The organism is Salegentibacter maritimus (assembly GCF_016236915.1).
GTDB lineage: Bacteria > Bacteroidota > Bacteroidia > Flavobacteriales > Flavobacteriaceae > Salegentibacter > Salegentibacter maritimus.
The window spans coordinates 57,672-171,571 of sequence record NZ_JAEHOK010000009.1 but is presented as its reverse complement, the minus strand read 5'-3'; the positions used below and the strand labels follow the sequence as shown (position 1 = coordinate 171,571).

The 113,900-nt window shown below is 36.2% G+C and carries 73 protein-coding genes (1 of these 73 only partly in view); 36 read left to right on the top strand and 37 right to left on the bottom strand.

Features of this window, described 5'->3' with window-relative positions:
• Positions 1–213 precede the first annotated feature (213 nt).
• Complete coding sequence (locus I6U49_RS08765; protein WP_198627550.1) at positions 214–1,194, top strand: IS110 family RNA-guided transposase; 981 nt, start codon at positions 214–216, stop codon at positions 1,192–1,194.
• Here the strand turns inward: I6U49_RS08765 and I6U49_RS08760 are convergent.
• The 4 genes from I6U49_RS08760 to I6U49_RS08745 form a co-directional block, all read right to left on the bottom strand.
• Entirely contained in the window at positions 1,158–1,502 is a 345-nt protein-coding gene (locus I6U49_RS08760) for a formylglycine-generating enzyme family protein (protein ID WP_198628387.1), read from the bottom strand. The two genes, I6U49_RS08765 and I6U49_RS08760, sit on opposite strands and share 37 nt — an antisense overlap.
• A gap of 35 nt (positions 1,503–1,537) precedes the next feature.
• Positions 1,538–2,464: a hydroxypyruvate isomerase family protein gene (locus I6U49_RS08755; protein WP_198628386.1), complete on the bottom strand. Its 927-nt coding sequence runs from the start codon at positions 2,462–2,464 to the stop codon at positions 1,538–1,540.
• Entirely contained in the window at positions 2,457–4,130 is a 1,674-nt protein-coding gene (locus I6U49_RS08750; protein ID WP_198628385.1) for a beta-N-acetylhexosaminidase, read from the bottom strand. Before I6U49_RS08750 ends, I6U49_RS08755 begins: the two co-directional genes overlap by 8 nt.
• Before the next feature lie 124 nt (positions 4,131–4,254).
• Complete coding sequence (locus I6U49_RS08745) at positions 4,255–5,421, bottom strand: AGE family epimerase/isomerase (protein WP_198628384.1); 1,167 nt, start codon at positions 5,419–5,421, stop codon at positions 4,255–4,257.
• Between the two features lie 114 nt (positions 5,422–5,535).
• Between I6U49_RS08745 and I6U49_RS08740 the strand changes: the two genes are divergently transcribed.
• Positions 5,536–6,276, top strand: coding sequence for a FadR/GntR family transcriptional regulator (locus I6U49_RS08740; protein WP_198628383.1), 741 nt, complete (start codon positions 5,536–5,538; stop codon positions 6,274–6,276).
• Here I6U49_RS08740 and I6U49_RS17090 read toward each other — a convergent pair.
• From I6U49_RS17090 to I6U49_RS08670, 15 genes are all read right to left on the bottom strand, one after another.
• Positions 6,260–6,622 carry a 3-keto-disaccharide hydrolase gene (locus I6U49_RS17090; protein ID WP_262894953.1) on the bottom strand — a complete coding sequence of 121 codons (363 nt, stop codon included), beginning with the start codon at positions 6,620–6,622 and terminating at the stop codon, positions 6,260–6,262. The genes I6U49_RS08740 and I6U49_RS17090 overlap by 17 nt on opposite strands.
• On the bottom strand, positions 6,517–7,056 hold the full coding sequence (locus I6U49_RS08735) for a 3-keto-disaccharide hydrolase (RefSeq protein WP_262894952.1): 540 nt from the start codon (positions 7,054–7,056) through the stop codon (positions 6,517–6,519). The genes I6U49_RS17090 and I6U49_RS08735 overlap by 106 nt, the downstream gene beginning before the upstream one ends.
• A gap of 275 nt (positions 7,057–7,331) precedes the next feature.
• Complete coding sequence (locus I6U49_RS08730; RefSeq protein WP_198628382.1) at positions 7,332–8,456, bottom strand: sialidase family protein; 1,125 nt, start codon at positions 8,454–8,456, stop codon at positions 7,332–7,334.
• Between the two features lie 189 nt (positions 8,457–8,645).
• On the bottom strand, positions 8,646–10,151 hold the full coding sequence (locus I6U49_RS08725) for a RagB/SusD family nutrient uptake outer membrane protein (RefSeq protein WP_198628381.1): 1,506 nt from the start codon (positions 10,149–10,151) through the stop codon (positions 8,646–8,648).
• A 12-nt stretch (positions 10,152–10,163) separates the two neighbouring features.
• Positions 10,164–13,436, bottom strand: coding sequence for a SusC/RagA family TonB-linked outer membrane protein (locus I6U49_RS08720; RefSeq protein ID WP_232804678.1), 3,273 nt, complete (start codon positions 13,434–13,436; stop codon positions 10,164–10,166).
• A 90-nt stretch (positions 13,437–13,526) separates the two neighbouring features.
• On the bottom strand, positions 13,527–14,423 hold the full coding sequence (locus I6U49_RS08715) for a dihydrodipicolinate synthase family protein (RefSeq protein WP_198628380.1): 897 nt from the start codon (positions 14,421–14,423) through the stop codon (positions 13,527–13,529).
• 47 nt (positions 14,424–14,470) lie between these two features.
• Complete coding sequence (gene agaR / locus I6U49_RS08710) at positions 14,471–15,241, bottom strand: transcriptional repressor AgaR (protein ID WP_193710681.1); 771 nt, start codon at positions 15,239–15,241, stop codon at positions 14,471–14,473.
• A 334-nt stretch (positions 15,242–15,575) separates the two neighbouring features.
• Positions 15,576–16,985, bottom strand: a complete 1,410-nt coding sequence (locus I6U49_RS08705) for a Gfo/Idh/MocA family protein (protein WP_198628379.1) — start codon at positions 16,983–16,985, stop codon at positions 15,576–15,578.
• Positions 16,986–17,063: 78 nt separating this feature from the next.
• Positions 17,064–18,053: an amidohydrolase family protein gene (locus I6U49_RS08700; protein ID WP_198628378.1), complete on the bottom strand. Its 990-nt coding sequence runs from the start codon at positions 18,051–18,053 to the stop codon at positions 17,064–17,066.
• A gap of 107 nt (positions 18,054–18,160) precedes the next feature.
• Positions 18,161–18,985 carry a class II fructose-bisphosphate aldolase gene (locus tag I6U49_RS08695; RefSeq protein WP_193710678.1) on the bottom strand — a complete coding sequence of 275 codons (825 nt, stop codon included), beginning with the start codon at positions 18,983–18,985 and terminating at the stop codon, positions 18,161–18,163.
• Positions 18,985–19,929, bottom strand: a complete 945-nt coding sequence (locus tag I6U49_RS08690) for a carbohydrate kinase family protein (RefSeq protein ID WP_198628377.1) — start codon at positions 19,927–19,929, stop codon at positions 18,985–18,987. Before I6U49_RS08690 ends, I6U49_RS08695 begins: the two co-directional genes overlap by 1 nt.
• Positions 19,922–20,845, bottom strand: a complete 924-nt coding sequence (locus I6U49_RS08685) for a 1-phosphofructokinase family hexose kinase (protein ID WP_198628376.1) — start codon at positions 20,843–20,845, stop codon at positions 19,922–19,924. Before I6U49_RS08685 ends, I6U49_RS08690 begins: the two co-directional genes overlap by 8 nt.
• Positions 20,842–21,987 (bottom strand): SIS domain-containing protein, encoded by a 1,146-nt coding sequence (locus I6U49_RS08680; RefSeq protein WP_198628375.1) that lies wholly within the window; start codon positions 21,985–21,987, stop codon positions 20,842–20,844. Before I6U49_RS08680 ends, I6U49_RS08685 begins: the two co-directional genes overlap by 4 nt.
• Positions 21,988–22,170: 183 nt before the next feature.
• The gene (locus I6U49_RS08675) at positions 22,171–23,580 is read right to left on the bottom strand and encodes an arylsulfatase (RefSeq protein WP_232804677.1); all 1,410 of its coding nucleotides are present in this window, start codon (positions 23,578–23,580) and stop codon (positions 22,171–22,173) included.
• Positions 23,581–23,601: 21 nt separating this feature from the next.
• Complete coding sequence (locus I6U49_RS08670) at positions 23,602–26,718, bottom strand: glycoside hydrolase family 2 TIM barrel-domain containing protein (protein ID WP_198628374.1); 3,117 nt, start codon at positions 26,716–26,718, stop codon at positions 23,602–23,604.
• 267 nt (positions 26,719–26,985) lie between these two features.
• Between I6U49_RS08670 and I6U49_RS08665 the strand changes: the two genes are divergently transcribed.
• The 28 genes from I6U49_RS08665 to tssD all read left to right on the top strand — a co-directional run bounded on the left by I6U49_RS08665 (position 26,986) and on the right by tssD (position 77,849).
• A complete protein-coding gene (locus I6U49_RS08665) occupies positions 26,986–27,195 on the top strand; it encodes a carboxypeptidase-like regulatory domain-containing protein (RefSeq protein ID WP_198628373.1) in 210 nt (69 codons plus the stop codon).
• 532 nt (positions 27,196–27,727) lie between these two features.
• Complete coding sequence (locus I6U49_RS08660) at positions 27,728–29,326, top strand: sodium:solute symporter family transporter (RefSeq protein ID WP_198628372.1); 1,599 nt, start codon at positions 27,728–27,730, stop codon at positions 29,324–29,326.
• Positions 29,327–29,406: 80 nt separating this feature from the next.
• Positions 29,407–30,474 (top strand): Gfo/Idh/MocA family protein, encoded by a 1,068-nt coding sequence (locus I6U49_RS08655; protein ID WP_198628371.1) that lies wholly within the window; start codon positions 29,407–29,409, stop codon positions 30,472–30,474.
• A 111-nt stretch (positions 30,475–30,585) separates the two neighbouring features.
• Positions 30,586–31,806, top strand: coding sequence for an enolase C-terminal domain-like protein (locus I6U49_RS08650; protein WP_198628370.1), 1,221 nt, complete (start codon positions 30,586–30,588; stop codon positions 31,804–31,806).
• A gap of 31 nt (positions 31,807–31,837) precedes the next feature.
• Positions 31,838–32,509 (top strand): TetR/AcrR family transcriptional regulator, encoded by a 672-nt coding sequence (locus I6U49_RS08645; RefSeq protein ID WP_198628369.1) that lies wholly within the window; start codon positions 31,838–31,840, stop codon positions 32,507–32,509.
• Between the two features lie 877 nt (positions 32,510–33,386).
• The gene (locus I6U49_RS08640; RefSeq protein ID WP_198628368.1) at positions 33,387–36,473 is read left to right on the top strand and encodes a SusC/RagA family TonB-linked outer membrane protein; all 3,087 of its coding nucleotides are present in this window, start codon (positions 33,387–33,389) and stop codon (positions 36,471–36,473) included.
• Between the two features lie 45 nt (positions 36,474–36,518).
• Entirely contained in the window at positions 36,519–38,336 is a 1,818-nt protein-coding gene (locus I6U49_RS08635) for a RagB/SusD family nutrient uptake outer membrane protein (RefSeq protein WP_198628367.1), read from the top strand.
• Positions 38,337–38,375: 39 nt separating this feature from the next.
• Entirely contained in the window at positions 38,376–39,944 is a 1,569-nt protein-coding gene (locus I6U49_RS08630) for a discoidin domain-containing protein (RefSeq protein WP_198628366.1), read from the top strand.
• 191 nt (positions 39,945–40,135) lie between these two features.
• Positions 40,136–41,734 (top strand): arylsulfatase, encoded by a 1,599-nt coding sequence (locus tag I6U49_RS08625; protein ID WP_198628365.1) that lies wholly within the window; start codon positions 40,136–40,138, stop codon positions 41,732–41,734.
• Positions 41,735–41,874: 140 nt separating this feature from the next.
• Complete coding sequence (locus I6U49_RS08620; RefSeq protein WP_198628364.1) at positions 41,875–44,175, top strand: glycosyl hydrolase family 95 catalytic domain-containing protein; 2,301 nt, start codon at positions 41,875–41,877, stop codon at positions 44,173–44,175.
• A 157-nt stretch (positions 44,176–44,332) separates the two neighbouring features.
• Positions 44,333–46,963 carry an alkaline phosphatase D family protein gene (locus I6U49_RS08615; protein ID WP_198628363.1) on the top strand — a complete coding sequence of 877 codons (2,631 nt, stop codon included), beginning with the start codon at positions 44,333–44,335 and terminating at the stop codon, positions 46,961–46,963.
• A gap of 36 nt (positions 46,964–46,999) precedes the next feature.
• Positions 47,000–48,811 carry a DUF4091 domain-containing protein gene (locus I6U49_RS08610; protein WP_198628362.1) on the top strand — a complete coding sequence of 604 codons (1,812 nt, stop codon included), beginning with the start codon at positions 47,000–47,002 and terminating at the stop codon, positions 48,809–48,811.
• 11 nt (positions 48,812–48,822) lie between these two features.
• On the top strand, positions 48,823–49,620 hold the full coding sequence (locus I6U49_RS08605) for an endonuclease/exonuclease/phosphatase family protein (protein WP_198628361.1): 798 nt from the start codon (positions 48,823–48,825) through the stop codon (positions 49,618–49,620).
• Positions 49,621–49,705: 85 nt separating this feature from the next.
• Positions 49,706–51,283 carry an arylsulfatase gene (locus tag I6U49_RS08600; RefSeq protein ID WP_198628360.1) on the top strand — a complete coding sequence of 526 codons (1,578 nt, stop codon included), beginning with the start codon at positions 49,706–49,708 and terminating at the stop codon, positions 51,281–51,283.
• Between the two features lie 448 nt (positions 51,284–51,731).
• Positions 51,732–54,728, top strand: coding sequence for a SusC/RagA family TonB-linked outer membrane protein (locus I6U49_RS08595; protein ID WP_198628359.1), 2,997 nt, complete (start codon positions 51,732–51,734; stop codon positions 54,726–54,728).
• An 11-nt stretch (positions 54,729–54,739) separates the two neighbouring features.
• On the top strand, positions 54,740–56,449 hold the full coding sequence (locus I6U49_RS08590; RefSeq protein WP_198628358.1) for a RagB/SusD family nutrient uptake outer membrane protein: 1,710 nt from the start codon (positions 54,740–54,742) through the stop codon (positions 56,447–56,449).
• Positions 56,450–56,859: 410 nt separating this feature from the next.
• The gene (locus I6U49_RS08585) at positions 56,860–59,865 is read left to right on the top strand and encodes a SusC/RagA family TonB-linked outer membrane protein (RefSeq protein ID WP_198628357.1); all 3,006 of its coding nucleotides are present in this window, start codon (positions 56,860–56,862) and stop codon (positions 59,863–59,865) included.
• 11 nt (positions 59,866–59,876) lie between these two features.
• Positions 59,877–61,472, top strand: coding sequence for a RagB/SusD family nutrient uptake outer membrane protein (locus I6U49_RS08580; RefSeq protein WP_198628356.1), 1,596 nt, complete (start codon positions 59,877–59,879; stop codon positions 61,470–61,472).
• Between the two features lie 132 nt (positions 61,473–61,604).
• Entirely contained in the window at positions 61,605–62,918 is a 1,314-nt protein-coding gene (locus I6U49_RS08575) for a DUF3472 domain-containing protein (RefSeq protein WP_198628355.1), read from the top strand.
• Positions 62,919–63,014: 96 nt separating this feature from the next.
• A complete protein-coding gene (locus I6U49_RS08570; protein ID WP_198628354.1) occupies positions 63,015–65,201 on the top strand; it encodes a beta-N-acetylglucosaminidase in 2,187 nt (728 codons plus the stop codon).
• Positions 65,202–65,321: 120 nt separating this feature from the next.
• Positions 65,322–66,263 carry an NAD-dependent epimerase/dehydratase family protein gene (locus I6U49_RS08565; RefSeq protein ID WP_198628353.1) on the top strand — a complete coding sequence of 314 codons (942 nt, stop codon included), beginning with the start codon at positions 65,322–65,324 and terminating at the stop codon, positions 66,261–66,263.
• Between the two features lie 830 nt (positions 66,264–67,093).
• On the top strand, positions 67,094–72,091 hold the full coding sequence (locus I6U49_RS08560; RefSeq protein WP_198628352.1) for a DUF4132 domain-containing protein: 4,998 nt from the start codon (positions 67,094–67,096) through the stop codon (positions 72,089–72,091).
• A 124-nt stretch (positions 72,092–72,215) separates the two neighbouring features.
• A complete protein-coding gene (locus I6U49_RS08555) occupies positions 72,216–72,629 on the top strand; it encodes a hypothetical protein (RefSeq protein ID WP_198628351.1) in 414 nt (137 codons plus the stop codon).
• A gap of 211 nt (positions 72,630–72,840) precedes the next feature.
• Positions 72,841–73,215, top strand: a complete 375-nt coding sequence (locus I6U49_RS08550) for a hypothetical protein (RefSeq protein ID WP_232804676.1) — start codon at positions 72,841–72,843, stop codon at positions 73,213–73,215.
• Positions 73,216–73,382: 167 nt separating this feature from the next.
• Complete coding sequence (locus I6U49_RS08545; protein ID WP_198628350.1) at positions 73,383–75,752, top strand: leucine-rich repeat domain-containing protein; 2,370 nt, start codon at positions 73,383–73,385, stop codon at positions 75,750–75,752.
• Positions 75,753–75,761: 9 nt separating this feature from the next.
• Entirely contained in the window at positions 75,762–76,487 is a 726-nt protein-coding gene (locus I6U49_RS08540; RefSeq protein ID WP_198628349.1) for a WG repeat-containing protein, read from the top strand.
• Positions 76,488–76,654: 167 nt separating this feature from the next.
• Positions 76,655–77,344 (top strand): hypothetical protein, encoded by a 690-nt coding sequence (locus tag I6U49_RS08535; protein WP_198628348.1) that lies wholly within the window; start codon positions 76,655–76,657, stop codon positions 77,342–77,344.
• 100 nt (positions 77,345–77,444) lie between these two features.
• A complete protein-coding gene (gene tssD / locus I6U49_RS08530) occupies positions 77,445–77,849 on the top strand; it encodes a type VI secretion system tube protein TssD (protein ID WP_198628347.1) in 405 nt (134 codons plus the stop codon).
• Between the two features lie 179 nt (positions 77,850–78,028).
• Here the strand turns inward: tssD and I6U49_RS08525 are convergent, their stop codons facing one another.
• Complete coding sequence (locus I6U49_RS08525) at positions 78,029–78,424, bottom strand: hypothetical protein (RefSeq protein WP_198628346.1); 396 nt, start codon at positions 78,422–78,424, stop codon at positions 78,029–78,031.
• Positions 78,425–78,575: 151 nt separating this feature from the next.
• Between I6U49_RS08525 and I6U49_RS08520 the strand changes: the two genes are divergently transcribed.
• Positions 78,576–79,583: a hypothetical protein gene (locus tag I6U49_RS08520; RefSeq protein ID WP_198628345.1), complete on the top strand. Its 1,008-nt coding sequence runs from the start codon at positions 78,576–78,578 to the stop codon at positions 79,581–79,583.
• 231 nt (positions 79,584–79,814) lie between these two features.
• Here I6U49_RS08520 and I6U49_RS17195 read toward each other — a convergent pair whose 3' ends face one another.
• The 9 genes from I6U49_RS17195 to I6U49_RS08475 all read right to left on the bottom strand — a co-directional run bounded on the left by I6U49_RS17195 (position 79,815) and on the right by I6U49_RS08475 (position 91,491).
• On the bottom strand, positions 79,815–80,453 hold the full coding sequence (locus I6U49_RS17195; protein WP_193710645.1) for a response regulator transcription factor: 639 nt from the start codon (positions 80,451–80,453) through the stop codon (positions 79,815–79,817).
• Positions 80,454–80,458: 5 nt separating this feature from the next.
• Positions 80,459–82,426, bottom strand: a complete 1,968-nt coding sequence (locus tag I6U49_RS08510) for a tetratricopeptide repeat-containing sensor histidine kinase (RefSeq protein ID WP_198628344.1) — start codon at positions 82,424–82,426, stop codon at positions 80,459–80,461.
• 108 nt (positions 82,427–82,534) lie between these two features.
• Positions 82,535–84,790: a tetratricopeptide repeat protein gene (locus tag I6U49_RS08505; protein ID WP_198628343.1), complete on the bottom strand. Its 2,256-nt coding sequence runs from the start codon at positions 84,788–84,790 to the stop codon at positions 82,535–82,537.
• Positions 84,787–85,446, bottom strand: a complete 660-nt coding sequence (locus I6U49_RS08500) for a DUF1266 domain-containing protein (protein WP_198628342.1) — start codon at positions 85,444–85,446, stop codon at positions 84,787–84,789. Before I6U49_RS08500 ends, I6U49_RS08505 begins: the two co-directional genes overlap by 4 nt.
• Positions 85,447–85,450: 4 nt before the next feature.
• A complete protein-coding gene (locus I6U49_RS08495) occupies positions 85,451–87,937 on the bottom strand; it encodes a hypothetical protein (protein WP_198628341.1) in 2,487 nt (828 codons plus the stop codon).
• A gap of 55 nt (positions 87,938–87,992) precedes the next feature.
• On the bottom strand, positions 87,993–89,039 hold the full coding sequence (locus I6U49_RS08490) for an SMI1/KNR4 family protein (RefSeq protein WP_232804675.1): 1,047 nt from the start codon (positions 89,037–89,039) through the stop codon (positions 87,993–87,995).
• Between the two features lie 104 nt (positions 89,040–89,143).
• The gene (locus I6U49_RS08485) at positions 89,144–90,280 is read right to left on the bottom strand and encodes an adenylosuccinate synthetase (RefSeq protein WP_198628340.1); all 1,137 of its coding nucleotides are present in this window, start codon (positions 90,278–90,280) and stop codon (positions 89,144–89,146) included.
• On the bottom strand, positions 90,281–91,138 hold the full coding sequence (locus tag I6U49_RS08480; RefSeq protein WP_198628339.1) for a hypothetical protein: 858 nt from the start codon (positions 91,136–91,138) through the stop codon (positions 90,281–90,283).
• Positions 91,139–91,140: 2 nt separating this feature from the next.
• On the bottom strand, positions 91,141–91,491 hold the full coding sequence (locus I6U49_RS08475) for a hypothetical protein (RefSeq protein WP_198628338.1): 351 nt from the start codon (positions 91,489–91,491) through the stop codon (positions 91,141–91,143).
• Between the two features lie 191 nt (positions 91,492–91,682).
• Here I6U49_RS08475 and I6U49_RS08470 point away from each other — a divergent pair, with 191 nt between their 5' ends.
• From I6U49_RS08470 to I6U49_RS08460, 3 genes are read left to right on the top strand one after another with little or no spacing between them, the layout of a single operon-like run.
• The gene (locus I6U49_RS08470) at positions 91,683–92,126 is read left to right on the top strand and encodes an SMI1/KNR4 family protein (protein WP_198628337.1); all 444 of its coding nucleotides are present in this window, start codon (positions 91,683–91,685) and stop codon (positions 92,124–92,126) included.
• 59 nt (positions 92,127–92,185) lie between these two features.
• Entirely contained in the window at positions 92,186–93,091 is a 906-nt protein-coding gene (locus I6U49_RS08465; RefSeq protein ID WP_198628336.1) for a DUF6892 domain-containing protein, read from the top strand.
• A 24-nt stretch (positions 93,092–93,115) separates the two neighbouring features.
• The gene (locus tag I6U49_RS08460; RefSeq protein ID WP_198628335.1) at positions 93,116–93,856 is read left to right on the top strand and encodes a DUF1963 domain-containing protein; all 741 of its coding nucleotides are present in this window, start codon (positions 93,116–93,118) and stop codon (positions 93,854–93,856) included.
• A 281-nt stretch (positions 93,857–94,137) separates the two neighbouring features.
• Here I6U49_RS08460 and I6U49_RS08455 read toward each other — a convergent pair whose 3' ends face one another.
• The 8 genes from I6U49_RS08455 to I6U49_RS08420 form a co-directional block, all read right to left on the bottom strand.
• On the bottom strand, positions 94,138–95,217 hold the full coding sequence (locus I6U49_RS08455) for an alkaline phosphatase family protein (protein WP_198628334.1): 1,080 nt from the start codon (positions 95,215–95,217) through the stop codon (positions 94,138–94,140).
• Positions 95,218–95,222: 5 nt separating this feature from the next.
• Positions 95,223–96,701 (bottom strand): SusD/RagB family nutrient-binding outer membrane lipoprotein, encoded by a 1,479-nt coding sequence (locus I6U49_RS08450; RefSeq protein ID WP_232804674.1) that lies wholly within the window; start codon positions 96,699–96,701, stop codon positions 95,223–95,225.
• Positions 96,702–99,854: a SusC/RagA family TonB-linked outer membrane protein gene (locus I6U49_RS08445; protein WP_198628333.1), complete on the bottom strand. Its 3,153-nt coding sequence runs from the start codon at positions 99,852–99,854 to the stop codon at positions 96,702–96,704. It abuts the gene before it with no gap.
• 646 nt (positions 99,855–100,500) lie between these two features.
• Positions 100,501–101,880 (bottom strand): RHS repeat domain-containing protein, encoded by a 1,380-nt coding sequence (locus tag I6U49_RS08440; RefSeq protein WP_198628332.1) that lies wholly within the window; start codon positions 101,878–101,880, stop codon positions 100,501–100,503.
• Between the two features lie 557 nt (positions 101,881–102,437).
• Complete coding sequence (locus I6U49_RS08435; protein ID WP_198628331.1) at positions 102,438–103,985, bottom strand: RagB/SusD family nutrient uptake outer membrane protein; 1,548 nt, start codon at positions 103,983–103,985, stop codon at positions 102,438–102,440.
• Between the two features lie 12 nt (positions 103,986–103,997).
• Positions 103,998–107,402, bottom strand: a complete 3,405-nt coding sequence (locus I6U49_RS08430; protein WP_198628330.1) for a SusC/RagA family TonB-linked outer membrane protein — start codon at positions 107,400–107,402, stop codon at positions 103,998–104,000.
• A 78-nt stretch (positions 107,403–107,480) separates the two neighbouring features.
• Positions 107,481–108,605 carry a FecR family protein gene (locus I6U49_RS08425; protein WP_198628329.1) on the bottom strand — a complete coding sequence of 375 codons (1,125 nt, stop codon included), beginning with the start codon at positions 108,603–108,605 and terminating at the stop codon, positions 107,481–107,483.
• 82 nt (positions 108,606–108,687) lie between these two features.
• Positions 108,688–109,212: an RNA polymerase sigma-70 factor gene (locus I6U49_RS08420; RefSeq protein ID WP_198628328.1), complete on the bottom strand. Its 525-nt coding sequence runs from the start codon at positions 109,210–109,212 to the stop codon at positions 108,688–108,690.
• Positions 109,213–109,513: 301 nt separating this feature from the next.
• Here I6U49_RS08420 and I6U49_RS08415 point away from each other — a divergent pair, with 301 nt between their 5' ends.
• Together I6U49_RS08415 and I6U49_RS08410 are read left to right on the top strand one after the other, a co-directional pair.
• Positions 109,514–111,517, top strand: a complete 2,004-nt coding sequence (locus tag I6U49_RS08415; protein WP_198628327.1) for an MGH1-like glycoside hydrolase domain-containing protein — start codon at positions 109,514–109,516, stop codon at positions 111,515–111,517.
• 2 nt (positions 111,518–111,519) lie between these two features.
• Positions 111,520–113,900 carry the 5' portion of an aminotransferase class III-fold pyridoxal phosphate-dependent enzyme gene (locus I6U49_RS08410; protein ID WP_232804673.1) on the top strand. It continues 601 nt past the right edge of the window, so 2,381 of the gene's 2,982 nt are visible here — the first part of the coding sequence; its start codon is at positions 111,520–111,522; its stop codon lies beyond the right edge, outside the window.

Below are 113,900 nucleotides of genomic sequence, written 5' to 3'. Positions count from 1 at the left end.
TTCCTTTAGACTTGCAAGAGTAAAATTTGTGTAAATTAAGGATTAAAAAAGAGTAGGCTAACTATAACAAGTTCCAGTTAAAAGAGCTATATGCTGATTCAGTACCTACTCTTTCCCTAAATAGTAACTCAAATAGAAATTCGGGATTAAAAGCCCATTATTAAGGAATTGAGTCCTATTTAATTTAATCCATTCATAACTAAAACCAAAATTATGAAAAATTCATTGACTTTTGTAGGTATTGATATCAGTAAAAACACATTGGATATTTGTTCTATAAAAGGTGAGAAGAAACTGGCCAAACGTATTGATAACAACAAAAAAGCTATAAAAGTTTTTTTTAGTGGCTCAAAGCCACAAAGTTTAAAAGTCTGTATTGAGAATACGGGGCGATATGGCCGTAAGATTATTGAAGTCTTAACCTCTTTAAATATCGTTTTTTACGAAGTAAATCCTTTGCATTTACACAAAAGTATTGGACTCACCAGAGGAAAAGATGATATTATAGATGCCTTCCGTATTGCTAAATTCCTGGAAAAAAACCACACAGAACTCGAACCACATCAAAAACCAGAACCGGGAATAGAAAAGCTGAAAGCACTTATATCCCATAGGAACCTGTTAATTAAGCAAAGAGCCCAACTCAAAGCAAAAAACAAAGAAAACCTACTGATTGCAGATCTTGACTTGCCGCAACTGGAAGAGCACGGAGCTGAACTTATTCAATTACTAACTGAAAAAATAAAACAAACCGACAAATCAATAATTGAGGTTATTGAGCACAATAGTGTATTGAAGCACCAATACCATTTAATACGTGCTATTCCTGGAGTAGGTCCTATTTTATCGTGGAATATGTTGATTAAAACAAATGCATTTAAATCGATCACAAATCCTCGTAAATTTGCCTGTTATGCTGGAGTGGCGCCATTTTCAAAAAGTTCAGGAACTTCTGTTTTTGGTAGGGCATCGGTTTCTATCTATGCAGATAAAGGCATTAAGAAAATACTGCATTTAGCAGCCATGAGGGCGATCCAATTGCCTTCTGATTTAAAACAATATTACCATCGAAAGGTAAATGAAGGCAAAAACAAAATGAGCGTCTTAAATGCTGTAAGAAATAAGATCATTCATAGAATTTTTGCCATCATAAAAAATCAAAAAATATATAATAATAACTTGCAAGTGTCATAGAAATCAGCATCAATTTTTATGGTTGGCTTACTCGCCTTATCTTCTGAAGGTAGATCACCTAAGGGGCGCTCCAGATAGAGCTTGTAGAGCTTCCAGGTAATTTCTTTTGATGACATCCAAAATGGATCTATTTGAACTTTATGTAAAGGAGCCTCATCTTTATAATGCCCAAATTCTTCAGGATCGCTCCCCATTAAAAATGTTCCTTCTGGGATGGCAACCATATCAATACTAAGATCGGTTCCGGAAATTCCCTGAACATAAGCTTTTAAATTTTCCTGGCTGTAAAACTTTAATGAAACTAGCATTAAACAGCATATTAACAGATATCTATAATTCATTATTAAAAATTATCACTGTGTTTGTAAGCTTCAATTACTGCTTTTTCCCCTTCCTTTCCCTTCTTGGAATTCCCATGCTCCATACCTACAATGCCTTCAAAGCCTTTAGAATGAATGAACTTAAAAACATTTTTATAATTAATCTCACCGGTTGTAGGCTCTTTCCTTCCAGGATTATCACCTACCTGAAAGTAGGCTATCTCATCCCAGGTAGCTTCAATATTTGGAATTAAATTCCCCTCCTGGATTTGTTGATGGTAAACATCAAAAAGAATCTTACAGCTTGGGCTATCAACAGCTTTACAAATTTGGTACGCCTGGGGTGATTCGCTTAAAAATAAACCGGGGTGATCCCTGAAATTGAGAGGCTCTAAAACCATTGTTAAGTTATGAGGCTCTAGAATATCGGCAGCCCTTTTTAGTGACTCGATCACATGGGCCGTTTGATATTGCATATTTTGCCGTTGGTCTATATACCCGGGCACTACCGTCATCCATTTTGCATTTACACGTTTAGCCACCTCTACAGATTCCCTAATCTCTTTTAAGAATTCTTCTCTCAAATTCTTATCGCCACTAGCGAGATTTGGCTTTGTCCAATAAATAGTATGCGCTACAAATACGCCCATTTGAATATTTCTCTTAGCCATGGTAGCTGCCATTTCTTCCTGAAGTGCTTTATTCCTTCCTTTCATACCATTATCTTCAAAAGCCGTAAAGCCCTCATCGGCCATAAAGTTTAACTGGTCTATAGGATTATCACCGGCATGTTCCCTAAACATACCCAGGTGTGGCGCATAGTTAAGATTAAATTTCTTTTGGTTCGAAAAGTTATTTTCAGAAATATTAGCGGCATAAGCACCAACCGATCCAAGGCCTGCAAGGGCTGATGCTGCTATATTTTGCTTTACAAAAGTTCTTCTATTCATCTGCCAGTGTATTTTCTTCATTATTCACCTCATCAAAAACGTGTGTGGCATAATTTAAATCCATTTGGTCATAAAGCTTTTTAAACTCGACTAAGCGTGCTTTAAACTCATCCCAGTTTCGCTCTTCAGGATAGGTCCATACTACTTCAGACAAAGCAGTCATCCTGGGCAAAACCATATATTCTACGTAATCTGAATCTTTCATATACTCGGTCCAAACATTGGCCTGAGCTCCTAAAATATACTTTTCTTCCCCCGCTGATAATTCTTCGGGAACAGGATCAAAAGAATAAACATGAGACACTGTAGAATTACCTCCAATAGCCAAAGGTTCAGTTTCGGGGTCGGATTGATAGTGGTCAAAATACAAATGGGTATTTGGAGTCATTACCACATTATGCTTTTGTTTGGCTGCTTCAATACCCCCCTGGTTGCCTCTCCAGGACATTACAGTGGCATTAGGTGCCAGGCCACCTTCAAGAATTTCATCCCAGCCAATTATTTGACGACCATTTTCATTTAAGAATTTTTCAATTCTTCTAATAAAATAACTTTGCAGTTCATGTTCATCTTTAAGACCTTCTCGCTTTATCACTTCCTGTGCCTGGGCACTTTGTTCCCATTCTGTTTTTGGCGCTTCATCTCCACCAATATGAATATATTCGCTTGGAAACAATTCCATAACTTCGGTTAAAACATTTTCAAGGAATTCAAAAGTTTCTTCTTTTGGAGCTAAAATCTCTTTAAAAACACCCCATTTTGTCGCCACTTCATAAGGCCCGGTACCATTCCCTAATTCTGGATAAGCGGCCAAGACTGCACGAGAATGCCCAGGTAATTCTATTTCAGGAATCACAGTCACGTGTCTTTTGGCTGCATAGGCCACAATATCTTTAACCTCCTCTTGCGTGTAATACCCGCCATATTCTTCACCATCACCTTTATAAGGATCAAAGTTCTTTTCTATCATCGTTTCTTTTCGAATAGAGCCTATTTCGGTAAGTTTTGGATATTGTTTTATTTCAATTCTCCAACCCTGATCTTCGGTTAAATGCCAATGAAAAGTATTCATTTTATGCATCGCTATAAGATCTATATACTTTTTAATAAAATCTACGGGAAACATATGTCGAGCTACATCCAAATGCATACCCCTATAGTCAAATGCCGGTGCATCTGAAATAGTTACGGCAGGAATAGCTATTTCTGCAGATTCAGCATCAATTTCAGATTGTAACGGTAATAGTTGCTTAAGTGTTTGTACTCCATAAAAAACGCCTTTAGCAGAAGCCCCTTCAACTACAACCTTTTCGTGTGTAACTATTAAATTATATGCCTCATCCCTATCAAAATCAGTTGAAATTTTAAGACTGATGCTTCGTCCTACCTCCTTTTCATTCAATTTTATTTCAGGAGCAATACCGGTCACTTCTTCAATATAGTCTGCAAGAAATTGACCTTCCTGACTTAAATCCTGGCTTACCTGAATTTTAGTATGTTCATCAACAATAAAAACCCCTTTTGAAGTTTCCATTTTTTGCGGAAGCGGAATTATAGCATAATCCTGCTTTTTATTTTCAACTTTAGCAAATTCCTCGTAAGATTTGGATGTATCGCAGGATATAATGCTCATGGTTAAAAATAAGGAGGTAATAATTTTTCTCATAATTAACTTTCTAAATAAAAATTTCGCATAAATATAATTATCAAAAAGAAAACTAAAAATTTATACTTCATAATTTTTTAAGTTTTCTTTTTGATTAAGGAATGAAGTTTTCTAATTACCTAAATTATTTTGAAGTTGGAGCGTTACTTTCAATTTGTTGGAAGGCTTTCCAGCATTGATACATAGCCCTGGGTACATGGAAGCAACCTTTCCATTTTCCACCTTTTAAAGTAAGGTGTGGCTCCCCCTGCCGATTTAAATAACCAAACCATTCACCATTTTCCTTATCCGAAAATCTAGTCCAGGCGTAGTCATGAACCTTTTTATACCAATCCCAAATTTTTTGGTCACCGGTTAAACTATAAGCCTTTGCAAGTGCTACCAGTGCTTCCAGATGCACCCACCATAGTTTTTGATCCCATTCCAGCTGTTGAGGAGGATATCCTTTCACATCAAGAAAATAGAAGATTCCGCCATATTCGTTGTCCCAACCAAACTCCAGGGTATTTAAAACTACCTGTATGGCTTTGTCCAATAATTTCCTATCATTTTTTCTTTTCGCAATATCCATCATAAACCACATAGCCTCAATACCGTGCCCCGGATTTATAAGGCGACCTTCAAAACTATCTGAAAATGAACCATTAGGATTTAAGTTTTCGTAGATAAGTCCGTCTTTCTGAAGAAAAATATCCATCACTTCCGTAACGCTATCATCAATTCGCCTGTTTACCTCTTCTTCAGGCAAAACAGATTCCAGTTCTAAAACAAGGTTCGATAAAATCATAGGCAGGGAAAAATTTCGCAAGGCTCTGTTTCCGGTAGATTTTTCGTATTTACCCTTTGGATTGTTACGGCGTTCCAGAATATTATAGTACGTTTTTCTTGCCAATTCTTCAATTTGCTTATCCCCGGTGGCTTTTGCATATTGCCCAAATGCCATGGTGGCAAAGCAGTCAGAAAAGATGTTGTAGGGCGAAATAAGCGGCTCACCTTCACGGGTTAAGGAAAAATAGAAATTTCCATTTTCATCCATTCCGTGTTTACATAAAAAATCGATACCATTTTTGGCAATTTCGAGCCATTGCTCATTTTGAGCAAGATTGTTGTACAAATAAGAATACATCCAGGCTTGTCTTCCCTGAAGCCAAACAAACTTATCTGTATCATAAACTTTACCTTCCCTGGTTAGACAGGAAAAATAACCTCCAAAATCTTTATCAATTGAATTTTTACTCCAAAAAGGAATAACATTTTCTAAAAGTGCAGTCTTATATAAATTTGATCTCATAACATATGTATAACATAATACGAATATAAAAATTAGTTATATCTTTATTATTTTATTATCTTATTTTTTATAAAATATTTTTATTTCTTAGTCTTTTCGGGATATTTGCAAACTATGAAGAATTTAAAACCAATTGATACGCTTTCCCTTGTTGATAAAGTGGAAATACGGCTATTAGAATTTTTTAAAAATAATAACTTAAAACCTGGAGATCCTATCCCGAAAGAGCTGGAATTTTCGGAATCTCTGGGTGTTAGTCGAACGGTGATAAGAGAAGCCCTATTGAGGTTAAGAACTCTGGGACTGGTAGAATCTAAAAAACACCGGGGTATGGTACTTACAGAGCCCGATATTATAAATAATTTTTCCCGTGTCTTGGACCCCAGCCTTCTTGGCACAGGTATTTTAAAAAACCTTTTTGAACTACGACTGATTTTGGAGATGGGAATGGCAGATTTTCTATTTGAAAGAAAAAACCAAAAAGACCTGGATGAACTGGAAGAGATTGTTGTAAGAGAAGAGGAAGAAGAACAAGAATTGGACAAAAGTTATTTTAGCCTGGATAAAGAAATAGCCTTCCACGGAAAACTTTACCAAATTTCTGATAATAAAACCTTACAAGGTTTTCAGCAATTGTTATTGCCGGTTTTTGAATATGTTCACCTTAAAAACACACCTCAGGATTTTAAACATAGATATTCATCGGGACGTTTTGTAACCCATAGAATGTTAATGGACAATATAAAGATTGGAACCCCCGAAACCTTTAGAAATGCCATGCGCCACCATTTAGAGCCTCACTTTGATTCAATTTTTAAGGGAGAAAGTGATAAAAACACTATTTCAGACGTTTAATTTTAATTTCCCGGAACAATACGCCCTGGCCTTCAGCCTGCAAACCAATATAGCCTTCGGTTAACATTTTACCGTCTTGTTTTATTTCAGGATTATAACCATTAGTAGTACCACCTCCTATTTGTGTTTTTGTGTAGGTTAAGACTATTTCGCCATTCACTTTATGGGTAACCAGGCTATCTTGCACAATCAATTCGGCCTGCACCCATTCGTTCCAGGGATACGTATTTGAAGAAGAATTTATACAATGGCGTGGATCCATTTTGCCTTTATAGAAAACTTCTGTTCCGGGAGAACACATATTTCCGGTTGGCCGCGGATTGCCGTCTTCGGCATCGGCAAGCATTTGGTATTCCACCGATATAGGCCAATCTGATCTTTTAAAATTGTTTTGGGATTCTGGGAATGAAACATTACCCCACTATTTCTAAACGTATAACCGGGAGCATCTTCCAGCCATTCTTCGGTAAAGCGATATTCAAATTTTAAATGATAATTAGAGAAGGGTTCTTTATAAAAAAGATGACCATAGCGCTCATCAAATTTTTCGTAATCTTTATAACTAACCTGAATAGCACCATCTTTTACCTGAAAAGTATTGGCATAATTGTCTCCCAACTCATGTTTATGAATTTTAACGATCCAATTATCAAGGTTTTTACCATTAAATAAATATTCCCAGGAATCATTTTTTACGGCTTTCGTGTTGTTTAATTTACACCCAACTAAAGCGAAAACGCCTATTAAATAACAAAAAGTCTTTATTCTATTCAATTTCATCTAATTTTAAAAATGGGAAATTTAAGTATTAAAATGGTTTTTAGAACAATAGAATTGACAAAAAGTTCAGCCCTCCATATATTTAATATTGATAGTTAATTAAACATAAAATTTAACTGAGTATTCGCAAACAGTATTATTACTAAAAAAACTATTCTATCCTTAATACATTCTAATAAGCCCTAATATAAGAGACCTCACAGATTTCAGTATCTGTGAGGTCTAACTTATAGCGGTTTCATTCATCGAATGGGTAAAACCGATATATAAAGTTCTTATTTATCGGTTAACCAATCTAAAGAAAAGCTTGTAAAGAGATTTCTGGTATAATTATCGGCTTCAAAAAACACACCAATTTCCCCGTTTTCCAGCACGGTTAAATCTGAGTAAGCTGCAGCCCCCTCATAGATAGTTTTTGCCTCGCTCCAGGTTTCCCCTTCATCATAACTAATGCGAACACTTAAGTTCTCCCTGGAATCGGCACTATTAGAGTTTGAAAAAAGCAGTCTGTTTTTTGCATCAGCCCCTTCATGACTGTACCTAATAATACTGGCGTTATTTCCCGGATCGGTTAATTTAGTTTCGGCGCGGGTTTCCCAGGTTTCACCTTTATCTTCAGAGATATGCACATAACGGTGAGCTTCTCCGGTATTAACCCGGGCATTAATCATATACCTACCGTCTGCGAGTTCTATTACTTTAGATTCATCGGCAGGCTTTATAGGTGTATCTATTAAAAACCAGGTTTTACCATGGTCATCACTACCAAATAAATGCAAGCCGTTATCAAGGTTTACCAGGGTATGCAACAACCTTCCAGAACTAGTTTGTGTTCCCCTACCCGATGTAATAAACTTAAAATCTTTATGCCATTCCTCTTTGGCAATCTGGTTGGTAATATCTCTGGGTTCACTCCAGGTTTCACCGTTGTCTTTACTGCTAACTACGTGTAAATAATAAACATTATGCTCATTTTCCAAATCCATAAAATTATAGAACATGAACATTTCGCCAGTTTCTTCATCTACAATCATAGAAGGATCTGATGCCGATTCTCCTTCGGGGAAATTCACAACGGTTTCAATATCACTCCATGTTTTACCATTATCGGTACTTCTGCGCTGAACAATATTTATGTCTTTACTACCTCTTAAATCGGCACAGGAAGGCACGCGTTCGTCTATGGCAGCTATAAGGTCTCCATTAGGCGCGGTTATTAAAGATGGAATACGGTAACAAGCAATATCTTCTTTATTTGTGGCATTAAATAAGTCTGTAAAGACCAATTCCTTTTCTTTAGCCTCTTTTACTTCCTCTACTTCTTTTTCTTTTTCATTATTATTACTCTTGCAACTCTGTAAAAAGCCACTTAATACTAATAGTACTACTAATTTTTTCATTTTTAATCAATTTAATTTAATCTATACTAGCGGTTTAATGCTCAGAAGCCCGCCTCTGGTTATTAATTTAAAATATATAATAAAACACTTATAGGCACGGCTACGAGATAATTTACTAATTTAATTATAAAAGGCCGCCAAAGCGGCCTTTTACTGCTAACAAACAAATAATAAACATGGGGTTAATTATTATTCATAGCCTTCAGTCTGTTCCAGTAGTGGATTTCTACCTATCATATCTAAGGTAATTGGCAATTTCAACTTATATTCATCGCCCTCATCCAGAAACTCAACATTATCTATCACGTATTGATCACCGGCTCTTCTCAAATCCCACCATCTTTTTCCTTCAGCTATAAATTCAACATAACGTTCATTCAGAATAGCTTCGGTATTCTCTGCTTTAGATCCATTTGAATAAGCGTGAATTGCTGGATCGTAATCATCTCCATAGGCTCTTTCCCTAATTAGATTTATTTCTGAAGATGGATCCTCACCTAAATAATTTTTAGCTTCTGCCATTAGTAAAACCACATCGGCATACCTATACACAGGGATATCGCTATCAAAAATTCTAACACTTCCATCTACACGTCCTAAAAACTTATTTAAGACTGAACCAAAATATTTATTGGCATTATAGTTAGGATAACCTGCCCCGTTATTAGAATCGCTGTACAGTCTTATAAAAGTTTGATCTTTTCTGGCATCCAGATTGTCATCAGACAATAAAAGTGTTTTTTCACTGGGGCCATAACGGTTAGAACCGGCTATAATAAAGCCTTCCATAGAATTTCCATCTTCATCAAACTGTGGCCAAATTTCGGTACTTCTTCCGGTAAAGGCGTTATAGAAATTCCCGGCCTCATCTTCGGCGTATTGAATAGCAAAAATAAACTCACTATTGTTTTCGTTATCTGCTCCCCATAGGTCGGTATAGCTTTCAACCAAACCAACATTAGCTATTTGCCCCACCTGCTCCAGGGCATTTTTAGCTTCGGTAAAATCAGTGTTACCACCACCAAGCAAATTACCAGACCAGATATATGCATCTCCTTTTAAAGTTAAGGTAGCAGCTTTAGACCAATAATTTTTGTTACCATTCCAGAAGGATGCATCATCGCCAAAAGCATCTAAAGATCGTTGTATATCGGCTTTTATAAACTGCATCACTTCTTCTTCTGAAGATCGTCCTTTACTCAATCCATCGGGCGATGTTGTACTCAATATTTCCTCACTAATTGGTACAGGCCCCCAGGTTTTTAATAAGGTATAATAGTAATATGCCCTTAAGCCATAAGCCTGGCCCAACATATGTTCTTTATCTTCTGGATTATTAAATTCTATATTAGGAACATTTTGAATAAAGTCATTCAACTTATGAATTCTAGAATAAAAACCACCCCAACCTCCAAAGGGAGCTGTAGAAACGGTAATATTAGACTCTATAAGGTCCTGATAAAAGGGAGATTCAAAGGTTTGACCTCCCCAAACATCACTCCTAATGGCTCCCAATACCCAAAAGGTATTTGCAGCACCTCTAAAAGTACCGTAGAGTCCTGAATGTGCTGCTCGAGCTCCATTTTCACTTTCCCAAAAGCCATTATAGGTAAGTTCACTTGGCGCATCAATCTCTAATTGACTATCACAAGAACTTAGCACAAATAAGGCTAAAACTATATATATAAATTTCATCTTGATATCTTTTTAAAGGGTTAAATTAAGTCCTAAAGTAAATGTTCTCGGTAGAGGGAATTCTCCCGCCTGATATCCACCTAATTCGGGGGTGTCTCCACTGTAACTTTTAAAATAATGAAGGTTGGTACCGGTTAGATATAAACTCAACTTTGTTATTTTATCGGTAAACTTCTCTGTAGGAAGATCGTAGCTAAGGGTTAACTCCCTTATTGCCAAATAATCTCCTTTTTCCCAAAACCGGCTATTTACCGTACCTTCATTTCCTCTAAAAATGTTATCCTGGGCATCAACAAAAACAAATCTTGGTACATCGGTATCGGTATTTTCAGGAGTCCAGGAATCAAGTACTAAAGCATCCTGATTTAAGTTACCCTGGGTTTGCGCCAAACCTTTTCCGCGAATATGATTATAAATTACATGGCCCGCAGCAAAATCTGTTTTCAGATACAAGCTAAAGTTCTTATAACTCATATTTGTTGAAAGTCCGCCGTAAAAATCAGGAGTAGTTCGTCCAATCACCTTTCTATCGTAACTGTTAATTACATCGTCACCGTTAACATCTACCCAAGCCACATCCCCGGGATACCGCTTAAAAGGATCTGGTAGAAAATCATCCTGAACATTGGCATCGGCATCTACTTCTGCCTGGTTGGCATAAATATAATCCTGTACGTAAGTTACCACCAAATCGTTACCAACACGTTGGCCTTCCTGTAAACCTCCAACCCATTCTAATTCTCCGGTATTAGGGTTGTAAATTTGAGTTCCGCCCTGGCGATTTAATTCGTTATCATTTTCAGGTAATTCTACTACAAAGTTTTTGATTTTAGATAAGGTACCATTTAAAGACCATTGGAAATCTTCTCCACGAACTAAATCTGCTCCTAATTGCAATTCAAAACCTTTATTTCTTAAGATACCATTATTGGTAGTTATTCCACTGAATCCTGTCCAATAAGGAAGTGTTAAGTTAGAAAGCTTATCCTCTACATCACGAATAAAATAATCGGCAATTAAGTTTATTCTATTATCAAATAACGAAACATCCAGACCAAAGTTTGTGGTAGTAGACCTCTCCCATCTCAAATCTAATGTTGGCAAAGAAGTATTGGCATAACCGGTTTGCCCATCGTAAACTCCCTGCGATCCATAAGAACCAAAAGAACTAAAATTACCTAAAACCTCAAGATTACCATTTACCCCATAACTAAGTCTGGGTTTAATTTTAGTGAAGACGTTTTTAATATCAGAATCTTTAAAGAATTCCTCATTATGTGCGTTCCAACCTAAAGATACACCCGGGAAAAAACCATATTTATTATTTCCTAACCTGGAAGAACCATCATATCTAAAAGTTAGTCCCACTAAATATCTATCGTCGTAATCATAATTAAAACGCCCAAAACCTGACGCAATTACCTGAAGGGTTCTAAAGCTTGAAGGAACTCCATTGGATTCAGCACCGGCATTAAGCGTAGGAATTAAATCTGTTGGGGAGTTTTTAGTACCTGCGCTAAATGTAAAATATTCATCGCGGTAATATTCAGCTCCCAAAAGCAAGTCGAAATAATGCTTATCAACAGATTTCGTATAATTTAAAGTACCGGTAAGTTGATTTCTAAGTGTTTTCTGCGCTCTGGCTGAAGCATTTCTTGTTTCAATCAAAGAACTTCCACTTAAATAAGCTTTATTAAATGATTCATCCAAATTATTTACTGTAAAATGGCTTCCTGTAAGAGAAAATGTAAGATTAGACATTAAATCCCAGTCTATCCCAACCGATGCCGTTAGTCTTTGTTCCACATTATCTCTGATAAATTTATCCTGATAATACAACGGGTTACCAAAGCCTGGATTCGTTCCTGGGTTTAAATCGTCAGAAAGACTTCCATCAGGATTATTATTATAAGTTCTGGATGTTGGTGCCTGGCCCGCAAATCTTCTAAAAACCGTGTTATTGCTTCCCAGCGGACTTAAATTCAGATTAGAGTGTGCATATAGAATATTTGAGTTCACTCTAAAACTATCTGAAATATTATACGAACCGGTAAATTTCCCGGAATATCTTTTAAACCCTGAACCTAATATTAACCCATCGTTATCTAAATACCCTAAACTGGCAAAATAAGATCCTTTTTCATTTCCGCCCTGAAAACCAATATAATGGTCGGTAGAGGTGCTGGGCTGATAAATTAAATCCCCCACATCATTTTGGCGAAACAAAATTTCTTTACTTGGATCTACTGGGTCTGTAACTGTACCCCAACCTGGATAATCCAATAAATACCTATTTTCGTTGGTTAAATATTGGGTGGTAAATGGCGAGTTGGTTGTATTACCGCCTGTTCCAAAAGCTAAAGCTCCATTTAAGAATCCGGCGTCAAAATTATTTCTTCCGGTAGCTTCATTATAATATAAAATAGCCTGTCGGTTATATTTTATAAAGTTGGCAGCATCTAGGTAATCTGGTGTTTCCCTTTTATAGTTAATACTATACTTTTGTTTATAAGTTATGGTAGACTTACCACCTTCACCAGTTTTGGTAGTCACCAATACCACTCCATTTGCCGCTCTCGCCCCATAAATAGCGGTTGCAGCGGCATCCTTTAACACCTCTATAGATTCGATATCATCGGAGTTTAAAGCATAAAAACTACCGGGAACACCATCAATTAATATCAAAGGAGAACCCGAACCGTCAAAGCTTGTCCCTCCTCTTAATACAATATTTGGAGTAGCACCGGGCTGTCCGGTATTATTGGTAACTCGTAGGCCGGGAATCGTACCTTGCAAAGCAGTTGCCGCATTAGAGCGAGTGGAAGTTTCAAGAATACGGGTATCCATTTTGGCGATAGAAGTGGTTAACTTCGCCCTGGATTGTTTCCCGTACCCTGTAACCACTACCTCATCTAAACCAGACAAATCTTCCTGCAAGACTACATTTAGATTTGAAGTATTTGCCGCTACATCGATTTCGGAAGTTTTAAAGCCAAGGTAGCTAAAAACCAAAATTTCCCCGGCGCTGGCAGAAATGGTATACTTCCCGTCAAAATCTGTTTGTACTCCCCTGCTGGTATTCTTTACAATTACGTTAACACCAGGCAAGGGCATACCGGTTTCATCAGAAACAACCCCTGAAATTTCAATATCCTGGGCATTTAAGGCAAACCCAAAACAAACTAGCATAAGTGCAGCAAGAAGCCCCCTATTCGGAGCCTTTCCATGTTTCACTAAGAATATGCTTTGGAGCGCATATTCAAGAAAGTTTAATCTTTTTCTCATAAAATTAAGATTTAATTTGTTGTTTTTTAACATTGCTAATGTAAACAAATGCATTATGTTATACATAATAATTTTATAAAAAAATTTTGCTTATGACGAAAAATAAGCGGATACCCCTATGGTATCGAAGGTTTTAGAGACATTTTCCAATTCTTCTGTCGATAAAGTTGGGTGAGGGAAACGGGATGGTCCACAATTTACCCCTAACGCCGACATAAAACTTTTTCCACTTCCATTAAAACTACCATAGCTACTAAGGGTTTCTACAAACGTAACTACCAAATTTTGTAATTTTAATACCTTTTGGAAGTTCCCTTTGTCAGATTCAGCTTTAATTTCATGAAAAAGCGGGCTTAAATGGTTGTAAGTACTTCCAACCCAACCCTTTGACAATGAACTCAAGGAAGAGCAAAAAGCCTCATCCACACCAAAGAATATATCCAGGTCGGGATGATTTAGATTTGTTTTTTGGAATTCTACCAGATTATTTTCTGTGAATTTTATCCCGGCAAAGTTTGGGATTTGCTTTTTAGCCATTTCTGCGAAAGCAGTCATAGAAAAGTTCACACCGGTTAAAACTGGTAAATGATAATAGTAAAAAGGTAGGTCGTTAGCTTTAACAGCAATTGCCTTACAATAATCCAGTAATTGCTGTAAACTGGCAGGCTTAAAATAAAAAGGAGCTATAGCTGCAATCGCATCAGCTTTACCTACTGAAGCTTTCGCCAAATCTTCTGCCTCTTTTAAACTATTGCTACCTACGTGATTAATTAAGTAAAGTCCGTTGTCTCGTTGCTCAGACCAGGCTTCAAGAAGTTCAATACGCTCATTTCCGGTAAGTGAAACAAAATCTCCAGTAGAACCATTTATAAAAACCCCAAATACTTTATTTCGTAACAAAAATTTGGAATAGTTGGCAACTACTTCCGGATTAAGGCTAAAATCTTCTTTCATTGGCGCATAAGTCGCCGCAAACATGTTCTTCATTTGATATGTATTATGTATTACATATCAAATATATAAATTTTTAGTTTCTATTCACTCGTTCTGGCAATTAAAACTTCCACGTTATTCTTTTTAAGCATTAAAAGATCTGCTTCATCAATACCATCGTCTGTAATAAGCTTATCTACCTTTTCAAAATTCTGAATAAAAGCAAGTCCGGTTTTTTTAAATTTAGTAGAATCTGCCACCACAATCACTTCTTCGGCAATATCTATCATAATCTGGTTTAGGTAGGCCTCCTCCATATGGTGTGTAAAGAAACCAACATTACTTCTAATGCTATCAACTCCAAGAAATAATTTATTGCAAAAGAGTTGTTTTAAATTGCGTTCGGCCATAGGACCTACCAGCGACATAGAAAATTCTTTTAAATAGCCTCCGGGCATATAAACTTTAAGATTATCAAACTGTGCAAGGTTATTTACAATATCCAGCGCATTGGAAATGACAGTTATTTCATTGAATTTACCCAAATTACTTGCAATCTCAAAAGTAGTAGTACCCGAGTCCAGGATAATGGAGTCGTTCTCCTGTATAAGATCTACCGCCATTTTCCCAATTAAACGTTTTAGATCACGGTTAATGCTTTTTTTCTCCGATACAGCCAGTGCTAGATTATTGGTCTTAAAAGCACCACCGTGAGCCCTCACCAACAGTTTATTTTTTTCGAGTTTATCTAAGTCATTTCGAATTGTAACCTCACTAACCTGAAACTTTTCACTTAAATCAGTAACGTTAACTTTATTAAATTCATCGAGGATTTCCAATATTTTTGATCGGCGGGCTGCGGCTTTTCTCATAAATTATTTTTAATATATTATTACTTTTAGCAAAAGAGTATAAACATTCAAAACTACTATTAGAAATAAAAAACAAGATAATTTCCCAATACAACTATTTTTAACTGAGAATGAAAATGCTCTATTGCCATAACATTTTTTAAGCTTCCAAAAAAGGTCATTTACTTTTTTACAAGTCTAATTATGAATTTTAATAAATTTACTTCAAAATTAGATAAAAAATAAAAAATTCCTGTTAATGATTACAACAAAAACAGGAATTTATTAAAAAAAACATTTCGTTTGAAAATTTACTACAAAAAATTATAAAATTATTTTTTGTAGTAAAGGATTTCTAACTTCTTAAAATAACATTAGTGGTTCCTCCACCGTCTAATGTAATATCTACCGGAGCGTTATTCTTCCAGGCTCCTCTTGTAAAGTCAGGTATATCCATAGATTGCGCTCTATTATTCACAGAGTCTACCGAGAGTGGCGTAATTGCACTCCATAAAGCTGCATCATATACATCCTGATCTAGTGGTAAACCGTTTCTAAGGCTATCTATCAACCTCCAATCCATAATAAAATCCATACCTCCATGGCCACCTACTTTTTTAGCCATATCTCCAACTTTCTTAACAATTTCGGGAGTATATTTCTTTTCCAACTCTGTCATTTCATTTTCATTCAACCAGGAATGTCCTTTAGCTACTCTCCCCGGGGTAGGCCATTTTCTTGCAAAGGCTTCGGTACCACTCACCAGGTGAATACGTGAATATGGACGTGGTGAAGTAACATCGTGCTGAACCATGATACTTTTACCGTTTTTGGTTTTAATCATGGTAGTATTCATATTACCCGCGTATTGTTTACCAACAAACTGGTTATAGAAAGGATCATCCTGAGCCAATTCTTTGGCTTTTGCCGCCATATGATAATCGTTGCTTGAAAGTGAAGTCAAATAATCCATTTGATCTCCTCTATTCACATTCATTATTTGGCAAATAGGCCCAAGCCCGTGTGTTGGGTACAAGTTTCCATCTCTTTCGTAGTTTTCTCTTAAACGCCACATATCTTCATAAGCATCCTTACGGAAATTAAGGTCTAACAAATCGTGAATATACGCTCCTTCTCCATGAATAATTTCACCGAAATATCCCTGACGTGCCATATTTAAAGTAAGTAACTCGAAGAAATCGTAGCAGCAATTTTCCAGCATCATACAATGCTTTTTTGTTCGCTCTGAAGTTTCTACAAGCTCCCAACATTCATCAATGGTTTTTGCAGCAGGTACTTCAACTGCAGCGTGCTTACCGGCTTCCATAGCATAAACAGCCATAGGTGTATGCCAATCCCAGGGAGTAGCGATATAGATTAAATCTAAATCGTCCCGGTCTACCATTTCCTTCCACGCGTTATCACTACCCGAATACAAATCTGGATCGTGTGCAGTATCTGCCAATTCAGCCTTTACTTTTTCAGTCTGTTCCGGGCGCAAATCACATAAAGCTTTAATCTCAACCCCTTCAATCTGACTCATTCTATACACTGCACCGGGTCCTCTCATCCCCAACCCAATAAAACCTATTCGTACAGTTTCTAATTTTGGAGCAGCATAACCACTCATATTAAACTGTTGCGGCCCCGTAGGCGTATTTGCCAATAAAGTTTCTGGCCCTTTACAACTTAGCGCACTTCCGGTAACTAAACCAAGTCCACCAAGACCGGTAATTCTTAAAAAATCTCTTCGGTTATTTTTCATAATAAAAGTATTAATTCTAATGAGCAGTCATTCCTAACAACAGTTTATATCCTGTAGAAATGATTTTTTTATTCTTAATTAAAAATCTGTAAATCCGTAAATTCTTTTGGCGTTAGAATAGAATATTTTTTCTACCACATCTTCAGGTAGATTTAAACCCTTAAATTCTCCTTTAAATTCAGGCGCTTCCAACACCTTATCGGTTGCAAAGAAATCATAATGAAAATTCCATAGCCATTCAAAACGTTCAGCAATTTCGGTCGCAGGTGTATTTCCATCGTCTATAACATCGGTACCGTAAATAATCCTGTCCTGATATTTCAATATAAAGTCACGAACTCCCTGCCAGTTGTCTTTTGCCTGGAGTTGTAAATGACAAACCCTTTCGGCAACATCGGTAAAAGTTTTAGGGTATTTCTCTAGGCGTTTAGACACTTCGTCTATACTCCACTCCATACTAAAAAGGTGAAGCCCCACATAAATGATTCCCGGGAATTTTTCCAGCATATTATCTCTAGCCTGCATTTGCTCTTCGTAAGAAGGATATTCTTTTTGAAGGAACATATGATATTCGGGATGTTCTTTAAAATAATTTCTATCTGAATCTACGGTCATTTCATCCAGTGGCAACCAACAATTTCTTGGTTCTCCCTGGTGCCCTATAAGCATAATATTATTCTCCTGGATATATTCAAAAATAGGGTCGAATATTGGGTCGTCTATCATTACAAAACTACCATCTGGTTTGTGATAATCAAAGCCCAGGTCTTTCCATATCTTCACCCCTACCGCACCATTGTTTAAACCACGTTTTATTTGCGCAATAGCATCTTCAACAAAATCGGGCTGTCCCCATTTTTTAAAGTTGAAAGTCGTAAAATATTTTATTCTGCCCGGATATTTCTTTTGAAATTCTAAGATTATCTTTTCCTGCTCCTCAATTCCTTCAAAAAATGGAATATTGGTATTTATAGAGAGAAAGCCGGCATTATACTCCATCATTTTCTCCATTTTCTCTGAAGAAAGCGTGTTTAAATGAACGTGAGCGTCTATAAATTTTGATATCATAAGATTTAATTTTTCTATTTAAGCAACGCTAGATAATAAAGAATATTACCAAAACTTAACCCCTGGCATATATTTTAAAGGCTTATTATTCTTTATACCTGCTAATTCTAAACATTGTTTTTTACTATTTCCAATCTTCCCTTAACCAGTTTGGTTATTTCTGCAGTAGCTACAGGAAACACCTTTCTTAAATCTATTTCCTCATTATTTCTCAATTCGCTTTGCAGGGTTTTCATAAAAATATTCTTGATTTCTGTAGCCAGGTTTACTTTGCAAATACCACGGGTAATAGCGGCCTGCATTTGTGAACCGGGAACCCCAGAACCTCCGTGCAATACCAATCCTACCGGAGTAGCTTCAGCAATTCTCTCCAGCAAGTCTAATTGTAATTCGGGTTCTTGCTTATAGAAGCCGTGTGCAGTACCTATAGCAATGGCAAGTGCATCAATACCGGTTTCTTCTACAAATTGCTTAGCCTCTTCGGGTTGAGTAAAAACCTTATCGTCGTGAGATTGCCCTAGCTTAGCCACATAGCCTAATTCGGCTTCTACATGTGCCCCATACTTTTTAGCTCTTTCAACAACTTCTTTGGTTATTTTTATATTTTCCTCAAAAGGCAGTTCACTACCATCTATCATTACCGAATCAAAACCGGCGTCTAAACAACGCTGCGCCAATTCTACCGAACCACCATGATCTAAATGTATCCAACCTTCTACACCAAATTGTTTCAACCCGGTACGGCCTAAATTTACCGCAGTTTCCAGCCCCATATAGTCTATAGAGCTCTGTGTAAGTTGCAGGATTAATGGTTCGTTCATTTCTGCCGCAGCAGCTAAGACTCCGTGCAGGGTTTCTACGTTATAAAAATTAGTGGCTAAAATTCCACGGCCTTCACTTCGTAATTGCTGTAATTTATCTTTTAATTTCATTATAATTCCTTATTCCTAATTTGTTCAATTTTTATATCAATTTCATCTTTTTGGCCGAATGCACCGGTTCCTCCCGCAGCAGTAGTACTCAAAGAACCCGTAAGATTTGCATATTCTAAACAGTCTTTTAAGCTAGCACCTTCCAGGTACTTTTTAAGGAAACCTGCATTAAAAGAATCGCCTGCGCCAATAGCATCTTTATAGGCATTATTCAGGTAAGGTGCTATACTGATATCTTCTGCTTCCGTAAGCACACGCCCGCCTTTATCCCCTAGTTTAAGAGCAAGAATATTACTATACTTTCTTATTTCTTCAACCGCATCTTCAAGTGTATCCTTTCCGCTTAGCTTTATAATTTCATTTTCATTGGGAAGAAAAACATCTACATAAGGCAAACAATCTTTATAGTTAAAGTCCCATGCATCGTTAGGGTCTACCTGTAAGTCTAAAGAAGTGCTAAGACCGGCTTCTTTGGCCTTTTTAAACAATTCAACAATAGATGGCCGCATAGCAGCTTGTAGAAAATAATTTGAAAAATGAAGATGGTCAAATTCCTGAATATGATCCCATGGCAACTGGTCGATATTAAAAACATCCATAGCCCCACAGTAGGTAACATTTGCACGGTCCTGATCATAATTCATCACTACGGTAATCCCGGTTTTATACTGATCACTAAATTGAACAAAACGGGTATCTACATTTTTAGACTGTAGTTGGTTAAGAATAAATTCCCCAAAATTATCTTTACCCAACAATCCGCTAAAGGAAGTTGAAATACCAAGAGAGGCAATATTAGAAGCCAAAATAGCCGAAGAACTACCCAGGGTAAAATCCATATTTTCAGCAACCTTTTCTGCACCTACTTCGGGAAAACCCTGAATATTATTTAAAATGAGATCTATATTAAGTTCTCCAACTACCAATATTTTTTTGCTACTCATACGTTTTAATTTGCACCTTTTTCAACATTCTTTCTACATCCTCTTTTTTCAACATTCCCAAGTCTTCATTAAGGCAGTTTGCAGTACCACAGGCGGCACCCCAGGCAGCTATTTCTGAATGCTTTAGTTGTTTATGCAAGGCAAAAGCAATTCCTGCGGTTAAACAGTCACCACTCCCTACCGTACTTATTATCTCTTCCCGCGGAAGTTTAATTTGGGATTTTATAATTTTATTTTCGTAGGCTAATTCCAGACCTTCACTTCCACGGGTTAGAGCTATTAATTGAACTTTATCACCAAAGAATTCCTGTAAGTCTTCAATTTTGGAACTACCACAAAGGGATTTTGCTTCAATATGGTTTAGATGAATTCCAAAAAAACCTTCTTCAAGCGCCTTTTCCAGCTGAATACCTGTACAATCCAGAATAACTTTTTTTTGCTGTTGTTTGGCTATTCTAATAAGTTGCGCATAAGCATCTTCCGGGGCGTTTTTAGGGCAGGATCCCGAGATACAGACAAAATCACTCTTAGCCGATTCATTCTGAAAAACTTCTAAAAAATTTTCAAAATCATTAACACTAAGTGTCGGCCCGGGCTCTAACAATTCTGTATGATGTAGAGCTGAATTTTCTGAAATAAAAGTATAACATTTGCGGTTATTCCCGGAAACAGAAACTCCGTTTGAAGCTACTTTAAGTGCTTCACATTGATTTTTTATCCATTCACCGGCTGCGCCACTCCAAAAACCTAAAAGCCGGGAATTGGCTCCCAGCTCGGCCAGCGCCATAGCCACATGAACCCCCTTTCCACCGGGGTATTCTTTAAGGCTCTCTATGCGGTTTACCGAACCCGGTTCAAAACCCTTGATATGCGCATAAGAATCGATGGATGGGTTTAAGCACAGACTAAGAATCATATATTTACATTTTCGGGGTAATCATAAATTGTAACACCCTGCACTACTCTACTTATCGTGCCGGAAACCGAAGGATTATCCGGATCAAGGCCTAGCTGCAAAGATTTATAATATCCCAGCACCTGCCCTATTATAGTAGCAGGAACAATATTAAATTGCTGATCTTGTTCAAACTGCAAATCAAGGTTAAGGTTTGCATTGATTTCCTGATCTTCTTTCCTTCCTACACTTAAAGACCAGATACCCCTTGGATCTGCACCAATAGAAACGGCAAGATCACGTTCATATCGATAAACGTGTTCCGATCCTGAAAAAAGATATACTACCAGAGTCTTTTCGTTGGTAACTGCCCTGGGCCCATGCCTAAAACCTAAAAAGGAATCGTGTTTACAAACCACCTTACCATCGGTTAACTCCTGTAATTTCAAATGACATTCACGAGCAATACCTAGCATAGGACCTGAACCAAGGAACACCACTCTATCAAAATCTAAGTGTGTAAGCTCCTTAAGTGGCTCATAACTATTTAGAATTAGATCTCCCTGCTCAATTATTTTACCTACTTCATGCTCAAAGTTTACTACACTACCCCTACTACACACTAATAAAACACTTAGCAACATTGAAGTAAAACTTCCTGTCATCGCCAAACTCTTATCGTTGGCCTCTTCAGGAAGCAAAACAGCTAAAGCATTTTTAGTATTGGCCTCACTATACTTATAAAGTTCACCTTCTTTATTACAGGTAATTACCAAATGATGGATATTAGAACAGAACTTATTGGCAAGGTTTACAGCTTCTACACTTTCAGGACTGTTCCCTGAACGGGCAAAAGAAACCAAAAGAACAGGTTTATTATTATTCGGAAAAAAGCTCTCGGGATGCGTCACCAAATCGGTTGTTGCTATCGCCCTGGTTAGGCAGCCCGTATTTTTTTGCACCAAACCTTGCGCTGCTTCCCCAACAAACGCCGATGAACCGGCTCCTGTTAGTATAATTTCCAAATCTTTTTGTTCAAACAGAGGCACCAGAAAATCTTTAATCCCTTGTTCCTCTGCCAAAATTAAATTATAAACCAACTGCCACAATTTAGGCTGGCCTTCGATTTCTTTTTTTGTATATGCTGATTTTTTTGTTTTCAAAATACTCTTCTTATAATATTACAACAATCCATTATGTTTCGTTCTTCAAATAAAAATAATTTTTTTATCAAATAAAAATTTTTAATACTCTATTTATATAAAAAACAAATATTTTCTATCTAAACGAAAATTTATTTCTTCACCTCTGTTTATAAAAGGAACTTTAAAGCTTATTGTAATAGTTTACTTACTTTCCTTAAAATTAAAATTAGCATTTGGAGTTCTCACTGAATCCATTAGCATTTGCAACTCTTTTGCCTTTTCCGGATTAGTTTCTGCAAGGTTTTTGTTTTCGCCGGGGTCACTAGAAATATTGTATAGCTCTACCGGAGCATCGGGGTTTTTATTCACACCAAGGCGTACAACCTTCCAATCACCTTTTAACAAAGCCTGTTTTCCTCCAAATTCATGAAACTCCCAATAGAGGTAATCGTGTTGTTTTTGGTCTCCTTCATTTCTCAAAGTAGGAAGAAATGATATTCCATCTACTGCCTCGTTTTCTATAGGCAAACCTACAATCTCAGAAAAAGTAGGATAAACATCCCAAAAAGCTCCTTTAAAATCGCTAGTAGTTCCCGCCTCAACAACGGCCGGCCACCTTACTATAAAAGGTTCCTTTATTCCACCTTCATAAAGATCACGTTTTACCCCTCTATGCACGCCACTACTTTTAAAGTAATCTACATCCGCCTGGGTTCTTCCTCCTTCCAGGTGCGTACCATTATCACTTGTAAACACTATTAAGGTATTCTCATCATACCCCTTTTGTTTAAGCGCATCCATTACCCGACCAACATAAGCATCTATACTCTCAACCAATGCTGCATAGGCCGCTTTTGGATATTTTTGCCCTCCATAATGACGTCCTTCCGGCCAGGCTTTTTCGGGTTTATATTTACTTTCACCATCTTCGGTAAGGTGGTTTTCCATAAATTCATTAGGAACAAGGAGTTCTGCGTGCGGAATTGTAAAAGACAGGTAAAGAAAAAAGGGATTGCCGGCTTCCTGGTTTTCAATAAAATTAACTGCAGCATCTGTAAACAATTCGTTTGCGTAGCTGTTTTCAGGCGTTTTTTCCTTTTCCAACTTACCCTGCTTAATCACATCAAGAGAATCAGGCCTTTGAAAATGAGCATCTACATGATGCAAATGACCTTTTAATTCGTCCCAACCTCTCTTTTCAGGCGAACCTGAAGAACCTTTTAAACCCAAGCCCCACTTACCATACATTCCGGTAGTATAACCTTGTTCTTTTAAGATCTCGGGAATAATCTTTTTATCTGGATCAAGAGGAAATTCCCCATTCCCCCTAACATGAGTACTCCCGGTATGCTGCCCGGTCAACAAAGCCGCACGTGAAGGAGCACAAACAGTACTACCGGCATAAAAATTTTCAAACTTCATGCCTTCAGCAGCCAGCTTATCGATATTAGGAGTCTCAAAAACATCCTGACCGTACACCCCCAAATCACCAATCCCCAAATCATCAGCCATAATAAAAACAATATTTGGCTTCTTCTCTTCTTTTGAAGCATTACTGCCACAAGCACTTAAAATAAGGCTCATGACAGCTATGCTAATATATTTTTTCATCTATTTTTTACTTTTAAATACTTACTCTATAGGAGAAATAATATACGAATACTCATAATCCTGAAAAGGAACACGGTATTGTTCCAAGGCTAAACTTCCCCAGCTATTAATTCCTGCTACCCCCATTTGCATAAGATCTATATCCAGGTGTACCACATCATCTTTTTCTAACAAAGCAGAGTGTTCCTGATCTTTTTCAGAAGAAGGGTAAAGTTGCTCCAAAGAATATGGAAGTGCAGAAACGTTTAAAAGTTTATCTACAAAATCTATTCTAACGCCGGTGCTTCTTCCATTTGAAACTTTAGCCCACCTAACATCTGTTTTATTTCCCGACTCCTGAGGTCTTACATATGGGTGATATTGATCTTCTACCAAACCTTCATAAACTCCAACCATAGCACTATACTTTCTATCTGCATAACTTTCCCATGGCCCTCTACCATACCAACTAAAGTTCTCCAGGTTTTTAGGCAATTCTAAAGAGTTTCCAACTTTCATTAAAAGTTTATGATCTCCTTTTAAAGCTTTAAAATTATTGGAAACCTTAATTTTTGCATCATCATATATTTCATAGGTTTGAGTAAACCCGGCATCGCCATCCAGCAAGTTAAAATGTACCTCTACCTCATAACCTCCTTCAGAATTTGCTTTATGGGTTATTTTTTCAACTTCTACCCCCGGTTCTTTTAGATAATCTAAATTTTGGTTTAACCTACCACCAAAATCATTATCAACTAAAGGACGAAAAAGAGAAAGCTCAGGTCCTTTTTCGATCAAAATATTTCTTTTGAACTTATAATCAAAGAACCTACCTGTATTTTTATTGAATTTAATAGAAAAACCACGTTTAGAAAGTCTCAATTCATCATCAGTTTCTTCTACCTTAAATTCAGTTGCACTTAAAGCAGGAGCCATAGAAACCGGATTAGTAACCTGGAATTCATCCTCGGCCAAAAGCGTACCCGCGCTCATTAGATTTTCTTCTGATGCAAGCCTGGCCTGCACGTGCAGCCTGTATTCAGCAGTAGTATCAGTAGGCACATTAAACCCAAGTACCACCTGGGTTTTATTACGTGGTGCCAGACTTATAGGATCAACTTTAGTAGTCTCTACAATCTCCCCATTTTTAAGTAAGTTAATTTCGTATTTAAAATTAGCTAAATCACGAAAGAAATACTTATTAAAAATCTCTATAACATTTTCTTCTTTTTTAAATTGAAAACCTATCTCCTGGTGTACTTTTCTAACTTCGTAGGCATGTGGATTCCAGGTACGATCGGGCATAATAACCCCGTTAATTAAAAAGTTATTATCACTCGGCACATCCTCTGGCCCCCAATCGCCACCGTAGCTAAAAATTTTCTTGCCGTCTACTTCCTTATAAATCCCCTGGTCTACCCAGTCCCAAATATAACCGCCCTGCAAGCCGTCATATTCTTCAATCACTTCCCAATATTCCTTAAAATTCCCCATACTATTACCCATAGCATGTGCATATTCACTCATAATATAAGGGCGATCCAATCCATTTTCAGCATAACGTTTCATGCTCATTGGGTGTGGGTATTGCGGAACAATAATATCGGTATTCCACTCGGTCGTAGAACGCTCGTATTGTACCGGCCTGGTAGGATCAAAAGCTTTTAGCCAATTATAGGCTTTATAAAAATTATAACCATTTCCTGCTTCGTTCCCCATACTCCATGCCACAACAGAAGGAAAGTTCTTATCCCGTTCTACCATTCGTTTAATCCTTAGCATATGGGCATGCTCCCATTCAGGATCATTTCCAAGTGTACGCTCAGGGTTGTAGTACATCCCGTGAGATTCAATATTTGCTTCGTCAATAACATAAAAACCGTACTCATCGCACAACTCATACCATCTGGGATCGTTTGGATAGTGAGATAACCTTACCGCATTCATGTTAAGCTCCTTCATTATTTTAATGTCGATTAACATTTGCTCTTCAGTAACCACGTGATGTGTTTCGGGATGCGACTCATGGCGATTCACTCCTTTAAAAAAAACCGGCTTACCGTTTACCAAAAATTCATTTCCTACAACCTCATAAGTCTTAAAACCAACTTTTTGATTAATACTTTCAATAACATCTCCATTAGGAGCTTTTAGGCTTATAATTAAATCGTATAAATAAGGGATTTCCGCAGACCAGGAATTAACATTTTTAAATTCTTGTTCAAAGCGTAAAATTGTTTTCCCAAGTTTTCTTTTTAAGCCAATAGCTTGTTGTGTCTCTTTATAAAGGCTTAAACCATTTGCATCATTTAACTCAACCTCAACCTTATGTTCACCTTGCTCCAGGTCTGTTCTATTCCAGAGTTCAATATCAAAGCTTAAATTTCCATCTCTATAATTGTTAACCAATCCACTTTTCACAAACAGATCATAAAAATGTACATTAGGTCGTGAATACAAGTAAACATTTCGCTGTATTCCGCTAATACGCCAAAAATCCTGCGCCTCCAGGTAACTCCCATCATGCCATCTTCTCACCTCAACCGTAATAAGGTTATCCCCGGGCTTTAGGTATTGGGTAAGTTCGAATTCTGATTCTAGCTTACTATCCTCTCCCATCCCTACATAATCACCATTCACATAAAGTTTAAATGCAGATTTCACCGCACCTAAATGAAGAAAAACCTGCTGGTCTTCCCATTCTTCCGGCAATGAAAAGTTACGACGGTAAACTCCGGCCGGTTGTTTTTCATTTTCTATAAATGGAGGGTTTGGATCGTCTACCGCAAATTCAAAAGGATGGTTTACATAAATAGGGGTTCCATATCCGTTGAATTCCCAATTGGCCGGCACCTGAAAATCGTCCCAACCGGAATCATCAAAATCTTCGTTTTGAAAATTTTCCGGAATATTATCATAATGCGCTGTCCAAAAAAACTTCCAGGTCCCATTAAGATCTAAGAAGCGATTGGAAGCCGACTTACTTCCAGATTGTGCCAGTTCCTTATTTTCAAATGGGAAATAAGAAGATCGCATAGGAAGTCTATTCTCTTCCTGATAATTTGGATTTTGAAACACATCTATCCCTTCCTTTTGTGCGGAAGCATTAGCCCCACAAAACACAGCAAGGACAATTGCAAAAAACTTTCTTTTTAACATACTTTTTAAATTTAAAAAGCAATGTTACGAAAATATTTTTATGTTTTAAGAAGGTTATATTCCTAAAAAACCTTCCTAGTCTTATAAAACCGAAGATACATTTCATTAAACGACAATACATCACCCCAACTACTACCTAAAACTAAATTTTTTTAATAATTTTTTGTTTATTAATTAACTTAAATATATTAGCACAACATTAACGAAACATTTTATTTTCGTTATAAAAATTTATTAAACCAATAACCAACAAAATCCAAAGTAATTATGAAGAACAGCTACGTATTTGTACTTTTCTTTTGCTTAATGTTTTCAGGGGTCTATGCCCAGGAGAACATTATTGTAACAGGAACGGTACTAGATACAAAAACGGGTATCCCCGTACCTAGTGCCAATATTATTGAGAAAGGTACTTCTAACGGAACGATGACCGATTTTGATGGAGAATCTAGAGCCTCACCATTTCCGGACTTATAATATCACTAATAAGTGTAGCCTTATTGATTTTCCTTTTTGCAGGATTGGCAATATTTGGAAGTCTTTTTGCTTTTAAGTGAGTAAATTAACTCACGTAAGCCCACGAGTCATTAAATAAAAGAATTTCTGGAGTTGGACGTAATTATCGAAACATTTAAATCTAGACTAGCGAGTAAAAGCTAGTTTTATCTTTATAACAAAAGACCACTTTAAAAGCATAGTATCAAAGAAACCGCTATTTGCAATTAAGGCAGATATAAAATCACCTCCAAGAGGAGTACTATGGTGAAAAAAAAAGAGCACAATCTAACACCACTGTAATAAAAAACCGATACGGTATTTTCTATAAACCAAAACTTAGTGAACTAGCCTACTAAGGTTATTTCAAAAAACTCAAATAACGAAAAAGCGTGAAAATAAGTGTAATTAAAAGATAATTAATAGATAAGATATTTAATTAGTGCATTTGACCTAAAATATATTATATTTGATTTTGAAGTTATTTAACATAAAATATTAGACTCTTTATTGTATGGGTTCAATCGCTACTATAGATGTAAGCATAATTATAATTTACCTGTTAGCAATTATTTTTGTTGGGCTTTGGTATTCCCGAAAACGCAAAAGCACCACTAAAGATTACTTTCTGGCTGGTAAATCACTAACCTGGGGCGTAATTGGAGCATCCTTATTTGCCTCTAATATTTCTACGATACATTTAGTGGGCCTTGCAGAATCTGGCTACAAAGATGGTATTGTTTGGGGTAATTTTGAATGGTTTTCAGCATTTGAACTACTTATCCTGGCCTTTATATTTATTCCTTTCTATTTACGAACAAAAGTTACTACCCTTCCGGAATTTTTAGAAAAAAGATATGATAACCGATCCAGGGTTGTTTTAGCGATATTTAGCATTATGGCCGCGTTGTTTATGCATATTGGGGTAAGCTTTTATGCCGGAGCCGTGGTTTTTGAAAAAATCTTTGGAATTAATATTGTGCTTTCTATTATAATAATTGCACTGGCTACAGGTATTTATACCATTATTGGCGGGCTAACATCTGTAGTGATAACAGAAAGCGTACAAACTATCGTACTTATTTTTGGATCTCTTACCATTACTATTTTGGCTATTTTAGAATTACCAGATATCGGTATTCATTCGTATCATGAATTCAAGGAAGCAGTAGATCCAGATCGCTTAATGGCGGTAGATTTTGATTCGGCTAAAAAAGGCTTCACTTTTATGGATATTCTCCTGGGCCATTTAATATTGGGAATATGGTATTGGTGTACCGATCAAACTATAGTACAACGTACTTTGGGTGCTAAAAATGAAAAACAGGCTAAATTAGGAGCTATTTTCGCAGGTTTTCTCAAGATTTTGCCGGTCTTTATAATGGTAGTACCAGGTATTTTGGCTTTTGCACTATTCCATGATCAAATAGGAAGCGACACCAAAAATGTATTACCCATTTTAATTATGAATTTAATGCCCATTGGGTTAAAGGGCTTGATGATTGCCGCATTATTGGCCGCCGTAATGAGCAGTGTTGCTGCCGCATTAAACAGCTGTTCCACTCTAATTGTGTTTGATGTGTTTGACAAGTTAAAAACCAATCTTGCCGATAAAACAAAAATCAGGATTGGAAGGATAACTGCTGTGCTAGTATTGTTATTGGCCGTAATCTGGTCGCCATTTTTAGGAAATCTGGGGGCTATATTTGAATTAATAAACCAAATGTTCGGTATTTTTGCACCTTCTATTGTAGCAGTTTTTCTATGGGGTGTTATTTCACATAAAGGAACTGCAAATGCTTCCTTTTGGACCCTAATTGGTGGTAGTCTATTCGCTGCCAGTGTGTTCTATATTGAAAAGTATATGACCATTTATGGTTTAGAAAACTATATCTCAAATCCAGCCGGTTTAGATATCAATTGGTTAAGACAAACCTATATTTATTTTATTATTTCTTCCGTGATCTATTTTTCGACTTCAATTTTGGATAAAACCAAACAAACCATCCCGGAAGGCTTTTACTTAACAATGAAAACGCCTTCCAAAACCGTAAACTTACTTAGTGCTACATTGGTTATTGTAATGCTAATTATTTACATCATATTTTATTGATTATAGACCAAGAAAAGGCTGCCAAAAAAAGGGAGCTGTATTATAAACAAGCTAATAGTATCATTTAAACTTAAAATGTCATGCAATTTCAACAACAAACCAGAGTACCAGAAAAAACCTTACCGGTTGCCATAATTGGTGCGGGAGGAATTGTGGATCAAGCCCACCTACCTGCATACCAACTGGCTGGTTTTCCTGTTTTGGGAATTTATGATGTTAATCTGGAAAAAGCACAAATCCTTCAGGAAAAATTCAAATCGGTACAACAAGTATTTAATAATTTGGAAGAACTTATTGAAAAAAGTATGGAAGAAAATGCAGTTTTTGATATAGCCGTTCCCGCCAATTTCATTGCTGAAATTCTAGAACAACTTCCAGACGGAACACCAGTCCTTATCCAAAAGCCCATGGGCGAGAATTTAGAAAAAGCAGAGAAAATTCTGGAAATATGCAAGCGAAAGAAACTTATTTCTGGCATTAACTTTCAACTTCGGTACGCACCCTATATGATAGCCGCCCGGGACATTATTAAAAAGGGGTTGATTGGTGAGGTTTACGACTTGGAATTAATGGTATGCGTTTTTACTCCATGGAAATTGTGGAATTTCCTTTTTGAACTTCCTAGAACAGAAATTTTATACCATAGCATACACTATTTAGATTTAGTACGCAGCTTTATAGGTAATCCCAGTAAGATTTATGCTAGTACCATTGGTCATCCCAAAATGAAAGAACTAGCCTCCACCCGAAGCACAATTATTTTAAATTATGACGAATATACCCAAGCCCGCATTATTACCAATCATGGGCACGAATTTGGGCTTAAAAATCAGCAATCTTACTTTAAAATTGAAGGAACTAAAGGAGCTATAAGAATCCAAATTGGCCTTTCATTGGATTATCCAAAAGGAATGCCCCCAACAATGGAATATATTCTTTTGGATGATAAAAAACCCGAGTGGACGGAAATACCCCTCATTGGCGGCTGGTTTCCACACGCTTTTATAGGAACCATGGCCGATTTACAAAATCATTATTTAGACCCTTCAAAACCGTTCCCACATTGTACCGAAGATGCCTATGAAACCATGAAATTAGTAGAATTAGCATATAAATCGAGTGATGAAGGTGGAACATTATTTAAATAAAAACAAAAACAGGAAATAATATATTCTAGGCTAATTGTTAAAAATAGTTGGAATAGATAATTAAAGAATTATACACGATCTAATTTAGAAGAAATGACTAAAGAATATGTTATGAAAAAAGTATTCGCTTTAGACAAGCGTTACCAATTAAACGATGGGGCCGGTTCTGATGCAGTGCACTCTACCCCTAATTATGCCTACGCAGTTTGTATTATAAAAACCAATAGCAATATAGAAGGTATTGGGCTGGCCTTTACACTGGGAAAAGGAAACGATTTGGTATGCAAGGCAATAGAACATCTTAGTTCTCACATTGAAGGAAAAGAAATCAATGAGATGATGAGAAGTTTTGGCAGTACTTATAAAAAAATGGCCGATGACCCGAGTTACCGTTGGTTAGGCCCCCATAAAGGAATAATACATCTCGCACTTGCTGCCATAGTAAATGCCTGTTACGATTTGTGGGCCAAATCAAAAGGACAACCCTTATGGAAATTACTGATAGATTTGCCTTCTGAAGAATTAATAAATACCTTAGATTTCTCTTATATAGAAGATGTATTGACCAGGCCAGAAGCTTTACAAATATTGAATAACGCAAATAAAGAAAAAGCTGCTCGTAAAAAAATACTTGAAACTGGATATCCCGGTTATGATACTTCTGTAGGTTGGTTTAATTATGAAGATGAAAAAATTGCCAGTAATATAAAAGATACAATGGATAGTGGCTTTACAGCGATGAAACTTAAAGTAGGCGGATTAGATTACAAGAGGGATATTAGGCGGGCAGAAATGATTCGAAAAATTGCTGGAGATAACGCGACAATTATGTTCGATGCCAATCAACAATGGAATTTGCCCCAGGCAATTTCTATGTGTGAAAGTTTAAAAATGCTCAATCCATATTGGATTGAAGAACCCCTGCATCCAGATGATGTTTATGGACATGTAGAACTGGCAAAAGAGGTAGATATAAAACTGGCCTTAGGAGAACATGTACCTAACAAGGTTTTATTTAAAAATTTCCTGCAATCGGGTAGTATAACTTTTAATCAGGTAGACGTAGTTCGAGTTGGAGGAATTTCAGAATTTATTTTAATAAGTTTGATGTCTAAAAAATTTAATATTCCTGTGGTTCCGCACGTGGGTGATATGGGGCAAATTCATCAACACTTAGTATTATTTAACCACATTGCTTTAGATCATCCAGCCTTATTTTTGGAGTACATCCCTCATTTGAGTTCTTATTTTAAGAATCCTGCTTGTATTGAAAATGGACATTATAGAACTCCGGAATTTCCAGGAATAGGAAGTGATCTATTGACTTATTAAACAAACTAAATTAAAAACAGTTGAAATTATTATGGCCAAAACAAAGGGAACAAAGACCAAAGAAAAGATATTAAAAGAAGCCATTAAAATGTATAATGAGCATGGTTCTCAAAACACTACAGGCAGGCATATAGCAGCCCAGTTAGGTATTAGTCATGGGAACTTAGATTACTACTTTAAAAATAAAGAGGCTATTTTACTAGCTATATATAAAAAGATGAGAAAAGAAATGTCTACATCTTATCTTTTGAAGGATGAATATGGTAATTCTTTTGAACATTTTCATAGACTATTGCTGCATTTGGAGCAATTTCAATACACATTCCGCTTTTTTAATTTAGACGTTCTAGAAATAAACCGCTCTAACCCAGAGGTTAGTAAGATGTTACATGAAACCTTAGAGATGCGAAAATTACAGGTTGAAAATTTTTTTAAAGAATTTATAGATGAAGGTTTTATAGAAAAAAGTGAGTCATTTTCCTTTGAACGATTACAACATACTATTAGGATTATCATCACCTTCTGGCTCTCCCAAAAAGAAGTACTTGCAGGATATAAATATAGCGAGGTGGGAGAAATGACCCATCATATTTGGGAGTTATTGATTCCCTACATGACTAAAACAGGAAGTAAGGAATATAAGCGTTTAATAGATCAATTTGGTTTTACCGGCGCAAACGAACCGAAATCATCAGAATATTGAGAATATTAATTCGGCAATACTCTAAAGCTTTCCAATAGCGGATTTTTCTTAAAAAATTTACCGCCTCATTTTTATAATGTTAAGTAATATAAATGCATCTTAAAAATCATCAAATTCTATTGATTATTATGCTAGCTGAAGGGAGATTAAGAATACTAATAGCAATTAGTCCAAAAATTTTTGTTCCATTAATACAAAATGCCTCAATGGAAACCAAACAATCTCTATCGTGAAGAAAGCTTAATAGTTTTTTACCACGCAAATATGATAATACTGCTCTCCTATATTAATAATAAAAAAATGATCTTTCCCGGAAATATTTAAATAATCAATATATCATTTTCCAGAAAGATCGCAACTGTCAAGCTAAAACTTATAGCTTGTTAATATGCCTCTGAAAGAAATATATAGATATGTATTTTCATTTGCTTTAAATCTTTGATACACTACAAGTAAGAACACAGATAGAGAACAATACACTTCTTTTATTTTTTTATTCCTAACTCTACATGCAAATAAGTAGTATCGAGAGCCTACCTTGAAAGTAGCGTCTTATTTTCCATTCTCTCATTTTTTTAGAGCATCATCAAAAAACATCAGAACACCCAGGTTTCTCGAAGTTTTCGAAAAAATAAATTTCACGAAACTACAAGTGGAATTCGAATAATTTAAAAGGTATCGTAATATAAAAGCAATATATTTTAGATATTTTTTTAAATTAAAATAACAAATTAACTTCGTTTTAATATAATTTTATATATTTGGGCAAATGCCCTATTTTAGTAAATAAGGTATTTTTTAACCAGTATTAATTAATCATAATAAAACAATGGGAAAAAAAACATTTTATTTATTCGTGTCCCTCCTATTAATTTCGATGCAACCAGCAGTTGCCCAGGAAAAAGAAATAGTAGGACAGGTAACTGACACTAAAGGGATTCCCCTACCCGGTGTAAATATTATTGAAAAAGGCACAAATAACGGAACCGCAACAGACTTTAATGGCATTTTCGAACTAACAGTTAGCAATTCAGATGCGATTTTGGAGATTTCTTATGTAAGTTTTACTACACAAGAAATACCTGTAGGCTCTAAGAGCAAATTTAATATTATGATGGAAGGGAGTGCAGATGCTTTAGATGAGGTTGTTGTGGTAGGGTATGGAACCCAGAAAAAAAGTGATCTCACAGGTGCTGTTAGTCAAATTAAAATGGATGACGTACTTAAAAGCAGGCCCGTTACCAGCTTAGGATCAGCACTGCAAGGCACAATGTCTGGTTTTACGTCATCAACCTCAAATGTACCCGGGGGAGATAATAGTTTTAACATTAGAGGAATGACCTCTATAAACGGTGGAACTCCATTAGTACTTGTAGATAATACAGTAATGGAAAATCTCAAATTATTAAACCTCAATGATATTGAAAGCATAACTGTACTTAAAGACGCCTCTGCTGCCGCAATTTATGGGGCACGTGCATCTGCTGGAGTGGTATTAATTACTACTAAAAAAGGCTCTTCTAATCAAAAGCCATCTATAAGTTACACCAGCAATTTTTCAGTTTCCAACCCTATAAACATCTTAGAAGCAGCTTCACCTATAGAAACTGTTACAGCTTTAAAAGATATGGGATATGATGCATATTGGTCGGGTCAAAATATAGATTTATGGTTAAATCTTTTGAATGAATATAATACAGATCCTTCCACATATCCACTTGGATGGACAGAAGAAGATGGCACTAAATATTTCTTAAAAGAGACAAATGTGGTAGAAGACATGTTTGAAACTTCTGGAGGATTCAAAAGCATACACAACCTTTCAATTGTGGGTGGTTCAGAAAAAAGCAACTATAGAATATCATTTGGACAATTAAACGAAGATGGAGTTCTAATCACAGATAAAGATTCATACAAACGAACTAATGTATCGTCATATGTAAGCTCTGATATCACCCCCTGGCTAACCACTTCATTAGATGCCAAGTACGCATCTGATAACCGTGGATATCCAAATACTGGTACTTTTGGACTTTTCTTAACTAATTATCCTTCATATCATCCAGAAGGTACAATTCCCTATCAAGGGGAAGATTACCCGGTCCAAACTCCTGAAAATGCTATAAAATACGGTAACAAGCAAACCTGGAAAAACAGTAATATTCGTTTGTTTTCACATACAGAGATAAAACCGATAAAAGATTTAAAAATAACATTCGATTATTCCTATCAGCAAAACAATCAAAAAAATAGAAAGTATAATAACTACTTTTTGCTACAACAAGGCTTGCAAGATGCATTAAACCCTTCAGATCAGAATACCACGTTTTATTTGGCAAATGAATTGAGAACCTATAAAACGATAAACTTATTTGCAAACTATAACAAATCTTTTAATGACGTTCACAACTTTGAATCTGTTATTGGATTCAACCAGGAAGAACGAAATTTTGAATCACACTGGTCACGCTCATTTCTCCAAATTAGTAATGAGCAACCTTCTTTGGGAGGAACCACCGGAGCAACGCCTCCTGAGACAGATGACGCTTATGACACATACACACTTAGAGGTGCTTTTGGAAGGTTAAGCTATAACTATAAGGAAAAATATTTAGCGAGTCTTAATGGCCGTTACGATTTGAGTTCTAAATTCCCTGAGGGCTACCGGGGCGGATTTTTCCCATCATTTTCTGCTGGTTGGGTTATTTCCAAAGAATCATTTTTTAAGCCTTTAAAAAATGTAATGTCATTTTTTAAAGTAAGGGGCTCTTTTGGTTCCCTAGGAAATCAAAACATAGGTAATTATGGCTTTTTGGCAACTATGAATCCATTTAACGCAAACTGGATAAATAATAGTCAGCAGCCCACAAGCCTTTCAACTCCAGGCTTGGTAAGATCTAATTATACCTGGGAAAAAGTAGAAAGCTTAAATGGTGGAGTTGACTTTGGAGTCTTTAATAACCAATTAACAGGTGCATTTGAAGTTTTTAAACGTGAGACTAAGGGTATGCTGGCTCCAGGACTTGATCTTCCTGCCGTAGCTGGTGCTCCTGCTCCTTTACAAAATGCCGCAGACCTAAAATCTACAGGCTGGGAACTTACCCTGAATTGGAAGGATAGAGTCTCTGAGACCTTATCCTATGGACTCGGGATGGTAATAAGCGATTCCAAGGCGGTTATTACTAAATACAGAAACGAAAATAATGCGCTCCTTATTGGTGGAAGTGGCGGTTTAAATAACTATTATGTAGGCATGGGCATTGGAGAAATTTGGGGTTACGAAACAGATGGTTTCTATACTGCTGAAGATTTTAATTCAGATGGTACCCTAAAAGATGATGTGGTTAGCATAAATGGAGTTATATCGCACGAAGGTGACATTAAATACAAGAATTTAAGCGATTCTGAAAGCTCTATAAACACTATTGATGCCGGCGAAAACACCTTGGAAAATTCCGGAGACAGAAGGATTATAGGAAATACCACCCCACGATATAATTTTGGGTTTAATGGCTTTCTAGATTATAAAAATTTTAACTTATCATTTATGTTGCAGGGTGTAGCTAAAAGAGACCTTTGGGTTGGCGGAGATGTAATGTTTCCTCATTCTGGATACTTTTCAACACTCCAAAGCCACCAATTAGATTATTGGACTCCTGAAAATACTGATGCTTACTATGGTCGTATTTATGCAAATGCCCAGGAAGCACACGGAGTTAACCAAAGAGTACAAACTAAATTTTTACAGGATGCATCATACTTACGTGTAAAAAACATAACCCTTAGCTACAACCTTCCTAAAAATATTATCGAAAAATTAGGACTAGGTCAAGTAAGCATATTCTATAGTGGTGAAAATTTATTCACTTTCACAAACTTAGTTCCAGGTGTAGATCCTGAATCGACTTCCTGGTCCTATCCAAACTACACGACTTCAGCAGTTGGAGTAAATGTTAATTTTTAAACTAACTATATGAACACTCTTAATAAACATATAAAATATTCAAAAATGCTACGGTTATTTAAAACTATATTCTGTGTTCTTTTTGTTTTTTCAACAATAAGCTGTGATGACGATTTCCTTGACGAACTTCCGGAAGATAAGTATACAGAACAGACAGCTTTTAGATCATACGACAATTTTAAAACTTATACGTGGTCTTTATACAATATTTTTTCATCAGGTAGCCATTTACAGCGAATCCAAAACAGTGGATCTGTATATGCCGGTGATGTAGAGGCCAATTATTTGTATAGGCCTAACGGAAGGAATAGATGGGCATGGCAAACTGTGAGTGCCGAAAATGCACCCGGTGGCTGGGATTACTCATATATTAGAACTGTTAATGTTATGCTTGACAACATTGACGGCTCAGATATGACTGAAGCTGAAAAAGAGCATTGGCGTTCGGTGGGACTATTTTTTCGGTCTTATCATTACATGGAATTATTAAGTCGATTTGGAGGAGTTCCATGGATTGAACACGTGGTAAGTGAAGATCAAACAGATATTATCTATGGATCACGTGATTCTCGTGATCTTGTAGCGTCAAATATCTTAAGGGACTTAAAGTATGCCGAAGAGAATATTAAGGTTAAAGGTGATGGAAATAATACTATAAATCAAGACGTTGTTCGTGCTTTACTTTCAAGATTTGGACTTCGCGAAGGTACATGGCGTAAATATCACGGCCTTCAAGATGAAACAACCTATTTACAAGAAGCAGAAAGAGCATCTAGATTACTTATTGACAATTACCCGACAATAAGCGATAACTTTCAGCATCGTTGGTCTACCGAAGACTTAAGTTCATACCCGGGAACAATCTTATATAAAGAATACGCTACAAATGTTATTATGCAGCCTTTTTCCAGGCACGAAAGAGGAGGCGGGCAAACTGTAGAAATGCATGCACGTACTTTAGAGCGTTATTTATGCTCAGACGGAAAGCCTATAGCCACAAGTGATGTTTATGATGGTGATGCCACAATCTATGATGAATTTCGAAATAGAGATCTTAGGTTATTATACCGGGTTTTCCCTCCATATAAAGTAAATAGAATAAATGGCAATAACGTAGATTGGGAGTATACAGATAATCCACAAGATCGTGAATACATAGATTTGATGAATAATTTGGATGAAACTGGAAACAGACCATTCCCTCTTTTAACCTGGCAACCTTTTACAATTGACAGAATGCCTCATATCAAGGGATCAGCAAATTCATTAGCCCCTATGTCCAACTTTTGTGGCTATTATATGAATATGTTTTATAACGTAGCTACCAATGTAACAGGTGGAGCGAGTTTTTCTACTACAGATTCTCCAATTTTTCATATTGAAGAGGTGCTATTAAACTATGCAGAAACTATGTACGAATTAGGTAAATTCAATCAGAATATAGCAGATGTTACCATAAACAAACTACGCCCAAGAGCTGGATTGGAAAATATGATTGTCACAGATATTTCTGATTCTTTTGACCCTAACAGAGATCCTGAAGTTCCTGCAGTCCTATGGGAAATACGTAGAGAACGTATGGTAGAGTTAATGGGAGAAGGTTTTGGTTTTAATGATATACGACGTTGGAAAAAAGCCGACTATTTTATAAACCAGCAACCTTTGGGTGTTAGAATACCTAAGGATGGTAACCCAGGCTCATTAAAATGGGTAGAATCAGGAAAAGATGCAGGTCGCCTCTACCGGGTTGATGATGTTTTAGAACTGGGCTTAGGCTGGCAAGAACATTATTATCTCTATCCTGTTCCTTTAAAACAAAGAAGTCTTAATCCTGATTTGGAGCAGAATCCACTTTGGGAATAATCCTAAAGTAATATTTACAAATTTATATAGAAGAAAAAAATGAAATTAAAAATTTTATATACACTAGCATTAGCCTTATTTTATTCTTGTTCAGAAGATTACGCTACTAACATTAAACAAGAAAGCGATGTTGAAAGTACAACTATTGATAATGAATGGAGTGATAATCCATACAAGCTTAATATAGTTTATTTTGTTCCCAATGATATGTCTCCGGTACCAGATTATGAATCGCGTATAGAAGAAATTATATTTGATGCCCAGGATTTTTTTGCCAGTAACTTAGATAGAGCAGGTTTTGGTAGAACTTCTTTTGGTTTAGACATTAAAAGTGATGGTAAATTAAATATTATAACTGTTCCAGGGCAGCAAGGAAAAAATGCCTATCCATATAGCGGTGGTGGCGGTGTAATTGTTAATGAGTTGAACACGTATTTTAATGAGAACCCAGAGGAGAAGAAAAGCGAACATACCCTTGTGCTTCTTCCATCTACCTCAGGTGATCCATTAAATCCCGGAGGTGTTCCATTTTATGGATACGGAAGGTATTGTTTTGCATTAGATTATGAATATTTAGATAAACAATATTTGGGAGAAGATAGTAATTTAGGAAACCTGGCAACTAAATGGATAGGCGGATTAGTTCACGAGTTAGGCCACGGTCTTAACGCACCTCACAATATTGGTAGAAAGACCGTAAAGTCTACATTAGGCACAGCTTTAATGGGAACGGGAAATGGCACCTATGGAAAAAGCCCCACATTTATCACAGCCGCACATGCGGCAGTTTTTGCCAACTCTCAAACATTTAGTTCAGACACAAGATCTGACTGGTATTCTAAGGAAACTGCTAATATTTCTAATTTAAAAGGGAAAGTTGAAAACAATAAAATAATAATTTCCGGTAATTTTACGTCCAGCGGAACGGTTGCTACTATCAATGTCTGGCACGATCCATATCCTGCCACAGCTAATAATGAAGATTATGATGCTTTATCGTTTACATCAAAACCTGTTGGGCAGGATAGTTTATATATTGAAAGCCCACTAGACGATTTTCACAAATTAGATGGACAATATCAGTTAAGAATTGGGTTCATCCATGAAAATGGTTCAAGGGTTATTAGAGCTTATGAATATGAATTTGTAAATAATGTTCCTAATATAGAAGTTATAAATACTAAAAACTTAATAGACCGGTCCTCCTGGTCTATTGTTGAAGCCGATAGTGAAGAAGATAATGGTCCTGCTTCCGGGATGTTAGACGGAGATTTGTCTTCCTTTTGGCACACCCAATGGAAAAGTACATTACCAGGACATCCACATCATTTTGTATTAGACATGGGTGCTGAAACAACTGTAAAAGGTTTTGCTTTCGAAAACAGGTCTGGCCTAAATGGAACTATTAAAGATTTTGAAATGTTTAAAAGTAACGATGGTGAAAACTGGACTAGTTTGGGGACCTATAGCTTAGCTCGAGTTCAAAACATACAGTACATAGACCTTCCCTCAGTACAGTCTTTTAGATATATGAAATTAGTTACCCAGAATTCGCATGGAGATTTTGACTATACACATTTGGCAGAAATTCATGCTTATAATAATTAGCAAATTACTTCATGGCAATTCCAGTGAAATCGTTTAACTATATTTTACTGGAATAAAGTCCTTGAAGTCTAATTCAATAGAACGGATAGTTTAGGAAAAAACAAGAAAATTTCAACACCCTCCAATAATTATCGGAAGGTGTTGAAATTTTGATTATCAAGACATCGGATAAAAATCATTTAAATCAATCTATGAAAACTAAAATTTTAAAATTCATCGTCAGTAGTACCTGGGCACTGGTCTTTTTTAATGTCCTGGTGATTCAGGCTCAAAATAATAAATCACAGGATGTTAATAAACCCAATGTAATTTATATCATGGCCGATGATTTAGGGGAGGGACTCCTCTCTTATTATGGTCAAAAATATTTTACCACCCCCAATATAGATAAGCTGGCAGGGCAAGGAGTTGTATTTAACAATTCCTATTCCAGTACTTTTTGCGCCCCTTCAAGGGCTACTTTTCTTACCGGATATAATGACTGCCGGGAAAATAAATATGTGCTCACTTCCGGGAAAGGGTATAAAGAATCTGCGACCGATGCAACCAAGGACGAAGCAATTCAAGAGGCAATCAATTCCGCTATTGGTAAAGAGCCAGATGTTGTATATCTACCTCAAATTTTTAAAGAAGCAGATTATGTTACAGGGCAAATAGGCAAATTAGACTATGGTTTTTTAACCACTGCCAAACAAATGGATAATCATGGATGGGATTACCATTATGGCTACTACGATCATACCCAGGCGCACGGATTTTATCCCATGTTTTTACATGAAAATGGTAAACGAATCTCCATCCCGGGAAACACCCACCCGGATGCCGCAAAAACCGGGGAATCTGGATCTGATGAATCTCAGGAAAGAGACCGTTGGAACTTAAATGGTAAAACGGTCTATTCACAAGACCTATTCTTAAATAAAATGTTGAAGTTTATTAGAGATAATAAAGAGAAACCTTTCTTTTTATATCATTCAACACAACTCCCTCACGGCCCTGTAGCCATACCCGCTATTCATCCCGAGGTAGCCTTTAATGATTCACTTACCCAAATAGAAAAAGCCTACGCATCTATGGTAAAAAGATTAGACGATGACTTAGGGGTTATTTTAAATGAGCTGGAAGCCCTGGGAATCGCAAATAATACAATGATCGTATTTTCATCAGATAATGGCCATGAACTTTATTATAATTACGAAGGAAGAACAGCAAAGCCATATAAGAACATAAAAACCGATGAGCCTTTTAACAATATTACCGATAAATTCTATAGTGAAATTGGAGGCGATGTTTTTAATGGCAATAAAGGCCAGGCCGGTCTTAAACGCAGTAATTGGAATGGTGGCGTTAAAGTACCATTATTTTTCTATTGGCCAGAAAAATTAAAATCGGGTACAGAATCTCAAAAGCTTGTTGCGAACTACGATTTTATGACAACAATGGCAGATATGCTTGATGTTAAACTTAAAGAAAACAAAGATGGCGTTTCTTATCTTAATGAGTTAATGCCTGGCAATCCAGGAAAAGCTGAAAAACATAATTCTATAGCCTTTGCTTCTTTTATGGGACCTGCTTTAATTACAAAAGACGGATGGAAGCTTAGATACTTTGCTCCCAAAAAAATATTCCAATTATATTATCTCCCTGATGACTTTAAGGAAACTAAAGACCTTGCAAAACAGTATCCTGAAAAAGTAGAAGTTTTAAAAGCAGAGTTGATTCAAAAATGTGATGGAGACTTAATAAATGGTACGGTGAGCTATGGAAGAAACTTCACCTTTATAAGATAATCTGAATGTAAGCTTTAATAAAATAAGTCCAATATCATAAGAAGATAACTATAGGGTTTGAGAAAATGACTATCAGGGCTAAGAAATAGCGCAGCCTATCTCTTAGCCCCTTATCTTAATTAAAGAGTAAAAAATAAATTATGAACAAAAATTTAAAAAAGGTTTTGTTTGCATCAGCAATTCTGTTTTGTATTAGTTTAGAGGTACAATCACAGAATAATACAATTCAAAAGGCAAACAATCATCTATTGGAGTTTAGTAATCTGGCTAAAACCTGGGATGAGGGTATTCCGCTTGGGAATGGGCATATAGGTGCACTTATTTGGCAAAAAGATAATCATTTAAGGATGTCTTTAGATAATGTTTATCTGTGGGACCTAAGGCCAATGGAAAATTTAAATAGTCCGGAATTTAAGTTCTCCTGGGTTTACCAAAAATGGAAATCCAAACAATATAAAGAAGTACAAGAAAAATTTGATGTTCCATACGACAGGGCCCCAGCTCCCTCTAAAATACCAGGAGCTGCATTAGAGTTTAATGTAAAGCCTTTTGGCGATGTCAAGAACGTGAGTCTCTCACTGGATAATGCACAAAGCAATGTAAAATGGGACTCAGGTATAGAGTTCTCCTCTTTTGTTCATGCGTCTAAAAATGAAGGTTGGTTTAAGTTTAAAGGAGTAGATAAAGACTTTGAACCTATGTTGATCCCACCGGTTTATGATAAAGGATCAGATAGCGATGCATCTCCAGTTACAGGGCAGGACTTGCGTAGACTTGGCTATTCTAATGGAGAACTAATAAAACGCAAAAACCAGGTAACATATATTCAGGAGGGCTGGGATGATTTTAAGTATAAAGTTCAGGTGGTGTGGACTTATGTAAATAAAACCATGATTGGAAAATGGACTATTAGCACTAACTTAAAAAATGAAAATGACTTATTTCAAAATGACGATGCTATGTCGAAAATTAAAAATGAAATAAGTTATGATAAAGCATTAGAGCAGCATTCCAAATGGTGGGAGAATTTCTGGAACAAATCGTCTATACAACTGCCAGATGAAATTTTAGAAAATCAGTGGTATATGGAGCAATACAAATTTGGATCTGCAGCCAGATCAGGAACACCTCCTATTTCACTTCAGGCCGTATGGACTGCCGATAATGGAAAACTTCCACCATGGAAAGGAGATTTCCACCATGACTTAAATACACAATTAAGCTATTGGTCTGCTTATTCTGGTAATCATCTTGATTTGGAAATAGGCTTTTTAGAGTGGTTGGTAGCGAATAAAAAAACCTTTAAAGAGTATACAAAAACATATTTTGAATCTGATGGATTAGCAGTTCCAGGGGTTACCACTTTAACAGGTGAGCCTATGGGAGGATGGATACAGTATGCTTTTGGACCAACAGTTTCAGGCTGGTTAGGGCAACACTTTTACCTGCATTGGCGATATTCAATGGATAGAGATTTTTTAGAGGAAAAAGCCTACCCCTGGATTAGAGACGTTGCTATTTTATTTCAGGATATCTCTATTAAAGATGAATCAGGTTTACGGAAATTACCGATTAGCTCAAGCCCAGAAATACGTAACAACTCTAGAGATGCCTGGTTTAGCGAAACTACTAATTTTGATTTAGCCAATATTCGTTGGACCTATGAAAAAGCGGCAGAACTGGCCCAGGAATTGGGAAAGGATAAAGAAGCTAAGAAATGGAAAGAACAACTTGAAGAATGGCCCTATTTTGCTATTGATGAGCAAAGTGGAATAATGCTAGCCCCTGATAGTGCATATAACCAATCTCATAGGCACTTATCGCATTTAATGGCTTTTCATCCTTATGGACTTATTGATTATTCAAAAGGAAATGAAGATAAACAAATAGTAGATAATACCTTAAACCAATTACTTGATGTAGGGACAGATTACTATACAGGATATTCGTTTAGTTGGTTAGGTAATTTACAGGCACGTGCTTTTGATGGAGAAGGAGCAGCAAAAACATTACGAATTTTTGCTGAAAACTTCACATTACCAAACTCTTTCCACGTTAATGGTGAACAGTTCAATAGAGGATATTCTAAGTTTAAATATCGCCCATTCACTTTAGAAGGTAACTTCGCCTTTGCGGCGGGTATTCAGGGAATGTTAATTCAAAGCCATACCGGAACCATAAGAATATTCCCGGCGGTTCCAGAGAGTTGGAAAAACATTAGTTTTCAAAAATTAAGAACAGAAGGAGCCTTTTTAATTTCTGCCAGTAAAAAAGAAGGAAAAGTAGATAAAATAATTATTTCTTCTGAAAAAGGAGGCGTTTTAAAACTCTTAAAACCTTTTAATAGCAAAACATTTAAAATTAACTCAGATTATGAGGTTAAAAATGGTATTATTATCATTGATACTAAACCCGGTCAGGAAATAACAATCAAAAATTAATTCAAGGTATAAAAACAGTACTTGTTACAACATAAGTGGTCGAAAGAAATTTCGACCATTTATGTTTTTAAAATATTTACAAGGACTTGATCCATTCCAATAGTTATACTATAGTGGGTTAAAAAAATAATATAAAAAAAGCATTAAATCAATTACCATGGATCGCAGAAAATATATAAAGACCATTTCTTTAGGAGCTATAGCGCCCGCTTTTATCCCAGGTGCCCTAAATTTAGAAAAATTTTGGGGTAAGCCACAAGAGGTTATATTCAGAAGTAATTGGGAGAATTGGCCAGACATAAAATGGGTTGGTCCTGAATACTGGGGAAATAGACTACAGGATTGGCAATTAAAAGATGCTAAAGCAATCTGTAAGGTAAAAGCAAAAAACCGTAGTCTACACCTATTAACTTTACAAAAACCTGATACCCCGGAAACATTTCAAACCCAGGTTAACATTCATTTACCTGAAGCCGGATTTCAAATGGGGGAAGGCTCTTGTATAGGAATGCGATTGGGCGCTAAAGGTCGTTTTGAAGATTACCGCTCTTCAGCAGTTTTTGGGCAGGGTGTTGATATTGGTCTTTCCGCCGCTGGTGATATTAAAGTGGGAGATACTTTAATCCCCACCTCATTAGAATCCTGGCCTAAAGAACTAAACCTAAAAATAAAAGCCTTAGCTCAAAATAATAAGTACCTTTTAGAAATTACACTTAAAGATTTAGCCACCGGCAATAAACTTTTTTCTGATAAAAGCATAAACTTGCCTTCACAATCGCTGGCAGGTAATTTTGCTCTTCTGTCCCATATTGAAAGTACAGAAAGCACTTCTCAAGACTTTGTGGCTTTTGCAGATTGGGAGATTTCTTCTGAAAAACTTCAATCAAAAAAAACTCAGTTATTTGGCCCTATTTGTTTTGCACAATATACACTTCACAATCAGAAATTAAAGCTAACGGCCCAGTGTACTCCTTTTGAAGCTATTGACGGAAACCAAGTATACCTGGAATTTTTTAAAGACGGACAATGGCAAAGGGAGCAATCTACAAAATTACCTGAAGTTGGAAGTAGTTTTAAAGCTTCCAGCCGTGCCATAAATTTTGTAGTCCCAAAATGGGAATTTAAGGAAGCTATACCTTATCGCGTAGTAGCCGAAATTCCCTTAAAAAATGAAACGATTAGATATGAATACAAAGGAACAATTGCCCAGGAGCCTAAACAAAAAGAAGAAGTAAAAGCGGCTGTTTTTAGCTGCAATTTTGATTATGGTTTTCCCGATAATGATGTGGTAAGCAATATGGGGCTTTTAAACCCGGATATTATAATGTTTTTGGGAGATCAATTTTATGAAGGCACCGGAGGCTTTGGTGCTACCTATAACGGAAACCTGGAGGAAACCAGCCTGGATTATCTTAGAAAATGGTATATGTTTGGGTGGTCCTATCGTGAGCTATTTAGGCACAAGCCCTGTGCAATAATACCCGACGACCATGATGTTTATCACGGAAATGTTTGGGGTGAAAGTGGGAAAAATGCCGATACCAGTAAAAACTTTGGAGCTGCTGCCCAGGATTCGGGAGGTTATAAAATGCCGGCAGATTGGGTAAATATGATCCAGTTTACCCAAACCAGCCACCTTCCAGATCCATTTGATCCCACACCGGTAAAGCAAGGCATAAATGTTTATTATACACATTGGAATTATGGCGGAATTAGCTTTGCCATATTGGAAGATCGTAAATTTAAATCGGCTCCAAAAAATGTACTTCCCAAAGAAGCAAAAGTGTGGAACGGCTTTATTACCAATCCCGATTTTGATATAAAAAAGCATAAAAATATAGAAGCTGAATTACTGGGCAAACGTCAGCACAAATTTTTAGAAGATTGGGTTGAGGATTGGGAAAATGGCGCAGAAATGAAAGCTGTCTTATCTCAAACCAACTTTGCTACCGTTGCTACACTACCTAAAAATGAATTGACCGATCAGGTAGTACCATCGCTTGCTATTCCTGAAAATGGGAAATATGTAGAAGGTGATGACTTTACGGTAGATATGGACAGTAATGGTTGGCCGGCCAACAAACGGGATGAAGCTATTACAATTATTAGAAAGGCTTTTGCCTTTCATATAGCGGGAGACCAACATTTGGGATCATTCATTCAATATGGAGTACAAAATCACGGAGATAGCGGCTATGCCTTTGCCGGGCCTGCCTTAAATAATATTTGGCCCAGAAGATTTTGGCCGCCTGTAGATTTCTCTAAACATACTTTTAAAAAACCTTCCTACACCGGCGATTTTATTGATGGTTTTGGAAATAAATTAAGTGTGCTAGCCGTCGCCAATCCGCATAAAAGCACACAAGAACCTAAAATTCTTAGTCAACGGGCAACCGGTTATGGCCTGGTTACTTTTAATAAAGAAAAAAGGACTATTAAAACTGAATGTTGGCCGCGACTTGTTAAACCAACACCCGAAAATCAAAATCCCGGATGGCCAATTACCATTTCCCAGCAAGATAATTATGCTAGAAAAGCTACAGCCTGGTTACCCGAATTGAGATTTAAAACCAACCTAAAACCGGTAATTTCAGTATTTAATGATAAAAATGAATTGATCTATTCCATTAAAATAAATACTAAAAATTTTAAACCCAAAGTTTTTGAAAAAGGAACTTATACCGTAAAAATCTTCTTTTCGAAAGAAATTAAAAGCAAAATTTTTAAAAATATGGTAGCTAAGGAAAATAATACTACTTTTAAACAAATAAATACTTACAAATCTTAAATTAGGCTAAAACTTAGCATATTAAAAAAATTAAGCATGAAATCATTAAAACCTGTCTTTTTACTGAGCTTTATTTTCCTATCAGGAAGCTTGTTTTCCCAGGTGCCGGAAGGTGTTACCCACTCAGGTCAAAATACCGGACAGAAAAAATTCCCCTTAGGTTCTTATATCGAATTAGACAACCCTACCTCTACTCCACTTCAGGAATGGAAAAAAAACAATAAAACCATAGTTGGCTGGGGAGATACCAATAAACGTTATAAAAAAGAAGAGCCTGTTTCAAAAAATACACTTTCCAAAAAAATAGAGCTACAAGCCTGGAGAGGCGAGAAGGTTTCTGCACAATGGGTTGTTTCTGCCGGAAAAAAAGATCTGGATATTTCAGTAGAACTTTCAGATTTACAACATAAATCGACAAAAAGCCGTATTTCAAAAGATAATATTGAAAGCGCATTTGTACGCTATGTTTTAACCGATGAACTTAATAAAGACAGAAAAGGAGCCTGCGGACATCGAAATCCCGCCAACTTCGATTCTACCCTTGTAGCTGATGTGATAGATCATATAAACCCTAATTTAGAAGTAGAGAAAAATACTAGCAGACCGGGGTGGCTGTCTATAAAAGTACCGGAAAATGTAAGTCCCGGTTTGTATTCCGGAACTATAAAAATACGCTCTGCATCAAAAACAATTCAAAAACTTCCAATTTCAATAAATGTAAGTGAGCGCGTGTTGCCCAAACCTAAAGATTGGAATTTTCATTTAGATCTTTGGCAGAACCCCTATGCAGTAGCGCGCTATTATCAAACCAATTTATGGAGTAAGGCACATTTTGATGCCCTTAAAAAAGAAATGACTCCTTATGCCAATGCAGGAGGTAAATCTATAACCGCCAGTATTATTGACCGTCCCTGGGATGGCCAAACCCACGATCCTTTTAATTCTATGGTGCGCTGGACCAAAAAAATGAATGGGGAATGGGAGTTTAATTTTGATGTGTTTGATAAATGGGTGGAGTTTATGATGAATCTTGGTGTAACCAAACAAATTAATGCTTATACCATGATTCCCTGGAAACTTACCTTTGCTTATTTTGATGAAGCTTCCAATAAAACCCAATATCTGGAGACCCAACCCGGTGAGGAACTGTATGAAGAAGTTTGGGTAGCCATGTTATCTTCTTTTTCAAAGCATTTAAAACAAAAAGGCTGGTTTGAAAAAACCTATATCGCTATGGACGAACGCCCTATGGAAACCATGCAGGAAACTATTAAAGTGATTCATAAAGCCGATAAAAATTTTAAAATCTCTTTTGCAGGTGCAAAACATCCTGAACTATATCCTTATGTAGATGATTATTGCCTTAGTATGGAAAGCAGTTTTGCCCCCGAAGTTTTGAAACAAAGAAAGGAATCGGGCAAAATTTCAACCTTTTATACAAGTTGCAGTCATACCGCACCTAACAGTTTTACTTTTAGCGGCCCCGCTGAAACCGAATGGTACGCCTGGTATGCATCGGCCAGTAATTTAGATGGATTCTTACGTTGGGCTTATAATAGCTGGGTATTAGAACCACTACTAGACAGCAGGTTTACTACCTGGGCCGCCGGGGATACCTATTTTATTTACCCTGAAGGAAGAAGTTCTTTGCGATTTGAAAAACTACTGGCGGGAATTCAGTCTTTTGAAAAACTACAGATTCTTAGAGATGAGTTTAAAAAGAACAACAATATAGCGGCCTTAAAAAAACTTGAAGAGATCGAATCTCAATTTACTTTAGAGCATCTTGAAACGGCATCAGCTTCAGAAATTATAAAACAGGCCCGGAAAAAATTTAATTCTCTGTAAAATCATATTCCATGAAAATTAAAATTTTATTTTTAAGCCTGGCTTTATGCTTGTTTAGTGTAGTTAATGGAACTGCACAGAAGGAAAAAAGTACCGAAGTTCGCGTACTTACCTATAACATTCTTCACGGTGCCAATACCAACGGGAATTTTGATCTGGATATTATTGCCGATTTAATCAAAAAAACAAATCCAGATCTTGTTGCCTTGCAGGAAGTAGACTTTAAAACCAACAGGGTAAACAAAAGGGATATCCTTAGCGAGCTTGCCGTTAAAACAGGATTAACTCCTGTATTTATAAAAGCAATGGATTATGATGGCGGTGAATACGGGGAAGGGCTGTTGTCCCGCACTTCATTTATTAAAACCGAAAATGTAAGTCTGCCCCATGCACCTCAAAACGAACCAAAGGCGGCGGGACTTGCCACTCTGGTAACAACTACCGGAGACACCATACAGTTTATTGCCACCCATTTTGACCATTTGGAAGCAGGTAAAGACAGGCTAAAACAAGCCCGGGCCATCCATAAGCTAACCGATAAACTGGAGTACCCAGCAGTACTCGCAGGCGATTTGAACGACATACCTGGAAGCCCAACCATAAATTTATTGGAAGAAAAGTGGCAGGCCTCTTACGATAAAAAAAGTGCTATACCCACCTATCCTTCAAACAAGCCAAATATAAAAATTGATTATGTTATGTTTTACCCGAAAAATAGCTGGGAGCTTGTTGAAACCAAAGTAATTCAGGATAGCATTGCATCCGATCATAATGCGGTATTAAGCGTTTTAAAGCTGCTAAAACCCTAATTATATATAAAGCCGAATCGATTTTTTTAATATTTAAATTCCAATTTCATTTAATTGGCAACCATTAAATCATAAAATCCCAAATATGAAGCTACTTCGTAAAGCCGGTATTCTGCCTCTTATAATTCTTAGCTTTTTTTCCTGTGACAACAAGCAAGAAAAAAAGAGCGATAAAGAAAATAAAGATACTAAACCCAATATTATTTATATCCTGGCAGATGATCTTGGTTATGGCGAGTTAGGTATTTATGGACAGGAAAAAATTGAAACCCCAAACATAGATGCCCTGGCTAAAAACGGGATGATGTTTACCCAACATTATACCAGCGCCCCGGTTTGTGCCCCTGCACGCTATATGTTACTTACAGGAAAACACTCGGGAAATGCTTATATACGTGGAAATGACGAATGGAGGGAGCGTGGTAAAGTCTGGGATTATAGAGCGGTGATCCAGGACTCTACCCTGGAAGGCCAACGCCCAGTTCCGGAGAATACTGTTTTGTTTCCCAAATTACTGCAAAAAGAAGGCTACCGCACCGGAATAGCAGGGAAATGGGGATTAGGTGCCCCACACACAAATTCTATCCCCACAAAAATGGGCTTTGATTTTTTCTACGGATATAACGACCAGCGTCAGGCGCATACCTACTACCCGGTTCACCTGTACAAAAATGAAAACCGCGTTCACCTAAATAACGATACCATTGCACCCAATACTAAACTGCCGGTGGGAGCCAATCCACTAGATCCAAATAGTTATAAAAACTACAGTCTAAATGAGTATACCCCGGATTTAATATATGATGCTATGAGTAGTTTTATTAGCGAAAATAAAGACAAACCTTTCTTTTTCTATTGGGCTACTCCCATCCCTCACGCTCCCCTTCAGGCACCAAAACGCTGGGTAGATTATTATATTGAAAAATTTGGGGATGAAAAACCATATCTTGGAGAGAAAGGGTATTTCCCGGTTCGTTATCCGCGTGCCACCTATGCGGCTATGGTTTCTTATTTAGATGAAAATGTTGGTAAACTAGTAGACCAATTAAAAGAAGAAGGTATTTACGAAAACACAATGATCATTTTCACTTCCGATAATGGCCCCACTTTTAATGGCGGTTCAGACTCCCCCTGGTTTAACAGTGCCAAACCTTTTAAAAGCAAATACGGCTACGGAAAAGGTTTTGTTAATGAAGGAGGTATTCGTGTACCTATGATAGCTTCCTGGCCAGGACATATTAAACCGGGAACAAAAACAGATCATATTTCAGCTCAATACGATGTACTGGCTACCCTTGCAGATCTCACCGGTTTCCCTAAACCAAAGGATACAGATGGTATTAGTTTTCTACCTACACTGCTGGGAGAAAAAGATCTACAGGAAGAACACGAATTTCTGTTTTGGGAATTTCCTGAATATGGCGGGCAAGTTGCGATACGAATAAATGATTGGAAGGTGATTAGAAAAAACCTCAATAACAATGAAGAACCTACCCTGGAGCTATATAATTTAGAGGAAGATCCTGCTGAAACCACTAACCTGGCTGATCTCCATCCTGAAATTATACAAAAAGCAGCCGATATTTTTAAAGAAGCACACCAAAATGCCGAAGTAGAACGGTTTCAGATTCCGGCCATCGAAAACGGATTACTTTCCGAGTAAACTACCTCGGGGTATTACAGCCTTTGGCCGTGCCAATTAAAATGTGAGAGATCTACATTATGATCTCTCCCATTTTTTACACTATAATCATCAGGTGTAATTTTATAAGAAATTACTTTCAATATAAATAATTAAAGCTTTCAAAAAATCTATCATTTTAAAGCTTTAAACACTACTATCTTCAAAAGCTAAATATCTTCAAATCTGAATATAACTACTTTGCATATTCAAAGCTTAAAATCACATTCCTAAAAGTACGATACCAACAAAATTAAGTGCTTAAAACACTACCAATGATTATTTAATTCAAGATACCTTAATGTTAAAAAACAACATATTTTAAGTTAACTTTTGGATAAGTAAATAAAACGTATAAAATTGCAAACCATATGAAAGTTAAAAATTTTCATTTTATCAATTAATCATTAAATAATAACTAAAAACGTTTATGAAAAAAACACTTTTAGCATTCATTGTAATGTTTTTGCCTTACATAATGCTGGGGCAGGAAACAATTGAAATTACAGGGACTGTTTCAGAAAAAGGCATGACGCTTCCCGGCGTTAACATTGTAGAAAAAGGGACCAATAATGGTACTATGACCGATTTTGACGGAAACTATACCATTAATGCACCCAGTGATGCCGTATTAGTAGTTAGTTATATGGGCTATGCTACAAAAGAAGTGCAAGTGAATGGACAATCTAAGCTAGACATTGTTTTAGAGCAGGATGCCGCTGCTTTAGATGAAGTGGTGGTTGTTGGGTACGGTGCCCAGAAAAGAGAAAGTTTAACAGGTGCTTTACAAACTGTTGAAGGTGACGATTTAAGAGATGTTACCACTCCTTCAGTTGAGAATATGCTTAACGGAAAAGCTCCAGGGGTATTTGTAGCACCGGGTTCTGGACAACCGGGTTCTAAAGGTAGTGTTGTAATTAGAGGTCAGGCTACCTTAAGCGGAACTACAAGCCCGTTGTGGGTTATTGATGGTGTAATTGTTGGCTCAGGACCAGGGGAATTAAATCCGGACGACATTGAGACCATGACGATTTTAAAAGATGCCGCTTCTACCTCAATTTATGGTTCTCAAGGAGCCAACGGAGTTATTGTGGTAACTACTAAAAATGCAAAACCGGGGGAAACTACTATTAGTTTTTCTTCAAAAACAGGTATCAACGAGCTTAATAACGGGAACCTGGAAATGATGAACGGGGCTGAACTATATGACTATTATGCTTCGTTTACCAATGCCGACGAAATCTCGTTTCCGCGTTGGAATTCTGATTTAAGAAATAGTAATTTCGACTGGTGGGATGTAGCTACCCGAAGTGGCTTTACCCAAAATTACAATGTTTCTATACAAGGCGGTAGTGAAACTCTAAGGTCGTATGCTTCAGTGGGGCTATATGATGAGCAGGGAGCCGTAAAAGGTTTTGATTATACCCGATATAATTTTCGCTTTAAAACAGAATATAGACCAACAGATTGGTTAAAAATAAAACCATCTATAAATGGTTCGCTTCGCGATGTTCAGGATAGGCAATATTCTACCACGGCCATGTATTCTAATTTACCATGGGATAGCCCGTACGATGAGGATGGTAACCTTGTACCACATCGTTCCAGTAGTTGGGTAAACAGTGCCAGCACTAACTACCTATACGACCTTCAATGGAACCACTCTTCCAATAAAAACTATGAGTTTATGGGGAATTTGGATTTTGACATAGAGCTAACCGACTGGCTTACTTTTTCTTCAGTAAACAACATTAGATATAATCACTATAAGGCGAAAAGCTATTTTGATCCTCGCTCCAGTGCCGGTGAAAGTGTAAATGGTAGAATAACCGACTACCGATCTGAATACACACGCCAATATACTAACCAAATATTACGATTCAATAAAAACTGGGGGAAACATGATTTTAATGGAATCCTAGCTTATGAATATAACGACTATCGTAGTGAAACTTTAGATGCGTATGGCACCGGGTTTATCCCGGGATTTGAAGTACTTGATGTAGTAGCTAAACCTGAACGTACAAAAGGTGGTATTAGTGAATGGGCTGTACAATCGGTACTTTTCAATGCTAATTATGATTATGATAATAAATACCTGGGGCAGGTTTCTTTCCGTAGGGATGGTGCTTCAAACTTTGGTGACAATGCCAAGTATGGGAACTTTTTCTCACTTAGTGGTGGGTGGAATATACATAACGAAAACTGGTTTAAAACCGATTGGGTAAATGCACTAAAACTACGTGCATCATACGGTTCGGTAGGAAATCGCCCGAGTTCCCTATACCCACAATATGACCTTTATGCTGTTTCAAGTGGTGCAAGCTACAATGGTAATCCTGGGGCTTTAATTAGCCAAATAGGAAACGAAAACCTAACCTGGGAAAAGACCTATACTAGCGGTGCGGGAATTGACGCGAGCCTATTTGATAATCGTGCAAGGCTTACTTTTGATTATTACGAAAAAAATACCGAAAACATTTTATACAGGGTTCCAATTAGTGGTTTAACCGGGGTAACCAGCATCTGGCAGAATATTGGTGAGATGCAAAATAAAGGAATTGAACTTGCCATTGGTGGAGATATTATTCGTAACCAGGACCTTACCTGGAGCATAGATGTAAACTTAGGGCATAACGTAAACAAGCTTACCAAACTTTATAAAACTAAAGATGCCAATGGAAACTATGTCGTTAGGCCAATTATTGTTGGTGATGGCTTGGGAATTGCAGGATCTGCACAAAGAATGTTAGAACCCGGACGCCCGGTAGACACCTATTACCTAAAGGAATGGGCCGGAGTAAACCCTGAAAATGGTTTACCTATGTGGTATATAGTAGATAGGGACAGCGATGGGAATGAAATCTCAAGAACCACCACCTCTAATTACTCGGAAGCTACATTCGAAAAAACCGGAAAAGTATCTCCAGATATCTTTGGAGGGTTCTCTACAAGCTTAAATTACAAACAATTTGACCTGAATGCTGTTTTTGGTTATTCAATTGGAGGACAAATCTATAATTATTCCAGACAGGAGTATGACTCAGACGGAACCTATACAGATCGTAACCAAATGAAATTACAACCAGGTTGGAGTCGCTGGGAAAAACCCGGTGATATCGCTACCCACCCCGTAGCTAGATATAACAACCAGGACAAAGGAAATGCTACTTCTACCCGTTACCTGGAAAAAAGTGATTTCTTAAAGCTACGTTCGTTGACGCTGGGGTACAATTTTGATCTAAGTAAATATAACATTGACAACCTGCGACTTTCACTAGCCGGTGAAAACCTATTTGTGATTACCGACTATTCTGGTGTAGACCCCGAGATTCCGGCAAATAACGGCGCTGTTCTGGGCTCTACCGGACCTGGGGTGTATCCAATGACAAGGAAATTTATGCTTGGACTTAATGTGAAATTTTAAAAAGAAACACTATGAAAAAAATAATTATAGCACTTTTCGCCACAGTGGCTCTTTCAGCTTGCGAAATTGATCGATTACCCCAGGGAAGCCTGGACTCTGATAGCGTGATTGAAGATCCAGATGCTTCTCTTGAATCTCTTATTAACGGTATGTATGCCCAGTTAAAATCCTGGTCCGATCCTATGCATAGAATGGGAGAATATGCCGGGGATAATATGATGATTCGCGGCTCATCTACCGACCCATTTTACGAATTTATCTCTTATGCCAGAACTCCAAATAACTATCGTTTAACCCAGTTTTGGGATTCAGGTTATAAAGCTATCGCGCAATCATCAAATATTATTAACATGATTGCTGAAGGTGAAAACGAAGAGATTGACAACAATCTGGGAGAGGCATATTATGTAAGAGGAATGATGTATTTCTACCTTACACGTGCATTTGGCCGACCTTACTATCAAAATCCGGAATCAAACCTGGGAGTACCTATTGTAAATGGCACGCCTGACGATGTTATTAACCTGGAACTTCCAGATAGGGCCACCGTAGCAGAAAGTTACCAACAAGCCATAGACGATTTAAAGAAAGCTGAAGAATTACTTACTCTAGAAGGTGAACCTATATACGCTACAAAAGAAGCAGCTCAAGCTATGTTGTCCCGTATTTACCTTTATATGAGCGGAACCTATGAATCGCCAAATACAGAGTATGCCCAACTTGCAGTAGAGTACTCGAATAAAGTAATTAACTCGGGTAAATTTTCATTGTTACCAAGAGAGCAATTTATGGAGTACAATACTTTTGTTCCAGAAGATAATGCAGAGACCATTTTCGCTGTAAAACGTGTAGCCTCAGAATTTTCTGGGTACGACCACTATTATGGTGTTGGAGGTATGTATGCCAATATAGGCGGTATGGGCTGGGGCGAAATGTATGCCAGTGCCGAGTATATAAGCCTTTTAAACGAAACAGGCCGTAACGACTGGCGTCCCGATAATTATAATATGGTAGACGCACGTGCTGCATTTATTAGGCCTACTTATTCCCAGGATTCTGAAACAGGAGAGTACACCGAGGTATTTCGTTTTATTAAAAAAGATGGAGAGGTATTAAACTATGTACAGGCAGACATCAGCCGTAATGGAAATACCATAACTGCTTCTGAAGGAGATGAAACTTACACCTTATCTGCTGTAGATGCCGGTCAGGAGATTTATTCTATTCAGTATAAAGATGGAAAAACCTATACCGGGGTTATAGATAATTATATAACTCTCAATAGGGTTTATCCACAATTTTACATCACAAAAGCCTCCCTTGAAGGAGAAGAGTCACACTTGCACTCCCCTGTAATTAGTCGTTTGGGCGAAATCTATTTAAATCGCGCAGAAGCCTATGCTAAACTAGGTAATTATAGCGCTGCACTGGAAGATTTAAACACTATAAGAGAGCGTTCTATTGTAGATGGTGGTTACGATAATTTAGATGGCACTAATGCCAGTGCCCTTATTGATAAGGAGCGCCAGTTAGAACTTGCTTATCAGGCAGAAAGAAGTTATGATGTATTCCGTAATGGAAAAGAACTTACCCGTGAATATCCGGGACCTCACAAGCAGTTTGAGAATATACCCGCTACAGATTTCCGTGTAGTATATTATATCCCTCAAGATGCTATTAACTCTTACCCTGGAACCTTAACTCAAAATCCAACGCAATAATTAAACAATAATTATAAGCGAGTATTTTAACAGGCTGTTCAAAATAAGAACAGCCTGTTTTTTTTTATAAATTTCTTAAACAGAAGACTTCCAGCCCCTGCTCTACCCCCCATCTATATTTCCGATACGCTAAATCTTCTAAAAGCCATAAAATAAAGCTTCTTAATATTTTACAAATAACACAACATTTTAAATTAAAACCACTTCAAAACACATCTCAAAACATAATTTCTATATCAACTTTTTATCAAAAATAGCATTCTTAAAAAGATAAATGTATTAATTACATTTTTATAATATAATTTTTGGATAAGTAAGTAAAACGTTTGAAATTGCAAACTTTACGAAAATTTAAACTTTCGTTATAACAATTTATCATTCATTAACAACTAATTAATTATAACTATTTTATGAAAAAAGTATTATTAACCTTCATTGTTTTACTTTTTCCTTTCATAATGTTAGGACAGGAAACAATTGAGATTACGGGAACTGTTTCTGATAAAAACATGACACTTCCCGGGGTTAACATTGTAGAAAAAGGCACCAATAACGGCACCATGACAGATTTTGATGGAAACTACAGTATTATCGCTCCCAAGGACGCGATTTTGGTAGTTAGCTATATGGGCTATGCCACCAAGGAAATACCGGTGAGTGGTCAAACTACTATAGATATTGTTTTAGAACAGGATGCCGCTACGCTAGATGAGGTAGTTGTTGTTGGTTTTGGAACACAGAAAAAGGTAAACCTAACGGGGTCTGTAGCTTCTGTAGACGGGGACATGCTAGAAGATAGACCTATGACCAGTGTTTCTGCCGGTCTTTCAGGTTTACTACCGGGTGTGTCTGTAAATCAATCATCAGGAATGCCGGGTAACGACGGAGGTACCATTAGGATTCGCGGAACAGGTACCCTGAACGAAGCCTCTCCCATGGTTTTAATAGACGGAGTTGAAGGATCATTAAACGATGTACAGGCCAACGATATAGCCAATATTTCTGTACTTAAAGATGCAGCCTCAGCCGCAATTTATGGTTCTAAAGCTGCAAATGGGGTAATTCTTATTACCACCAAAACGGGTAAAACAGGAGAACCTTCTGTACGATTAACAAACAATATAGGCTGGCAAACCCCCACAAGATTACCAGATTACCTGGGATCTTATGATTATGCCCTACTATACAACGAAGCCCTGGCCAATAGTGGAAAAGCTCCCAAATTTGATGACAATGATTTAGAATTATTTCAAAATGGCAGTGATCCTTATGGACATCCTAATACAGATTGGCAAGACTTATTGTACCAGGGATCAGGCTTTGTAAGCACCAATAACCTGGGAATTTCAGGCGGTACAGAATACACAAAGTATAGGGCATCTCTTAACTACCAAAAACAAGATGGTATTATTAAACACACCGGCAAAAACGAATACAATGCAAGGTTAAACCTTACGGTAACGCCTAAAAAATGGTTAACCACCAATATGAACCTTTCCTATACACAAATGGATCGTGAGTCTCCTAACAATGCTTATGTGGGTGATGGTATAGACCAGATAATAAGGCAGGTAAATAGAATTGCTCCCTGGATACCATATAAAAATGAAGATGGTACTTACGGGACAATTTCAGATGGAAACCCTATTGCCTGGTTAGATATGGGACCACAAATTAATTACAATCGAAAAACATTTGTGGGAATAGGTTCTGTACAGGCCGATATTTTTGAAGGTTTTAATGTAAAAGCCCTTATCTCTCATAGAAACGTAGAAGAGGACAATTCAGAAATGAACAAAGAAATCCAATACAATGAGAATAAATACCACGGACCTACAAAGCTTACCGAAGACCTTAGAACAACCACCCGAAATACTATTGATTTAACGGCTAATTACAACAATAGTTTTAATGATGTTCATAACCTGGGAGTTTTAGCCGGTTATCATGCCGAATCTTATGATTTTAAAGAAACCACTGCGTACCGTGAAAATTTCCCTAGCACCGAACTTCCTAATTTAGATGCAGGATCATCTAACGGTATGCAAAACACAGGATATACAAGGGAATTAAATATGGTATCCTGGTTTGGACGTGTAAATTATGACTATTTGGGTCGTTATTTATTTGAAGCCAACCTAAGGGCTGACGCTTCATCTCGTTTTGCTGAAGACAACAGAGTTGGGGTCTTTCCATCTTTCTCTGCAGGGTGGAGAATTTCTGATGAAAACTTCTTTGAAGGGTTTAGAGAAACTGTGAGCAATTTAAAACTTAGAGCTTCTTGGGGACAGCTTGGTAACCAGGATGCACTTGATGACTACTACCCAACAGTTCCAACACTGGGTCTTGGAATAGACTACCCTTTTAATAGTGAAATTACTTCGGGTGCTGCTATCTCTAATGCAAAAAATGCAGCATTAATTTGGGAAAAAACAACTAGTTATGGTATTGGTCTAGATGCCAGATTATTTCGTAAATTAAACCTAACAATAGATGCCTATAAAAAGCTTACCGAAGGTATTATTATGAAAGTGCCAGCTCCAAACGAGTTTGCGCTAAATAATTTTTATGATAACGTTGGTGAGCTAGAAAATAAAGGTATTGAAGTAAGCCTTGATTACTCAACACGTTTTGGGGAAGTAGATTTTGGTTTTGGCGGAAATGTAGCCTATAATCAAAATGAGTTAATAAAACTAGCGGGAACAAATAACATTATTGATGGTCGCCAAATTCGTAGGATAGGGGAATCTCTTGACTCCTGGTATGGCTATAAAACAGATGGATTACACCAATCCCAGGCCGATATTGACGCTTATCCTACAAATACACTCTACCCGGGACAAATTCAACCCGGTGACCTACGTTATGTTGATGCTACCGGCGATGGAAAGGTAGATGCTAACGATCGTGTACTACTGGGTAACTCTACCCCTAATCTAAACTTTGGAGCCAATTTGAGTTTAGCCTATAAAAACTTTGATTTATTGGCCATCTTTCAGGGAGCAACCGGTGGGTACGGCTACATGGATTTTGATGCTATTGGCGCCCTTAACGGTGATGGACAAAAACCGTCTTCAATTTGGTTGGATAGATGGACCCCAAATAACACAAATACAGATGTACCTCGATTAATAGATGGTATTAATGGCCCAAGTATGCCGCAAAATTCAACTACAAGTTATTGGCTACAGAGTACAGATTATTTAAGAATGAAGAACCTGCAACTTGGATATAACCTTCAGGATGACCTATTGGAAAACTGGAACATCTCCAAGCTAAGAATTTACTACACCGCACAGAATTTATTTACGATTACAAATTATCTAGATGGATGGGACCCAGAAGCTCCTTCAGGACGAGGTAGTAGCTATCCCGTTGTTATGACCAATTCTATCGGAATTAATTTAACTTTTTAATTTATTACAAGATGAAAAAATTAATATACTTAATAGGAATCGTTTTTACATTTAGCGCTTGTGAAGACTCCTTCCTGGATACAGCCCCCGATGATGCGCTTTCCCCTTCTACTTTTTGGAAAAGCAAACAGGATTTAGACTTGGCTCTTACAGGTATTTATAACGAATTTCAAAGTGGTAGCTCTATTATGTACCGGGATGCAGGTTCTGATAATGCTTATAATAATTTCCCCTGGGAAGGATGGAACAAAATAGGAAACGGAAAAAATTCACCGGCAGATCCCGGCGCATCGTACTATAACTTTACAACAATTAATAGATGTAATGAATTCCTTGCCAATGCCGATAACGCCACAGAGGTATCGGAAGAGGTTAGAGATATTTACAAGGCCCAGGCACGATTTATACGCGCCTATAAATACTATGTGCTTACCACAAATTATGGTGATGTTCCACTTATAACGCAAAATTTTGCTTCGCCCGAAGAAGCTAAAGTTCCAAGAAACCCACAAGCAGACATACGTGAATTTATTGAAGACGAATTAAATTCTGTAATAGATGTTCTGCCGGAATCTTATTCGGAAGCAGAATTCGGAAAAGCTACAAAAGGAGCAGCACAGGCATTACTTATGCGTTACTACCTTTATTTTAAAGACTATGAAAAGGCCTTGGCAACCGCAAACAGTATAGGCGGTTATTCATTACACCCCAGCTTTACAGGTTTATTTGATCCGTCCAACGAAAAAAACAACGAAGTAATTTTATCGGTACAACATACCCCTAACACCTATTCAATTAATTTCACCCCGTTTTTACCAAATGGTATAGGGGGTTGGTCTTCAGTAGTGCCTACACAATCTTTAGTTGATGCTTTTGAAATGGCTGATGGTAAAACCATAGAGGAAGCGCAAAGTGCCGGAGAGTACGATCCAACTAACCCATATAAAAATCGCGACCCAAGATTAAGGGCCTCTATAGTTTACCCGGGGCAGGTTTTTGCCGGTAAAGTTTACCGATCGATTGAAGAAAACGATGCCGATTATTACAATACTGCAGACAATGCCTCTAAAACGGGATATAATTTCAAAAAATACACAAGTTTTATGGATTCAGACCCAGGCTCTCCATACTGGAACATGGGCAATGACATCTATATTTTTAGATATGCAGAGGTACTTTTAACAATTGCCGAAGCCAAAGTAGAATTAGGGCAAATAGACAATGAATTGTATGAAGCACTCGATGCTGTTAGGTTAAGAGCAGGAATGCCGGCCGTAGATAGAGATAAATATGCAGATCAGGAAAGTCTTAGAAAGCTTGTTCGAAATGAAAGAAGAGTCGAGTTTGCTATGGAAGGTCTTCGCAGAGACGATATTATACGCTGGAACATTGCCAGCGATGTTTTAAATGGAGAACTAAAAGGTGTAGAAAGAGGTGAAGTTCTTGAAACTACCTTGCCAAATGGAGATTATAATGTTTCCCTAAGCTTGCCGGAAAACTTAATTGAAAGCCGCCAATTTGAAGCGCCTAAGAACAATCTCCTGCCAATTCCGCAAAATGCAATTGACAAGAATCCAAATTTAACACCAAACAACCCAGGGTATTAACCGCTTGGGCAGAGAAAAATCTGGAATCATAAAATCTCGATTATCGAGTAATTAAATTAAAATAAGGCTGCTTGAAAAATCTTTAAATACAACAATAGACTTTTCAAGCAGCCTTATTCAAAAAAAGATCAAATGAAAATTAATAGTTACAAATTAGCATTTTTAATTAGCTGTATAAGCTTAGTCTTAAGCTCCTGTAGCGAACATAAAGAAAACCCCGATTTCACTTATCGAATTCCTATAGGCGAAAACTCCTGGATTTCTAAAGATCAGGCAGAAGACAGGAAAATAATTAAGAAAGAAGGTATCTCTAATTGGGACGGAAGTAAACCTGTTGAAAGTTATTTTAGAAGCAATAAATCTGGCGTTCTAAAACTTGGCCTCAAGCTAAAAGCAGACTCAGAAAACATTACATTAAAGGTGAGTGTGGCAGGAAAGTCGAAGGAGCTAGAAGTAAAAAACAAAGAGTTTCAGGATGTTTATGTTGGCGAATTTAAGCTTGAAGAACCGGGGTATCAACAAGTACTTATTGAAGCTGTAGAGCCCGGATCAAATAATTCATTGAGCATTAAAGATTTACTATTGGCCGGGCCTGTTACCGATACTGAAGTGAATTATGTAGAAGATAATTTTCATTTTGGTCGTCGCGGACCTTCGGTACATTTGCGCTACCCTATCCCGGAAGAAAGCAAAAAACCAACCTATTTTTACAATGAAATAGTAGTTCCCGAAGGCGAGGATGTAGTAGGCTCTTATTATATGGCCAACGGATTCTCACATGGTTATTTTGGAATCCAGGTAAATTCAGAAGAGGAACGTAGAATCCTGTTTTCGGTTTGGAGCCCTTATGAAACCCAGGATCCTGCAGAAATTCCGGAAGACCAGAAAATTATCCTGCTAAATAAAGGAGAGGATGTTTATACCGGTGAATTTGGTAATGAAGGTTCTGGGGGACAGAGCTATAAAAAATTTATGTGGAAAACCAATACTACTTATAAGTTTTTACTTAAAGGAGAGCCGGCAGGGCCCAACCATACCGATTATACCGCCTACTTCTACGCGCCTGAAAATGGAGCATGGGAGATTATTGCCAGTTTTAGAAGGCCAAAATCCAGCAATTACCTGGGTAGCCTCTATTCTTTCCTTGAAAATTTTGTTCCGGCAACAGGAGATATTTCGCGTAAAGCACATTATAAAAATCAATGGCTCTACGATGAGGAACAGGGTTGGATAGAACTCTCTAATGCTATTTTTACAGCAGACGCTACTGCTAATCAAAAGCATAGAATTGATTATGCCGGTGGTGAAGTTGAAGGAGGCTATTATCTTGAAAATTGTGGTTTTTTCAATGATTATACCGAAGTTAACTCTAAGTTTAGTAGGAAACCAAACGAAAACGAGCCTGAAGTTGACCTCAAAGAACTTGAAAGTAAATTTCAAAAATAAATTACCAGAAGCCTGCCTCACAGTCCCTATAACTATCGGGATAAATCTTAATTATCGAGTAAGCGTCTATAACAATGGTTAACACTCTATTTAAAGATGATAAAATATAGCATCCAAATATTTATTTTTCTACTTGTAAGTACAGGGTTTGCACAAATTGATCGTGTAAACCCGGTTCCGCAAGAAGTTAATATTAAAGATTCGGTACAGCTTCCATCCTTTTTCAATATTCAACAATTGAATACAGATGAAGCTACCAAAAATTTGATTTCAACCTATTTTACCAAAGAAAATACGTTGAAAAAGGGTCTTTCAATTCGTGTGGGCGACGTGACTAATAAATTTAAAAAGCGTGACTTAAAAAAAGTTCCAAATCGCCCGGAGTCATATTATATTAAAAGTACAAAAAACCATATCCTTGTTATTGGTAGGGATGCTGCCGGAGCATACTACGGAACAAAGACTTTAATAACTTTATTAAGTTCTTCTATGAGGCCCCTTGGCGAAATCATAGATTATCCAGATGTATCTTCCCGAGGAGTGGTTGAAGGCTTTTATGGGACTCCCTGGACCTTTGAAAACCGCATGCGTCAAATAGATTTTTATGGGGCAAATAAACTTAACACCTATATCTATGGCCCTAAAGATGATCCTTACCACAGTTCGCCAAACTGGCGAAAACCTTATCCTGAAAAAGAAGCCGAAAAACTCAAAAAATTAGTAAACCGGGCTAACTTAAATCACGTTGATTTTGTATGGGCCATTCACCCCGGAAAGGATATTAAATGGGACGATAAAGATCGAGATGCATTGCTTAGAAAGTTTGAGAATATGTATGACTTAGGGGTTCGATCTTTTGCCGTATTTTTCGATGATATTTCGGGAAAAGGAACAGACCCGACCCAACAGGCTAACATATTAAATTACCTCAACGATAAATTTGTAAAGGAAAAAGAAGATGTAAGGCCTTTAATAATGTGCCCAACCGAATATAACAAGGCCTGGTCTAATCCAGACCGAAAATACCTGGAGACTTTGGGTGAAAAACTAGATCCATCTATTGAAATTATGTGGACAGGAAATACCGTTGTTGCCGATATTGATGAGGCCACTATGGATCGGATTAATGCTAAAATTAAGCGTAAAGCCTTTATTTGGTGGAACTATCCTGTTTCAGACTATGTAAGAAACCATATGCTTTTGGGGCCTGCATACGGGAATGCCAAAACAATTGCCAAGGATCTTTCCGGCTTTACATCAAACCCAATGGAACACGCCGAAGCCTCTAAAATTGGTATTTATGGCGTAGCCGACTATACCTGGAATATGGAAGGCTATCACCCAGAAAAAACCTGGAATAAATCTTTAAAAGATTTAATGCCTGAAAATTATGAAGCACTTGCAGTTTTCGCAAAACACAACAGCGATTTAGGAGAAAATGGCCACAGGTACCGAAGAAAAGAGTCGGTAGCATTTGCTCCTGAAGCCAAAGAGTTCCTAAAATCAATTAAAAACAAACAGGAAATTGCTAACCTAAATATAATAGAAGCTGAGTTTAATGAAATGGTTAATGCTTCAGAAAAACTGCTTAACAGTAAAGACAACCCTTTTCTACTAGATGAAATTCGCCCCTGGGTAAGGCAATTTAAACATCTGGGAAAGGCAGGGCTCTCTATGTTGAATATGCAAAAAGCGCTACAAACAAAAAACCAAAAAGAATTTGAAGACAACTATAATTCTGTTTTAAAGATAAAAACAGAAATGTTTGAATTGGATAGTAGGGAAAACCAAAACCCCTATCAACCGGGAATTAAAACCGGTAGCCTGGTTATTACTCCTATGATTGATGAAGCTTTTACTTTATTAACAAGTGCCTATAACAAAGAGTTTGGTAAAAGTTTAAAAATTGAATCCAATTTTAATCCGCATAGCCTATTCACCAATATCAATAAATTAAAAGAGCAACCAATTACGTTTAAAAACAAAGTGCTGTCGCTAAACCCGCCATTGGAAGTTATTACGTTTGAGGCTGAAGATTTCCTTGGATTTGAATTGGAGGAAGTAAAAAAACTAAAAGAAGTTGGCTATAAACTAGAGCCTTCTTTAGATGCACTTACCTGGCAGGTTTCCAAAGATGGAAATACATGGAGTACACCGGCTACGAAAGAAGCAAATGGCCATATAAAAGCTTTCCCAAAAGAAGCGGTAAAGTTTATTAGGATTATTAACGCTACAGATACTAAAATTGAAACAAGAATAAAAACCTTACGAATTCAGTTTTAACAAACTACCTCGTTTCAAATCGACGAGGTAGTTAGATATCGATTATAGATTAAACTGCAAAGGCAGTCTTTAAAATTAATTTAAACCCATTTTCACAAACACATTTTAATTACTTTTTTAATGGAAAAAATATTAATTACCGGGGCAGCGGGACAATTGGGGCTTGAACTTACCAATGCCCTTATTACAAAATATGGAGCTGAAAATATTTTAGCTAGTGATATTAATTCAAAATTTGCTGAAAAATTCCAATCGGTAAAGTTTATAAGTTTAGATGCTACAGATTCCGACAAAATAAAAGAGCTGGTGGTATCTGAAGGGATTACTCAAATTTATCATTTAGCTGCCATCCTATCGGCTAAAGGTGAAGATAACCCATTATTTACCTGGGACCTTAATATGAAAAGTCTTTTAGGTGTTTTAGAGGCCGCCAGAGAATACAAATTAAAAGTTTTTTGGCCTTCATCAATTGCTGTTTTCGGGAAAGATACTCCACGCGAAAACACCCCTCAAAATCCGGGGATGGTTCCAACTACTGTATACGGAATTTCAAAACAGGCAGGCGAACAATGGTGTAACTACTATGCTACAAAATTTAATGTAGACGTAAGAAGCATTCGTTACCCCGGGCTTATCTCCTATTCGGCTGAACCCGGCGGTGGCACTACAGATTATGCCGTAGATATTTTTTATAAAGCAAAAGAAAATAAGAAATACACCTGTTTCCTTTCTGAAGATACCAGGCTACCCATGATGTATATGCCAGATGCTGTAAGGGCAACTTTAAACTTAATGGAAGCACCCTGTACAGCCATTAAAACAAGAACTTCGTATAATATTTCAGGGATAAGTTTTACACCCCGGGAACTTTCAGAAGCAATAAAAGAGCATATTGCTGATTTTAAAATCTCATACCAACCAGATTTTAGACAGGATATAGCTGATACCTGGCCTAAAAGCATTAATGATGAGGTTGCCCAAAAGGAATGGGGATGGACACCAGAATATAACCTGCAGCAAATGACAGAAGACATGCTAAAAAACGTAAAGCTTAAGTCTTAGGGTTCTTCAAAAATTTAACCAGCGTTAGTTGGCGCATCTACCAGGTTCGCAGCTTAAAGGAATGAATCTCCCTAAATAAAGCTTTTATTTTCTATCTAAGACCTTCTTCAGTAATTGTAAATTTTAAGACCACTAAAACATCTTTTCTTCTTATGATAAGGTTTCGGTGTAATACTATCTATAAATTATTGAAGAAGGACTTCTGGTAAATCACCTCACGGTAAGCCAACAAGGTATGAAATGGATTTTTTTTTGGATTCCGAGGCAAACCCTGGGTACTACAGCCTTTGAGGATGCCAATTAAAGTACCTCCTGCTCTATTTGAAATAAAAAGTTAGTCTCTCGTCTACTCCCCCATACCCACAACACATAGCGTACATGAAAGCCGTACAAAAAACCAATTCAGGTATAAATAGCTTCTACCTTAGCCTTTATAATTTTAAGCGCTATCCCCGGTATTTTACGCGATTATATTGCAATACAAAATCAAGCTTTTTCATTCAATAAAACAGAGCTACCATTTATACCTATTACTTAAAGCTTTTCGCTTCTAAATTTAAATTCCAGGTACTTTAACAAAGTATCTCATTAATAATATAGTCATTTAAACACCCGCAAATTAGCTTCTGATAAGCCCTGGAGCCCTGCTAATTACCGGCGCAAATCTCGATTATTGATTAAATTAAATATAGGCTAAAATTTAAACTATTCAGAAATATCCCCAAAAACCGTGAGAAGTAAAATTGCGATTAGGTTTACCTTGCAAACAATTATTAGCATTTTTAAGAGTTGAATAATTGACATTTAAGAGATATAAAGCATAACAAGATATGGTTCCATTTGAAGAAGCTGAAAAACATATTCATAGACATAAAAAGCCGGAAATAGACGCATCTGAATTTCGTTTATTTACTGAACCTTATAAAGTTTTAGGTAAAATTTTAGCTAGAATTGATAAAGGAAATAGAACGTATTACAATACCCCAGATTTTATTACTGTATTTAAAGATGCTATTAACATTAATCCCTGGAGAACCGAAGAAGGCTTGCGTTTAGGGATGCAATTGTATGGGGTTATTCAAGCTCCTTATTTAGCCGATATGTGGGACTTTATGGATACCTTACCTTATCAAAGAGGTTATTCCCGACAAGCCTTTAGATCTATAAAAACTGAAGATACCTTACGTAATAAATTACATTTTTTTACGCAATTTTTAAGATTTAGCAGAAAGGGTTTTGGTGGCTTGTCTTTACAAGAGCATTTTCAATACAGCACCTATTTTCCAAATGCAAACAGCTACTTTTTAGCCACTTTACTTCATAATGGAAACGGCGCTTTTGATGAATTGCTAGAAGACATTATTCAAGGTGAGGATGAAATTGGGGGGATTAGCGCCGATATTATTAAAGCCCTATTACTTTCTGAAACGGAAAAGCATTGGGAAATGGTGGCCAAACTATTACTGGCCGCGCAACGTCAGGAAGGTTTAAGACAAACCATTCTAGAGTCGTTAGATGAGTCTGGTCTGGGTGCTTTAAAGTATATAATCAATGTTATTCTAGAAAATGACCTTACCCGTTTTAGCAGTGTTACCAGAGCTGTGAGCACTTGGTTTGGATTAAATTGGGAAACACCTAAAAAATCGATCATCAACCGGGTTTTAAAACTCGCACAAGCTTTAATCCTGGATTTAAAAGAAACAGATACACTGCTTAAAAGCAAAGATAATTTAGAAGTTTTAGTTGGTTTATGGGCTATAGGAATTTTAGATGTTGACACTGCCAATAGAAAAGCCTTAGAAATTGTTTTCACTTCTGAAGATAGAAACAAGAAGATTTTAGCACTGTATTTTATTTGGAAAACAGATAGGACAAACGATGCCCTGGTCCCCTATTTTACCACAGAGCTAGGTAAAGATTATGCCCTGGACCATTGGATGGCAGTAAATTTACCGGTAACTACTTTAGATAACTCCACTTTCGAGAAGCTACTTTCTGTAGCCAAAAACGTTACAGAAAAAGGTAAAACCTACGAAAGCAAAATATTCTCCTGGTGGAGCTTTGTCCCCGGGCCAACCTATTTCTTTCAATTTTTAATCAATAGCGCAACAGAACAGCAGTTAGAGTTAATGGCTACTGATTTTGAAGAATTTCCTACAGAATATAGGGAAAACTACATTCGCAAAGTATTCCCAAAACATTTTAGTTACTCCTTGTATTACAAACAAGATCAGCAAAATAAAGTACAATTAGATTACGACGAAGCGTCCTGGAAAAGAGCTTTAGCAAGAAAAGCCATTTATAACCGAAATGAGGGGGTTATGGCAACAGGATTAAATTTATTTAATTCGATACACCTTTATGATAAAGATTTAGAGATTGCTGAAGATTTACTAAGGCGAAAAAATAAAAATTTACGCACAGCTTTAATCCATATAATCACAAAACTACCGGCAGACCGATTAAGAACAAGCACTAAGAACTTACTTTCGGCAAAAAATATTGAACAACGCCTGGCCGGTTTAGAGATTCTAAGCCTTTTGAAAGATGCCAATAAACAATCTGATTTTATTGAAGCCCAATTAGAACTTTATCATGAGCGTCCTAAAATCACTAAAAACGAACAGGTTTATTTAGATAAGTTTTTAGAGACTACGCAGGATTATAATTTTAGCAATGGTTTTGGTGTTATTGATTATGACAACTTAACACCGCTATATATTCCAAAACCTCAATTTGAGAAAAAAATGAATTTCTTCGATAAATTGGGGGTCACAACATCAGAGTCTTCGGCATTTAAATTTAAAGATTTTATAGATGCTAATAAGATTACTAAACAAGTTAACAGGCTAATTGCTATTGTTGCTGAAAATAAAAATTATGAGTATCAAATGCAGGGGTATCAGGGAGAAACTCATACCACATTTATTGAAAAAGGACTTCATGAAATAAAGGAACTGGGAAGTGATGCTACTGCTCAGGATCATTTACATAATATTCCGCTTTCGCAGGTATGGATAGAATGGTATGAACAAAGCAAGCTTAATGATTTTGAACTCTATGCTACCATTAGGTATATCAACAATCACAGTTATCCCTATGGTAGCTACAAAATATTAGAACCCTTTTTAAGACAGTATTACCCAGATTTATCAGGTTTAAATTTAGATGAAGAAAAAAACTATTACTCAAAGTCCAGAACGTACAACGAGATTTTAAATCGCTTGTTTGCAGTTTATGCAGATGCCCAAACAATTGGGTCTTTTAAACTGAGTATGTATGAAGATATGATTGCCAATTTTCCTGAAAAATATAAATTAATAAAGTTTCAGGATCGTGGTTACCATTACACCAACACATATAATTGGACAAGTATTATACAGGCAAACACCCCTAATTTTGGTGTTCATCATTTAGATCAACTTACTTCAGAGCAGCTTTTAAAATATTGGTCTATTAAAATGTATTTAATGGTTCAAAATTGTGCGTATCCTACAGTTGCCACAGATAATAAAATACTTACAGCTGCACACACCAGGACACGGAGCTTAGAATTTCCTGAAATTGAAGTCACACTAAAGCTCTATAAAGAAGGATTGATTAATGATGACGATCTACTATTCCAGGCTTTAAATAGAAATGAATTAATGACCATTATTGATGGTGGCTTTAATTACAGAATGAACTATAGAAAAGGTCTGGAACGCAATACAATTCCCAAACATGTATTTCTTCCTTTAAAAACCAATTTATTAGAAACCGAATTAAATCGCGGAGATATAGCAACCCCTGCTTCTAATTATATTAGCGCTATTCATAAAGTTGAAGGTGTAGATTATGTATTTAGAGTACTGGAGCGCCTGGGGCAAGATACTTTTGAGCGGGGTTACAGCTATTACGGCGACAGTAAAAAATCTAAGTTTAGTGCCATTCTTAAAATGACACAATTTAAAGATACCGAGTCTTACTCTGATTTTGAAAATCTTGCAAAGGCCTCAAAAATTAGTAAAAAGCGTTTTATAGAATTGGCCTGTTACGCCACCCAATGGGCCAGTGTGGTTGGCGAATATTTAAAAATCGATAATTTAGAAAATGCCGTATGGTGGTTTCAGGCACACGCTTCAGATTATATGAACAGTGAAAAAGAAACCATAATTTCTCGTTACTCCAATATTCCTAAAAGCGATTTTGCACTAGGGGCTATCGATATAGATTGGTTTACCAAAGTATACAAAAGCTTAGGCAAAACCAATTGGAAACTACTTCACGAAGCTGCTAAATACATTTCTGATGGAAACGGGCATCGACAGGTAAAACTTTATTCTGGTGTAATGCTGGGCGAAGTAAAAATCACTGAAACCATAAAGAAAATTAAAGACAAGCGTGATAAAGATTACGTACGTGCTTTAGGCTTAATTCCTCTAAGCAAAACCGTACCTGAAAAAGATGTACTAAAGCGCTACAATCTCTTACAGGATTTCTTAAAAGAAAGTAAGCAATTTGGTGCACAGCGTCAGGAAAGCGAAGCTGCGGCTGTAGACATAGCATTAGATAACTTATCGCGTAATGCGGGCTACCAGGATCGTGTGCGCTTTAGTTGGGCAATGGAAGCAAAAGCCACCCAAAGCATTATGGAGAATGCTAAAATTACCATAGAAGAAACAGTGATAGAATTGGTTATTAACGAGCTTGGCAAAACAGAACTTAAAGTAACTAAAGCCGGGAAAGCACTAAAAAATATTCCTGCTAAATTGCGTAAAGACAAACAGGTTATCGCTTTAAAAGAAAATAAAGCCTACTTGTCCAGACAATACAGTAGAACTCGTTTATCATTAGAAAATGCCATGGTAAACGAAGATGAATTTACAGCGCAGGAAATTCATAATTTAATGCAACACCCTATCGTAAAAGTGATGTTGAGTAAGCTGGTTATGTACGTTCCTGAAAAAGAACTTGCCGGATTTTACCAACAGGGCAACTTAATAGATGCGAACGGTAAAACACATCAGTTAGCAGAAGATGATGTATTGCTTATTGCCCATCCTTCTCATTTATACAAAGCAGTGGTATGGGATATGTACCAGAAACACTTATTTGCAGAGCGTGTAGTACAGCCATTTAAGCAAGTATTTAGAGAATTGTATTTAATCACTGAAGATGAGCGGGAACACAGTAATCGTTCAGAACGTTACCAGGGACATCAAATTCAGCCTAAAAAAACCGTAGCGCTTTTAAGAGGTCGTGGTTGGACGGTAAGTATGGAAGATGGTTTACAAAAAGTATATCATAAACACGGTTTTATAGCCACTATGTACGCCATGGCCGATTGGTATTCACCTTCAGATGCCGAGGCCCCAACCCTGGAAGATGTTTGCTTTCACGCTGTAGACACTTATAAAACTGTTCCACTTTCAGAAATTCCATCGGTGATTTTTAGTGAAATAATGCGGGACATTGACCTTGTGGTGAGTGTAGCGCACGTTGGTGGCATAGATCCAGAAGCCAGCCACAGCAGCATGCAAATGCGTGCTGCATTAGCCGAGGAATCTGCCAAATTATTCAAACTTAAAAATATTAATGTTAAAGACCGCCACATTTTTGTAAAAGGTAGTCTTGGCGAGTATAGCATTCATTTAGGCAGCGGCCAGGTGAGCAAAAACGGATTGGCATTATCTATAATCCCGGTACACAGCCAGCATAGAGGGCGAATGTTCTTGCCATTTGTAGACGACGATCCAAAATCGGCAGAAATTATTTCTAAGATGAAACTACTTTCAGAAGATCACAAAATACAGGATCCAACAATTTTAGCACAAATAAATAGCTGATTTCTTTAAACAATAAGGGCGTTCCCCACTTAAGGTGGGGCGGGCTTTTTGTTACAAGTCCTCGTGCTATCGCACTGTGGGCTTTTCACGACAATCCCTAACGCAAAAAAATATCTCTATACAAATGGAACTCATATTACAACTGAAAAGACTTGGTAAAAAAAAGGTAAAACAAGTCCCATTTAAACTGGAAGAAACCCCAAAAAACCTGGAAGAATTATTAGTCGCTTGCGTAAAAAACCAGATAGAAGACTTCAACAAAAAACGCCTGGAAGTTAATGTTATTGGTTTTTTAAGCCCTACAGAAATACAAAAACAGGCGCAAAGCGGTAAAATAGGTTTTGGCGAACTAGCCAATAAAGATTTGGCCAATTTGCAAAAAGCCATTGATAATGTTCTACTCGCTTTTAAGGACGGACTTTTTGTGGTTTTTATAGATGATGAAGAAATAACCGATTTAAAAGCGCCCTTGCAACTGACTTCAGAAAGTGTTATTGCATTTATAAGATTAACATTTTTAGTCGGAACTTATTGGTAAAATATTTCAATAACATCTACAATGATAATAAACTAAGTCGGGATATTATACCCTTTGGCGATACCAATTAAAAACATAAAATAGCACGTGCAAAAATCAACAAACCTAAAAATGCTCTATAAAGAACTAAATACAGAAATCGCTGAATACCGTGATAAAATTATTTAGTGACAGGTTTATTTTTGTTGTGAATAATAAGAACAATATAGGTTTGAAATATTTAGAATTTAGCATTAACCGCAAAGTGCAAAGTTTAATGGTAAATGTGTTTGAAGCTGTAAGTGATACTCAAGACCCAGCCCTAAAAATTAGCGAACTCATGCACACCCAAAGCATATTTGAGCGGGTTTTTGAAATCGTAAAAGAAACCGGCTTTTACAATGATGATGAAAATTTAAGATTGATGAGAGCTTTGAATATTGATACCGGGGAAGGTGATTTAAAAAATGCTTTGTATACCACCTGGACAATTATGGGAAATAATTTAAACAAGTCAAAATCCCAGGAAGAATTCAATGCAAAATTCGCATTGTTTGTACCTACTATTCTTAAAAGAATGGAAGCAATTCACGGTATAACCATATAATATGGCTTATAATATTTTTTATCTATTACAGTAAACTACCTCGGGGCAAGCCCACGAGGTATTCGTTGGAAACAAATTTTTAATTTCAAGGCAAGCCTCGGGGTATTACACCCTTTGGCGGTGCCAATAAAAAAAGACTGCACCCTCAACCCTATCAAGATATCAAAATGGAATTTAACAAAGAATACATTACCACCTATTATAAAAGTATAAAAGCAGAAAAGAACTATCCCGAAGCCTTTTTATATGAGCTTTTCCTGGTAGGCAAAATAAGCAGGGACAAAGAAATTATTGCTGAAATTTCTGAAATACTGCAAGAATATGGTACCTCCGAGATAAATAGCGCGTTTAAAACACGTAATAAATTGCCTGAAAACGGAAAAGGCTCCGAGAAAGTAATTAACACCTTACTTCATTTTGGCACCAAAGATCCCTTATTACCTATTGGAAAACTCTATAATATGATGGGCTTTTCCTTAGTTTTTATGGACAATACCGCTATTGTTCAAAAACTCGAGAAACAACCAGACCTTATTTCACGCTTAAATGGAATCAATGAACTTCGCATTAAAGAAGTCTTTTCAGGGGAAATTCCTGATGAAATTTGTGATATAAAATCACTTGAGGTGCTGGAAATAGAAGGAAATTATAAAAAACTACCTGAGGCCATTGGAAATTTACAAAAATTGGAAATTGTTAATTTAGACCTACCTGAATTAGCATATTTTCCTGATAGTTTTTGGACCTTGGAAGCCATTAAAGAATTAGACCTGGAAAATATTTCTACAGGTTTTCAAGCTTCGCTTCATTTAGATAAACTTTCTAATTTAGTAGAATTGACTTTCTTAAAAGTAAACTTAACAGATGCTTCGCAACTTGAGCTTCCTTTAAGTTTAGAGAAATTAAGTTTTATTCGGCTGGAAAATATTAGTAAACTCCCCAATAGTTTTACCAGTCTTAAAAACCTTCAACGTATACAAATTTACAAATGTCCCAACTTAAAGGAAATTCCAGACGGACTTGAAAATTTAAAAAATCTATCAAGCATAGATTTTAGGGAAATTCCATCCATTAAAGGAATAAAAGACAAACAGCTTTTTACAGAAAGTTGCAACTCCTTCAGCTTAGATAAAAACATACCTATACTAAATACTGGCACCTCCTTTTTAAACTCAGAGTTATTAATTAGCGATGTAAAAATATTGGAATATGTTTTAGCAAATCCAAAGAATTTCCCGAATCTTAAAAGTTTGAAAATCTATTATAATCCTGATTTCACCAATCTATCTTTAGGACTGGGAGAGTTGCCTACACTCGAATCTGTAGCCATTCATATGGTTAGTAACACCGAAACTTTATTTAGTAACATAGATAAATGCACACAACTAAAATCCCTAAGTATAAGCAATGCAAACATGGAATCGTTTCCCGAGGGTCTAAAAAAATTACCGTATTTAGAGTATTTAAGTTTTAATAGTTGCCCCAAGCTTATACTACAAGGCGATAATTTACCTAAAAAGATTAAAGAATTAGAACTATTTGTGATAAAAGAGTTTATTCCCGGAAAACATTATCTGGAAACTGATTCAGCTAGCTTTGCTCACCTTATTCTTGAAAATCCTAAAAACTTATTTAAAACTTTAATCACTAAAAAATTAAAGTTTTCACAAATAAATAAGAACAAAAAAACGCAAGAAGAACTAACGCAGTATTTGCCAAAGCCGGAGGCTTTAAATACTTTGAAAGTCCACACCAATACAGCGAATTACAAAGATGTTTTATTGCATTGTACACAATTGGAACATCTGGATTTAAATAATGAGGAAGAAAGTACTGCAGTTCTTACCACGCAGCCGGCGCCTCAATTAAAGTACTTAAAGTTATCTTCTTACAAAGCAAACGACCTTGGGGACATACTTAAGAACACACCAAATTTGGAAACATTAGATATAAGGCATTATGAGGCTTCTATTATATTTCCACGGGTGTCATTACCGTATTTAAAAGTTTTAGATTTAAGCTATACCCGATTTAAAACACTTGAAGCCTTACATGCCCCGGCATTGCATGATCTAAGAATAGCTTTGAGTTATGAGTTTGGTATGGAAGGCTATTCTAAATTAAACCGATTTAAATCTTTGAAGAAATTGAGCTTTGTTGGTATTAGCAGGGAAGTAAATACTATCCCTGAAAGCATTACTGAATTAAAACTTACTGAGTTTTTAATTGGTCATAACTTTGAAGTTTTACCTGAATATATTAAAAAAATGACAAGCTTAGAAACCCTATCGCTTGGTGGAAATGAGTTTGTAGATCTTCCCAACTGGATTGCAGATTTACCGAAACTGGATCGCTTAGATATTGACGGTTGCCGATTTGAAAATGATGTACCGGAGTACTTTCAAAAACTAAAGTTGAAAGAATTAAAATACTACATCTCAAAATTTGGTGGTTTCAACATGAACCCTAATAAATACAAGTACCTCATAACACCGGGTTACACCCAGCTAAAAAAAGAATTTACTAAGGATATATAACTAATTCTCATGCTATTTAGAAAAGTAAACTGCCTCGGGACAAGCCCACGAGGCATTCGTTGGAAACAAATCTTTAATTTAGAAGCAAACCTGGGGCTATTGTACCCTTTGGCGGTGCTAATAAAAAAAAGACAAATAATAATACTGGTTTTTACTGTTTCAGTGGCCTTTTCGTGTAAAAACCACATTAAAAAAGAAGTTACCAATCACAAATATTATGATAGACCTATATCTGATACAGTTTCTACTACTAAGCTAAGAGCAGTAACAAATCAGGAATATTTACAGTTTGGTGTAAGCGTAGCATATGTAAATGAGAACAATGATACCATCATTCCATTTGGGAAATATGCATATTACGGAACTGATACATTGGAATTTTACGCCAATGTTTTAGAACATCCTAACGATACTACCTATGGGCGGCAGATTGCTATAGACAGGAACCAAAATGTTTTGTTTGACCTTGTTATGTTCGACAATGGCCCCGAACCCTTTAATGAAGGCTTAACGAGAGTTCTTAGAAATGGTAAAATGGGATACGCAAATAAATATGGCCAGGTGGTAATTCCCTGTGAATATGAGTTTGCCAAATGGTTTGAAAATGGAAAAGCCGAAGTCACTTATAACGTAAAAGCATATTACGACTTAGATGACCATAAAAGAGTGGAAAGTGACGAATGGTTTGAAATTAATAAAGAAGGAAACAAAATAGAATCAACATCACAACCGTAGCAATAAACATTGGCTTAACAGCCTACTAATAACTTGTTTACCAATCAAAAAAGCCTTAGAATCTCAAAATATCCCTAAGACTTTTTTTAGCTAAAATATCACGGAAAACAGGTACAAAATCTCTTCCGGGTTTAAGCATCTTTGTTACACTTTTTAAAAAGATAAACATGGATTTTAAAACAATGTTAGAATTACCTGCTTTAGATACAGATCAGGTTGTAAAAATACTACAGGAAATAGCAAATAAAGAAAGGAAACAAGAAAAGCCCCAAATGCCACAGGTAAGTATTAGCACCCATTCCGGTAGTGCCTCCGGCTTTTTTGTAAATCATTGTACAGAAAAGAAAGTGATATTGTTAGCTGATATGTACGACCATAAAGCTCATTTTCAATACATAGCATCTCATTCTATTTCTACGATCTCTGTGAGTAACATCGATAAATATGCCTATCTTTTCTCTGACGGTAGAATTCCTTTTAGCCCAGATAAAAGCGAAATACCTAGCCTACTTCAGCTTAAGAAAAACATTAAGGCCTTAGAACTGGCACTAAACGATTCTTTAGGGAAAGAAGTTTCTATAGCATATTCTTACAAAGAAACTCCAACAGATCTTGAAAAATTTTATGCTTCTAAAGTGTTGGGTTTATTAAAAGAAACCCTCTCCAACATTGCCAAAGATAAAATGGCCAACGAAGCTTTTTCTGAATCAATTTCCTCGCTTAATTTTAAGTTGGGTTCAGAAAACAACGTGCTATTACAAGAAAATATGCTTTCAATTACCATTGATATTTCTAAAGCACTAAAAAGCTTTCCAGACACCGCCCAGCTACAAAATCAAATAGAGAAAAACCTATAAATTCTTCCGATAATTAAAAAGTAAATTAACTCGAGGCCAGCCTCGGGGTCACGATAACTATCTTAACAAACCTCGATTATCGAGTAAAAAAGTATATACTATGCAACAAAACAATATTATAGACCGAATAGAAATTATCTTAAAAAGAGACGAGAATAGCATAAAAAAATTTGAGTTGAGCCAACTTGATTATAACTTTTCTACTTCTCATAATTATGGAAAAGATGCTGAAAAAACAACCGAAGTTTACTTATCTGGATCTATAAACTCCAAAATAGATGAGTTCCTCTTAAACTGGGTAGCCAACCAGGAAGGTGAATGGGCCGGCTCTATTCAGGTATTCTTTAAGCATCAGGACAAACCCGAATTAAGCCTTAATTTTCAAAATTCTTCTGTAACTAGTTTTAATCAATCTTTTATGGAAAATAATCCATACTCCCAACAAGGCGTATACTTCTCGGCTTCTTTAAGAGGTGTAGAGCTAAATAATGTACCTATAAATTAATTTTACACTAAACATTAAAATAAACTACCTTGAGGTAAGCCCACGAGATATTTGTTGGACATAAACTTATATTTTCCAGGCAAACCTCAAGGTATTATATCCTTTGGCGGTGCCAATAAAAAAAGGAAAGCTGTTAGAGCTTTCCTTTTTTTATAATAGCCTGATTCTGCCAGGTTATTTTATAGATTATTCTCCAGGAATTCACGTATTACAAGATCAGAGAAATATCCGCTGTGGTGGCCGCCCCAACAAGCTGTAAGAGAAAATACCTCATCTTCTATTTTTAATTCTTTTTTATCTTCTGCACCTTCGTTAGGTATACAATACACCTCAATAGACGAGATACTCTCCTGTATAGCTTCCTTACCCATATCGTCTTCACAAACCTCCTTTAGTGCATCGGTAAGACGCTGTAAACAAACACTTGGCACAAACTTTATAAAGTCTAGCTCAAAAGTATCCCAGTTAATATTAACAGGTAATTCTTTACCTACCGTCTCATTTATTTCCTTTTGGTAGTCTCCTAAATATTGATCTTCAATTGCTTTAGCTGCTTTTTTTTCTTGTAGTCCCATTATAAATATCTTTAGTTATAATTAATGCTTCAAAAATACCCTGTACCCCTCTATAAACACTGACTTCTTTTAATGAAAGTGAAAACTCACGGAATTCCGTGAGGCCGTTTTTGCAACATTCTTATAATTTAGTTTAATCAAGATGATAACTATGAAACAAATGATATACTTTGGAATACTACTTGGCGTAATTGTAATTGGTTTTAGTAGCTGCGCCAGATTGTTTGGTGGTATCTCTAAAAATAAAGCTGCAAAAAATATCGAAACATATTTACAAAGAGAGTATAAAGATGAATTAGATTTTAAAAATTTAAATCGCTTTTTTAACGCTGCTACGATGAATCCTAATATGTTTAGTGTACATATCTACAATAAAAAAATACCCGAAATTGAATTCTACACGCATATTAATGCGAAAAACATATTAGTAAATGATACTTTGCCTCTGTATGGCTCCGAAAAGCTTACCTTTAATGATCTTTATAAAGAGTCTATAAATATCTATGAAACAAAACAAGCGATTAGAAATGATTTTCAAAGTAGCGGGCTGGATGTTAACTTCAAAATTGAAAGCATTGAAATAATTTTTAAAGAAGACCTAACTCCCCAAGTACTGGACAATTTGATCCCTAAATTTATGGAAAGATTAAACCAGTCTTACAACGAATTGAACAGTTTATATAGTCAGCATTTACTAATTAAAACTCCTCAATATCCAGAAGGTTTCATAGAAATACCACTTGAAACCCATACAAATACCTGGCAAATCAAAGATTTTCTATTATCAAAAAAAATACAGGGTTTCCCATCCTTACAAACAAAGATTGAAGAAAAAATAGGAACAAACATACGCGAAGCATTCCCTTATTTTAAAATTAGTAATTACAGAAAAATATATTTAGACAAATCTTCCCTTTCTAAAGCGGCCTGGGTACAATACCTTGATGATAAACGTATAAAGAATGATGGTGAAGGAAAATACCAAAACCCACAGAAAGGTTTATACATCCTGTATTTTGATTTAGATACCCGACACATATACCGGGGAGAGATGATAACAGACCAGAATGATACGACATCTTACGAGGAAGAGTTTAATCAGATAAAAAATGCTATAGAAGCAGAAGGAATTAATGCTATATATCAACAAACAAATTAACTTAAGATAAGCAGCAAGGCTTCGTAAACTACCTCGGGGCAATCCCACACGGCTTCGTTGAAAACAAATTTTTAATTTCGAGGCAGGCCCTGGGATATTATACCCTTTGGCGGTGCCAGTAAAAACCTATTTTTTTTAGGTAGGGGCCCTGAAGCAGTTAAAGAGCTATGATCATAAAAGTTACCCCGGAAGGCCTTTAAAATTAAAACTCGATCTTGGACACAAGCCAAATTAGGTATCAAACAACCCAGATTCTATGGCATATTTCACTGCCCCTGTAGTGGTTTTAGAGTCGGTTTTTAAAAGAATATTCTTACGATGAGTTTCTACGGTATTCACAGAAATAAATAGCTTTTCCGAAATTTCTTTTGAGGTAAGCTCTTCCCCTAAAAGTGCCAACACTTCCTTCTCGCGTGGTGAGAGCTCTATGTTTTTATACTTCTTACGCTCAAAAACACTTTCCATATATCGTTGTTTTATAATATCAGAGAAGTACTGTTCATCATTTAATACAGTACGTACAGCTTTCTGCAATTCTTCTTTACTTGTAAATTTTGGCACAAAACCATCTGCTCCTTTTTGAATCACCTTATGCACCGTTCTATGATTATCCAACATGCTTAAGATGATAATTTTGATAGCACTATGTTTCTTTTTAATTTCCGTAAGCAATTCTATACCATCCATTTTTGGCATACTAATATCGCTTATAATTAAATGAACCTCAAATTGATTGAGCAGTCTAAGTACCTGTTTCCCCTCGGTGGCTAAATGAACCTCTCCTATTTCGGGCATATCCTTAAATATGGTATTTATACCTTCCAGAAACATTAAATGATCGTCTGCTATAATGATGTTTACTTTCTTCACAGTTTTTAATTTAAGGGAATATCTATCATAATTGAAGTACCACTACTTGCACTGCTGTCTATCTCTATGGTACCTTGTAGCTTATGCAAGCGGTCCTTTATATTTCGTAATCCTATTCCTTGTTTTTTCTTCTCCTGAAATCCCTGTCCATTATCGTTAATAACAATATTTAAGTGATTTTCATGCCTGGTAAGTTGTACTTCGGCCTGGGTGGCAAGGGAATGTTTTAGAATGTTATTTACTAATTCCTGTACAATTCTATAAGCTTCGGCAAGGAGCTCCTCCGGTAACCGATCAATATCTTCTTCCGGAAAGAAAAAAGTTTGAATATCAATATTTGCACTTTTAGAAATTTTATCTATAAAATCCCTAAGAAAACTACTAAAACCTATTTTTGAAAAAGCTAAGGGATGTAATTGATGGGAAAGCGCACGTATATCTATACAAGCATTACCAATAGCATTCAATATTCTTTTACTTTGTGGTTTTTCTGGTTGAGTTTCTATGTAGTGTTCAAAGGCAATTTTTATTCCGGCCAGGTCACTTCCAATTCCGTCGTGTATCTCCCGGGCTAAACGTGCTCTTTCTTCGTCCTGTCCTTCCTGGTAACGTTCTATTACAGATAATTTATGGTCTTTCATCATCTGGTTAATCTTTTGCTTTGCATTTTCTTCCTGTTGCTCACTCAATTCTTTCTGAGCTTTAAGCCGCTGCAGGTAAAAAAGCCGCAGTATAATTAAAGATATTAAAACCAATATAAAACCCGCAATAAACGCATTTCTTACAATTCCCTGCCGTTTAACAGTAAGCTCTGCTTTTTGCAGTTCTGCCTCCCCCAACTTTTGTTCTTTCTCCAACAATGCTATTCGCGTCTCCTTTAACTGGGTTTCGTAACGTTCCTGGAGATTTGCGACATACTTTTCTTTATCAAGTGAGTTTTGTTTAGATTTGGTATCTACTCCTTTTTGGTAATATTTTAAAGAATTTTTATAGTCGCCCTGATCTTGATATAGCTGGGAAAGATTTATATATATATTAGAATTGTAAGTTAATAAAGACTGTTCTTCCCCTATGGCAAGGGCTTGCTCAAAATAGGTTATTGCTTCTTTGTTATTACCTAATTCACTTTCACATAAGCCCAGATCATTTAATACGATCGCTATATCAGAATTGAATTTTAGTTCTTTTAACAGCGATAATGTTCTTTTTAAGGAAACCACTGCTTCTTCACAACGCTCTTCTTCAACTAACATCTGTGACAGGTTAATATTTATATAAGCTATCACGGCCTTGTTCCCCTCTCTCTTTCTATAGTTTAAAACTGTTTGGTAGTGTTTACGAGCCTGATCAAACTTGCCTTGTTCTTTTAAAATATTAGCAAAATTAAATAAGGTAGTGAGTACACCGTCGTCATCTTTTAATTCCCGATATAAGTTAGCGGCACGATCTAAATTTTCAGCAGCCTTATTGTATTTTTTTTGTAGCACATAAAGTGTGGCAATATTTTGATAGGCATTTGCTTCCTGGTTCTTTCCGCCTATTTTTTTTGCATAAGCTAAGCATTGCATAAAACCATCCATTGCTTTGGGATAATCCCCAAGGTTCTTATACCCTAGCGCTAATACATTATAAGCGGCTGCCAGACCATTTTCTATTTTAAGCTCTTTAAGTAAATTAATGGCCTTTGCAGCCTGGTCTACAGCACTTTTATAATCTCCCGAAATGTTGCCTAGGTTGCCCAAAGCATAGTGTGCCCTAACTATATGGATTTTCTTATCTAAAGCCTCACTTTTTGACAACCATTCCTGGGCTGCTTTTTTCGCGACTTCCGGGTTTGTATATAAATTTTCTGCATATACATTAGAAAGCGAATCTAAAAGTGGCGTACTTTCTGGTGTTTGAGCTAGGCTAACATTACATATTCCTAAGAATAGAAATAAAAATAAGCTTGTATACTTTTTAAGCGGTATCATTTTAAAACCAGTAAATTACTTCGGGGCAAGCCAACAAGGCATTAAATGGAATTCTTTTTTGATTTTGGGGCAGGCCTTGAAACATTAAATCTCGATTATCGAGTAAAACTAACATCTTTCAGCGAAATAATTGGTTCTTATTTTTGTTTTAATTTGGATTAACTCTTCACTTTCGGCTTTACTCATATCTGTACCCAATTGAAACAAGCTTTCTAATAAATTATGTCTTACAAAAATATCTTGTTTGTCTTTCTCGTTTGTTATTTCCTGATGTTCCTTTAATAAATTTATAGACGGATTATCCTTGCTTAAAAGCATCGCATTATATTTGGTGAACCCGTGAATATCACCTAACTCCTTTGCACATTCTTTTAAGCTTCTTAGCATAACATGATTGTCTTCTTTTGGAAATTGAAAAAAAGAATGATCTGGATAACCTTGTAACACCTGCTTAAACGAATGTAATGCCGCTTTATATTGTTTTTCTTCTCTCAATAAATTAGCATAATCAAAGTCTATTTTCCATTCTTGAGATTCTGGGAGCTCTTTTTTTATAGTTTCGCAAAGCCTTATACTTTTAGAATTATGAAAAGCTTCTTTTGAACAGGTTAAGGCCAGTTTAAGATAGTAGGCTTTATTGGTTGCCAGGCCGGCGGCAAGCTCTAATGATGCTGTTGCTGCATCATGATTTCCCATAATCCAATGTAATAATCCATTATTCCTGTAATCGATAAATGTGGTAGGCTCTTCAATTAAATCGTTTTCAGTAACATCGTTTAAATCATCTGGCTTTTCAATTAAAAAATCATAAAAACACAACCACTGGAGCACTGGATACAGCTCTGGTGATAATTGTTCCTGCTCGTAATTATAGATTGCGAATTTGTAACATTCTTCATAATCGCCCATTTCAAAAATGGTTTCTACACACATATTCATGGTACTACAATAATCACTATCCCCTATTTTATAGTAATTAATTTCTTCATGCATATCTTCTAGAAATGCCTTATAGTTATGGTTCCGTTTATGAATAAGCATTCGTAAATTATAAAGCCAGGGAGCATAAGAATGCGCTGGTAAGGGAAAGTCTTGCAGGGCTTCATTTATAACTTCAAGCGCGGCATCAAACTCTTGCAACATCACTAAAGCCCGGGCTTTAAAAAACATGGTTTTAAGCGTTGGCGATTTTCTTTTATGAAACTGGGTTACAATGTCTAAAATACCCTGCCAACTCTGTATCCTATTATTTACTTCTAATAAATAAAACAAGTATTCGCTCATAGCGAGTCCGTTTCTATAGGCTTCGTGATACGCTGCTGCGGTCTGGTTATAATTTTCTTCTAAATAGAACGATTTGGCTTTTAAAACTAATAACAAAGGATTTTTAGGATTTAGCGCTAGCCCCTGCTCAACACAAATATTAAGGACCTTTCTATCTCCGGTATGAAAATAGGCTGAATTCCCCACTAATAAATAATGATGCTGCGCCAGTTGCCAACCCGAATTGGAAACAGCCTTCATATATTCTTTATATTCCTGAAAAGAGGTAAACTCGTCTGTAGGAAATTCTGGTTTAGATGGTGCTCTTAAAATTTGGGAAACCATATCATACATCATAAATGCCCTGGCATAATCTGCCAATAAATAACGAGCTCTATCAGATAATTCCAGCAATTTCCATTCTGTCTTCCAGTATTCCAATATCTCTACAGATCTCTTTTCCCATAAAACAATTTGTATGTAGATTAAGCTTTTGCTTGCTTCATCTAAACGCTCGTCTAACTCCAGGCCTTTTAAAACTTCTAAATTATGTGTGGCAGATGCTAAGTCCAGTAATTCATAACAGTCTGCTTCTTCAGTTGAACAACATAATTCTTCTAAATAGGCTGTTTCAATCTCCCACAGTAAAAGTCTTGCCTCGGTAGTGGCAGGATAACATTCTAATATATACTTAAGAATGCCTATTGCTTCTAAGAATCTTTTTTCATTTTGTAGCTTTAATGCATAATGTAAATGCAAAGTTTCGTTATAAGGGTATTGCATTAATGCTTTTTCGTAAACAGCATCGGGACATTGGTGGTAGCAACTGCAAATCACTTCATAATCTGACGCCTGTATTTCATTTATAGCTTCCAGAGCCTCTAAGTACGATTGCATAACAGGCATATTTATTTCTTCAAAAGCAGCAATATATAACATTACAACCCGGTAATATCGCGCATATTCTGTGGCACTATCCAATGCTTCAAAATTCTCCTGAACTGCAGAAATATGAGGTGTTAAATGCTTATAGAGATTGGCCTTATAAAGCTGTTCTGCACGCTCAATATGCTGTATAACTTCTTCTTTTCTTAAACTCATTTTTTCCATTCTTTAAACCAATTGGCATGTTGTATATGTAGACGCTGATAATGCTCCCACAGTGTTTTTGTTCCGGGAAATTTACTGATATCCTGCTCTGTAGATCCCAACACATATTCATCGCCAATACATACGTTACGATGAAATTCTCCCCAACTGGAAAAAAGTGTTTTCAAACGAGTATTTGCATCTTCCAACCGAAGCATAATTTCTTCTATAGTGATAAACCCAAGAACACCTCCCAACCGCATTAAAAAAATGTAATAAGCCATTTCATAACCAATAAGTTTATGCTCTTTTAAACTGAAACGGTATTTCCAGACTATTTTATAGGTACTTTTAATCCCGGGATGATCTAAAGCATCGTATTTTACTTTAAAAGTATCTGTTGTGTCACTGCGGAATTCTGCCGCCAATTTTTCAAAAGCCATAGATGCCATTTCCCCATTTTCATAACGTTGTAAGCTATTGCGTAAGTGCAAACCAGATTTAATGCCATAAAGGTTTAAAAGTCTTTTAGCTTGCTTTACATGCATCTCGTCATTCAGGTTAAAACCAAACCAACTTGTTAAATCGGCACTATTATAATTCTTCTTTAAAATCAAAGCAGATAAGTTTAGCTGGTCTTGTATTTCGGGACTTATTTCTTGTATCATTCTTCTATGCGTTTAAATCTTCCATAACCTGCAATAAAGCAGTTTTTAAGTGTTCTGGATATGCTCCAGAATTTGCCATGGTTTTTAAACCAAGGGCATAAGAGCCTGCCATTTTAGACCCCTTTACCAGCTCTACAAATAAACTTCTACAAAGATTACCATAGGTCTCCAATGTTGTTCCCGGCGCCAGATCTTTATCGAGCAAAGCCATATAAAGTACCTGATTAAATCGAGCTTCTAAACCTGTATCATCTTGTTTATACCAGGTTTTTAATTCTGATACTCTTTCATCTAATACAGCAAGAAGTTGTGTATCACATGAGCCCGTAGTTTTATAGTTTTCTAAATTATTAAGCACTGTCTCTACATAATTTTTATCTATATTAACTTCGTTAATCGTAGTTTCTGCAGGTTTTGATTGCTCTACAACTATCTTGGATTCTATTATTGGTTCTTGCTTAAAATGAAAATCATAAAATTCAATAATCGCATTCAATAAATCTGTATTAGTACTGAAGCCAAAAACTTTATTCTTACTATAATCAGAAAGGTATTTTACGGTGGGCTTAGCCAGTTTATTTTCATTTAGTTCCTGAAGAAAATCAGAAAGATAGGTTTCAATTTGTGTCGCAATAAGGCTTAAGACGTCATTGGTATTATTACTGCTTTTACACTTTTTATGAAAATGAAATAGCCGGGAAACTGTACGGTCTAAAAAGAAAGACATATCATCTTGAACAGTATTAAAATAATTGGCCGAGCGTATACCTTGCGTTTGTAACATTTCACCAACCCATACAGCTTCTGTTGTCGCGCTGTAATAATAGTCACCCAAAAAATTATACCACGCTTGAATAAGTTTTAAGCTTAGCGAACGCTTTTCGTTAAGATATTGTTCTTTTGCAAAATCGTTACAAAGCTTAGTAACACTACTATCTATACTTTTTAAAGCCCAAATTTCATTAACTCTAGTATAATTAGCGGGAGTACCCCACAAGCTTGCTAATATATTTACAATTAAGGCTAAGCCTTCTTTCCTGATGTTCTCTGATGCATTTCTTGAAGAGTAAGCCAGGTCTAACAAGTAGGTGTGCAAAACCTGCCGACTTTCTTCACTGTATAAATCTAACAATGAAGTACGTGCATCATAATATGAAAGAACTATAAATTGATTTAGAGGGTCTTTTAATCCAGTGCTTTTAAAACTTTCCAACCATGGACCTATATTGTTTAAATTTTTAAATACCTCCTTTATTACATATTCGCCGGTTACTTGAAAGGCTTCATTTTTAAGACGCATTACCGGCAATTTGCCATTTTTAAATTCAGAAAGAAAGCCTGAAAACAAGTTATTGTAAAATTCAACCTGACTTGAATTCCCTGATTTCGAGTGGCATTTTTCAAACCAAAATGCAATAGAATCAACGGGAAGTGCAGCAATGTTATTATCGCTTAAAATATGTTTGCCATACTCCTGAAATGCTTCTGAATTAAAATTACCTCCACCATTGGCAGATAGCCAATCTATAAGCCGTAAATAACAGGCGTCTACCTGTACTTGCGGAATAGCTTTATCGCGATTGTTAAAGAGAAGCACATCACCGGCATCCCACTTTTTAGCTCCCAATGCTGTGATTAAGGGATAGACACCTTCTGCTGTTTTTAAATTAAGTAGTTCGAGACTTTCTGCTTCACCAAATATTAAGCGTTCTTTTATGGCACTATGTGCAGCAAAAGCTAACTCTAAATTATCTGCATAGAATTTGGCCAAATCGGTACTAAACCAAGCTAACAAAACATGATATGCGCCGGGGGCATATACGCGTCCAACAGGTAATATTTGATGTATTATTGTAATTAATTGGTACCAATCCCCTTCATAAAAATGCTCAATAAAATCATGGTTAATTTTAAATGGAAATGAGGTTATTTCCTTTGTTGGAGAAACAACTGTATAGCTTCCGCATAAAATAGTATGTTTAAGGCAATTTTGAATTAGAAAATCAGAACTCAAATAATCTCTTATATCAAATACGTTTTGAATTAGAAAACGAGCTACAGGAAGTGAAGCTTCAGATTCACTTTGAACCAAAGCTTTTAAGACCTTAAAAATTTGATTTTTATAAGTATCGGCTATTGCTTGAGATTGAAAATACCCCAGGCTAAACTTTAGAAACTCAACTAATTTATCTGCACTTTTTTTATCGGGAAAACAGCCCTGTTCTAAAATTGGAAGCCAGGAGGCTATAAATTCCAAACCTTCTTTTTCATCTGCATAAATAGTAGGATGATAGTAGATTTGCTCTGTAAGTCTTTGGCTAAAATTACTAGTTATATTTTGCGCATTGCCAGTAATTTTTGCAACTTTATAAGCTTCATTATCTGTTGCATTCATTAATTCCAAAATATGAATTAGCGATAGTGCTTCAGAAGCTTCTAAAGAGGCTGTATTTAAATTTGGTACTATTTTCGTTTTAAAAATCGTAGACATAAGTCGGGGGGAATCTTCAATTATTTTCTAATCTGTTCTATGGGTGGTTTGTAGATTAAGGTTTATAAAACCACTCTTCATCCCGAATTTCACCTTCATCACCCATTAGGCTTTTTAGAAAAGTAGCTAAATCATCGGCCTGGATATAACCAATTTCCTGGTCGGCACCATAGCGTATTATTTGACCGGGAGTCCCTTTTGTATTGGGAGCAAAATCAAAAGCTAAAAAATTACCATTCTGTAAATCAAAAAACGGAATCCAGTATGGAGTAGTGTACATTAGCAAAGCTTTGCCCTGGTTTGTACTGTAAGTATCCAACAATTCTTCCTGCGTCCAATCATCATAGACTGTTTTCCAATCCTTCCATTCTTTTAAAATTTTTTCAGCTCCCATAATGGCCGCATTTTCAACTCCATTATGCAAGCTCAAATAGTCTTTTATCATGGCAGGAAAAGGGAAACCTGCTTCTTGCTCAAATTCTGCATAAATGGCCTCGTTGTTTTTTGGAGGAATAATTCTTAATTCCTTTTCAGCTATCAAAGCTTCAAAGATTTGTTTAACTTCTTCAAAATCAATTTTGGCATCTAATTGAATAAAATCTGCCAGGAAATCGGCTTTCTCTTTTGCCAGTTTTTCGGCTATAAATTCATTAGGAATAAAATCAGCTATAAACGCACCGGTATCTTTATAAAAATATCCTTCTTTGAAATTTGAGGCTGGCTGACTACTGTACAGGTTTTTCCCGAACGAATATATCTCAGATTTCAACTTTTTAGTGCCTTTTTTATCTCGCTCTATGCTGCTAAACCATGAATAAAAATGGCTTGTATTTTCTATTTCGGCGGTTAAGATAAACTTGCCTTCCAAAAAAGCAATAGCATAGAATTTTGTACTGGTTATATTATCCGGACTTATAAACAATAATTTAAAAACTTTCTTCCCCGATATTTTTTCAACCGCTTCTAAAAGCGCATCTTTAAAAATAAAGCCGTTATTGTAATGGTCTGGATCTTCAAGCAATGGCAGCGTGTTTACCTGGATAGATTTGAAATTAAAATCATCCCATTTCATTTCGTGTAAATCTTCTCTATAGCTTATCATATTTATCTTTTTAGTTCATTTTTACGGCATACTAAGATACCCGGGAATTATAGGAGGTTTATCCCTGAATGGGGTGATTTTAAAAATTACAGAAGGCCCTCTTTTTATTTAGCAGAAATTTCCCTGACAAATGTTCTACCGGGACCGTAACTTCCATAAACGGTTTTAAAATTTTGGGTAAGTTTTCCCACTAAATCTTCAGCACAAAATTCCGGAAGCTGGTCAAGGCAGGTAATCATCAAGTTTTTACTAATATTCATATCCTGATGATAAATTTCGTCGCAGCTTAAAGCATAATTAAGCAAAGAAATATCTAAAGCCCTGGTACGAAACTCACCCTGAAACTCATTGGTCTCATTCGCTTCCTGCTCATTATTCTGTAAGGAAACCTTTTTTGTTTCAGCCATTGGACCATTACCGTGCCGGGTTTGATAACAACGAGTCACGTAATAAACATCCAGGTTTAAAACCTCTTTTAATTGTGCCTTTATAAGCTGAATAGCATTTTTGGAAGTGGTATTGCTCCAGGTAGTATGTGGATGAAAACCGTGCTGGGTATCTAGTAAAACCCCCTGGCTACCTTCAAAAATAAAGTGTCCGTAACTATCGGCCAACTTATCCAGTGGAACTATTTCATAAAAATGACTTATCGCTAAACAACTTTCAACATAATAATTTTCATTATAGGTTTTAAGCTCATTCCTATAATACTCCTGCACACTTTTAGGCTGACTAAGCAATTTTTGCTCGTAATAGGTTTTTATGCTATTTAAACGTTGTTTTATTACCCAGGGAAACTGCAAATCGTTTGCGAAAAAATAGACATCCTCTTTGTTTCTGGCTATAGTGGTTCCAAAACCCAATCCGCAAGAACCGTGATGCTGCTGCTTTTCAACAGCCCTATTAAAAGCAATATCATAGATACTGGTTAGCATTGCCAGCGGATGAAACTTTAATTTTGGATGATATTTTTTTAAAAACCCTCCTTCCTGAAGAATTGCCGGAGGAAACAAAGTGGTATGTTCTGAATAATAGGTAGGAACGCCCAACAAGGTACCTGAACCAAAATTACTAAAGGTATGTGTAAAAGCACCGGTACTTACCGTATGCCCTATTTGGTGCCCACCAGAAAAACGAACAACCAGACTTTCTTTAGGTTGTTGGGATGCCAGAAAATCTGTAGTTAAACCTTTTCCGGCATCACCAAACCCTAAATCTATTACAATGCTACATTTTGGCATTTATAACATATTTTCAACTTCGGTATCAGTACTACCTGAGTTAGTATTCCCCGAGGTAGGCTTATGATGTTGTATCACAACTTCGGCAATTCGTTTTGCGACTTTTTTATAGTCTGGAATTTCAATAAAATTCTCTCCCAGCAATTCCTTCCAGTTTCCTTTACGGCCCGGTTTTTTAGACCAATCATTATGCTCTAAATGCATATGAAAAACATGGTATTTCTCCTGCGCCTCTTTAATAATAGCTTCGGTAGTAAGGCTTTCAGCTTCATTAGTACAGGTGTATTTTCTTATAATTTCTCCGGGAATAGTAGGAAAAACAGGCTCGTCTCCTATTGTAAACAAAAAGCCCTTTTGTTTTCGTTTTTCCCAACAATCAATTTCGGTATGCCTTGCAGCAAACAAATGTGCCAAATTATAACCTTCCTGATTATTTCCGCCTCCACCACCTTCAAGGTAGACACGGGTTAACCAACGATCTAATAATTCTGCTGAAGACTCAAACTGCCCCACTTGCAAAGGTGCGGTGTCATATACAAAATCTCCTAATCCCATAAATAATACCTGCGGATGTTCTATGCCTGCTTCCATTAAAGAACCTATAAGGTCTGGCAAAGCCTCTTTAACAATATGCTCTGGCACAAAACCCATGCTTCCCGTAACATCCAGTCCCACAATTATTGAAACAGACTCAGGATGCTCTGCTGAATCCCTGGATTCCCGTAAAAGTGCCTTAGCAGGATCCATTTCAGGATCTATAGCTCTTGCCGTAAATATTTCTTCCCGTGATTTATTACTATATCCTTTTGAGTCTCTTAAGCGTGAATACGCCTCGTGACTAAATCTTCCTCCTCCCATAATTATAGTTCTTCTATTTTACTCCCAAATAAATACGCATAGCGCTTTTTGGCCAATTCTAATTTTATTTCCAGATTTCTTATTTTAACTGCCATTTCCAGGTCTTTAGAGACATAGTTTTTTGCATCAAAATCTGAAGCCAGCACCAAACTATTGGCGTCGGTAGGACTCATATCTAACATATTCTCCTGTTCGCGTTTTAGACGCTTTAAAGACAAGGCCAGATCTTCTGTTTCTCGTTTGTACATAAGATGCGCATCTTCTGCAATAGCATTGGCCCGGTCGTCTCTTATCTTATCATTATTGCGCTTTAATGAGTCTAAAAAAGCTGCATTTTTGGTGTTATCTTCCATAAAATTTTGTTTATCACAAAATTAACCTGAGAAATAATGTCATTAATCCCCGAAAAGGGTGATTTTTAATCTTACTTCATAAAAATAAACCTCATCCCTTCTAGAACACAATATCCCTGAAAACAGTTAGCGACCTCTAAAAAGAAGCTTTCACCTTTGTAATTGTATAATCATCAGCAAAACTATTACTCATGAAACTTGAAATGAATACTACTTTCAACCGCGAATTGCCGGTTACATACCTTAAATTCCTAAATGAAAACCCTGATGGATGCCAGATAAAAAATAACGGCCGTTGGGATAAACGCACCTGGAATATGTTTGGGAAAGCAGCGCTTTTAGAAAGATGGGAAATGAAAGGAGTTGGTGAGGCTGCCAATTATGAATGCTTAAAATTATATACACACATTCAGGAGGAAGTTGGAGAAATAGCTTATGCGCCTTCACTAAGGTTTGGTAGGGTAAAATTAGAACGTGTGGCCAAAGGATTTGTAATAGGAACCGAAAATGGAGATTATTTATATCTGGATCCTGATTGTAGTTTTTCAGTTTGGGCGTATTATCACGATGGTGGGGAAGTAACAAAAATTTCAGGCTCTTTTGCCGATTTCTATAAAACCAGAAAACCTTTATAATCTATCGGTACCGCCAAAGAGTATAATACCTAAAATAATTAACTCTCTAAAACCTATCTATGACAACAATACAATTATCTTCAAATAATTTTGAAATCAATTCGGTTCCTATTGCATTCCCTTTGTTGCTAGACACTTTGGAAAAATCTCTAAGTACTAACTATAGCGTACATCAATTAAAACACAATACCGTATTCACCTGGGATGAATTAGGAATCTTAGCCTATTCAAAAAATGGAAAACTTATAGATTCCATAACAATTGTACTGGAAGCTGAAGATTATAATTTTAGCCCAAATAAGATTTTCTCCGGAACTTTTTATTTCGAAAATAAGGAGATTACCAAGTATTATAAAGAGCATGAAGATGCGCGTGTAAAGCTTTTTAAAGGAGATTCTTCAGGAGCTTTAGTATTAAATAACCTAAGCGCCTGGTTTTCTATAGAGAAAGACCAGGTTAAAGCCATAGAAGTTAGCACTTATGTCCCCTACAAACGTGGGGAAGACATTCCCAAAGATAAGTACCTAATTAAATCACTCGAGGAAGAAACAATCAATTTTACTGATTTTGGATTCAAATTATCGGTGGTAGAAGAGTTAATGTATACTAAAAATTTACTAAAACCTGTATTTGATTTATATGAATTTGCAGATTGGTATCAAAAACGGGAGATTGATATAGACAAAGAAGCTTACGAGCCCATTGCAGAAGTAGTACAGTATTTTAAAGATTTACCAATCCCTAAACGCCTTGCTGCCGAAATTACAGAAATCTATCAGGATGGCGGAAATGATATTTATATGAATTTAGCTCCATTTTCCGGCGGAGCCGTAGAATATTGGGATATCGAATCTAGCGCAGACGCCAAACACTTCCCAAACCTAAAAAAAGCAACATTATGTTATGCTAAAGACCAGGTTTACGATGATTTTATAGAAATGGGGATTGATACAGAGTGGTTGTAACAGTAGGCAAATAATAAATACACTATGGATATTAACAGATTAGAGGAAATTATTAAAGAAGGAAAATACGATTTACATAAAAAAGAGGACTACTTAAAATCTATTATGCTTCCAGCCATACAAATTACACAAGCAAATGTCTTTGATCAAAAAGGCTTAAGTAAATATGGAGGTGATCCCGATGTACCCAAAAACTTTAAATGGCCCAAACATCAATATGGTGACTATAGGTTTATAGCACAATTTAACCTAAGTGAAATACCCACAGCAAACACGCTACTTCCCAAAAAAGGAATGCTAAGTATATTTATAGCTTATGATGACGAAAATAATATGTCCTGGACAGATAAGGATTATGCAAAAGTCTTTTTATTTGATATCGATGAAAACTTAGAACCATACAACAATCCTAATTTTCCTGATAAATACTTTTTAGATGTTGTATTTAAACCAGAAGTTGACATTCCGTTTAAACCTGAATTATATAAGGAAAAAGGCTTAAACAAAAGACAATTAGCTTACGTATGCGATAAAGTTTCAGATCAAACAGACAAAAGATATCAAAGCTATTTACTTGGCTATCCCTTTTATAATGTTTTAAATGAAGATCCTAGAGAAAGCGATGATTGGATATCGCTATTAACCTTACGCTCAAATTCTGGCTTTGGGCTGAATTGGAACAATCGGGGTTTCCTAATGCTATTTATTGAAAAAAGTAGACTGGAAAAATGTGACTTCTCTAATGTAAAATCCAATGCCGGTTAATGAAAAATGCTTCTTAGGTTTACTAAATTCTTGTGTTTAAACCATTAAAAATTTAGATCTAAAACCTCAATATAACAGCACTATAAACTAATTTCTGGAGTAAAGGTAAATCACCTACAGGTCCCGCAACATTAAATCTCTATTATCCAGTAAACTACCTTGGGGTATTACAGCCTTTAGCGGTGCCAATAAATAAGCCCCGGATACACTAATGCTTCGGGGCTTTTATTTTTTAATATTATACGTTTTATTTTCCTGTAAACATCTAATAAAATAATTACTTATTTCTTTATTGGCAGGGCAGGAAAATCGTTTTTTAAATCCAGGTTTAGAAATTCAGCAATAGTAGTGGTAAATTGAGGCACAAAATATTGCGCATCTTTTTTCACTTCACCTAAAGCCTGAATTTTGTTGCCAAAAGCCACTATCCAGGTTTGATCTGCCACAGGAATTGAACTTCCGTGATGTCTCCAGTCGTTATCTTTAGTTACGCCTGTACCCCTACCGTGATCTGTGGTGATAAAAACAGTTGTTTGGTCTTTATAATAAGGATCTTTGGAAATAAAGTCCCAAATTTCCTTAATCATTTCATCTGTTCTTTTTGCAGACTTTAAATATTGATCATAACGCCCCTCGTGCGCAAAATCGTCTGTTTCTCCATAAGCGATATACAAAACATCGGGCTTTCGCGATTGTAAGCTTTCTAAAGCATAATTATGGGTAAATACATCAAACCTTACACTTTCCCATCTTTTTGGAGTTTGTTTTTGCAAATGGTCCAGATAAAGTTCTTTTTCTGTTGGGTTTGCCGCATGAGAAGATCTATAGCCTGCATTTACAGGAACTCCACTTCGTTTTTCATTAAGGATGTAAGGAAATACATCCCAACTACCAAAAGCCTCTACCTTATCTTTATAGGTATTCGAAGCCTGAGCTTTTTCTAATAAAGTCACATTTGGGTTATGATGTTTGCTGTTAGAATTTATGCGCTCATCGTCGGCTCTTCCTGTTAGGATTTCATTATAACCGGGATATGAAAATAACATCGTATTGGTAAGATTTACCTTATTTTCTTCCCATCTATTCCCAAGCAATACGCCGTTCTCTACAATATGACTCCAGAAGAAAGGCATTAGTTTCTTTCGCCTTTTTTCTTTAGTAGGCCCCCAAAATTGCTCGTTTAGTGCTTCTGTATTAGAAACAAATTCTTTATTATTTATAAACAGGGAATCGGCTCCGCCATATAATTCCTGCCATCTTAAGCCGTCCAGGCTAATAATAATTACTTTTTCATTTTGCTGTGCTTGTAGGAAGCAAGTCCATAAACAAACAGCTACTAGTACTACATAGTTTTTTTTCATAGTTTTTAATTTAACCACCAGGGTGTTTCTCTAATTCCATCATTCCCATTAAACTGAGAATTAATGGCTTCTTCAAGGTTACGGGTATTGTTATTATACTCATCATTTGGGTATACAAATCGCTTAGGAGGCGTGTTAGCATTTGTAAATTTAAAGTAGGGATGGCCTGTTCTTAGATAGTCGTAATATTGCGTCCACCCACCTTGCAAAAAGCTTGTAAGATACTTTTGAGTAAGGATTCTTTCTAATAAAACTTCCTTATCGGCCACAGGTAATTTTACATTTTCCTGCGATAAATATTGATTTACATAAGCTTCAGATAAGTACATATTATATTCTTCTGCATGATTTCGATAAAATTCAAAATTTGCCCGAACAGCGTTTTCATAATGTTGCGATGCATCTGAATTGATCCATTCCCTAACAGTTGCTTCAGCCAAAATATACTCTATTTCCCAATAGCTTAATATATTATGCGGCTCGGTAGTAGGGTTTGTATAATACCTGGCGTTCACTTTCGAAATATTTCCATCGGCAACCAGCGTTTCACTAATTAGTGAATAATTTGCAGTTGGATCGCCCCCATTATAAGATTCAAAATCTTCAATTGGTTTTGCTTCAGAAGTTGCACTGGAAGTTTGTTCTGCTATAATAAACAAACGATTATCCTTTAATTCTTTTAAAAGATCTACAAAAGTAGCAGACATAAACATACTTGAAGCATAGCTACTGGAATTAAACTCGGTGTATCTGCTATCCTGCTGATCAACAAACACTAACTGGGCGTTCTCATCTAGAGAATTAATAAGGTTTCCTCGTTGGTATACCTCGTTAAATTTTTCACTTATATTTATTCCTTCCACTTGTTCTTTACCCGACAAAGTCATTAAAACTTTTAGTTGAAATGAGTTAATTAGCTTTAACCAATTAGTAGGGTTTCCATTATAAATTATATCACCATCAATAGTTTCATTGTTGTTTATTAAGCCGGAAGCTTCATCTAACTCATTAATAATGCCAGCAAAAACCCTTTCCTGTGAATCGTATCCCGGCTGGTAATTGCCTGTTTCTCCCGCCAAAGCTTCGCTATAAGGTATATCTCCAAAACTTAAGCTAAGTTTATAAAAATAATAGGCTCTAAAAAATTTACCAATTGCCACATAATTAGAATTTTCAATTCGTTGCGCCTCTTCAATCATTTTGGTTATCTGCCTTAACTCATTGTAAGGAGCAAAACTTCCATTTCCCCATTTATAAAACTGGTAATTATTCTCCTCACCCGTTTGTATAATCATTCTTGATGCATATAAAGCCCGGGTACCTTCCACCTGGAAAGCATTAGATGCGATCTCTGTAAGTAGAAGTTGTGGATGCGTTTCATTTACATAGTTCGGGTTATCATTTATTTCATCTAAATTATGGCAGGCATTAAATAACAAGGCCATAACCAAGATACTAAGATACTTTTTTATGTTTTTCATCATTTAGAATTTTAAGTTTAAACCAATTCCCAGGTAACGTGAAGACGGATCTTGAATATTATTGCTATCCTGGGTTTTAAAATCGGGGTCTGTGTAATAGTCTCCTTTGGTAAGTACAAAAAGGTTATAAGCATTAAAACTTACACTGGCATCTTTTATACTTTTACTTCCCAGCATTTCTGTAAGATTATAACTAAGGGATACACTACGTAATTTCAAGTAAGACCTATCAAACACATTCGCAAAAGTTTCACTTTCTTCCTCAGTTACCCTGGCACGATATGGGTAGTTTTGAGACCAGGTTTGCCAACTTATTGGGGTAGTATGTTCTTCAAATACACGGGTATCAGACACTACTTCTCCATTCACATTGCGCACTAACTCGCCACTTACAACATTAACTCCATCTGGCACATAGATAGGTTCACCGGCAGCATATTCTTCATCCCTGTATTCTACAGATTTTGGATGTTTTCCACCCCACCACATTTTTTCAACTACCTGAGAGCGCAGTACTCCACCCCAAACGCCATCCAGGGCTACATTCAAATGCCAATTTTTATATTGAAAATTATTGACCAAACCAAATGACCAATCGGGATCAAAATGCCCTAAATAAGATACATACGTATCTCTTGTTGGTAAACCGGTTTCGGCATTAAGTATCACCTCTCCATTGGGAGATTTTTTCCATTCGGTTTCGTAATAACTATCTACCCGATCATTAAGCGATAGGTTCCCAAATTTTTCTGAATCTCCTGTAATATTGGTTAAACGTGTTACCTGTTTTGACCAGTTCACCAATCCAGACCATTTAAAGTTTTCTTTCCTAATTGGTTTAAAACTTAAAGATAGCTCCAAACCATTAGTGGTATATTCATTTCCGTTCATTTTACGGGAAGTGAATCCGGAAGCTAAGGAAATGGGCTTATTGATAATTTGATCGGTATCTACCGTGTTGTAATAAGTTGCATCTAAAGCCAGACGATTGTTAAACAATGCCGTATTAAGCCCAACTTCAAAAGATGTAGAAGTTTCAGGAGCAATATTAGGATTTACAATTTCTGACGGATAATAAAGCTTTTGAATATTGCCAAAACTCCCTGAATTATTATAGTAAGACGATAATTTATAAGGCTCTAAATCGCTAGACACCCTTGCCCAGGAGCCAAATAGCTTCATGTAATTAACCTGAGACGGCAAATCCAAAATATTGCTTAAAAGTACGCTACTGGATATAGATGGATAAAAATAAGACCTGTTTTCCTTTGGTAACGTAGAAGACCAGTCGTTTCTCGCAGCCATTGTTAAGAAATAAGTATCCTGAAAATCCAGTTCGAGTGTTCCATAAACACTATTGATGGCCTTTTGTTCAAAGTAATTTTCGGCCCTCACGGGTCCTGTAGAATTCCCCATATTATAAACTCCTGGCACTGTAAGCCCATCTGTGGCGGCAAATTCATTTCTATGGCTTCTGTAAAAAGTTGAAGCTCCGGCATATACTGCCAGCCCTAGCTCGTCACTAAGCTTATCATTATAGGTCGCTAAAAAGTCATAATCAATATTCAAACGGTTTTTATTCCAGGTCTGGTAAGAACCTTCTCTGGGCGCACTGTAGTTAAAGTAAGATTTAGGACTTTCCAGATCTTCAAAAGTTTGCTTTAAAACACCCGAACCTCTTAGTTGGAATTGAAATTTCTCTCCAAGCTTATAAGACAATTGAAGCTGCCCATTAAGTAAGTTTGAATCGTATCCCTTTTGGTAATTTTCTGCACCAAACCATGGGTTATTGTACCAGGCATAATTCCAATTAGCCTGCCTATAACCTTCTTTTGTCGGTACCCAATGATGATCTCTTAAATCTTTTCCATTTACATCTTCTCCCATCCAGATTAGAAGTGTATACATATGCCCACTGGGGTTATACCCATAATTAGGTGAGTTTGGAGAGTATACTTTGTTATAAGACAACTTACTACTTAAGCTTAAGTTATCATTAAAGTTGGTAAGGGACTTAAAACTCAAACCTCCCTGGGAAAGGCTGGAATTTGGGACACGATCTTTATTATGAGAAAAACTACCATTTAACCTGTAAAATCCATTTTTGTTTCTATGTCCTATGTTAAAGTTTGTATTTGAAATAACACCGGTTCCCAAAAACTCATCAAGATTATCGTGTCTCACCCAGGGCAGGGGTTTTCTGGAGTATTTAGAGCGATCATCATATTGAGTACCGGTTACACTACCCCACCACGGAATTTCTTCTCCTGTTTCATTATTAATTATAGGACTATTCCATTGGGGTATTAATAAATCTTCATCAAACTTAGGTCCCCAAATCATATCACCATCAGCTATACCGCCATCGGCGCCATCCCAGAATTCATATTTTCCATTGGAACCATTTCCATATTCATGCTGTGTTTCAGGAAAAACGGCATATCCGGCAGTAAGCATTACATTTTGAGATACTTCAACCGTCAAGCCTTCTTCGGTAGCATTTTTAGTATTTATGAGAATAGCACCATTTCTTCCCCTGGAGCCATATAATGCCGAAGCCGTAGTACCTTTTAAAACATTGATTGCACCAATATTATCTGGTGAAATATCAAAAAAATCGCTACTTACCGGTATCCCATCAATTACAATTAGTGGCTTTTTCCCTCGCAGTAAGAAACTTGGGGCCTGAAACATCCCGGGTGGATTACTAACCTGTAAACCGGCAACTTTCCCCGAAAAAAGGTTACCAACATTAGCGATGGGTATGTTTTTTAAATCATCTGTTGCTATTTCCTGAGTTGCATAGCCTATTTTTTTCTCTGCTTTAGTAATACCAAGTGCAGTAACCACTACCTGGTCTAAAGATTCGGTATTTGGCTCAAGACTTATAAGTAAGTTGGTCTTATTGTCTATAGTTACTTTTTGAGTTAAAAAACCCAGATAAGAAATGCTTAAAACATCACCGGTACTGGCCATTAACTCAAATTGGCCATCAAAATTGGTAACTGCTCCTACGCTACCAGCATTAATGCTAATGCTTACCCCGGGCAAAGGAATTCCTTCGGGATCGGTAATTACACCGGTAATTTCTTTTTGCTGGGCCTGTATTTGCCAAGACAGGCCAAAAATCAATAATAATAAATAATAATATTTCATTCGATAGTTGGTTAAAAATTCAGCGCAAAGCTACAATTCGACCCAACCGCCATTATCAAATGAATTTTAGAAAATATTTAAGTAATCTTTAAGACTATTCAGCACTTAAAAAAGGGTAAAAAACTGGTTTAAAGAATTTTAATAAATATGATAAGTTTATTCGTTTTAACAAAGCTTAACTTATAAAACATCTTAGGATAATATATCTTACATAACTATTTCTTAGCCTATTTTTCTCTAGATATAACTTATTTAAATATAAACCAGGTCTTTACATTTTCGGAACACTCACAATCGAATTAAAAAATGAAAATGTCTAAGATTTTTCAAATAAAAAGTAATTACCTCGTAGCAAGCCAACGTGTTTTTAAATGGAAAGTTTTTTGTTTGAGACTAGCCCGAGAGTCCCGATAATTATTGGAATAAACCTCAATTATCGAGAAATCACCGCAAATCAAAAGATTGCTACAGAAGATTTTTCAGGGAAAGCTGCTGCTCCCTGTCTAAAGTAGCCCAAAGCATTTTAAATTAGTTGCCTACTATCAGCTGGGTTACATTTCTTACGATAAGGATTTTACACCAGGAACTCTATAAATACTTTAAAAGAAATTGTCTTATCCTGAATGCAACAATATATATGTGCCAATTACTCAAAATAAACTATTTCACGCTCTTTAATCACTTGTTGAAAGAGCTCATCATTTTTTGAAGAAAGAAGCTTGAGTTCAAATTTTATCCAGTTACCCTTGTGGTCATAATCACGGGTTTTTATTTCTATGATTTCTTCTAAAGGTTTTTCAACTATATGTTTGGTTACATTATTATTGGTATTGTAAACATAAGACTCTTTTAAACTTATGCTTTCATCAGCCTTATAAACAACACGTTCTATCATATTTGAAACAGAATCAAATTTTCTAGTAACTTTTGCTATTAAATCTCCATTAGCATCAACAGATTTATAATATATTTCATTAGCATTTTCATCATACTCCATATAGTTATTGATGCTGGCTTTTTTAGAATCGTGTACGTTTTCCTGTATTAAATTTTGGTTGGAATCGTAAGTGAGTTCATAAGTTATTTCACGTGCTAATTCACCATTATATTTCTTCCTTTTTTTGGAAATTAGACTTCCATTAGCATCATACTGGTATGAGGAAATAGCCGAAATTTCCTCATCTAAATAATAAGCGTTAATCTGTTCCTTAAGATGGCCATTTTCATTAAATGACGACGAGCTTTTAGGCATGTAGCGCAAATACGTCTCTTTAACTATTCTATCGTTTTCATCATAATCATACTCCCAAATAAGTTCTAATCTTTTGGCAGACCCTACATATTTTTTAAACTTTTTAAGGTTATTGTCCGCATCATATTTCCAGGTCTTTTTATATCCAAAAACTTCTGAAAAAGGATATTTTACACTAATTTCTACTAATTTCGACCCCTTGTAAACCTCGTACTGTATATGATCAATTTCTTTATTTTCTTTGTACACAGTTATAGTTTGATTGCCGTTATCCTGAATGTCAAGTCTATTTTGAAGGTATAGCCCTTCATTTGGAAGATTTTTTTTATTAGCTTCATGGGCTTCCCATTCTTCCTTGGTTTGAAAGGTAGGGGTCATATAGGTACTCTTACCAGTTCTTTTGCCTTCACTGGAATAGTTATAAGTTATTTTCTTTTCTAGTCTATTTTCAAAATATTGTTTCTGTTCTAAAATTTTCCCTTCAGCGTTATAGACACTCTTATGCGAGTATTTAGGCCCTTCAAAAAGCAGTTGCTTCCCATACCGATTAAAAGTATACTTTGATGTTTTTATTTTTGCTTCTTCATCGGGATATTTCGTAGTTGAAGCTTCATTTACAGCTTTCACATTTCCTATTAAATTCAGCTTTTCCCAATCAGTATTTTCTTTATTAATCACCGGTTTTGTTTTTTTAACTGTAGCACAAGCAGTTATTAAAGAGATTCCTAACATTAATAAGAGGCCAATTCTAAAGAGTTTAACTACTTTTTTCATTTCTATGGGTATAGTGCTTTTTGCAAAACTATAATTTTTATTTTGCCTGACTAATTCTTTGAATGAAGTGTAACATGAAGTGCGTGAACTAAAAAATTTCAATATCTAAAATAGGATATTCCTTACATAAAGATAAGGATCAAAGAATGGGTTTAATCAAGAGGGCGTTTATATTGGGGAATAATGCCAAATAGTTAAAGGTTTAACAAGACAATTTCATTTTGTCTTTTATGGCCAAAGAGGTTCTTTGATGTCCCCAACGGCCAAAGAAAACCTTAGTTTTCAAAAAGAATGTAGATGATCTTCATGCATTGGTTCAGGCACTAGAACTAAAGGAAGTTAAAATTTTATGTCATTCTGCAAACGGGAGGAATTGACATTGGAAAATACCAAGGTGGACTGATTGAACCTTTAGGCTATAAAAAAAACCAAGAAATCCGTTAGATGCCAATAGGGTATCGCAGAAGTATTAAAAAAGGGTTAGACTAATTTAAAGTCTAACCCCGGGTAATTTAATGGTATATCTTTTTACAGATAATTCTGATCCAAATTAAAAATCATTCAATTTTAGTATTCGTTTGTAATTCTGATAATGGGATTGGTAGATAAGCGTGTTCTTGCGCACTAAATCCACTTCTATTGGCCGCTGTCATTGCTCCTTCCAACATTCCCCATCTTCGTAGATCGAAGAAGCGTGTACTTTCCAAACTGAGCTCCATTATTCTCTCATGCACCAACTGATCAAATACGGCTTCTTTAGTATTAGGATTAACTGGAGGCATATTTCCGTGAGCATTACGAACTTTATTAATCAATTCAATAGCCTCCCCTGTAGTTCCTATTTCATTTAATGCCTCTGCATACATTAGTAGAACATCCGCATAACGCAGCAGCGTAACGTTAAGACCAATGTACCCATTCCCTTCCAAAGGTTCCGGTAACCATTTTCTAAAGAAGGCAACATCATCTTTAGCGTCAGCATCACCATAAGTAGCTTCAATCAAAGTATCCCAAGTGCTTCCCTCCATTCTTTTGGCTGATTCATCATTAAAGTAAGGATCATCAAAATAAAGCGTAGCATATAGCCGAGAATCATAAAGTCCATCTTCAGCAATCATTCCCTCAGTCTTCATTTTATCAACTAATCTATCATCTGCAACAATACCACCCCATCCTCCGATGGCCCAGTCTCCCACAAAAGAATGTAGACGAGTCGCATTCCAGGAATTCGCGTCACCGCTTTTAAATTGCAATTCAAAAATAGATTCTTTGTTATTCTCGTTGTTCCCATTAAATAGACTTTTGAAGTCATCTTCTAGAGCATACTGTCCGCTTTCTATAACTTTAGAAAATGCATCCGCCGCTTTTTGATAATCATCGACAGAGCTGGAAGTATCATCACCGGCTTTATACATATAGGCTTTCCCTAAATATCCTAAAGCAGCAGCTTTATTTGCTCTTCCGTAGTCTTGCGGATCGATATTAAATTCCAATTTGTTTGCTGCGGTCTCAAAATCCTGCAACAAAAAATCCCAGGCCTCGGATCTGGAAGCCAATGCTTTGTCCAAAGTTGTTGTGGTAATTACCTCATCTCTTATAATGATTTGTTCGAACAATGTTAACAGTTTAAAATGATAATAAGCTCGTAAAAAGTAAGCTTCTCCTAAAATTTGTTCCTTTTCACCTTCTGAGATCTGATCAGCCGTCATCTCAGTAACATTCTTAATAACTTGATTTGAAAAATTAATTCCTTTGTAATTCGTACTCCACAGAACATCTAAAAAAATATGTCCATTGGTGTAATTAAAATTATAAATAGACATCCAATGGGAATAATTGCTTGCGTCTGGTCCTGGTAAAGCATAATCTGAACGAAAATACTCTACTACGGAACGGCCTTCCTGCCAGCCATCCCAGAAATTACTTCGAGCTTCCAGCTCTGAATACGCTGCAGTTAAACCAGAGCGGGCATCTTCGGCATTGCGCCAAAAATTTTCTGAAGTAAGTTGATCTGGTGGTTGTTTATCTAAATATTCTTCACCAGAACATCCAATACAAAGAAATACACTAATTAGAAAAACAGATTTTATGATATATTTTTTCATTACAATTTTTTTTTAGAAACTAAGTTGAACACCGGTTATCAAAGACTTATATTTTGGGTAGAGATTAAGGTCTACTCCCCTGGATAATACACTTCCTCCTACTTCAGGATCAAGTCCGGAGTAATTTGTTATTGTAAAGAGGTTTTGACCTGTTACAAATATTCTTGCTCGGTCTATAAATGTTTTTTTAAGGTTATCTGAACTTAGAGTATAGCCTAACTGTAAGGTTTTAAGTCTCAAGTAATCTCCATCTTCCAGGAATCTGGTAGAAGCACGGTTGTTGCGATTTGGATCATTTAAGACTGCTCTTGGAACAGAGGTATTGGTATTGTTTGGAGTCCAGGCATCAAGAGCCGCAGTCCTATAATTTCTACCTGTATCCAGACTCAATAACCTAAAATCATTACCATTATAGATTTTATTCCCTCCTACACCCTGAAAGAATATGGTAAGATCGAAGCCTTTATATTCACCTGTTAGATTTAAACTATATTCGTACTTTGGAATTGCTGTGCCCGCATATACTTCATCCTCTTCATTAATTAACCCATCTCCATTTTGATCTGCGAACCTTATATCTCCGGGTTCCGCATTAGGCTGTATAAGGTTACCATTCACACTATGCGCTTGCACCTCCTGTTCGTTCTGAAAAATACCATCTGCAACGGGAAGGAAAAAAGCACCGGGTTCATAACCAATCTTGGTTTGGTTTACAAAATGATCTGACCCAAACAATAGACCAACACCATAGAGCACCTGATCTTCATTACTCAATTTAGTTACCTCGCTATTAATTGTTGTAAATGTCCCGCCTACAGAATATTTAAAAGCATTTTCCCTGTTCCTGTAATTCGCTTCAAACTCAAAGCCCTTATTTTGAAAAGCTCCTACATTTACCACAGGATTATTAATTCCTGCTGAAGGTGATACTTCTTTTGTTATTAATAAGTCATCGGTCTTACTATTATAATAGTTGATAGAACCCTGAAGTTTATTATCAAAAATGCCGAAATCCATTCCAAAGTTAGCCGAGGTATTTGTTTCCCATTGCAAATCGTCATTTTGCAAGTCACGGGCTATACTACCTAGATAGGAATTCTGGGGATTTCCAAATACATAGCCACCATCATCTTGGCTTTTTCCCTGCGAAATTAAGGCTACATAATCATAGTACCCTAAGGCACTATCATTACCTGCCTGCCCCCAACTATATCGCAGCTTCAGAAAATTGATAACTTCCTGACTCTCCATGAAATTCTCTTCAGTTATTTTCCATCCTAAGGCAAAAGATGGAAAAACACCATATTGATTATTTCTTCCAAATTTAGAACTGCCGTCACGTCTTAGACTAGCTTGCAATAAGTATTTCTCATCAAAGGCATAATTAATTCTTCCAAATTGGGAAACTAAGGCATACTCTGCATTAGATCCATTGGCAGAATAAGTACCATCACTAAAAGCGTCTAAAGTATTAAAATCGGGGTCTAAAATAGTTGCCGAAACTTTACTACCATCATCATCAAGCTTATAGCCTTCTGCCTGGGCGTAGGTACTTTTAAAAGGCTCTTTAATTCTTTGGTATCCGGCCAACAAGCCTACGCTATGCTTAGAAAGCTCAAAGTTATACCTTAAAGTATATTCCTCGTTTAATCTTCTAAATTCAGAATGATATTCAGATAAAAAGGCAAATTCACGCTGCGCAATATCCTGTACATCCCTCACACGAAATGGTTGATGAAAGTTATAGGTATAGTTTTGACGATCGGCAAGACTAAAACCTGCGCCGATATGAAAATTCTTAAAAGCCTCAAAATCAAAATTTACATTCCCCAGGAAATATTTCTGTTTGGTAAAATTTTCCAAAAAATGATCTTCCCCAACAGGATTTCTATGATCAGGAAGATCTCCGGTTCTGTAACCAAAGCCCGATTCCCGCTCTTCATCAAATACCGGGATTAATGGAGAAATAAAATAAGTTTCCCTAATGGAGAACTTATAATCCTCCCTATTAGTTTCACTGTAATTCAAGTTGGTAGAAACTTTTAATTTTCCGGTATTAAGATTAACCTGTGAATTAATTCCTTTTTTACTAAACCCAGATCCAATTAATAAACCAGTTTCATCAGCAAAGTTACCGCCAATACTATAGTTTATATTTTTTCCTCCACCACTAATTCTAATGTTATTGGTAGATAAATACCCTGTTCGATGGGTTTCACCTATCCAGTCCGTATCGTATACCGACGGATTTTCTACATACTGCGGAAGCTCTGCACCAGCATTCTGATACATCTGGCGATGTACAGAAATATATTCCTGGGCATTTAATAATTTCATTTCTTCTCTCAGGGTGTTTACGCTTAAGGAAGACTCGATTTCTATTCTTGGCTTACCCTCCTCACCTTTCTTTGTGGTAATAATTACAACACCATTGGCTGCCCTGGTACCATATATAGCCCCTGACGCTGCATCCTTAAGAATTTCAATACTTTCTATATTATTGGTATTTATAAAATATGGATCTGCCTGAACACCATCAACTATGTAAAGAGGTTCATTATTTCCAAAAGTTCCAATTCCACGAATGGATATTTCTGGAGCCGCCCCCGGGCTACCATTAGAGTTTGTTACCGTAACTCCGGAAACCCTTCCTTGCATGGCATCAAGCGGATTAGTACTTACCACTTTATTGAGTTCTTCACTTTTCACAGAGCTAATAGCACCTGTAACATCGCTTCGCTTTTGGGTGCCATACCCTACAACAACAACTTCATTTAAGCTTTCCAGATCATCTTTTAAAACAACATTTATAGTGGTTTGATTTTCTATTGTTATTATCTGTTTCTGAAAACCTAAATATTGAAAGGACAAGCGCTCACCAGATACGGCTTCAATAGAAAATTTTCCATCAAAATCGGTTTGGGTTCCTCTTTGGGTTCCTTCAACATAAACGTTAACCGCGGGCAATGGCATTCCCTTGGAATCTGTTACGGTACCGGTGACTGTTTTTTGCTCCGAAATCGTTTTAGTAACGGAATCAAAAAAAAGATTTTTCTCTTTAAGCAAAATAACCTGCTCATCGGTAAATTCATAAGTATAGCTTACCAATGATAGGCACTTATCTAAAAGTTCTTTCGCGGGAATAATCCCTGCCTTTAAATTAATCTTTGGAGCTTCATTAAAAAGATCACTGGGATAAATAAAAGTATAATCTGTTTGTAATTTTATAAGCTGAAAAGCATCTTCCGCACTTATACTTTCTGTCTTGTCAATTTTTATTTTAGCATTCTGAGAGAATAGTTCGTCCGAATTAAATCCGAAACTACTAATACAGAAAAACAAGATGAATACTCTCATAATAAAAATTAAAATTCCCTTGGGTAAAGGCAATAGTTTAGCATTAAATTTAGTTTTCATAAATTTGTAGTTAGTTAATTACTTAATGTTAAGGGAATGAGGGTTTAAATTGTCCAGTTCTAAACCCCATTCCTTTTTTTACTCCTGATATTGCATCACTTTGATTTTATTTCCATCTAATTCAAATCGTGCTCGTTTAGTATTTTCAATAATGTGCAGAATATTTTGCAGTTTTTGCTTCTGTTTAAATCTGCCATTAAATTTTATTTCCTGAAGTGCTTTTTCCTCAAATTCTACTTCTACATCATACCATCTTGAAAGTACATTAAAGATATCCTCTAAAGGTTTATCTTTAAATAAAAACATACCGTCTTTCCAGGCAACGTAATCATAAACTTCTACGTCCCTTACACCTTCCAAGTTCTGTTTATTTACAACAGACTGTTGGCCCGGCGCCATCACTATTTTATTGTTCCCATGTAAAAGATTAATTTCACCCTCTACCAAAGTCGTTACTACTTCCTCTTTTTTATAATTTTCTATATTAAAAGAGGTTCCAATTACTTCTATACTTTGATTTAAATTTTCAACTATAAATCTTTTGTTGTTATTTTCAATTGCAGGAGTCACCTCAAAATAGGCTTCCCCATATATCAATTTTACCTTTCTATGATCACTTTGATCAAAACTAGTCGGGAATTCAAGTTTTGATTTTGCATTTAATGTCACTTTTGTTCCATCACTTAATTCTAGATTAAACTGCTTACCGGTTGGCACTATAATGCTATTGGTTCCAACACTTTGATCAATATCCGAGATTTTAAGCTGACTTCCATTCCCTTGATAATACTTACCGGATATAATCGAATCGCTTTCAGAAAAAGTAACTGATTTCCCATCCTGATCTTTAAAAATTATACCTTTAGAATGAGACTCCAATTCATTAATCTCAACGATCCTATTTTCATCCTCCATTGGAGTTTTTAGTAAGTAGTATATTGGAAAACTCAAAAATCCCAATACCAAAACAGCTGCAACTGCATATCTCCAATAATTGTTCTTAGGTTTAAAAATCTTTTTATCAACCTTTGTCCAGGCTTTGGAGGTATTAATTTCAAGATTAGGAGAATCCTGAAAATTCCTTTTCAAATTTTTAAAATAGTCACGATGCTCTGAAGAAGAAGAATACCACTCCTGAAATTGTTTTTCTTCCTCAGGATCCAAACCTTTTTTAAGCTTTTTTATTAATAAACTATATTCCATTAGCAATTAGGCATAACGCCCCTTTATTATAAAGACAATTCGTTTTTTAGATTGGGTGACAAATTTTTATATTTTTTTCTCTTTAGCAGAAAAAAAGAAAATAAAGTATAGTTAAAGCTGATTCTATTTTAAACCTGGCTCGTTTTAATTGTGTTTTTACAGTATTTACAGAAACTCCCATTTCATCAGCTATTTCTTTATAACTGAAACCATGCATTATTTTCAGTTTAAAGATTTCCTGCATTTTTTCGGGTAAACATTGTAATATTTCTTCTGCTTTTTGTTTAAGAGCGCCCATGTCTTTTTCAAAAAACATTTTTTCCTGAAAGTCTTCGGTAAGGAAATTAGAAATATCAATAAGGTGATGGGAATCGGTAAGGTTGATTTTTTTGAGATAATTAAGGCTACGATTTCTAACCATTGTAAATAAATAAGCCTGGAGTGATTTTTTAATCTTTAGTTTACTTGAATTCTCCCAAATATAGATAAAGGATTCCTGAACCAAATCTTCGCTTACGGCCTGATTGTAAGTAAATTTATAGGAGTAAGCTACTAAAGGCGGATAAAAAGTCTCAAAGACTTGTTGAAAAGCCTTCTTATCTTGCATTTTTAATCTTTCTAGTATAAGATTCGGTTCCACTTCTCAATGATATTTAAACAAAACAAGATATTTTTAACGAGCTAACCAATTTTTTAAAATAATAATTTAACATTTTTTTAAACCTTGTAGAATATAAGAATGGTTTATTTATGGGTGCTTAAAATTTTAATACTATTTCTTGGCTCGTAATATTTTTTTTGTAATTTAGGCCAGTCCTTAAGCGTAAAACGCTTCTTTATTTCCATTTAATTCATTTCTATTTAAGTAATCCTATTCTGAATCTTTCAGACTAATAGCTTTTATAAAAATGAATAAATATCTTTTAACCAGTCTTTTCTTAATTACTGGCGCTACTTTTTTAAATGCGCAAAAAAACATCGACAATCCTGTCGATAAAGAAATAAACAATACGTTAGATTACAGAGGCATACCAGGTTCTATTGATGACAAATCTTTTCTTGCTTTTTCAGATAAAGGCTCCTGGTTTAGTTATTCTATGCCCACAGCCTCGAATTTTAATGGTTTTACCGGACCATTGATAATGTCTCAGGAAAACGGAGCCTGGTTAGGCTCTTCTCTAGTTAATTTTCAGTTTAAAGATCTGGAAAAAGAGAGTCCAAATTCAGAAATAGAAACATCTTTCAAGAGTACTTTATCAGGTTTGGAATTTCAGAAAAAAACCAAAAACTGGCTACTATCACATAGGATGTTCTTTACATCTGCTAAAACAGCCATGTTTCAATTTCAATTCAAAAACTTACAAGATCAATCAATTACAATAAAGCCCATGATAGAAGGAAAAATCTTCAAGGGTGATTTTTCCTTATCAAAAGCTATGGATTTTATAAAGGTGGAAAGTAAAATAAATGATTTCTATGGCCTGCTGCATCTTCCGAATGAAATAAAAAATTCCACTATAAATCTTTTAGATACAGCTTACACAGCCAATCTAAAACCTATTAAAATTGGGGCCGGTGAAGCCTACAACTTTACCTACTCCTTTTCTTATGCTTCAGAATTTAATAAAAACGAACTGGCAGCAATAACCCAGCTTCAGGAAAATTTCGATGCTTCCTATCAGAAAACTAAGAATCAAAAACTGGAAACTATTAAGGCTATTAATTCTAAAATAGATAACCAGTGGCAAGATTCTACCTATTACCAGTTGGTCCAAAAGTCTTTGCTTACACTACAAAACAATTGGCGTAGTGCTTCTGGCGGTTTAAAATATGATGGGTTTTTTCCAAGTTATAATTACGAATGGTTTTATGGTTTTTGGGCCTGGGATAGTTGGAAGCATGCGGTTGCGGTCGCGCATTTCGATACCGATTTGGCAAAGCAGCAAGTATTGGCTATGTACGACTATCAAACCGAGAACGGATTTATACCAGATTGTGTTTACCGCGACAACTTGATTGAGGAAAACAATTATCGAAATACAAAACCCCCACTTTCTGCCTGGGCAGCCTGGACAATTTTCCAGCAAGATGGAGATAGAAAGTTCATTGAACACATCTACCCTAAAATTAAAAAGCAACATGATTGGTGGTACCAATTCCGTGATCATGACCAAGACGGTCTTTGTGAATATGGGTCTACCGATGGAACCCTAATCGCTGCAAAATGGGAGAGTGGAATGGACAACGCTGTGCGTTTTGACGATACACAATTGCTGTCCAATCAGAAAAACGCTTTTTCTATGGATCAGGAAAGTGTAGATCTGAACTCCTATTTATTTGCAGAAAAGCTTTACTTAAAAAAATTAGCACAGCTTCTTAACATGCATGAAGAAGCCAACCAATTTCAAAAGGAAGCTGATATTCTAAAAAGGCAGATTCGCAAACAATTTTATAGTGAAGAAGATGGGTGGTATTATGATACATCCATAGATGGTAAATCTTATGTAAAAATAAAAGGTAGTGAAGGCTGGATACCTCTTTGGGCTGGTGTCGCTTCAAAAATTCAAGCTAAGGAACTTTTGAAAACCATAATGCACAATAAAAGATTTAATACCGCTGTCCCATTGCAAACTTTAGATGCAAGTTCAGAAAAATTTGAACCTGAAGGTGGGTATTGGCGAGGTCCTACCTGGATAGATCAATCTTATTTTGGCGTAATAGGCCTAAAAAAATACGGTTTTCACAAAGAAGCAAACCTGCTTACAAAAAAATTAATCCATAATGCTAAAGGAGTAACAAAAAAAGGGAGTTCCATTCGTGAAAATTACAATCCATTAACGGGAGAAGGTCTGGAAGCCCATAATTTTAGCTGGTCTGCGGCGCATTATTTACTACTCCTTTTAAAGGAATGAATATGAAAAAGTCAGCCTTAAATTTAGCTACTATAAAAGAAATAGTTACCAGATTATATCATAAAACGGGAACCATACACCTGCTTCCAGGAGAGTTAACCTATAACTATTTGGTTAAAACAAATGAAAAGAATTTTATTTTAAAAGTAGCATGCTCAGAAATATGCGAATTAGATTATTTAAAGTTTCAAAATAATATTCACCAGCATTTAAATGGTGGCAACTCCCGTATTTTATTGCCAGAAACAATTAAGAGTACCAATGGTGCATTTATAGAAGAGCTTAGAATTGAAGGGACAATATTTTATATAAGGCTATTGTCTTGGGTACCTGGAACACTCTGGAGCGAAATCAGCTACTATACCAAAGGACTTTTATATAACCTGGGCAAAAAAGCTGGGCACCTAACCGGTCTTTTACTCAATTTTGAGGATTCGCATGCGAAAGACCTAAAATCTCCCTGGGATATCTCACAAACATCCTGGACAAAAGACTACCAGCATCTCTTTAACTTAGAAAAGAATAAATATATCACATATTTCTATGATGGTTTTAAGTCTATTGAAAATCAATTAGCGAATTGTCGCAAGAGTATTGTTCATAATGATATTAACGACCGCAACATAATAGTTGGACCAAATTCTGAAAAGATTGTAGGCTTAATAGATTTTGGAGATGCTACTTATACAGCTACCATAAACGACCTGGCAATTTGTATTACGTATGCCATCATGGAGAAAAAGCAGGTTCTTGAAGCTGCCACAGCAGTAATTAAGGGCTATCATGATTCTTTCCCCCTTAAAAAGAGAGAATTGGAAATTCTATATTGGTTGGTGGGTGCGCGGCTAATAATTAGTCTTACGAAAGCAAAACTAAACGCCCAAAATGAACCTGAAAACCCATACCACCAAATAAGTACTGCTGGAGGCTGGAAGTTAATTAAAGAATGGTACAACATTAACCCGCACTTGGCCAAAATATTATTTCAAAATGCCTGTGGTTACGAAGAAAACAAAACATATTCCTCTTTCAGGAAATACTCCCGAACTACCAATATTGCCCTTTCAGATCTTATTGAAACCAAAAAACCAACATCTTTTCAACCATTAGATTTAGATATTTCTTCAAACTGTATTAGCAATATGGAAGATATTAGAAGTAAGGAGAAAATGACAGGTAGGATCCACGAACTATGGTTGGAAGAAAATAAAAAAATCTTTTTTGGTGGTTATAATGAAATTAGACCAGAACTAATTGACGAGAAGAACCGAATAACAACTTTAGAAGGTGATTTCTGGAAGAATTTGTTTTTGGGAATACAATTTTGGCATTTTAGGAAGTTTAATATTCGTGCGTTACTACCGGGAAAAATTATTGAGCTGGATAAAGCTAAAAAAATCCTGATTATTGAACATCTGTTTAATAAAAAAGAAAAATACTATTCTATTTACCGCAATTTAACCATAGAATCTTCTATAAAATTTAGTCAGGAAATAGATAAGGGCAGTTTACTGGGAACCCATAAGCCCAAAGAAAAAAATGCCTTTTGTTTTCAACTAAGTCTTTTTTCCCCACAAATGCTCCCTCCTGTTTTAAATTGTTTGGAGAAGGAAAAAGAAGTTTACAACCAAATTTTCCCAAATCCATTAACCTTATTTAAGGACGCAAGAATACGAGCAAATAAGCTTGATCCTGAAACCCTAATCTCAGAACGTAAAATTTATTTAGGCAAAAGCCTTAGTTTAAGTTACAAAGAGCCATTAAAAATAGTTCGTGGTGATGGGGTTTACCTCATCGACGATAAGGGTAGGAAATACCTGGATATGGTAAACAATGTAGCCCACGTTGGGCATGAACATAAAGAAGTAGTTAAAGCGGGAAAAAAGCAAATGGAAATGCTTAACACTAATTCCCGTTACCTTCATGATAATATAATTCTATTCGCTAAAAAGCTATTGGCCACTTTCCCGAAAGAACTTTCCGTAGTACATTTTGTAAACTCAGGAAGTGAAGCCAATGAACTTGCCATTAGGATGGCCAAATCCTATACCAGACAAAGAGATTTTGTGGCTGTAGAAGTAGGATATCATGGCAATACCAATGCATGTATAGACGTAAGTTCATATAAATTTGATGGCAAAGGTGGCAAAGGAGCTCCAGAACACACCCAAATAGTTCCTTTGCCCGATAGGTTTAGAGGAAAGTATCGTGGTGAAAAATCCGGAATAAAATACGCTGCTCATATCCGGGAAGCAGTTCAATCGATTTATAAAAAAGGCCGAAAACCGGCAGGCTTTATTTGCGAAAGTATAATTAGTTGTGGTGGGCAGGTAGAATTACCCCAAGGATATTTAAGCTTAGCTTACCAATATATGCGAGAAGC

Bases quoted from the DNA above. Each gene is read 5' to 3' on its own strand.
- I6U49_RS08765 (WP_198627550.1), top strand. From the start codon at position 214: ATGAAAAATTCATTGACTTTTGTAGGTATTGATATCAGTAAAAACACA.
- I6U49_RS08760 (WP_198628387.1), bottom strand. From the start codon at position 1,502: ATGCTAGTTTCATTAAAGTTTTACAGCCAGGAAAATTTAAAAGCTTAT.
- I6U49_RS08755 (WP_198628386.1), bottom strand. From the start codon at position 2,464: ATGAATAGAAGAACTTTTGTAAAGCAAAATATAGCAGCATCAGCCCTT.
- I6U49_RS08750 (WP_198628385.1), bottom strand. From the start codon at position 4,130: ATGAGAAAAATTATTACCTCCTTATTTTTAACCATGAGCATTATATCC.
- I6U49_RS08745 (WP_198628384.1), bottom strand. From the start codon at position 5,421: ATGAGATCAAATTTATATAAGACTGCACTTTTAGAAAATGTTATTCCT.
- I6U49_RS08740 (WP_198628383.1), top strand. From the start codon at position 5,536: ATGAAGAATTTAAAACCAATTGATACGCTTTCCCTTGTTGATAAAGTG.
- I6U49_RS17090 (WP_262894953.1), bottom strand. From the start codon at position 6,622: ATGCTTGCCGATGCCGAAGACGGCAATCCGCGGCCAACCGGAAATATG.
- I6U49_RS08735 (WP_262894952.1), bottom strand. From the start codon at position 7,056: ATGAAATTGAATAGAATAAAGACTTTTTGTTATTTAATAGGCGTTTTC.
- I6U49_RS08730 (WP_198628382.1), bottom strand. From the start codon at position 8,456: ATGAAAAAATTAGTAGTACTATTAGTATTAAGTGGCTTTTTACAGAGT.
- I6U49_RS08725 (WP_198628381.1), bottom strand. From the start codon at position 10,151: ATGAAATTTATATATATAGTTTTAGCCTTATTTGTGCTAAGTTCTTGT.
- I6U49_RS08720 (WP_232804678.1), bottom strand. From the start codon at position 13,436: ATGAGAAAAAGATTAAACTTTCTTGAATATGCGCTCCAAAGCATATTC.
- I6U49_RS08715 (WP_198628380.1), bottom strand. From the start codon at position 14,423: ATGAAGAACATGTTTGCGGCGACTTATGCGCCAATGAAAGAAGATTTT.
- agaR (WP_193710681.1), bottom strand. From the start codon at position 15,241: ATGAGAAAAGCCGCAGCCCGCCGATCAAAAATATTGGAAATCCTCGAT.
- I6U49_RS08705 (WP_198628379.1), bottom strand. From the start codon at position 16,985: ATGAAAAATAACCGAAGAGATTTTTTAAGAATTACCGGTCTTGGTGGA.
- I6U49_RS08700 (WP_198628378.1), bottom strand. From the start codon at position 18,053: ATGATATCAAAATTTATAGACGCTCACGTTCATTTAAACACGCTTTCT.
- I6U49_RS08695 (WP_193710678.1), bottom strand. From the start codon at position 18,985: ATGAAATTAAAAGATAAATTACAGCAATTACGAAGTGAAGGCCGTGGA.
- I6U49_RS08690 (WP_198628377.1), bottom strand. From the start codon at position 19,929: ATGAGTAGCAAAAAAATATTGGTAGTTGGAGAACTTAATATAGATCTC.
- I6U49_RS08685 (WP_198628376.1), bottom strand. From the start codon at position 20,845: ATGATTCTTAGTCTGTGCTTAAACCCATCCATCGATTCTTATGCGCAT.
- I6U49_RS08675 (WP_232804677.1), bottom strand. From the start codon at position 23,580: ATGAAAAAATATATTAGCATAGCTGTCATGAGCCTTATTTTAAGTGCT.
- I6U49_RS08670 (WP_198628374.1), bottom strand. From the start codon at position 26,718: ATGTTAAAAAGAAAGTTTTTTGCAATTGTCCTTGCTGTGTTTTGTGGG.
- I6U49_RS08665 (WP_198628373.1), top strand. From the start codon at position 26,986: ATGAAGAACAGCTACGTATTTGTACTTTTCTTTTGCTTAATGTTTTCA.
- I6U49_RS08660 (WP_198628372.1), top strand. From the start codon at position 27,728: ATGGGTTCAATCGCTACTATAGATGTAAGCATAATTATAATTTACCTG.
- I6U49_RS08655 (WP_198628371.1), top strand. From the start codon at position 29,407: ATGCAATTTCAACAACAAACCAGAGTACCAGAAAAAACCTTACCGGTT.
- I6U49_RS08650 (WP_198628370.1), top strand. From the start codon at position 30,586: ATGAAAAAAGTATTCGCTTTAGACAAGCGTTACCAATTAAACGATGGG.
- I6U49_RS08645 (WP_198628369.1), top strand. From the start codon at position 31,838: ATGGCCAAAACAAAGGGAACAAAGACCAAAGAAAAGATATTAAAAGAA.
- I6U49_RS08640 (WP_198628368.1), top strand. From the start codon at position 33,387: ATGCAACCAGCAGTTGCCCAGGAAAAAGAAATAGTAGGACAGGTAACT.
- I6U49_RS08635 (WP_198628367.1), top strand. From the start codon at position 36,519: ATGCTACGGTTATTTAAAACTATATTCTGTGTTCTTTTTGTTTTTTCA.
- I6U49_RS08630 (WP_198628366.1), top strand. From the start codon at position 38,376: ATGAAATTAAAAATTTTATATACACTAGCATTAGCCTTATTTTATTCT.
- I6U49_RS08625 (WP_198628365.1), top strand. From the start codon at position 40,136: ATGAAAACTAAAATTTTAAAATTCATCGTCAGTAGTACCTGGGCACTG.
- I6U49_RS08620 (WP_198628364.1), top strand. From the start codon at position 41,875: ATGAACAAAAATTTAAAAAAGGTTTTGTTTGCATCAGCAATTCTGTTT.
- I6U49_RS08615 (WP_198628363.1), top strand. From the start codon at position 44,333: ATGGATCGCAGAAAATATATAAAGACCATTTCTTTAGGAGCTATAGCG.
- I6U49_RS08610 (WP_198628362.1), top strand. From the start codon at position 47,000: ATGAAATCATTAAAACCTGTCTTTTTACTGAGCTTTATTTTCCTATCA.
- I6U49_RS08605 (WP_198628361.1), top strand. From the start codon at position 48,823: ATGAAAATTAAAATTTTATTTTTAAGCCTGGCTTTATGCTTGTTTAGT.
- I6U49_RS08600 (WP_198628360.1), top strand. From the start codon at position 49,706: ATGAAGCTACTTCGTAAAGCCGGTATTCTGCCTCTTATAATTCTTAGC.
- I6U49_RS08595 (WP_198628359.1), top strand. From the start codon at position 51,732: ATGAAAAAAACACTTTTAGCATTCATTGTAATGTTTTTGCCTTACATA.
- I6U49_RS08590 (WP_198628358.1), top strand. From the start codon at position 54,740: ATGAAAAAAATAATTATAGCACTTTTCGCCACAGTGGCTCTTTCAGCT.
- I6U49_RS08585 (WP_198628357.1), top strand. From the start codon at position 56,860: ATGAAAAAAGTATTATTAACCTTCATTGTTTTACTTTTTCCTTTCATA.
- I6U49_RS08580 (WP_198628356.1), top strand. From the start codon at position 59,877: ATGAAAAAATTAATATACTTAATAGGAATCGTTTTTACATTTAGCGCT.
- I6U49_RS08575 (WP_198628355.1), top strand. From the start codon at position 61,605: ATGAAAATTAATAGTTACAAATTAGCATTTTTAATTAGCTGTATAAGC.
- I6U49_RS08570 (WP_198628354.1), top strand. From the start codon at position 63,015: ATGATAAAATATAGCATCCAAATATTTATTTTTCTACTTGTAAGTACA.
- I6U49_RS08565 (WP_198628353.1), top strand. From the start codon at position 65,322: ATGGAAAAAATATTAATTACCGGGGCAGCGGGACAATTGGGGCTTGAA.
- I6U49_RS08560 (WP_198628352.1), top strand. From the start codon at position 67,094: ATGGTTCCATTTGAAGAAGCTGAAAAACATATTCATAGACATAAAAAG.
- I6U49_RS08555 (WP_198628351.1), top strand. From the start codon at position 72,216: ATGGAACTCATATTACAACTGAAAAGACTTGGTAAAAAAAAGGTAAAA.
- I6U49_RS08545 (WP_198628350.1), top strand. From the start codon at position 73,383: ATGGAATTTAACAAAGAATACATTACCACCTATTATAAAAGTATAAAA.
- I6U49_RS08540 (WP_198628349.1), top strand. From the start codon at position 75,762: ATGCTATTTAGAAAAGTAAACTGCCTCGGGACAAGCCCACGAGGCATT.
- I6U49_RS08535 (WP_198628348.1), top strand. From the start codon at position 76,655: ATGGATTTTAAAACAATGTTAGAATTACCTGCTTTAGATACAGATCAG.
- tssD (WP_198628347.1), top strand. From the start codon at position 77,445: ATGCAACAAAACAATATTATAGACCGAATAGAAATTATCTTAAAAAGA.
- I6U49_RS08525 (WP_198628346.1), bottom strand. From the start codon at position 78,424: ATGGGACTACAAGAAAAAAAAGCAGCTAAAGCAATTGAAGATCAATAT.
- I6U49_RS08520 (WP_198628345.1), top strand. From the start codon at position 78,576: ATGAAACAAATGATATACTTTGGAATACTACTTGGCGTAATTGTAATT.
- I6U49_RS08510 (WP_198628344.1), bottom strand. From the start codon at position 82,426: ATGATACCGCTTAAAAAGTATACAAGCTTATTTTTATTTCTATTCTTA.
- I6U49_RS08505 (WP_198628343.1), bottom strand. From the start codon at position 84,790: ATGAGTTTAAGAAAAGAAGAAGTTATACAGCATATTGAGCGTGCAGAA.
- I6U49_RS08500 (WP_198628342.1), bottom strand. From the start codon at position 85,446: ATGATACAAGAAATAAGTCCCGAAATACAAGACCAGCTAAACTTATCT.
- I6U49_RS08495 (WP_198628341.1), bottom strand. From the start codon at position 87,937: ATGTCTACGATTTTTAAAACGAAAATAGTACCAAATTTAAATACAGCC.
- I6U49_RS08490 (WP_232804675.1), bottom strand. From the start codon at position 89,039: ATGATAAGCTATAGAGAAGATTTACACGAAATGAAATGGGATGATTTT.
- I6U49_RS08485 (WP_198628340.1), bottom strand. From the start codon at position 90,280: ATGCCAAAATGTAGCATTGTAATAGATTTAGGGTTTGGTGATGCCGGA.
- I6U49_RS08480 (WP_198628339.1), bottom strand. From the start codon at position 91,138: ATGGGAGGAGGAAGATTTAGTCACGAGGCGTATTCACGCTTAAGAGAC.
- I6U49_RS08475 (WP_198628338.1), bottom strand. From the start codon at position 91,491: ATGGAAGATAACACCAAAAATGCAGCTTTTTTAGACTCATTAAAGCGC.
- I6U49_RS08470 (WP_198628337.1), top strand. From the start codon at position 91,683: ATGAAACTTGAAATGAATACTACTTTCAACCGCGAATTGCCGGTTACA.
- I6U49_RS08465 (WP_198628336.1), top strand. From the start codon at position 92,186: ATGACAACAATACAATTATCTTCAAATAATTTTGAAATCAATTCGGTT.
- I6U49_RS08460 (WP_198628335.1), top strand. From the start codon at position 93,116: ATGGATATTAACAGATTAGAGGAAATTATTAAAGAAGGAAAATACGAT.
- I6U49_RS08455 (WP_198628334.1), bottom strand. From the start codon at position 95,217: ATGAAAAAAAACTATGTAGTACTAGTAGCTGTTTGTTTATGGACTTGC.
- I6U49_RS08450 (WP_232804674.1), bottom strand. From the start codon at position 96,701: ATGATGAAAAACATAAAAAAGTATCTTAGTATCTTGGTTATGGCCTTG.
- I6U49_RS08445 (WP_198628333.1), bottom strand. From the start codon at position 99,854: ATGAAATATTATTATTTATTATTATTGATTTTTGGCCTGTCTTGGCAA.
- I6U49_RS08440 (WP_198628332.1), bottom strand. From the start codon at position 101,880: ATGAAAAAAGTAGTTAAACTCTTTAGAATTGGCCTCTTATTAATGTTA.
- I6U49_RS08435 (WP_198628331.1), bottom strand. From the start codon at position 103,985: ATGAAAAAATATATCATAAAATCTGTTTTTCTAATTAGTGTATTTCTT.
- I6U49_RS08430 (WP_198628330.1), bottom strand. From the start codon at position 107,402: ATGAAAACTAAATTTAATGCTAAACTATTGCCTTTACCCAAGGGAATT.
- I6U49_RS08425 (WP_198628329.1), bottom strand. From the start codon at position 108,605: ATGGAATATAGTTTATTAATAAAAAAGCTTAAAAAAGGTTTGGATCCT.
- I6U49_RS08420 (WP_198628328.1), bottom strand. From the start codon at position 109,212: ATGCAAGATAAGAAGGCTTTTCAACAAGTCTTTGAGACTTTTTATCCG.
- I6U49_RS08415 (WP_198628327.1), top strand. From the start codon at position 109,514: ATGAATAAATATCTTTTAACCAGTCTTTTCTTAATTACTGGCGCTACT.